Annotated in this window: 111 protein-coding genes and 1 riboswitch (2 of these 112 only partly in view); of the genes, 70 read left to right on the top strand and 41 right to left on the bottom strand. The window is 38.5% G+C overall.

Features of this window, described 5'->3' with window-relative positions:
* The 3 genes in view from J2Y40_RS11725 to J2Y40_RS11735 are tightly spaced (at most 17 nt apart) and all read right to left on the bottom strand, a layout consistent with a single transcriptional unit that may run on beyond the window.
* A protein-coding gene (locus tag J2Y40_RS11725) for a co-chaperone YbbN (protein WP_153396531.1) crosses the window boundary here: on the bottom strand, positions 1–23 show its 5' end (the start). The gene continues 277 nt to the left of window position 1, outside the view; 23 of the gene's 300 nt are visible here — the first part of the coding sequence; its start codon is at positions 21–23; the stop codon falls past the left edge of the window.
* A 17-nt stretch (positions 24–40) separates the two neighbouring features.
* Positions 41–418, bottom strand: coding sequence for a rhodanese-like domain-containing protein (locus J2Y40_RS11730; protein ID WP_185151981.1), 378 nt, complete (start codon positions 416–418; stop codon positions 41–43).
* A gap of 4 nt (positions 419–422) precedes the next feature.
* The gene (locus J2Y40_RS11735; protein ID WP_309999089.1) at positions 423–1,832 is read right to left on the bottom strand and encodes an MBL fold metallo-hydrolase; all 1,410 of its coding nucleotides are present in this window, start codon (positions 1,830–1,832) and stop codon (positions 423–425) included.
* Positions 1,833–2,212: 380 nt separating this feature from the next.
* On the opposite strand from J2Y40_RS11735, the gene J2Y40_RS11740 reads away from it, so the two are divergent.
* From J2Y40_RS11740 to J2Y40_RS11820, 17 genes are all read left to right on the top strand, one after another.
* Positions 2,213–3,739 carry a helicase HerA-like domain-containing protein gene (locus tag J2Y40_RS11740; RefSeq protein WP_153396525.1) on the top strand — a complete coding sequence of 509 codons (1,527 nt, stop codon included), beginning with the start codon at positions 2,213–2,215 and terminating at the stop codon, positions 3,737–3,739.
* Positions 3,740–3,773: 34 nt separating this feature from the next.
* A complete protein-coding gene (locus J2Y40_RS11745) occupies positions 3,774–4,097 on the top strand; it encodes a hypothetical protein (RefSeq protein WP_309999092.1) in 324 nt (107 codons plus the stop codon).
* Between the two features lie 39 nt (positions 4,098–4,136).
* Complete coding sequence (locus J2Y40_RS11750; protein ID WP_153396521.1) at positions 4,137–5,360, top strand: PolC-type DNA polymerase III; 1,224 nt, start codon at positions 4,137–4,139, stop codon at positions 5,358–5,360.
* Between the two features lie 262 nt (positions 5,361–5,622).
* A complete protein-coding gene (gene lysA, locus J2Y40_RS11755) occupies positions 5,623–6,822 on the top strand; it encodes a diaminopimelate decarboxylase (protein WP_185151980.1) in 1,200 nt (399 codons plus the stop codon).
* 170 nt (positions 6,823–6,992) lie between these two features.
* Positions 6,993–8,726 (top strand): thiamine pyrophosphate-dependent enzyme, encoded by a 1,734-nt coding sequence (locus tag J2Y40_RS11760; RefSeq protein ID WP_153396517.1) that lies wholly within the window; start codon positions 6,993–6,995, stop codon positions 8,724–8,726.
* 111 nt (positions 8,727–8,837) lie between these two features.
* Positions 8,838–9,323 carry a hypothetical protein gene (locus J2Y40_RS11765; RefSeq protein WP_153396515.1) on the top strand — a complete coding sequence of 162 codons (486 nt, stop codon included), beginning with the start codon at positions 8,838–8,840 and terminating at the stop codon, positions 9,321–9,323.
* Positions 9,324–9,336: 13 nt separating this feature from the next.
* Positions 9,337–9,747: an energy transducer TonB gene (locus J2Y40_RS11770; protein ID WP_153396513.1), complete on the top strand. Its 411-nt coding sequence runs from the start codon at positions 9,337–9,339 to the stop codon at positions 9,745–9,747.
* Positions 9,734–10,114 carry an energy transducer TonB gene (locus J2Y40_RS11775; protein WP_153396511.1) on the top strand — a complete coding sequence of 127 codons (381 nt, stop codon included), beginning with the start codon at positions 9,734–9,736 and terminating at the stop codon, positions 10,112–10,114. The genes J2Y40_RS11770 and J2Y40_RS11775 overlap by 14 nt, the downstream gene beginning before the upstream one ends.
* 40 nt (positions 10,115–10,154) lie before the next feature.
* Entirely contained in the window at positions 10,155–10,892 is a 738-nt protein-coding gene (locus J2Y40_RS11780) for an energy transducer TonB (RefSeq protein ID WP_153396509.1), read from the top strand.
* 113 nt (positions 10,893–11,005) lie between these two features.
* The gene (gene miaB / locus J2Y40_RS11785) at positions 11,006–12,442 is read left to right on the top strand and encodes a tRNA (N6-isopentenyl adenosine(37)-C2)-methylthiotransferase MiaB (protein ID WP_153396507.1); all 1,437 of its coding nucleotides are present in this window, start codon (positions 11,006–11,008) and stop codon (positions 12,440–12,442) included.
* Between the two features lie 9 nt (positions 12,443–12,451).
* Positions 12,452–12,970, top strand: a complete 519-nt coding sequence (locus tag J2Y40_RS11790) for a hypothetical protein (protein WP_153396505.1) — start codon at positions 12,452–12,454, stop codon at positions 12,968–12,970.
* Complete coding sequence (locus tag J2Y40_RS11795) at positions 12,942–13,739, top strand: tetratricopeptide repeat protein (RefSeq protein ID WP_153396503.1); 798 nt, start codon at positions 12,942–12,944, stop codon at positions 13,737–13,739. The genes J2Y40_RS11790 and J2Y40_RS11795 overlap by 29 nt, the downstream gene beginning before the upstream one ends.
* Before the next feature lie 33 nt (positions 13,740–13,772).
* On the top strand, positions 13,773–15,059 hold the full coding sequence (locus tag J2Y40_RS11800; protein WP_309999104.1) for a sigma-54 dependent transcriptional regulator: 1,287 nt from the start codon (positions 13,773–13,775) through the stop codon (positions 15,057–15,059).
* A 16-nt stretch (positions 15,060–15,075) separates the two neighbouring features.
* Positions 15,076–15,777, top strand: coding sequence for a DUF4013 domain-containing protein (locus J2Y40_RS11805; protein WP_309999108.1), 702 nt, complete (start codon positions 15,076–15,078; stop codon positions 15,775–15,777).
* Positions 15,774–16,304 carry an LptE family protein gene (locus J2Y40_RS11810; protein WP_153396497.1) on the top strand — a complete coding sequence of 177 codons (531 nt, stop codon included), beginning with the start codon at positions 15,774–15,776 and terminating at the stop codon, positions 16,302–16,304. The genes J2Y40_RS11805 and J2Y40_RS11810 overlap by 4 nt, the downstream gene beginning before the upstream one ends.
* A gap of 1 nt (position 16,305) precedes the next feature.
* Entirely contained in the window at positions 16,306–18,456 is a 2,151-nt protein-coding gene (locus tag J2Y40_RS11815) for a hypothetical protein (protein WP_309999109.1), read from the top strand.
* Complete coding sequence (locus tag J2Y40_RS11820; RefSeq protein ID WP_153396493.1) at positions 18,457–19,566, top strand: M48 family metallopeptidase; 1,110 nt, start codon at positions 18,457–18,459, stop codon at positions 19,564–19,566. It abuts the gene before it with no gap.
* Here J2Y40_RS11820 and J2Y40_RS11825 read toward each other — a convergent pair.
* From J2Y40_RS11825 to J2Y40_RS11840, 4 genes are all read right to left on the bottom strand, one after another.
* The gene (locus J2Y40_RS11825) at positions 19,563–20,162 is read right to left on the bottom strand and encodes a DUF4126 domain-containing protein (protein WP_309999111.1); all 600 of its coding nucleotides are present in this window, start codon (positions 20,160–20,162) and stop codon (positions 19,563–19,565) included. The genes J2Y40_RS11820 and J2Y40_RS11825 overlap by 4 nt on opposite strands.
* A gap of 453 nt (positions 20,163–20,615) precedes the next feature.
* On the bottom strand, positions 20,616–20,990 hold the full coding sequence (gene rnpA / locus J2Y40_RS11830; protein WP_153396489.1) for a ribonuclease P protein component: 375 nt from the start codon (positions 20,988–20,990) through the stop codon (positions 20,616–20,618).
* Entirely contained in the window at positions 20,990–21,715 is a 726-nt protein-coding gene (locus J2Y40_RS11835) for a ThiF family adenylyltransferase (RefSeq protein ID WP_153396487.1), read from the bottom strand. Before J2Y40_RS11835 ends, rnpA begins: the two co-directional genes overlap by 1 nt.
* Positions 21,708–22,334 (bottom strand): TatD family hydrolase, encoded by a 627-nt coding sequence (locus J2Y40_RS11840; RefSeq protein WP_309999114.1) that lies wholly within the window; start codon positions 22,332–22,334, stop codon positions 21,708–21,710. Before J2Y40_RS11840 ends, J2Y40_RS11835 begins: the two co-directional genes overlap by 8 nt.
* 99 nt (positions 22,335–22,433) lie before the next feature.
* On the opposite strand from J2Y40_RS11840, the gene J2Y40_RS11845 reads away from it, so the two are divergent.
* The 13 genes from J2Y40_RS11845 to J2Y40_RS11905 all read left to right on the top strand — a co-directional run bounded on the left by J2Y40_RS11845 (position 22,434) and on the right by J2Y40_RS11905 (position 34,930).
* Positions 22,434–23,063: a TetR/AcrR family transcriptional regulator gene (locus J2Y40_RS11845; protein ID WP_153396483.1), complete on the top strand. Its 630-nt coding sequence runs from the start codon at positions 22,434–22,436 to the stop codon at positions 23,061–23,063.
* Between the two features lie 103 nt (positions 23,064–23,166).
* Positions 23,167–24,162, top strand: a complete 996-nt coding sequence (locus tag J2Y40_RS11850; RefSeq protein ID WP_153396481.1) for an outer membrane protein assembly factor BamD — start codon at positions 23,167–23,169, stop codon at positions 24,160–24,162.
* 41 nt (positions 24,163–24,203) lie between these two features.
* A complete protein-coding gene (locus J2Y40_RS11855; protein ID WP_027372958.1) occupies positions 24,204–24,527 on the top strand; it encodes a DNA-directed RNA polymerase subunit omega in 324 nt (107 codons plus the stop codon).
* 124 nt (positions 24,528–24,651) lie between these two features.
* Positions 24,652–25,857, top strand: a complete 1,206-nt coding sequence (gene coaBC / locus J2Y40_RS11860; protein WP_309999119.1) for a bifunctional phosphopantothenoylcysteine decarboxylase/phosphopantothenate--cysteine ligase CoaBC — start codon at positions 24,652–24,654, stop codon at positions 25,855–25,857.
* A 36-nt stretch (positions 25,858–25,893) separates the two neighbouring features.
* Positions 25,894–26,799, top strand: a complete 906-nt coding sequence (locus tag J2Y40_RS11865) for a DUF4835 family protein (RefSeq protein WP_309999121.1) — start codon at positions 25,894–25,896, stop codon at positions 26,797–26,799.
* Positions 26,800–26,860: 61 nt separating this feature from the next.
* A complete protein-coding gene (locus tag J2Y40_RS11870) occupies positions 26,861–27,319 on the top strand; it encodes an SMI1/KNR4 family protein (protein ID WP_309999123.1) in 459 nt (152 codons plus the stop codon).
* A gap of 95 nt (positions 27,320–27,414) precedes the next feature.
* Entirely contained in the window at positions 27,415–29,064 is a 1,650-nt protein-coding gene (locus J2Y40_RS11875) for a DNA repair protein RecN (protein ID WP_309999125.1), read from the top strand.
* A gap of 53 nt (positions 29,065–29,117) precedes the next feature.
* Positions 29,118–30,584, top strand: a complete 1,467-nt coding sequence (locus tag J2Y40_RS11880) for a DUF5687 family protein (RefSeq protein WP_153396472.1) — start codon at positions 29,118–29,120, stop codon at positions 30,582–30,584.
* Between the two features lie 4 nt (positions 30,585–30,588).
* Complete coding sequence (locus J2Y40_RS11885) at positions 30,589–31,320, top strand: ABC transporter ATP-binding protein (RefSeq protein ID WP_153396470.1); 732 nt, start codon at positions 30,589–30,591, stop codon at positions 31,318–31,320.
* A gap of 315 nt (positions 31,321–31,635) precedes the next feature.
* The gene (locus J2Y40_RS11890; RefSeq protein ID WP_309999127.1) at positions 31,636–32,571 is read left to right on the top strand and encodes a Dyp-type peroxidase; all 936 of its coding nucleotides are present in this window, start codon (positions 31,636–31,638) and stop codon (positions 32,569–32,571) included.
* 124 nt (positions 32,572–32,695) lie between these two features.
* A complete protein-coding gene (locus J2Y40_RS11895) occupies positions 32,696–33,262 on the top strand; it encodes an RNA polymerase sigma factor (RefSeq protein WP_153396466.1) in 567 nt (188 codons plus the stop codon).
* The gene (locus J2Y40_RS11900; RefSeq protein ID WP_309999128.1) at positions 33,243–33,860 is read left to right on the top strand and encodes a hypothetical protein; all 618 of its coding nucleotides are present in this window, start codon (positions 33,243–33,245) and stop codon (positions 33,858–33,860) included. The genes J2Y40_RS11895 and J2Y40_RS11900 overlap by 20 nt, the downstream gene beginning before the upstream one ends.
* Positions 33,861–33,889: 29 nt before the next feature.
* Positions 33,890–34,930 carry an outer membrane beta-barrel protein gene (locus J2Y40_RS11905; protein ID WP_153396462.1) on the top strand — a complete coding sequence of 347 codons (1,041 nt, stop codon included), beginning with the start codon at positions 33,890–33,892 and terminating at the stop codon, positions 34,928–34,930.
* Between the two features lie 233 nt (positions 34,931–35,163).
* Here the strand turns inward: J2Y40_RS11905 and fumC are convergent, their stop codons facing one another.
* Positions 35,164–36,558 (bottom strand): class II fumarate hydratase, encoded by a 1,395-nt coding sequence (fumC, locus tag J2Y40_RS11910; RefSeq protein ID WP_153396460.1) that lies wholly within the window; start codon positions 36,556–36,558, stop codon positions 35,164–35,166.
* Positions 36,559–36,779: 221 nt separating this feature from the next.
* On the opposite strand from fumC, the gene J2Y40_RS11915 reads away from it, so the two are divergent.
* Both J2Y40_RS11915 and J2Y40_RS11920 read left to right on the top strand, forming a co-directional pair.
* The gene (locus J2Y40_RS11915) at positions 36,780–38,387 is read left to right on the top strand and encodes a fumarate hydratase (protein ID WP_153396458.1); all 1,608 of its coding nucleotides are present in this window, start codon (positions 36,780–36,782) and stop codon (positions 38,385–38,387) included.
* A gap of 94 nt (positions 38,388–38,481) precedes the next feature.
* Positions 38,482–38,766 (top strand): hypothetical protein, encoded by a 285-nt coding sequence (locus J2Y40_RS11920; RefSeq protein ID WP_185113860.1) that lies wholly within the window; start codon positions 38,482–38,484, stop codon positions 38,764–38,766.
* Between the two features lie 341 nt (positions 38,767–39,107).
* Here the strand turns inward: J2Y40_RS11920 and J2Y40_RS11925 are convergent, their stop codons facing one another.
* A complete protein-coding gene (locus J2Y40_RS11925) occupies positions 39,108–39,998 on the bottom strand; it encodes an AraC family transcriptional regulator (RefSeq protein WP_309999318.1) in 891 nt (296 codons plus the stop codon).
* A gap of 123 nt (positions 39,999–40,121) precedes the next feature.
* On the opposite strand from J2Y40_RS11925, the gene J2Y40_RS11930 reads away from it, so the two are divergent.
* The 15 genes from J2Y40_RS11930 (at position 40,122) to J2Y40_RS12000 (ending at position 61,730) form a co-directional block, all read left to right on the top strand.
* Entirely contained in the window at positions 40,122–41,174 is a 1,053-nt protein-coding gene (locus J2Y40_RS11930) for a T9SS type A sorting domain-containing protein (RefSeq protein WP_309999129.1), read from the top strand.
* Between the two features lie 245 nt (positions 41,175–41,419).
* A complete protein-coding gene (locus tag J2Y40_RS11935; protein WP_309999130.1) occupies positions 41,420–44,257 on the top strand; it encodes an alpha-amylase family glycosyl hydrolase in 2,838 nt (945 codons plus the stop codon).
* A 129-nt stretch (positions 44,258–44,386) separates the two neighbouring features.
* The gene (locus J2Y40_RS11940; protein WP_309999132.1) at positions 44,387–45,685 is read left to right on the top strand and encodes an amino acid permease; all 1,299 of its coding nucleotides are present in this window, start codon (positions 44,387–44,389) and stop codon (positions 45,683–45,685) included.
* A gap of 55 nt (positions 45,686–45,740) precedes the next feature.
* Positions 45,741–46,826, top strand: a complete 1,086-nt coding sequence (gene prfA / locus J2Y40_RS11945) for a peptide chain release factor 1 (RefSeq protein WP_153396448.1) — start codon at positions 45,741–45,743, stop codon at positions 46,824–46,826.
* A gap of 70 nt (positions 46,827–46,896) precedes the next feature.
* The gene (locus tag J2Y40_RS11950) at positions 46,897–47,568 is read left to right on the top strand and encodes a hypothetical protein (protein ID WP_309999135.1); all 672 of its coding nucleotides are present in this window, start codon (positions 46,897–46,899) and stop codon (positions 47,566–47,568) included.
* A gap of 88 nt (positions 47,569–47,656) precedes the next feature.
* Positions 47,657–49,759, top strand: a complete 2,103-nt coding sequence (locus J2Y40_RS11955; protein WP_409017697.1) for a prolyl oligopeptidase family serine peptidase — start codon at positions 47,657–47,659, stop codon at positions 49,757–49,759.
* Positions 49,760–49,896: 137 nt separating this feature from the next.
* On the top strand, positions 49,897–52,914 hold the full coding sequence (locus tag J2Y40_RS11960) for a reprolysin-like metallopeptidase (protein WP_153396442.1): 3,018 nt from the start codon (positions 49,897–49,899) through the stop codon (positions 52,912–52,914).
* A gap of 137 nt (positions 52,915–53,051) precedes the next feature.
* Positions 53,052–55,172 (top strand): methylmalonyl-CoA mutase, encoded by a 2,121-nt coding sequence (scpA, locus tag J2Y40_RS11965; protein WP_153396440.1) that lies wholly within the window; start codon positions 53,052–53,054, stop codon positions 55,170–55,172.
* A 45-nt stretch (positions 55,173–55,217) separates the two neighbouring features.
* Positions 55,218–56,201: a M28 family peptidase gene (locus J2Y40_RS11970; protein WP_309999141.1), complete on the top strand. Its 984-nt coding sequence runs from the start codon at positions 55,218–55,220 to the stop codon at positions 56,199–56,201.
* A gap of 411 nt (positions 56,202–56,612) precedes the next feature.
* The gene (locus tag J2Y40_RS11975) at positions 56,613–57,347 is read left to right on the top strand and encodes a hypothetical protein (RefSeq protein ID WP_309999143.1); all 735 of its coding nucleotides are present in this window, start codon (positions 56,613–56,615) and stop codon (positions 57,345–57,347) included.
* 26 nt (positions 57,348–57,373) lie between these two features.
* The gene (locus J2Y40_RS11980) at positions 57,374–58,765 is read left to right on the top strand and encodes an RtcB family protein (RefSeq protein WP_309999145.1); all 1,392 of its coding nucleotides are present in this window, start codon (positions 57,374–57,376) and stop codon (positions 58,763–58,765) included.
* Between the two features lie 294 nt (positions 58,766–59,059).
* Positions 59,060–59,476 (top strand): hypothetical protein, encoded by a 417-nt coding sequence (locus J2Y40_RS11985; protein WP_309999147.1) that lies wholly within the window; start codon positions 59,060–59,062, stop codon positions 59,474–59,476.
* A 2-nt stretch (positions 59,477–59,478) separates the two neighbouring features.
* On the top strand, positions 59,479–60,177 hold the full coding sequence (gene prfH, locus J2Y40_RS11990) for a peptide chain release factor H (protein WP_153396430.1): 699 nt from the start codon (positions 59,479–59,481) through the stop codon (positions 60,175–60,177).
* Positions 60,164–60,664, top strand: coding sequence for a tetratricopeptide repeat protein (locus J2Y40_RS11995; RefSeq protein ID WP_153396428.1), 501 nt, complete (start codon positions 60,164–60,166; stop codon positions 60,662–60,664). Before prfH ends, J2Y40_RS11995 begins: the two co-directional genes overlap by 14 nt.
* 64 nt (positions 60,665–60,728) lie before the next feature.
* Positions 60,729–61,730, top strand: a complete 1,002-nt coding sequence (locus tag J2Y40_RS12000) for an enolase C-terminal domain-like protein (protein ID WP_309999150.1) — start codon at positions 60,729–60,731, stop codon at positions 61,728–61,730.
* Positions 61,731–61,751: 21 nt separating this feature from the next.
* Here the strand turns inward: J2Y40_RS12000 and J2Y40_RS12005 are convergent, their stop codons facing one another.
* A complete protein-coding gene (locus J2Y40_RS12005; protein WP_153396426.1) occupies positions 61,752–62,039 on the bottom strand; it encodes a cytochrome C in 288 nt (95 codons plus the stop codon).
* A gap of 24 nt (positions 62,040–62,063) precedes the next feature.
* Positions 62,064–62,354, bottom strand: coding sequence for a cytochrome C (locus J2Y40_RS12010; protein WP_153396424.1), 291 nt, complete (start codon positions 62,352–62,354; stop codon positions 62,064–62,066).
* A gap of 164 nt (positions 62,355–62,518) precedes the next feature.
* Here J2Y40_RS12010 and meaB point away from each other — a divergent pair, with 164 nt between their 5' ends.
* A complete protein-coding gene (meaB, locus tag J2Y40_RS12015) occupies positions 62,519–63,505 on the top strand; it encodes a methylmalonyl Co-A mutase-associated GTPase MeaB (protein ID WP_309999152.1) in 987 nt (328 codons plus the stop codon).
* On the opposite strand, the gene J2Y40_RS12020 is transcribed toward meaB, so the two are convergent.
* On the bottom strand, positions 63,502–64,053 hold the full coding sequence (locus J2Y40_RS12020) for a DUF4251 domain-containing protein (RefSeq protein WP_153396420.1): 552 nt from the start codon (positions 64,051–64,053) through the stop codon (positions 63,502–63,504). The genes meaB and J2Y40_RS12020 overlap by 4 nt on opposite strands.
* A 107-nt stretch (positions 64,054–64,160) precedes the next feature.
* Between J2Y40_RS12020 and J2Y40_RS12025 the strand changes: the two genes are divergently transcribed.
* Entirely contained in the window at positions 64,161–64,967 is an 807-nt protein-coding gene (locus J2Y40_RS12025; RefSeq protein ID WP_153396418.1) for a M48 family metallopeptidase, read from the top strand.
* Between the two features lie 87 nt (positions 64,968–65,054).
* Positions 65,055–65,366 (top strand): hypothetical protein, encoded by a 312-nt coding sequence (locus J2Y40_RS12030; protein WP_153396416.1) that lies wholly within the window; start codon positions 65,055–65,057, stop codon positions 65,364–65,366.
* A gap of 39 nt (positions 65,367–65,405) precedes the next feature.
* Here J2Y40_RS12030 and J2Y40_RS12035 read toward each other — a convergent pair whose 3' ends face one another.
* The 11 genes from J2Y40_RS12035 to J2Y40_RS12085 form a co-directional block, all read right to left on the bottom strand.
* Positions 65,406–66,017, bottom strand: coding sequence for an outer membrane beta-barrel protein (locus J2Y40_RS12035; RefSeq protein ID WP_153396414.1), 612 nt, complete (start codon positions 66,015–66,017; stop codon positions 65,406–65,408).
* Entirely contained in the window at positions 66,001–66,816 is an 816-nt protein-coding gene (locus J2Y40_RS12040) for an ABC transporter ATP-binding protein (protein WP_034726904.1), read from the bottom strand. The genes J2Y40_RS12035 and J2Y40_RS12040 overlap by 17 nt, the downstream gene beginning before the upstream one ends.
* On the bottom strand, positions 66,816–67,568 hold the full coding sequence (locus J2Y40_RS12045) for an ABC transporter permease (protein WP_153396412.1): 753 nt from the start codon (positions 67,566–67,568) through the stop codon (positions 66,816–66,818). Before J2Y40_RS12045 ends, J2Y40_RS12040 begins: the two co-directional genes overlap by 1 nt.
* A gap of 116 nt (positions 67,569–67,684) precedes the next feature.
* Complete coding sequence (locus tag J2Y40_RS12050; protein ID WP_153396410.1) at positions 67,685–69,055, bottom strand: exopolysaccharide biosynthesis polyprenyl glycosylphosphotransferase; 1,371 nt, start codon at positions 69,053–69,055, stop codon at positions 67,685–67,687.
* A gap of 43 nt (positions 69,056–69,098) precedes the next feature.
* Complete coding sequence (locus J2Y40_RS12055) at positions 69,099–69,728, bottom strand: 7-carboxy-7-deazaguanine synthase QueE (protein ID WP_153396408.1); 630 nt, start codon at positions 69,726–69,728, stop codon at positions 69,099–69,101.
* A gap of 6 nt (positions 69,729–69,734) precedes the next feature.
* Positions 69,735–70,619 (bottom strand): bifunctional 5,10-methylenetetrahydrofolate dehydrogenase/5,10-methenyltetrahydrofolate cyclohydrolase, encoded by an 885-nt coding sequence (locus J2Y40_RS12060; RefSeq protein ID WP_153396406.1) that lies wholly within the window; start codon positions 70,617–70,619, stop codon positions 69,735–69,737.
* Between the two features lie 62 nt (positions 70,620–70,681).
* Entirely contained in the window at positions 70,682–72,322 is a 1,641-nt protein-coding gene (gene pgi / locus J2Y40_RS12065; protein ID WP_309999157.1) for a glucose-6-phosphate isomerase, read from the bottom strand.
* Between the two features lie 206 nt (positions 72,323–72,528).
* A complete protein-coding gene (locus J2Y40_RS12070) occupies positions 72,529–73,134 on the bottom strand; it encodes a hypothetical protein (protein ID WP_153396402.1) in 606 nt (201 codons plus the stop codon).
* On the bottom strand, positions 73,124–73,633 hold the full coding sequence (locus J2Y40_RS12075; RefSeq protein ID WP_153396400.1) for an RNA polymerase sigma factor: 510 nt from the start codon (positions 73,631–73,633) through the stop codon (positions 73,124–73,126). The genes J2Y40_RS12070 and J2Y40_RS12075 overlap by 11 nt, the downstream gene beginning before the upstream one ends.
* A gap of 24 nt (positions 73,634–73,657) precedes the next feature.
* Positions 73,658–74,533, bottom strand: coding sequence for a TraB/GumN family protein (locus J2Y40_RS12080; RefSeq protein ID WP_153396398.1), 876 nt, complete (start codon positions 74,531–74,533; stop codon positions 73,658–73,660).
* Between the two features lie 154 nt (positions 74,534–74,687).
* The gene (locus J2Y40_RS12085; RefSeq protein WP_309999160.1) at positions 74,688–75,602 is read right to left on the bottom strand and encodes a DUF4349 domain-containing protein; all 915 of its coding nucleotides are present in this window, start codon (positions 75,600–75,602) and stop codon (positions 74,688–74,690) included.
* Between the two features lie 207 nt (positions 75,603–75,809).
* On the opposite strand from J2Y40_RS12085, the gene J2Y40_RS12090 reads away from it, so the two are divergent.
* Positions 75,810–77,168 carry an acyl-CoA dehydrogenase family protein gene (locus J2Y40_RS12090; RefSeq protein WP_309999161.1) on the top strand — a complete coding sequence of 453 codons (1,359 nt, stop codon included), beginning with the start codon at positions 75,810–75,812 and terminating at the stop codon, positions 77,166–77,168.
* Between the two features lie 66 nt (positions 77,169–77,234).
* On the opposite strand, the gene J2Y40_RS12095 is transcribed toward J2Y40_RS12090, so the two are convergent.
* The 3 genes from J2Y40_RS12095 to lon all read right to left on the bottom strand — a co-directional run bounded on the left by J2Y40_RS12095 (position 77,235) and on the right by lon (position 81,522).
* Positions 77,235–77,612, bottom strand: a complete 378-nt coding sequence (locus tag J2Y40_RS12095; RefSeq protein ID WP_153396392.1) for a DoxX family protein — start codon at positions 77,610–77,612, stop codon at positions 77,235–77,237.
* 168 nt (positions 77,613–77,780) lie between these two features.
* On the bottom strand, positions 77,781–78,893 hold the full coding sequence (locus J2Y40_RS12100; RefSeq protein ID WP_153396390.1) for an AI-2E family transporter: 1,113 nt from the start codon (positions 78,891–78,893) through the stop codon (positions 77,781–77,783).
* Positions 78,894–79,116: 223 nt separating this feature from the next.
* Entirely contained in the window at positions 79,117–81,522 is a 2,406-nt protein-coding gene (gene lon, locus J2Y40_RS12105; protein WP_309999165.1) for an endopeptidase La, read from the bottom strand.
* A 262-nt stretch (positions 81,523–81,784) separates the two neighbouring features.
* On the opposite strand from lon, the gene J2Y40_RS12110 reads away from it, so the two are divergent.
* From J2Y40_RS12110 to J2Y40_RS12135, 6 genes are all read left to right on the top strand, one after another.
* The gene (locus tag J2Y40_RS12110; protein ID WP_309999167.1) at positions 81,785–83,938 is read left to right on the top strand and encodes a peptidylprolyl isomerase; all 2,154 of its coding nucleotides are present in this window, start codon (positions 81,785–81,787) and stop codon (positions 83,936–83,938) included.
* Between the two features lie 127 nt (positions 83,939–84,065).
* On the top strand, positions 84,066–85,016 hold the full coding sequence (locus tag J2Y40_RS12115) for an MlaD family protein (RefSeq protein WP_153396384.1): 951 nt from the start codon (positions 84,066–84,068) through the stop codon (positions 85,014–85,016).
* 9 nt (positions 85,017–85,025) lie between these two features.
* The gene (locus J2Y40_RS12120; protein WP_153396382.1) at positions 85,026–86,354 is read left to right on the top strand and encodes a (Fe-S)-binding protein; all 1,329 of its coding nucleotides are present in this window, start codon (positions 85,026–85,028) and stop codon (positions 86,352–86,354) included.
* Positions 86,355–86,364: 10 nt separating this feature from the next.
* The gene (locus tag J2Y40_RS12125; protein ID WP_309999169.1) at positions 86,365–86,988 is read left to right on the top strand and encodes a hypothetical protein; all 624 of its coding nucleotides are present in this window, start codon (positions 86,365–86,367) and stop codon (positions 86,986–86,988) included.
* Positions 86,978–87,757: a (Fe-S)-binding protein gene (locus tag J2Y40_RS12130; RefSeq protein WP_153396378.1), complete on the top strand. Its 780-nt coding sequence runs from the start codon at positions 86,978–86,980 to the stop codon at positions 87,755–87,757. The genes J2Y40_RS12125 and J2Y40_RS12130 overlap by 11 nt, the downstream gene beginning before the upstream one ends.
* Before the next feature lie 187 nt (positions 87,758–87,944).
* Positions 87,945–88,433 carry a hypothetical protein gene (locus J2Y40_RS12135; RefSeq protein WP_153396376.1) on the top strand — a complete coding sequence of 163 codons (489 nt, stop codon included), beginning with the start codon at positions 87,945–87,947 and terminating at the stop codon, positions 88,431–88,433.
* A gap of 21 nt (positions 88,434–88,454) precedes the next feature.
* Here the strand turns inward: J2Y40_RS12135 and J2Y40_RS12140 are convergent, their stop codons facing one another.
* Positions 88,455–89,063 carry a DapH/DapD/GlmU-related protein gene (locus tag J2Y40_RS12140; RefSeq protein ID WP_153396374.1) on the bottom strand — a complete coding sequence of 203 codons (609 nt, stop codon included), beginning with the start codon at positions 89,061–89,063 and terminating at the stop codon, positions 88,455–88,457.
* The gene (locus J2Y40_RS12145; protein ID WP_153396372.1) at positions 89,050–90,282 is read right to left on the bottom strand and encodes an oligosaccharide flippase family protein; all 1,233 of its coding nucleotides are present in this window, start codon (positions 90,280–90,282) and stop codon (positions 89,050–89,052) included. The genes J2Y40_RS12140 and J2Y40_RS12145 overlap by 14 nt, the downstream gene beginning before the upstream one ends.
* Positions 90,283–90,353: 71 nt before the next feature.
* Here J2Y40_RS12145 and J2Y40_RS12150 point away from each other — a divergent pair, with 71 nt between their 5' ends.
* Entirely contained in the window at positions 90,354–90,878 is a 525-nt protein-coding gene (locus tag J2Y40_RS12150) for a hypothetical protein (protein ID WP_153396370.1), read from the top strand.
* A 67-nt stretch (positions 90,879–90,945) separates the two neighbouring features.
* On the top strand, positions 90,946–92,214 hold the full coding sequence (gene serS, locus J2Y40_RS12155) for a serine--tRNA ligase (RefSeq protein WP_153396368.1): 1,269 nt from the start codon (positions 90,946–90,948) through the stop codon (positions 92,212–92,214).
* A 57-nt stretch (positions 92,215–92,271) separates the two neighbouring features.
* Here the strand turns inward: serS and J2Y40_RS12160 are convergent, their stop codons facing one another.
* The 10 genes from J2Y40_RS12160 to J2Y40_RS12205 form a co-directional block, all read right to left on the bottom strand.
* Positions 92,272–93,048 (bottom strand): hypothetical protein, encoded by a 777-nt coding sequence (locus J2Y40_RS12160; RefSeq protein WP_309999177.1) that lies wholly within the window; start codon positions 93,046–93,048, stop codon positions 92,272–92,274.
* 78 nt (positions 93,049–93,126) lie between these two features.
* A complete protein-coding gene (locus J2Y40_RS12165; RefSeq protein ID WP_309999182.1) occupies positions 93,127–93,858 on the bottom strand; it encodes a hypothetical protein in 732 nt (243 codons plus the stop codon).
* Between the two features lie 24 nt (positions 93,859–93,882).
* Complete coding sequence (locus tag J2Y40_RS12170; protein WP_153396363.1) at positions 93,883–94,641, bottom strand: sulfite exporter TauE/SafE family protein; 759 nt, start codon at positions 94,639–94,641, stop codon at positions 93,883–93,885.
* Positions 94,632–95,084, bottom strand: coding sequence for a FixH family protein (locus tag J2Y40_RS12175; RefSeq protein ID WP_153396361.1), 453 nt, complete (start codon positions 95,082–95,084; stop codon positions 94,632–94,634). The genes J2Y40_RS12170 and J2Y40_RS12175 overlap by 10 nt, the downstream gene beginning before the upstream one ends.
* A 9-nt stretch (positions 95,085–95,093) precedes the next feature.
* On the bottom strand, positions 95,094–96,548 hold the full coding sequence (gene ccoG / locus J2Y40_RS12180) for a cytochrome c oxidase accessory protein CcoG (RefSeq protein ID WP_309999184.1): 1,455 nt from the start codon (positions 96,546–96,548) through the stop codon (positions 95,094–95,096).
* A 98-nt stretch (positions 96,549–96,646) separates the two neighbouring features.
* The gene (locus J2Y40_RS12185; protein ID WP_153396357.1) at positions 96,647–97,525 is read right to left on the bottom strand and encodes a c-type cytochrome; all 879 of its coding nucleotides are present in this window, start codon (positions 97,523–97,525) and stop codon (positions 96,647–96,649) included.
* Between the two features lie 10 nt (positions 97,526–97,535).
* A complete protein-coding gene (locus tag J2Y40_RS12190; RefSeq protein WP_062698701.1) occupies positions 97,536–97,736 on the bottom strand; it encodes a CcoQ/FixQ family Cbb3-type cytochrome c oxidase assembly chaperone in 201 nt (66 codons plus the stop codon).
* 18 nt (positions 97,737–97,754) lie between these two features.
* A complete protein-coding gene (ccoN, locus tag J2Y40_RS12195; protein ID WP_153396355.1) occupies positions 97,755–100,016 on the bottom strand; it encodes a cytochrome-c oxidase, cbb3-type subunit I in 2,262 nt (753 codons plus the stop codon).
* A 27-nt stretch (positions 100,017–100,043) separates the two neighbouring features.
* A complete protein-coding gene (gene ccoS, locus J2Y40_RS12200) occupies positions 100,044–100,253 on the bottom strand; it encodes a cbb3-type cytochrome oxidase assembly protein CcoS (RefSeq protein WP_153396353.1) in 210 nt (69 codons plus the stop codon).
* 109 nt (positions 100,254–100,362) lie between these two features.
* The gene (locus J2Y40_RS12205) at positions 100,363–102,741 is read right to left on the bottom strand and encodes a heavy metal translocating P-type ATPase metal-binding domain-containing protein (RefSeq protein WP_153396351.1); all 2,379 of its coding nucleotides are present in this window, start codon (positions 102,739–102,741) and stop codon (positions 100,363–100,365) included.
* Between the two features lie 89 nt (positions 102,742–102,830).
* On the opposite strand from J2Y40_RS12205, the gene J2Y40_RS12210 reads away from it, so the two are divergent.
* The 11 genes from J2Y40_RS12210 to J2Y40_RS12260 all read left to right on the top strand — a co-directional run bounded on the left by J2Y40_RS12210 (position 102,831) and on the right by J2Y40_RS12260 (position 111,695).
* Complete coding sequence (locus tag J2Y40_RS12210; protein ID WP_153396349.1) at positions 102,831–103,544, top strand: Crp/Fnr family transcriptional regulator; 714 nt, start codon at positions 102,831–102,833, stop codon at positions 103,542–103,544.
* Between the two features lie 63 nt (positions 103,545–103,607).
* The gene (gene panB / locus J2Y40_RS12215; protein WP_153396347.1) at positions 103,608–104,423 is read left to right on the top strand and encodes a 3-methyl-2-oxobutanoate hydroxymethyltransferase; all 816 of its coding nucleotides are present in this window, start codon (positions 103,608–103,610) and stop codon (positions 104,421–104,423) included.
* A gap of 3 nt (positions 104,424–104,426) precedes the next feature.
* Positions 104,427–104,744, top strand: coding sequence for a hypothetical protein (locus J2Y40_RS12220; RefSeq protein WP_153396345.1), 318 nt, complete (start codon positions 104,427–104,429; stop codon positions 104,742–104,744).
* Between the two features lie 6 nt (positions 104,745–104,750).
* On the top strand, positions 104,751–105,431 hold the full coding sequence (locus J2Y40_RS12225; RefSeq protein WP_153396343.1) for an RluA family pseudouridine synthase: 681 nt from the start codon (positions 104,751–104,753) through the stop codon (positions 105,429–105,431).
* A gap of 151 nt (positions 105,432–105,582) precedes the next feature.
* Positions 105,583–105,679: riboswitch (TPP riboswitch) on the top strand.
* 58 nt (positions 105,680–105,737) lie between these two features.
* Positions 105,738–105,944 carry a sulfur carrier protein ThiS gene (gene thiS / locus J2Y40_RS12230; RefSeq protein ID WP_309999192.1) on the top strand — a complete coding sequence of 69 codons (207 nt, stop codon included), beginning with the start codon at positions 105,738–105,740 and terminating at the stop codon, positions 105,942–105,944.
* A gap of 12 nt (positions 105,945–105,956) precedes the next feature.
* A complete protein-coding gene (thiC, locus tag J2Y40_RS12235; protein ID WP_153396340.1) occupies positions 105,957–107,768 on the top strand; it encodes a phosphomethylpyrimidine synthase ThiC in 1,812 nt (603 codons plus the stop codon).
* Positions 107,765–108,352, top strand: a complete 588-nt coding sequence (locus J2Y40_RS12240) for a thiamine phosphate synthase (protein ID WP_153396338.1) — start codon at positions 107,765–107,767, stop codon at positions 108,350–108,352. Before thiC ends, J2Y40_RS12240 begins: the two co-directional genes overlap by 4 nt.
* Before the next feature lie 19 nt (positions 108,353–108,371).
* A complete protein-coding gene (locus J2Y40_RS12245; RefSeq protein WP_153396336.1) occupies positions 108,372–108,986 on the top strand; it encodes a thiamine phosphate synthase in 615 nt (204 codons plus the stop codon).
* An 86-nt stretch (positions 108,987–109,072) separates the two neighbouring features.
* On the top strand, positions 109,073–109,849 hold the full coding sequence (locus J2Y40_RS12250) for a thiazole synthase (RefSeq protein WP_153396334.1): 777 nt from the start codon (positions 109,073–109,075) through the stop codon (positions 109,847–109,849).
* Between the two features lie 8 nt (positions 109,850–109,857).
* Entirely contained in the window at positions 109,858–110,988 is a 1,131-nt protein-coding gene (thiH, locus tag J2Y40_RS12255; RefSeq protein ID WP_153396332.1) for a 2-iminoacetate synthase ThiH, read from the top strand.
* Positions 110,985–111,695: a HesA/MoeB/ThiF family protein gene (locus tag J2Y40_RS12260; RefSeq protein ID WP_153396330.1), complete on the top strand. Its 711-nt coding sequence runs from the start codon at positions 110,985–110,987 to the stop codon at positions 111,693–111,695. The genes thiH and J2Y40_RS12260 overlap by 4 nt, the downstream gene beginning before the upstream one ends.
* Positions 111,696–111,782: 87 nt before the next feature.
* On the opposite strand, the gene J2Y40_RS12265 is transcribed toward J2Y40_RS12260, so the two are convergent.
* The 3 genes from J2Y40_RS12265 to J2Y40_RS12275 all read right to left on the bottom strand — a co-directional run.
* Entirely contained in the window at positions 111,783–114,008 is a 2,226-nt protein-coding gene (locus J2Y40_RS12265; RefSeq protein WP_153396328.1) for an outer membrane beta-barrel family protein, read from the bottom strand.
* Between the two features lie 136 nt (positions 114,009–114,144).
* The gene (locus J2Y40_RS12270) at positions 114,145–114,984 is read right to left on the bottom strand and encodes a DUF5694 domain-containing protein (RefSeq protein WP_153396326.1); all 840 of its coding nucleotides are present in this window, start codon (positions 114,982–114,984) and stop codon (positions 114,145–114,147) included.
* A 41-nt stretch (positions 114,985–115,025) separates the two neighbouring features.
* Positions 115,026–115,343, bottom strand: partial view of an outer membrane beta-barrel family protein gene (locus J2Y40_RS12275; RefSeq protein WP_309999193.1) — the final stretch only. The gene runs 1,809 nt beyond the window's last position; 318 of the gene's 2,127 nt are visible here — the last part of the coding sequence; the start codon falls outside the window, past its right edge; the stop codon is at positions 115,026–115,028.

Consider the following 115,343-nt stretch of genomic DNA (forward strand, 5'->3'; position numbering starts at 1 on the left):
ATTTCCTGAAATTTTTGTGACATAATTCTGGTTTTAGATTTTATGGTTTTCCGGATTGTTTTTCATCCTGAATGGCTTTTACATTTTTCCAGCTGGTTCCATCGTAAGCCTCCATCCCGTTTTTCTTTAAAATTTCCATGGCCTGATCTGCCTGAATCCCTTTATTACAGAAAACAACAACTTTCTTTCCTTTAAGAGCATCAATATTATTTTGTATTTCTGCCAGAGGAATGTTGATAGCACCTTTTGCCGTTCCCGCACTATACTGTTCAGGAATTCTTACATCCACTAAGGTAACATCTGAACTGTTAACCACTTCACGGAGGTTTGTCCTTGGAGTGATTGTCTTACTGGTTGTATTGCAGGATGTTAACGCTAAAGATAATGTGAAAATGAATCCGAAAATTGTTCCTTTCATTAGTTTACAACGTTTTTGACTGGCATACAAAATCAGTTGTCGGAAGTTTTTCTGTTTTTTTGATTCCATTAAATCCACCTTCTATTTCAGTGAAATTTCTGATTCCGTGTGAGTTAAGGATGCTTGCTGCTATCATGCTTCGGTATCCTCCGGCACAATGAAGGAAGAAATGTTCAGAATCATCAATACTGTGTACCCAGTCACTGATGGTATCCAGAGGTTTGTTGTAAGCATTGTCTATATGTTCGGAAGTATATTCACCAAGCTTTCTTACATCAATAACAATTGAATTCTCATCAAACTGTTCCGCAAACTCTGTCGGAGAAATTCTTTTGATCTCATCCGTTTCATTGCCAGCATTTTTCCATGCGTTGAAACTTCCGTCCAGATATCCCAATACATTATCAAAACCAACTCTGCTCAATCTAGTGATTACCTCTTCTTCAGTTCCTTCATCAGTTACCAGCAGTAACGGGTGCTTTACATCTACGATAAGAGTTCCTACCCATGGTGCAAAATCTCCTTTTAAGCCAATATTCACAGAATTAGGGATGAATCCTTTGTGAAACTCTACAGGGCTTCTGGTATCCAGAATCAAAGCGCCTGTTTCTTCTGCCAATGCCTCAAAATCATTTGCAGGAACAGGAGTAAGCCCTTTGTTCATTACCACATCCAGGCTTTCATAACCGCCTTTGTTCATGGCAACGTTCATTCCGAAATATTTTGGCGGGGCTGTAAGTCCGTCAAGCACTTCCCTGATAAAAGATTCTTTATCCGGCTGATTTAAAGCGTAATTGGTTCTTTTCTGATTTCCTAAAATATCTACGGTTTCTTTCTGCATATTCTTTCCACAGGCCGAACCGGCACCGTGTGCAGGGTAAACCGTTATGCTGTCATCCAAAGGCATAATCTTATTCTGAAGACTGTCATATAGAATTCCGGCAAGATCTTCCTGGGTAAGGCTGGTGGCTTTTTGAGCAAGATCAGGTCTTCCTACATCACCAAGGAACAACGTGTCTCCAGTGAAAATAGCAGTTTCAGTTCCGTTTTCATCAATCAGAAGGAATGTAGAACTTTCCATGGTGTGACCCGGAGTATGAAGAACCTTTATTTTTATTTTTCCAATCTCGAAGATCTGGTTGTCTTCAGCAATGACAGCCTCAAATTCAGGCTGAGCAGTAGGTCCGTATACAATAGGGGCACCTGTTTTTTTGCTCAGATCCAGGTGTCCTGAGACAAAATCAGCGTGAAAATGAGTTTCAAAAATATATTTTAAAGTAACATTGTCTTTCTCCAGACGGTCAAGGTAAGGCTTTACCTCTCTGAGTGGATCTATAATAACAGCTTCGTTTTCTGATACAATATAATAAGCTCCCTGAGCCAGACAGCCCGTATATATTTGTTCAATTTTCATGAGGGTCTTTTTAAAATTTTAGATAAAGATACAAAGTATTAGATGAAATGTAAATGAAATGTTAAATCCGGACGATAGTTTCTGTCAATATGTGATGCTTTTCCAATGGTAAAGTCCTTTGTTTTCAGATAAAAAAGCATGTAAAAGAATACTGATTTTGTAGACTGTTTTTTATCATGTCTGCTAAATGAAAATATTTATGTATTGCCAGCTGATAAGGTAGTTTGTTCATGTTTTTTATTTCCATGGTTTAAAATTTGCAGGTGACACGGCTTGAAAATGCGTTTCCGGAGATATTACCTCCGATTTTTCCGGAATATTATTTTAATAACTGAATATTTTACAAAAACTTTTATATTTATATGTTAAAAAAAGAACAAATGGCAGATAAAGCACAATTTATTGAAGAACTGAATGCAAGATATACTCCGAAAGGAGAACACATTATATTAGGAAAAGGAATGCTGGGCGGGGAAGTGGTTCCCGAAGTGAATGTTACTATTCCCTTAAAAACGATTAACAGACATGGTCTTATCGCAGGAGCTACCGGTACGGGTAAAACCAAAACACTGCAGGTTTTTGCAGAACAGCTTTCTCATGCAGGGATTCCTTCTTTAGTTCTGGATATAAAAGGTGACTTTTCAGGGATTGCTGAAGCAGGGCAGATAAATCCTGTTATTGAAGAAAGGTATGCAAAGACACAGCTTCCTTACAATCCGCAGGCTTTTCCGGTGGAACTGATGAGTATTTCCGGAGGAAAAGGAGTGAAATTAAGAGCTACCGTAACTGAATTCGGTCCGGTTTTACTAAGCAAGATCCTTGAACTGAACGATACCCAGCAGAGTATTATGTCTATTGTATTTAAATACTGTGACGATAAAGGGCTTCCGCTGATTGATCTGAATGACCTGAAGAAAGTACTTCAGTATGTTACAGATAATGCACAGGGAAAAGCTGAACTTGCTGCTAACTATGGATCAATTGCTCCGGCTTCTTTAGGAGCTATTCTGAGATCAATCGTTGCGCTGGAGCAGCAGGGAGCAACCAGCTTTTTTGGTGAACTGAGCTTTGATGTACAGGACCTTCTTGAAACAAGAGACGGAAAAGGAGTGGTTAATATTTTAAGGGTATCTGATATTCAGAATAAGCCCCAGCTATTTTCTACTTTCATGCTTTCACTTTTTGCGGAGATTTATATGACTTTCCCGGAAGAAGGGGATAGCGGAAAACCAAAGCTTGTTTTATTCATTGATGAGGCACATCTTATCTTTGATGAGGCTTCAAAAGCGCTTTTGTCTCAGATTGAAACCATGGTAAAGCTTATTCGTTCCAAAGGTGTGGGAATTTACTTTATTACACAGATTCCTGGAGACGTTCCAGAAAATGTATTGTCACAGCTGGGACTTAAAATTCAGCATGCATTAAGAGGTTTTACAGCAAAAGATAAAAAAGAGATTTCAAAAGCCGTAGAAAATTATCCGACTACCGAATTCTACAATGCCTCCAATCTGATCCAGAATCTGGGAATTGGAGAAGCATTTATCACAGCTTTGGACGAAAAAGGAATTCCAACACCACTGGTGCACACTTATCTGATTTCGCCAGAATCCAGAATGGATGTCTTAAATGATGCCGAAATTTCGGAACTGACTTCAAGATCTGCCATGGTTGCTAAATATGAACAGGCTATAGACCGTGAATCAGCATATGAGATGTTAACAAACAGAATGGAGCAGGCCGTTCAGAATTCAGCTCCGACACAAAAAACAAAACCAGTGAAAGAAGAACCGGGAATGTTTGAACAGGTGCTTCAGAGCAAAGCAGGCAGAACCTTTACCTCTACACTGATGAGGGAAGGTGCAAAAGCTATTCTCGGAATGTTCGGGCTGGGTGGAAGAAGAAGATAAAAACTCAATTTATAATCCATAAAAAATAACTGTTATGAAAAGAATATCAGCTTTTTACTTTGTAGGCCTGGCCGTTTTGAAGCTGATTATGGACAGCATTAATGAACGTTTTACTGTTTTTGACATATTTTTTGTTATTTTAGCAGGGCTGCCATTGCTGGCAGATAAAAAGGCGGATGCACCAGTTATTTGGAGGAATTGTTTCATTCATATGCCTGTATGTGATTTTGGCTGTATTTGTTTCTCATGTGAAAGATGCTCAACAAGCTTTGCTTCAGCCATTGCAGACCTATGGCATGGGGTATGCATTAAGTCTTCTGACACGGTGTTTCGGACTACTTATGACAGGAATTATTAATTTGAACTTAAAAAAACAGCAGTATAGCAAGAAAATTCAATGTATTCAATTATAGATATAGAAAGTAATGGTGCAGGTTATAGAAATGAATGCATTATAGATATTGCCATCTACAAATATGATGGCCAGAAAATTACTGACCAGTTTATATCCCTTGTCAATCCGGAAAGTGACATCACTCCTTTCGTACAGAAACTGACGAGTATCACCCCGAAAATGGTGAAAACAGCTCCGAAATTCCATGAAATTGCCAAAAGAGTTATAGAGATTACCCAAAATACAACATTAGTAGGTCACAATATCGATTTTGATTATAGAATGCTGCGCCAGTCCTTTAAAAGGTTAGGCTATGATTATAAGATTAATACGCTGGATACCATTCCTTTGGCTAAAAAGCTAATTCCTGATGAGGTAAGCTACTCTTTGGGAAAGCTGGTTAAGTCATTAGGAATTCCTCTTACAAACCATCACAGGGCTGACGGAGACGCAAGGGCAACGCTGGAACTATTCAAGCTTTTGGCCTCAAAAGACACGGAAAATGAGATCATTCAGAAGCAGCATGAAGAGTCGAATGCCAAAAGCTATATCAACAAGATCAAAGAACTTACACAAGATTTGCCTAATGAAAAAGGGTTTGTGTATTTTCAGAATGAAGCCGGAAAGATTATTTTATCAGATTATGTTCAGGATATTAATAAATTCTCAAAAAAGGTCTTTAATTCCAAGTCTAAGAAATGGGAGCAGGTTCAGAAAGATGTGGAACAGATCAATTATGAGCTTACAGGCACAGATATTATTGCCAGGCTGATTCTTAACTCTAAAAATATCAAGAAAAGAGAAAGTCTGCCTTTCGGACTTTACTTCAGAAATAACAAATACATTGTTGAGAAGAATAAACTGAATAAAACAGAAAAGCCAATCGTGAAATTCAGGTCGTTCACCCAGGGCACAAAAGCAGTACAATTTATCAGCTCTCATGAGGAATTCAATGATATCAATGCTTTCAAAAAGAAAATAGATTTCAGAAAAAGAAACGAACTCTGGCTGGGTACCGGCCGAAAACTGGGCGAAAAATTATTTTTAATCATTGATAACGGAAAAGTTATATCTTATGGTTTTTATGAGCTGTTCACGCAGATACAAACCCTCAGCAAGCTTGCCAAACTGAAAATAGACCTTCCTCTTTCTTCAGCAGATTTAAATAATGAATTACAGCTGGCGCTCCTTCGCGGCGATTTTGAGACCTTACCTTTGCCGAAATAATAGAGAAATTTAAATAGAGGCAATTTTCATCGGAAGAAAAGGCTCTTCAAATCAATTTTCAAGAAATAAAAAAATAAATAGTATTTTTGCAAAAAATAAAAGGAAGCAATGCAAAATTTTAAACAAATAAAAACTGGAAAAAAGGGAGCTGTAAAGTTCTCTAAGGTTTGGAATATTTAAAAGGGTTGTCTTGCATAAAAAAATAATCAATGCGGCAGACTCTTTTCGAAGAATCTGCCTTTTTTTATGTTAAAATGAAATTATGAATTCAAAAGATTTGCTACAGATTGCCAGAGAACATGGCACACCGGTGTACGTTTACGATGCTGAATCTATTAAAACTCAATACGAAAAACTTACATCATCTTTTTTAAAACACACAAAGTTCTTTTATGCTGCTAAAGCGCTGACGAACATTAATATTCTGAAGTATGTCAAGAACCTTGGCGCCTCTTTAGATTGTGTATCAATAAATGAAGTAAAGCTTGGATTGAAGGCAGGATTTCCTAAAGAAAAAATACTTTTTACACCCAACTGTGTAGATCTTGCAGAAATTGAAGAAGCAATGCAGCATGGTGTACATATCAATATTGACAATATCTCTATTCTGGAGCAATTCGGAAATAAATACGGAAACACGTATCCGATTCTTGTAAGAATCAACCCACATATTTTTGCAGGCGGAAATTATAAAATTTCAACAGGGCATATCGACAGCAAATTCGGTATTTCTATTCATCAGGTCCGTCACATCGAAAGAGTGATGAAAAGTACCAATCTTAATGTGGAAGGGCTTCATATGCACACCGGAAGTGAAATTAAAGACCCTGATGTTTTCCTTCAGGCTCTGGATATCATGCTTGAGCTATCTGAACACTTCCCGAATCTTAAATACCTGGACATGGGAAGCGGATTTAAAATTCCTTATCAGGACAGTGAAGAGGAAACAGATGTAAAAACGCTGGGTAAAAAAGTGGAAAAAGTACTTTCAGAGTTCGCGAAATCAACAGGAAGAAAATTTGAATTATGGTTTGAACCAGGAAAATTCTTAGTTGGAAAAAGTGGCTATCTGCTGGTAAAAGCCAATGTGATTAAGCAAACCACGGCAACTGTGTTTGTAGGAGTGAATTCAGGATTTAACCATCTGATCCGTCCAATGTTCTATGATTCTTACCATATGATTGAAAACCTTTCCAACCCTAAAGGCGCCGAAAGAATCTATACAGTAGTAGGAAATATCTGTGAAACCGATACTTTCGCATGGGACAGAAAATTGAATGAAGTAAGAGAGGGAGATATCCTTGTCTTCCATAACGCCGGAGCGTATGGTTTTGAAATGAGTTCGAACTTTAACTCAAGATTAAAGCCTGCTGAGGTTCTGTTTTTAGATGGAAAAGCCCATCTGATTCGTAAAAGAGACGAATTTGAAGATCTGCTGAGAAACCAGATCGAAGTAATCTAAGATTGATAAAAGGTATATATCAGACTCCGCAGTAATTTGCGGAGTTTTTTTGTGAATAAACCTGATTTCTTTATCTGAATGTTAATATCAGATAGTGACCAGTTTAGAATTTATTATCTAAATTTGATAGAGATAGCAGAATAAAACAACCACCAAAAAAATATTGAATTATGGCTAAAAACGTAGCTGAGCAGATTGTAGAAATGCTCGAAAGTGCCAATGTGAAAAGAATTTACGCCGTTACAGGTGATAGTCTCAACCATCTTAATATAGCCGTCAAAAAAAGCAGTATACAATGGATTCACGTAAGACATGAAGAAGTAGGAGCTTATGCTGCTGCTGCGGAAGCCGAACTTGATGGTTTTGCAGTATGTGCGGGGAGCTGCGGACCGGGGCATGTTCACCTGATCAATGGAGCTTACGACGCACACCGTTCCCATGTTCCGATGCTGGTGATTGCATCCACAATCCCGAGTGATGAAATGGGAATGGACTATTTCCAGGAAACCAATACCATAAAGCTATTTGATGATTGCAGTCATTACAATCAAATGATTACCAGACCGGAACAGGTGCAGAGAATTATGCAGACCGCTATTCAGCACGCCATTTCAAAAAAAGGAGTAGCTGTAATCGGCCTTCCGGGAGATGTTTCTGAACTGGATGCAGAAGAGGGAACTACATCGACTCAGATATTCAGAACTCATCCTATCATTCGGCCTTCAAATGATGAGCTGAAACAGCTTGCAGATCTTATCAATCAAAGTAAAAAGGTAACACTGTATGGTGGGGTTGGAGCTGGAAAGGCGAATGCTGAAGTTATTGAACTCTCAAAACTATTGAAAGCACCTGTTGGATATTCTTTCCGCGGAAAAATGGAGATTCAGCCCAATAATCCCAATGAAGTAGGATTGACGGGGCTGCTGGGATTTCCTTCAGCCTATCATGCCATGCACGAAGCAGATCTGGTGATCCTTCTGGGAACAGACTTCCCTTATCAGAAATTCATGCCTGTTAAAAATAAGATTGTTCAGATTGATGAAAGTCCCGAAAGACTTGGCCGCAGGGCAAAGTTGGAATTGGGACTGGCCGGAGATGTAAAAGAAACTATTAAGGCCCTGCTGCCACTGCTTCAGGAAAAAACCAATGCGGATTTTCTTAATGAGCAGCTTGCATTCTATGAAAAAGTAAAAGAAAACCAGCTTTCTTATGTCAGGGATTTTGGTAAAGAAAACGCTATTCAGCCAGAATATGTAGCTCATACTTTAGACCGTTTAGCAGACAGAAATGCTATTTTTACAGTAGATACAGGAATGTGCTGTGTCTGGGGAGCAAGATTCATTACAGGAACCGGAGAACGGAAAATGCTGGGATCCTTCAATCACGGGTCAATGGCCAATGCAATGCCTATGGCTATAGGAGCGTCATTGGCCCATCCTGACCGGCAGGTTATTGCAATGTGCGGTGATGGAGGGTTGTCTATGCTTTTGGGAGACATGGCCACTATTTTTCAGTATAAACTTCCGGTAAAGCTCATTGTTTTCAATAACAGAGCCCTAGGAATGGTAAAGCTGGAAATGGAAGTAGGTGGAATGCCGGATAACGAAACAGATATGATTAATCCGGACTTCGCGATGGTCGCCCAGGCAATGGGATATCCGGGAAAGAATGTCCATAGACCTGAAGATGTAGAAGGAGCAATCCGGGGATGCTTGGATCATCAGGGACCTTATCTTCTCAATATATTCACCAATCCGAATGCCTTGGCACTTCCACCGAAAATTGAGCTGGATCAGGTGCTGGGAATGACAAAATCCATGGCGCAGCTCATGCTGGGCGGAAAAATGGAAGAAGTTCTGGATACCGTTAAATCTAATTATAAACATATTAAAGGACTACTATAGCACATTGAAACAATACAATAGAAAACTTCACGCATTTGTGTGAAGTTTTTCTTTTTTAAAAAGGCATTAAATATTTACCTTTGTTAAAGTAATTTTAATAATTTATCATATATGAAAGCTTTAATGTTATTTATAGCACTTCTTGCCTCCAATCTGACTTGGGCACAGCAGGATGTTGAAGAAAGGGACGATAATTTTATTACCGAGAATAATAAAAATCTGTTAAAAATAGACATCAAAGAACCGCTTTTACAGGTGGCTGTCAAAAACTGTAATGATTTCAAGCCTGCAGCATTTGAAGGAGGCGTAGTTGTTTACAAAGATACCCTGAGAAAATATATGTATGATTATCTTAATTCTGATTTCTACGTTCTGAACGGTGATTTTACTTTTACCATGACGGTAGACCAGACCGGAAAAGTAACCCAGATTGAAGGTTCACCCAAAGTAGCCAACAGTACCTACTTTTTTGATGATATGAAATATGTGGTAAGAAGAATCAAAAAGAATTGGGTACCTGCATCATGCAACGGACAGCCTGTGACTTCACAGATTAAGCTTAAAATGAGTTTCTCTTCCATAGGAACAGACTTGTAATAGCCATTTACAAATGAAAAAATACCTTTTATTATTACCCTTATTATTCATTGGAATTAAAGGATTCTCTCAAAACACAATGCAGTGCGAAATCCCGAGATACACACAAAGAGCCGAATTTCCAAGAGGCGATGAAGCCTTCAGAAAACAGTTTGTGAATATGCTTCACGCTTATGTGGATGCTGAAAGCTATGCCATCAACGGAACCGTAACTTTTGTGATTAATATTGATAAAACCGGTAAAATGGACCGCCTGGATGTTCTTCCCAAGATCAAAAACGGTGAAATGTTTATTGATGACGTGAAATACGCCTTAAAAAAAGTAAAAGGAAAATGGAAACCGGCGATGAAAGACGGAGTAGCTGTAGAATCAAAGTATATTTTTAAGGTTAATTTTACTACAGGAACTTATGAGATCGGTTAGAATATTAATCTTCTTCTTAACTGTTTTTTCTTTAAATATAAAAGCTCAGGAAAAAATATCAGATTCAATTAAAAAGCCTGGAGGACTTGGGGTTTTCAGGACTGAAGTCGCAAAACAGATTGACCTCAGTGATTTTGTCTGGAAAGAGCCATTTAAATTGGTAGTAACTTTTACCGTCAGCAAAGAAGGGAAAATGGAAAATGTAACACTGGAGGAATCTTCAGGAAATGCAGAGTTTGACCAAAGAATTCTTGACGGAATAAAAAGAATGAGAAAGAAAAAATGGACCCCGGCTAAGAAAGAGGGCGAGCTTATAGAGTCTTTTTTCAGATTACCGCTCACATTTCATCCTCCAAGAGAATTTTGAAAAATAAACAAAAACACAAAACCAGATTAAAATTAATTTGATGAAAAAATACTTTCTAATGTTGTTTTTTATATCAGCAATGGGCCAGACTTTTTATGCCCAAATGAATGTCTTGGAAAGCTATCCCAAAGGACAGGATTTTTATGAGGGAGGTTTAGTAACCTTTTATAAAGATGCACACGAATATCTCATCATAAATAACAGGAAAGAATGTGATGGAAAAGAAATTTATCAGCCAAGGATTATTGTTACCGCTTTGGGCAGTGTTAAATTGGTAAAAGATAGTGATACCTTGAATATTGCAAAAAATAAATGTGCATATGACCTTTCCATGGAAGTTCTGAAAAATCTCAAAGGGTGGAAGCCTGCTGAAGTTAAAGGAAATACCCTTGGAGCAGTTACAGAATTTATCTTTTACCCTAAAGATTTGATGAGTAATTATAAAACTGGATATAATGCAGATGCTTTTGTGATGTCTTCACAGTATCCCGGTGGCTTAAAGAAATTTAACAAGGACTTTCATGATAATTTTCAGACGCTTTTTATGGATTATCATATTAATGGTGAGGTTAATTTAGAATTTTATGTAAACGAAGAGGGGCATATTATTAATCCGAGAATTTATCCCTCAATAGATGATAAAAATTTTAATATAAATTTTATGAGAACGCTTTCAAGACTAAAAAAGGTCTGGAAGCCGGCTTTATATTCTAATATTCCAATCAAACAAAGGATAGCCTTTCCTGTAAAATTTTCAATTACATTCAATGAAAGATAGCCCTGCCATTCTGTCACAATATTTTGTATCTTTGCAGACTAATCTGTTTTGGATTTAAAATTGAATGTGAAAAGACACTGAATTTTAAGTCCCAAACCTTTAATTTGATTACCGTGCAGGAAAAATATATAGACGAAACAAAGCAGGGAGAAGCTTTTGCTATTGCTGAAAGACCGGAAAATTCTAAAAAACTGTTTTTAGAAAGCTATGGCTGCCAGATGAACTTCTCTGACTCTGAAATCGTGGCTTCTATTCTAAACGAACAGGGATACAATACCACTCTGAAAGTAGAAGAAGCAGATCTTATCCTTCTGAATACATGCTCTATCCGTGAAAAAGCGGAACAGACTGTAAGAATGCGTCTTTCCCAGTTCAAAAACCTGAAGAAAGAAAAACCGAATATGACCGTCGGTGTTTTGGGTTGCATGGCTGAAAGGCTGAAGACTAAATTTCTGGAAGAAGAACAGCTGGTTGACCTTGTTGTAGGACCAGATGCTTACAGAGATCTTCCTAACCTTTTACAGGAAACAGAAGACGGGAGAGACGCCATCAATGTAATCCTTTCCAAAGAAGAAACCTATGCAGATATTAATCCGGTTCGTTTAGGCGGAAACGGTGTGGCTGCATTTGTAACCATTACCAGAGGCTGCGATAACATGTGTACCTTCTGCGTGGTTCCGTTTACCAGGGGACGAGAAAGAAGCCGAGATCCGCATTCTATCATTGAAGAATGTAAAAATCTCGCAGAAAACGGATATAAAGAAATTACCCTTTTAGGGCAGAATGTAGACTCTTATTTATGGTATGGAGGCGGTCCTAAAAAAGATTTTGCCAAAGCTTCGGAAATGCAGAAGGCAACAGCCGTCAACTTTGCGCAACTGCTTGATTTAGTAGCTAAAGCGGTTCCTGAAATGAGAATACGATTCTCTACTTCCAATCCTCAGGATATGAGCCTTGACGTGTTCAGAATGATTGCAAAGCATGAAAATATATGCCGATATGTTCACCTTCCGGTACAGAGTGGAAGTAATAACATGCTTCAGGCCATGAACAGACAGCATACCCGTGAAGAATATCTGGATCTGATTAAGCAGGCCAAAGAAATTGTTCCGGACATTGCATTTTCCCAGGATATGATCGTTGGATTCTGCAATGAATCCGAAGAAGATCACCAGGATACCCTAAGCCTGATGAAGGAAGTGGAATATGACTATGGTTATATGTTTGCTTATTCAGAAAGACCCGGAACACCTGCACACAAAAAAATGGAAGACAATATTCCTGCAGATGTGAAGCAGAGACGTCTGGCTGAGGTGATTGCGCTTCAGGGTGAACTTTCCAGAAATCGTATGAAATCCTACGTGGGAAGAACACACCAGATTCTGATCGAAGGAATTTCCAAAAAGAACAAAGATCAGTGGAAAGGAAGAAACTCACAGAATGCAGTCTGTGTATTCGATAAACAGGAAGGGCAGAAAATTGGCGACATTGTGGATGTTTTTGTTTATGACAATACACAGGGCACACTTTTAGGGAGAATAGGGGAATAATTTCAGATTTTGATCAAAGCAGTCTCTTTCTTTGCCCTATTTTCTTTCATTCTGATGTCGTGTCAGACAGAAAAAGCAGCGGGACAATATCCTAATACTGTTGGAGATATTGAATTTGATAAGAATCTGGATGATACGGATCTGAAAAAATGCGGAAAAGGAAAAGACAGACCCTTCAGCTTTCAGTATTATCACGGAGCTAAAGAATTTGATTATAAGGGAGAGAAGATTGCCATTATTGAAAAACTGAATAGACAAAATATTCATTCTGAAAAGAAGACCAACGGCTATATTACGGTCAGATTTTTAGTAAATTGTGAAGGAAAAACAGGACTGTTCAGAGTACAGCATATGAATTCGGATCTGGAAAACTCTGATTTTGATCCGGAACTGGAAAAAAAACTGCTGCAGTTCACCAGATCGCTGGACGGATGGCAGCCTAAAGAAATAGAAGGTTTTAAAGTAGATTACTACCAGTATTTAACCTATAAAATTGAAAATGGAAAAGTTTCAGAGGTATTACCTTAGCTTTTTGTTACTTATCGTTTACACCAATACTATTGCACAGGTTAACTGTAATGCAGTAGAGGGAGAGGATTGCAAAAAAGCTTGTGAGTTATACAACTGGGCTTCCGACAGACAAGGTTCCAGTGCATCCCAGGAAGGGTTTGATAAAGCCATTGAGTTATGTCCGGATTTTTCTCATGCCTATATGGAGAAATCCGTTCCCTATCTTAAAAACGGGGATTTTATCACCTGGAGGATACTCATTAATAAAGCCGTTGCTTTAGACCCGAAAAGACATCTTGGATACAGAGGATGGTGCAGGTTTGAGTTTCTGAGGGATTATAACGGCGCCATTCAGGATCTTGAAGAACTGAAAAAATATTACCCTGAAGATCTGGGACGATCACAAAACGGCGACTATCATTTAGATATTGTAAGAGCATTGTCTTACAGTGCTTTAGGTCAGAAAGGAAAAGCTGTCGATATCATTGAAAAACTTCTGGCTTCCAAAAACTATTTCAAAGGCCTGTATGACCATTACCAGTTGGGAGTTACCTATTTTCAGCTGGGACAATATGATCTGGCTTTAAAAAACTTCGAAAAACAAAGCAAAGCATACGACTTTGCTGAGAATATATACTTTAAAAGTAAAGTTTCTAAGATTAGAAACAAAGATTATCTGGATTTAAAGACGTTAGCATTAAAAACGTATGATGAAGGGAAGATCATGAAAGATCCCTATACCCATCATTTCAACAAAGTTTACAGAACGCAGATTGAAGCGTTGTAAGCCCGAATTAAATCAATAATCAAACATTTACTTATGAGCAACGAGTTACAAAATATAAAAAACCGCTTTGGAATTATAGGAAACTATCCTGCATTGAACAGGGCTTTGGAAAAAGCAATCCAGGTAGCCCCTACGGATATTTCCGTGCTGGTGATCGGGGAAAGCGGGGTAGGAAAAGAGTTTATTCCTAAAATCATTCATTCAGAATCAAAAAGAAAACACCAGCCCTACATTGTGGTTAACTGTGGTGCCATTCCAGAGGGAACCATAGATTCCGAATTATTCGGACACGAAAAAGGAGCATTTACCGGAGCCACGGCTACCAGAAAAGGATATTTTGAAGTGGCAGACGGCGGTACCATCTTTCTGGATGAGGTAGGAGAGCTTCCACTGCAGACACAGGTCCGTCTTTTAAGGGTCCTTGAAAGCGGTGAATTTATGAAAGTAGGTTCGTCACAGGTACAAAAAACCAACGTAAGAATAGTGGCTGCTACCAATGTCAATATGATGAAGGCCATCCAGGACGGGAGATTCCGTGAAGACTTGTTTTACCGTTTAAATACCGTACAGATCGACATGCCTCCTTTAAGAGAAAGAAAAGGAGATATTCATCTGCTGTTCAGGAAATTTGCCATTGATTTTGCAGAAAAATACAGAATGCCGGAATTGGAGTTAGATCCTGCAGCAGTTCATTATATCGATAATTATTCCTTTCCCGGAAATGTCCGCCAATTGAGAAATCTGGTAGAACAGATGACTGTAGTGGAAAGAAACAGAAATGTCACGGTAGAAAAACTGGCTGAATATATTCCGATGGAAACCCACCTTCCGATGGTTGTGAATAACCAGACCGCCCAAAAGCAGAACGATTTCGGAAGCGAGCGAGAAATTATGTATAAAATTCTCTTCGATATGAGGAATGATATTAATGATTTAAAATCCTTAACTTCGGAACTCATCAAGAACAGAGGTACAGGTGATCTGAGCAATCAGGAGAAAAACCTGATCAATAGAATTTATGCCGCGGAAACTCAGCAGGCTCCTGTAAATAATAATTCCCTACTGTATTTTGAGGATAAAACCCCGGTGGTGCAGACTCCGTCTATTATTTCAGCTCCTGAAGACAGCTATGAAGATATTGAGGATATTGAAGTAGAAGAAAACAGACCAGAATCCCTGTCCCTTCAGAATAATGAAAAAGATTTGATTATCAAAGCATTGGAGAAGCATAAAGGGCGCAGGAACAGAGCCGCAGATGAACTGGGGATTTCACAAAGAACATTATACAGAAAAATAAAACAATATAACCTGGAAGACTAAAATAAAAACAAGAAAAATGAAGAATTTTGATGTAACGGCCACCAATGGATATGAGATGAATATAGGAAAATTCATATCTGAAGGTGTAGATCTTTTTAAAAAAGATATTGGCGGATTTATAGTAGCAACCTTACTCCTTTTTTTTATTAGCCTTATCCCTTTTTTAGGAGTGATGGCGTTAGGAAATTTTTATAAAATATGCAGAAAAGTAGATGAAGGGCAGAAAGTACAGGCAGGAGATATTTTTGACTTTACAGATTTTGTGACCTATCTGAAACTGTTCCTCCTTCTTTTTGTCATATTATTTATCATTATGATTCCGATTCAGTTATCGCTGCTTCCTATTCTGTTTGCAGCTTCTGCGTCGGATGGGCAGCTATCTGATACCGGTGCGGCTTTATTTGCAGGAGGAATGGGAATCTGGTTTCTGCTCGTTATTGTTCTGCTTTTTGTAGTATCAATATCGATGTATTTTGTACAGCCTTTAATTTCGCTGTATAGAATCAGCAGTGTAAGAGAAGCTTTTTCAATTTCCTGGAAATTGGCCAGAAGAAACTTCTTTATGATTTTCCTGTTCACTATTGTGGTAGGAATTATTTCTCAGTTAGGAGCTATTGTATGCGGAATTGGTCTTTTATTTACAATACCTCTTGGGATCTGTATTAAATATGCTTCCTTTAAAAATATTCTAGGAAGCTCAAATCAAAAAACAGTATGAGTAAATTAAAAATAATATTTGGATTTGTCATTCTTTCGCTGTTTCAGCAGTGTTATTCGTTTACAGGAGGATCTTTATCTTCCCTGACAGACGAAAAAACAATTCAGATCAGTGAATTTCCAAACAATGCATCACTGGTGAACCCAACCCTTTCCCAGCAGTTTTCTACAGATATCCAGAACAGGTTTCTGCAGAGGACTACATTAAAAGGAACCAAATCAAATCCGGATATTCTGGTAGAAGGTGAAATTTCAGATTATGGTTTCTCGCCTACTACAATCAGCTCAAATACACAGCAAAATCCTTCGGGAGGTGTCGTTCAGCAGGCACAGAGTAAACTGACGATTACCGTAAAAGTACATTATGAAAATAAATTGCATTCGGAGCTAAGCTTTGACAGAGCCTATACAGACGAAGCCGTATTTAACAGTAACCTGACCCAGAGCGAGATTGAAGCCTCTCAGGTAAAGATAGTGACAGACAGAATTATTAACAAGATATTTAACGATATTGTAGCGAATTGGTAAGATGAATCCCAGAGTTTTAGAATTATTAAAGAATCCGAAAAATATTCAGTCAGAAGATCTAAATCTTTTGAAAGAAGAAATTCATGCCTTTCCATATGTTCAAAACATCAGGGCACTACATTTATATGGAGTTCACCTTTATGATCAGGAAAATTATCAGAAAGAGCTCTCCACAACTGCTGCGTATACCACAGATAAAAAAATCCTTTATCAGCTCATCAATGGTAAAATCCGTCCGGAATCCAGACCCGTTGAAACGGCTGAAGAGAAGCAGGCTGTAAAACCGGCTGCAAAACCTGCACGCTTCGGGTATAAAGACAAAGCTTTTCCTATTAAAAGAGAGGAGACTGTTGCAAAAACGGAAGAAAAGCAGGACGAAATAGCTGCCTGTATGCTGAACATTCCCCAGGAAGTTACACATATCTATGTGAACGGAGAAAGAAACAGAATTCTGTTTGAAGGTGAAGAAAACTTCCTGAATGAAGAGCATGCAGAAACGATAGATCTTGAATCCACCCTGGAATCCGGAACGCTGGTAACCCAGAAGACGGAATTTGTTTCCAAGCCTGTAAGCCTTATTCAGGAAACAGTTCAGCAGGAAAACGAAAAGTCAGACGCCGGTATAACTCCGGATGCAGATACTGAGTTTACCCCTGAAGAAATTGTGAACGAAGACCAGCTTTCAGATCCAACAGAACAAGAAGAGATTGCCCAGAAAGATCATCAGAGCTTTCATGAAATTGAGCGTTTGGAAGAAATTGTTGATGACGAAGTTAACTCAGAGGCAAAAGAAACAATTTCTGAAGAACAGGAAGAAGCAGTTGAAGAAGCAGAAGCGAGTGCAGAATTTACACCTGAGGAAATCATCAGTGAAGAACAGTCTTCGGAAGAAGAAGTAGAAGAAATCACTGAAGACAATGATATCAGTTTCCATGAGGTAGAACGTTTATCTCCGGAAGCTGGTCAGAAAGAAAATAATATTGCAGAAGAAGCTCCATCTGAAACAGAGCAGGCGGATGATGCTGAAATAAGTTTCCATGGGACAGAGTCCTTCATGTCTGATGTGAAGATTCAGGCTGCGAATACAGAAGAAATGCTGACTGCAGAAGCTGTTGTTAAGCCATCAATCAATAAGCACGAGGAAGAAATGAGACGTCTGATTGAGGAGGTTGAAAAGAAGATGAAGGAAACGAAACCTGCAGCAGAAAATATAGTAGAAGAACCCGAAGCGGAAGATCATGAGATTAGTTTTGCTGAAACCCAGAATTTCCATTTCTGGTCAACAGGAAGTGATGAACCTAAATTAAAAGAAGAAACCGCTGCAGAAAATATTGCTGAAAACCAGGAACCTGAACAATCAGAAGAGATTCCCGAGGAAGAAACAAAAGAACCTGAAACAACGCATGAAGTCAATACAGCGTGGAAACCTATGAGTGTAAATACTCATGTTCCTGATTCTCTGATTTCCAAAGAAGCCGCTTCTCCAGAAGTTAAAACTGAGGATATAACGCCGCCGGAACCTGTTCAGGCCGTTAAAGAAGAACAGGAAGAAATCGTAGCTGAAAGCTCAGTTACAGAGACAGAAACTGTTCAGGAAGATACAGAAGAGGCTTTAGAAACAGCGGAAAATGAAGAAGAAAGCAATGAAACAACTTCGCAGGAGGAAGAAGCTCCGGTAATGAGCGTTTCGTTCTTCGGCTCAGATATTTCAAGCTGGTCTGGTGGTGAAGCTAAAAATGAAACTGAAAAAGAAGAAACGGCACAAAATATAGAACCGGAACAGCCTGCCCAGGCAGTTATTGACAGTAATGTTCCCGGTTTTATCAATACATGGCAGAGCTGGCTGAAAATCGACAGAACTGAAGACGTTGAAAAGGAAAAAACGGTGATCAAAGAAAAAGCAATCGAAACATTCATCGAAAATAATCCAAGAATCAGTCAGCTGAAAGAAGAAAGCTCTTATGTTGTCAAAGAAAGAAATGATGATATTTCCCATCTGATGACAGAAACACTGGCCAATCTTTACTTTGAACAGAAACTGTACAGCAAAGCCATTAAAGCATTTGGAATTTTAAAGAAAAAGCATCCTGAAAAAGCAGAATACTTTGATGCTAAAATCAAGGAAGTTAACGACAGTAAAAGCGGTAAATAGATGAGCATACGCTTGGTGTGTATTTTTCTGCTGAGTTTTATCTCCTTTTCGTCTGCCCAGGTCAGGCTTGATGAAGAATTCCCTGTCAGCACGCTTAAATATACAACAATACTTCCCGTAAAACATTTGAGTAAGGAAGCTGTAATCACCAGATTAAATGAAATGCCACAGGCAAAGTCCCTGTTAAGCCGAGGGTGGGAATCAACAGGATCATCTTTTAATTCTTTTAAAGAAATAAAAGGTTCTGCATTTTTTGATAAGATTAATAAAACAAAAGATAAATACTGTAACTTTTCCATTTCCGTCGTAGCGGTTTATAATAAAGGAAACTTTGATGTTGAAATAACAGCTCAGTTTTTTGATAAATTTCTATCAGGTGGAAAGCCTCGTTCCCCAAGTGATGCAGAATACCTCACGTATTATCAGGAAATGACAAAAGAGTTTATTCCGTTGATTACAGAATATCTCACCGGGAAAAAGACCATTCAGGAAAATCATGATGAAATGCTGAACCGGGCGGCTGACCTGACCTCGGAAGGAAAAACCTTGGACGCTTTAAATATTTACAGCAAAGTGTTGGCTTCAGATCCGGATAACTCATTGGCTCTTTTTAATAAAGCTCAGGTTTTATTCTCATTGAAAAAATACCCCGAAGCTCTGAATATCATTCGTACAGCAGAGAAAAACAAAAATGTATCCGATTTCGATGCTATAGCCTATAAGAATCTGAAAATTCAGATATTCATCATGACAAATCAGAATGAAAAGGCTCTGTCAGAAATTAATAAAATAGGAAGAGACTTTGACAATACAGACCCGGCAAAGATCTTTGAAACCGCTAAAAATGATAACGGAGATACATTTTTAGCTCCTTCGGAAAAAACAGTATTATTTCTAAGATCTGCAGCATATCTTCTTATGCTCAACAGAAAAAAAGAAGCCCTCAATGCTCTGAAAAAGTATGAAAAACTGATTCCCGATCATAACAATAGGCTTTTAAGCAAGTTGTTTACCTACTATTGCCAACTGAAGTTATCGGAAGATGCAGAAAGAATCAGGCTGTTAATTACCAAAGATGATCCTTCATCAGACCTGAAATGCTCTAGCTAAGGTTCTATACTCGTTTTCCGTAGTTTCCGCCATGCTTTTCGGCCATAAACAACAACCAGAATAATAAGAATTACAGCACAAACTGCGGCAACAAAAGGAGCGGCCATGGCCAATACAGACATAATACCTGCCCCTGCCGTTTCAGTAGTTCCCACAACAGAATTTCCCAGTCCGCCCGTTGTCGCTGTAGAAGCTGCCCGGATTCCGGCAAAGCCCGAACTGATGGTTGCTGCTGTCCCACCTCCTGCAATTAATGCAAGCGCCCACTGCGGAAATGTCCCCAAATCTGCAAACTGGCTGGCAAATAATATCGATCCGGCTACCGTAGCCATCGGAACTGATATGGTATCTAGCAAATGATCTACAAACGGAATATAATAAGTTAAAATCTCAGCAATGGTAGCAATGCCGGTTGTAATTAGGGCAGGAAGACCGGAAAGCCACTCAAAACTCTCATTCATGGGAATCCAGTGAAGGTATGAGGCAAGACTTACGGCAAACATCGGGAGAAATACTCTGAAACCTGTTGCCGCTGCAAGACCAATGCCGATAAACGCACTGAGAACATAAGAAAAATAGGGAATGTTGTCTAACATATTAATTTTCAGATTTATTGTTTTCCCTAAAGTTACAAAAACCGGAGCATAAATTGTACTAATCTGTTTTTATTGTAAAGAAATAAACATTGGAATGGCTGGCTTATGATCATGCAGAAAGGCTTCTTTATCCCCGAAGCTTTTTTATTCTCACACAGATTTTTTTAACTTAAATGTGCTTCTATGAGTAAAGTTAAAGTATTAGATTTTCATTTGTGCATCGGTGGCAATTGTTTTTATATTCTCTCGGATCAGGCAGATTACGCAGATTTTTAATCTAATGAATAATAAAAATCGTAGTTTTTAAAAACTTTTGTGAACTTCTACACAAAAAAGCATTAAACTTATATATAACTAAAGTGTAAAAACTTTTGTGTCTGTTGTGGTTAAAAAATAATTTCCCACACATGCCACGGATCTTTTGTGTTTAGCCTTTCAGTATTTCACAGCCAATTAAGACTTCTTCTGCATCTGACACAGTTTGATAAATTCCGCCTGAACATCCTGAAATTTCGGAGGCATTTCCGAAGAAGCCCAAAACAACATGGCAATTGTTTTTTCGCCGAAAGAACTTTTGAATAAATCCTTATTCAGACGATAACATTCTCTTAAAAGGCGCTTTATACGATTTCGATGCACTGCTTTTTTAAAATACCTTTTAGAAACAGAAACACCTACTCGCGTACTTTCCACCGGCTGTCCGGGTTTATCTTTCAGAATGATGATTCTGAGTGGGCCGCAGCTTCTCCATTTACCTTTGTCAAAAAGTAAAGAAATCTCAGTATTCTTTTTGAGCTTTTCTGTTTTGGGATAGTTAAATTGCTGCATTAATCTTGTTTCACTAAATAGTTGATGACCTCGGCGGCTGCATATAAACCAAAGATAGCCGGAATAAAGCTGATGGTACCATAAAAAGATCTTTTAAAATTGCTTCCGTCCGTCATTTTCAGGCTTTCCTCCTGTTGAAGTTCATTAGAGAAGACGCATCTGAACCCTTTATTGATTTTCTCTTTTTTCAGTCTCTTTCTTATCTGTCTGGCAAGATAACAGTTCTGCGTTTTGCTGATATCCCTTACCATTACTTTACTCGGGTCAATTTTTCCACCGGCTCCCATAGAACTGACGAGCTTGATCTTTCTTTTTCTGGCGGCTTTAATCAGACATAATTTGGGCGTAACACTGTCAATACAGTCAAGAACATAATCAAACTTGCCCGAATCCAGCACTTCATCCATTCTTTCAGGATTAAGAAATTCGTTAATCTTGATCAGGTTAAGCTGAGGATTGATGTCCAGCAGTCTCTCAGCAACCACATCTACTTTATGCATTCCTACCGTAGAATGAAGAGCAGGAAGCTGTCTGTTGATATTGGTAATATCTACGGTATCGCCGTCTACGGCTGTCATATTTCCGATTCCGGCTCTCACCAGAAATTCTGCAGCAAAAGATCCTACACCTCCCAATCCTACAACCAGAACATTGGCTTTATTCAGTTTTTCCAATCCTGCTTCTTTGATCAGAAGCTCCGTTCTTTCCAGCCAGTATTTATCCATTTTTTATTGTGTATAAATTTTCTAAAATTTGTTCATTCAGCGTTTCCAGTGAAATTCCCTTTATTTCAGAGACCTTATGATACAGTTCTTCAATACTAAAATCATCATTGTCAGTCTCTAAAAAGAGTTGATTTAAAGGAACTGCCTTTAAAATATCCTGCAAAGATAATTGATACAAAACAGCTTTTCCAAAACTCAGATAAAAATTCCTGGCCAGCAGATCTTCCGCAATTGCTCTCTTTTTATTAAAACCATGAATGATCATCGCCTGCTCAGCCTTTTTTTTAAAAGAAATCACCTCGTAAAATTTTCTTACACAATGAATAATAAGCGGTTTTTTGACCTCATTGGATAAATAAATCTGCCTTAGAAATACTTTCTCCTGAATTTTTTGAGGAACCGGAACGATAGAATCCAGTCCACATTCTCCTATGGCAAAACAGTTTTCAGAAATCGAGGATGCCAGCCATCTGAATTGATCTTCCATAAAATCCGCATCAATATCCTTAGGGTGAATCCCTGCTGAATAAAGATGACTCCTGGGAGTTATACCAAGGTCCAGATTATAGATCCCGTACGTAATATTTTTCTTATGGTGATGAAAATCAAAAAAATCCATTCCCAAAAATACAATTATCCAGAAAATTAATTTAAAATTATTAAACGAACGTTTATAAATCTGTTAAAAATTTCTTAACTTTACTCAAAGTGCATCTCAATGAGAAAAAAATTTACAGAAAAACAGATCCACATACTTGACATTGCCGAGGAACTGATCGCAAAAAAAGGATACGAGGGAACTTCTGTAAGAGACATCTGTTCCAAGGCAAACATCAATGTAGCGATGATTTCCTATTATTTCGGTTCCAAAGAAAAAATGATGTCTTATCTCTATCAGTACAGAGTATTGAAAACCAGAGAAAATTTTTCTGAATTTGCAGATACCATCAAAGAAGGAAAACCTGAGATGCAGATGCGTGAGATGATCAAGTATATTGTTTCCCAACTGTTCAAATACAACTATTTCCATGGTTTTGTAACCCAGGAGCTAAGGCATACCGATAATTTGAAAGACGAATTACTGGACTTCTATCAGCTTTTTGTAAAAAAACTGGATGAGGTGATCAAAAAAGGAGTTGCTTCAGGAGTTTTTACATTTACCCCAAAGCCCGAAGACATTCTTACGATGATTATCGGCTCCACATTATTTGTTATCCGCAACAAAAACTTCTATGAACTTTATGTGCCCAGCAAAAACGAAGAAGCCTATGCCAAAGAAGCAGAGAAAAAAGTAAGAATGAATCTTTTACTCAGTGTTTTTGCAATTTTAGGATACGCTGCAGACTAAAATTACGTTAAATATTCATAAAAAAAAATCTATTGGCAAAAAAGTTATATTTTTGCAAATTAGTAAATCGGCTGTGTAATCCGAAAACTGTTGAATTTTTTATATGAAAAAATATATTTTAGGCCTTTTTGCAGTAGCAGTGGTTTCATCATGCGTAAGCCAGCAGGAAAGAGCCATGAGAAGTGCTGACAAGAATTTTATCTTAAAAGCAGCTAATGAAAACTTTGCTAAAAAGAAGTGGAAGAATGCATTAGCCCTTTACGACAGACTTACCAACCTTGTGGCAGGAACGGATGATTTTCCTAATGTAGGTTTCAATACCGCTTATGCCAACTATTACGATGAGAACTACAAACTGGCAGGACATCAGTTTAAGAACTTTGCCGTAAACTTTTCTAAAGATCCGAGAGCGGAAGAAGCTTCCTATATGTCTGCTTTATGTTACTATGAAGGTTCTATGGATTATAACCTGGATCAGTCTACTACCGAAACAGCAATCAATGAATTACAGGATTTCCTGAATAATTATCCTAACTCAGAAAGATCTAAAAATATAGGCCAGCTTATTGATGAACTGTCTTATAAATTAGAGTTCAAAGCCTATGAAAATGCAAGACAGTATTTCAAAATGGGTGACTATAAAGCGGCTAACGTAGCTTTGGATAATGTTCTGGAAGATTTCCCAAGTACAAAACTTCGTCCGAAGATTTATGATTATATCATGAAGTCCCGTTATGAACTGGCAACAAAATCTATTTATGACCTTAAGGATGAACGTATTGAAAGTGCCCTTTCTTACACTAAAATGGTAGAAAAAGAACTTCCTAATACAGAATATTCCAAAACAGCAGTAGACCTGAGAGGAAAGCTGGAAAAAGAAAAACAGAATTTCGTTGTTGTTAAAAAACAGACTGAAGCGAGAATTGCAGCAATGACAGAAAAACAGAAAAGAGAAGCTGAAAAGCTGGCTGCAAAGAATAAAACCGACCAGCAGATCAAAGATCAGATCAGCAATGAAAAGAAAGCAATGCAGATCCAGAGGGACAGTGCGGCACTTCAGACCCCTCCGCCGGCAGCGACTTTCAAAATTCAAAGATAATTCGTAAATTTGCCATCTTAAAATAAAATAATTTTCTCAAAATGAGTGTAAAAGATACAAAAGCAGAAGTAAATACTATTACTTACGATAAAGATAAGATTGAAGATAAAGTAGGTTCAATCTATGAAGCTATTGTTATCATGGGAAAGAGAGCAGAGCAGATCAATGCGGAGATCCGTACGGAACTTCACAATAAACTTGATGAGTTTGCTGTTCACAATTCCACATTGGAAGAAGTTTTCGAAAACAGAGAGCAGATTGAGATCTCCAAGCATTACGAAAAACTTCCAAAGCCGACTTCAATTGCTATTGAAGAGTGGTTAAACGAAGATATCTATTTCAGAAAGACAGAAGACAGAAAATAGTCATTTGTGTTTTTTATATATGAAGGTCATAAGGGAATTCAGTTCTTTTATGACCTTTGTCGTTGGATAAACCGTCTTTGTGCGAAAAAATAAGTAATTTAGTGATTCAAAAAATTAAAACTAAATGAGTATTTCCGGTAAAAAGATACTTATCGCTGTTTCTGGAGGAATTGCGGCCTATAAAATCCATTTCCTGATCAGGGACTTTATAAAAAAAGGGGCTGAAGTTCAGGTGATCATGACTCCCGATGCAGAGCATTTTGTAACCAAGCTGAGCCTTTCCACCCTTTCCAAAAAACCTGTTTATTCCGATTTTTACGGTGATAACGGAAACTGGAACAGCCATGTGGAGCTCGCTTTATGGGCGGATGTGATGATCGTGGCGCCGTGTACCGCCAATACCCTCTCAAAAATGATCCACGGAATGTGTGATAATCTGGTTATTGCGACTTACATGTCTGCGAAATGCCCGGTATTCATTGCTCCGGCTATGGATCTTGATATGTATGCACATCCTTCCACTATAAAAAATCTTGAGTTGGCAGAAAGCTATGGTCATAAAATTATTCCTGCGGAAAGTGGGGAACTGGCCAGCGGATTGGTAGGACAGGGAAGAATGGCAGAGCCGGAAACTATTGGAAATACCGTTGAAAACTTTTTTGCTTCTTCGGGGAAAACCAAAAGCCTTGAAGGAAAAACAGTGCTTATTACCGCAGGGCCAACCTATGAAGCCATTGATCCGGTGAGATTCATCGGAAATCATTCGTCCGGGAAAATGGGCTTTTCCTTAGCAGAAGAAGCCTCAAAACGGGGAGCAAAGGTCATTCTGATCTCAGGACCAAGCTCACTGGTTACCCATGATGCAGCCATTGATTTACATAGAGTGACCTCGGCAAAAGAAATGCTGACCAAAGTTTTTGAATTTTATGAAGGTGTAGATATTGGGATTGCCAGCGCTGCTGTTGCAGATTATGCCCCGAAAGAAATTGCTAAAGAGAAAATTAAAAAGAATGATGAGAACCTGACGATTGAACTGGTTAAAAATCCCGATATTCTTAAAACAATGGGTGAGAAAAAGACCCGCCAGTTTTTAGTAGGCTTTGCCCTGGAAACCCAGAATGAAGAAGAAAACGCCAAAGGAAAGCTGGAAAAGAAAAACCTGGATATGATCGTGCTGAACTCTTTGCGTGACGAAGGAGCAGGCTTTAAAAACGATACCAATAAAATTAAAATATTTACCAAAACGGAAAAGAAAGAATTTAACCTTAAATCAAAAGATGAAGTTGCCGGAGATATTCTGGATTTCGTTGAGGCTCAACTTTTAAAATAATTTTAATAAATTTCCGTTCTCAATTTTTAATAGATAATGAAAAAAATCATAAGCTTATTTTTCCTGCTTTTTATATATCAACTTAGTTTTTCCCAGGAATTGCTTGCCAATGTGCAGGTTAACTCCCAGCAGCTGGGAGGAAGTAACCAGCAGGCCTATAAAGCTCTGGAGAAAAGTCTCAGGGATTTCGTTAATAATACAAGCTGGACCGGTAAAAAGCTTCAGAACTTTGAAAAAGTAAAGTGCAACTTTGCCATCGTTATTGCTGAGAAGGACGGAAACAGATATAAAGGCAGCATTGTCATTCAGGCGGTACGTCCGGTTTACAATACTTCATATGAGTCACCACTCGTTAATCTTCAGGATCAGAGATTTGCTTTTGAATATGTTGAAAATGAGAATCTTGTTTTTAACGAAAGACAGTTTTCAGGAAAAAACCTGATTGATGTAGTCAGTTTCTATGTATATCTGATCTTAGGGTATGATGCTGACAGCTTCCAGTCTATGGGCGGTTCACCATGGTTCTCAAAAGCACAGCAGATCGCTCAGAATTCCCAGAACAGGAATTACGAAGGCTGGAATACCATTAATGAACCTAGAAGCCGTACCATTCTGATCAACGAAATTATCAATCCAAACTGGAGCCAGCTGCGTTCTGCGATGTACAGCTATCACCGTGCCGGGTTAGATAATCTGTTCAATCAGGATCAGACCACAGCGAAAAAAGTAATCTTCGATGCACTTATGCAGTTGAAAATATATGAAAACTCTTTCCAGCAGGCCTATTTTTTCAATTTGTTCATCGACAATAAAAGTGATGAGATCTTCAATATTTTCAATTCCGGAAACAATGGTGGAATTGTGATGAATGATCTTAAGCAGCTGATGATGACTCTTTCTCCAAAATATACAGAGAATAAATGGAGCAAATGGAAGAATTAAGATATGGTAAAAGAAACGATTGAAGAAATTGTTGACAGAACCCTTAATTCCTGGGTAGAAAATGAAGCCAATCAGCTTCCGTGCGATATTGAAGAAGCTACTTGCCCCGGATCAGCCTGATGAGGAATGGAAATTCTGGCTTCCCGTTAAAAGTACGGTAACCGATACTGAACTTCAGGAACTTGAAGCAGAAACCGGATTTGTTTTCCCCGAAGATTTTAAAAAGTTCCTGAAACATAAACATTTTTACGAGCTTCAGATCTCAGAGATTTCTTTTTGCCCACATCCAATTAATGTATGGAGAGCCTCTCTTCGTGAAATGATGTTAGATACCTACCCCAGAGAATTTCTTTTTGATAAAGGATATATTCCGTTTGCCCTATACAGTGACTGGGGATTATTGTGTTTTGATACGCACCATCATAACGCTGTAGTTCGCTGGGATCACGAAGATGCTGAAACATTCGAATATCAGTACCAAGATTTCTATGAACTGCTAACTGAAATTTCAAAAGTATAAGTCTCATATTTAATCGATGTCTGCCGTTTCTGCTTTCGCTAAAAAAACTTATTTTTACAATCCATATTAACCTCTGATAAAAACGCGGATTATCCATGCTTTCAAGAATTTACATTAAAAATTTTGCCCTGATTGATACCCTTGATGTATCATTGCATAACGGTCTTCAGGTAATCACCGGAGAAACCGGAGCAGGAAAATCTATTATCTTAGGAGCTCTTAGACTTATTCTTGGTGAAAGAGCAGATGTGAAGTCTATTGCCAGCACGGAAGAAAAAAGTATTGTGGAAACTGAATTCGCTTTAAATAATCAGTTCAAAAAATTCTTCATAGAAAATGACCTGGATTATGAACATCAGACAATTATCAGACGGGAAATACTTCCTTCAGGAAAATCAAGAGCCTTCATCAATGATGTTCCGGTTACTCTTGATATCCTTAAAGAATTGTCTTCGCAGCTGATTGATATTCATTCTCAGTTTGAAACCTCCAACTTATTCACTCCTGAATACCAGTTTAAGATTATCGACGGACTTTCTGAAAATAAAACGTTAATTGAAGAATATCAGAATGTATTTTCAGATTTCCTGAGCCTTAAAACTCAGTTAAAAAAACTCCAGACTCAGCTTCTGGAAAACAGAAAGGAAAGTGATTATAAAACATTTCTGCTCAATGAACTGGAAGAACTGAAGCTGGATGATGTAGATTATGAAGATATGCAGAACCAGCTTTCTATTCAGGAAAATGCAGGAATGATCTCTGAAAATATCGGGCAGATTCTTTCCAGATTCCATCAGGAAGAAGTGGGAATTCTTTCCTTCTTTAATGAAGCTAAAAATAAGCTGTCCAGGATTGCTGAAGTTTCAGGAAGCTTTTCAGAATTAAATGAAAGGCTGGAAACTTCCTTCGTAGAATTGAAAGATATCATCTCCGAGCTTGAACATGAAGCGGAAAGAATAGAGATTAATCCTGAAAACCTGGCCTTTCTAACTGAACTTAATAATAAAATCAACGCCTTACTGCTTAAGCATAACGTTTCAGATCTTAATGAGCTGATTGAACTGAGAGACCAGCTGGCGGGAGAGCAGAAAGGCGCTTCAGAACTGGAAGCAGCCATTGAAGAAATAGAAGAGAATATTTCCAAAAAAGAAAAAACACTTCAGTCTCTGGCTGAAAAGCTGTCTAAAAACAGAAAGAAATCCGTTCCTGTCTTTATCTCAAAAGCAGAAGGGCTTCTTAAAAAATTAGGTCTTGAAAAAGCCAGAGTAGATATTGATCTGAAAGATGTACCGGAATTTAACCTGTTTGGAAAAGAAGGCATTCAGTTATTGTTCCAGGCCAATTCAGGATTCCCTTTAAAACCAATCCAGACCGCTATTTCAGGAGGAGAAAGATCAAGAGTGATGCTGGCTGTCAAAAAAATCATTGCGGAAAGTGATGAACTTCCTACCCTTATTCTTGATGAAATTGATACCGGGGTTTCCGGAAAAGTGGCCGAAGAGATTGGAAACCTGATGCGCGATATGTCAGGAGATATGCAGCTTATCGTTATCTCCCACCTGGCTCAGGTTGCTGCCAAAGGAAACAATAACTATAAAGTTCTGAAACAGGACATTGCCGGGAAAACCCAATCTACCATTGTTCCTTTAAGCGATGAAGAAAAACTGAACGAAATTGCACAGCTGCTTTCCGGAAGTAAGATTACGGATGCTGCATTGGCACAGGCAAAAGAATTGATTGGCTGAAAAATTCTGTAACATATCTTACATTATCTTTACTAATGTATAAAAACTAAGATATGTTTCTAAAATTCCTCAAGCTGGAGATTAAAAGCTTTTTCCGTGGTACTTCTGTAGGAGTGAATCTTGCAATGAAGATCCTGCGGTTTATCGGGATTGCTTATTTTATGGCCTGTCTGGCAGGCGGTGCTTTTATTGCTTTCTTCTATATACAGGAAGAAATACATCAGGATCCTTTGAAAGTGGTTTCCCGGTTTCTGATAGCAGCATGGGCGGTAGACCTGATCATGAAGTACATATGGCAGGAAATGCCTACCCAGAACATCAAGCCGTTCCTTACCCTCAATATTCCTAAGAATACCCTCGTCAATTATATGCTGACGAAAACGTTTCTTTCAGCATTCAGCTGGTTAAATTCTTTGTTTTTTGTTACATTTTGCGGGATTGCTTTGTTTAACGGATACAGCTTTGTTGGTATTTTAACCTGGTTTATCGGGATATCTCTGTTGTTTTATCTGAACAACTTTATCAATATCCTTTTCAATGATAAAGAAACCATTGCCATTATTATAGGATGTATCTTTCTGGCAGTGGGAGGGATGGCTTATTACAATATTATTCCGGTGCTTTCCTATTCTGAAAAGTTCTTCTACAGTTTTTACGATAAACCTTACTTTTTGGTCATTGCGGTAATCCTGTTTTCTGCTTTATGGAAAATAAGTTTCAACCATGTGCGTAAAGTATTTTATCTGGATCAGGGGCTTGAGGCTAAAAAAGAAGTCGGAAGAACAGAAAATATCGCTTTCCTCAATAAGTATGGGGTGATAGGAACCTTCATCAATAATGATATTAAAATGCTGAAAAGGAATAAAGTGACCAAAGGAATCCTTCTGGGCAGTTTTCTCTTTCTTTTCTACGGAATGCTTATGTTTTCATCACCATTGTATAAAACCCCAGCGATGATGATGTTTATGGGACTGTTTGTAACAGGAGGATTTCAGTTTCTTTTCGGACAGCGTGTTCCTGCTTTTGACAGCTCTTATTATCCGCTGATGATGACCCTGAATGTTCCTTACAAAGAATATTTAAAAGCAAAATGGTGGCTGATGAATATTGTGACTGCAGCTTCAGTGATTCTTGCTCTGGCTTATGTATATTTCGGCTGGGAAATTTATGTGACTTTTTTAGCAGCAGGGATTTATAATATCGGGGTTAATTCCCAGTTTACGCTTTGGTCGGGTGCATTTAACAAAACCCAGATCGACCTTAACTCAAAAGAAAAGAGATTTGGACAGAAAAATAGCTTTAACATTAAGGCTTTACTTCTTCTGATTCCTAAGATGCTTCTTCCTATGGCGGTTTTCGCATTGTCAAAATACATTTTTGGGATGACAGGAGCCGTAATAAGTATTGCGGTTTTGGGATTGATTGGCTTTCTGATCAGAGAAAAGATCTTCGATATTATCGTAAAGCATTATAAAAGAGAAAAATACAGTACAATAGACGCATTCAAAAATAAAGGTTAATACAATGATTACTATAAATAATTTATCCAAAACATACGGAACAGCAACTGTTCTTAACATAGAGAATCTGGAAATTCCTAATGGAGAAACTTTCGGCCTTGTAGGAAACAACGGAGCCGGAAAAACAACCCTTTTCAGCCTTATGCTTGATCTTATTCAGGCATCAACAGGCTTTGTAAGTATTGACGGGATTAAAGTGAATGAATCTGAAGCATGGAAAAGCAAGGTTTCAGCATTTGTAGACGATACATTTTTAATCGGGTACCTTACCCCTGAAGAATATTTTTACTTTATCGGTGAATTAAGAGGGCAGAATAAAGCAACGGTAGACGAGTTTCTGAAACAATTTCATGACCTTTTCAATGGCGAAATTTTAAAGTCTGGAAAATATGTGCGGGACCTGTCTAAAGGAAACCAGAAAAAAGTAGGAATTGTAGGCGCTATCATCGGAAATCCTGAAATCATCATTCTGGATGAGCCATTTGCCAACCTGGATCCGTCTACCCAGATCAAACTTAAAAATCTGATCAAAGAATTATCAAAGCAGGACGGGGTTACTTTCCTGATATCCAGCCACGATCTTTCCCATACGACTGAAGTTTGCAATAGAATTGTGGTGGTGAATAAAGGCCAGCTTGTAAAAGACATTAGAACCAATCCGGAAACCCTGAAAGACCTGGAACAATACTTTGCAGACCAGGTTTCATCTCCAGCAGCAGCCCAGGAACCTGTTTAAATTGTATTCATCAAGTTTATTAAAATCTGAGTAATCTGCCTGATCCGCAAGAATATAAAAATATCCATAAAGATCTGTGAAATTTGTGAGATCTGTGGGAACCCTTTTTTAACCACAACAGGTACAAAAGTTTTATTGCCACGGATACACTGATAAATTCTTGCATCCGTGGCAAAGAATTATTCCAACTACTAGGGGCACAAAAGATTTAATGCTGTGGGCGTTTTAAGTTGAATACTTTATGAATAGAAGTGCACTTAAGTTTTGATAATTTTCTTAAATTTAAGTCAAGCTTAAAAAAATATAAAGGAAAACATGGGAATAGAATCGCAAAATGTTACGGATTACCCTAACAGTAATACCATTTTTATGGTCTGGAAACTTCACGACAGCCTGCAGCTGAAAGATGTTTTTCAACAGCTCTGTGCTTTGGTTCTCAATCTTAATAATTCTGGTTTCAACAGGTTTCCGGACAGCAGAGTAAGCTGTGTCATGGGAATAGGTGCTGAAGCCTGGAAAAAGCTGGAACTTCCTACACCGCTTCCTAAAGAACTGGCTGTTTTTGAAGAAATAAAAGGAATAAAGCATACCGCGGTTTCCACGCCGGGGGATCTTCATTTTCATTTGAGGGCAGATAATAAAAGCCTGATCTTTGATATGGCGATTGAGATCTCAAAACTTCTCAGTTCCGTTGCGGAAAGCATTCTGGAAATTCACGGGTTTAAATATTGGGACGCCCGCTCTATTCTGGGGTTTGTAGATGGTACGGAAAATCCGCATGGTGATGACAGGGACTTTTTTGCCAAAGTAGGAGATGAAGATCTTCAGTATAAAGGCGGAAGCTATCTTTTTGTTCAGAAATACATTCACAATATGGATGCCTGGAAAAGCCTTTCCACACAGGAGCAGGAAAAAGTGATCGGAAGATCCAAAGAAAACGATATTGAAATGTCCGATGATGTAAAACCTTCCAATTCACATATTGCTCTGGCTAATATTGAAGGTGAAAATGGAGAAGAACTGAAGATTGTAAGAGATAATATGCCATTTGGAAGCCCTTCTTCCAATGAATTCGGAACTTATTTTATTTCCTATGCAAGTACATTCAGTACTACCAAAAGAATGTTGACCAATATGTTCATTGGAGATCCTCCGGGGAACTATGACAGGATACTGGATTTCAGTACAGCAATTACAGGAACCCTTTTCTTTGTTCCTACCAGAAATATGCTGGATGATTTTTCAGGATAATCAGAATACAGGCAGAAGTTATTTCTGTCTTTTTTATTACCCTTTTACCTTTTTTCAAAAAAAATATTTTTTTTGTGTAACCTTTTTAAACTTTCGTTGTCTTTATAATAGAAACAGATTAATCATGAAGCTTTTGTTCGGAAATAAAAAAGAAGATTTGCTAAGCCGCCTGAAAAGACAGGACCCGGCTGCTCAGAAAGTTTTTTATGAGCAGAACGTAAAGAAATTTCTGAGTACGGCCAAAAGCTATGTCAGTGATTTGTATCAGGCAGAAGATTGTGTAATCAAAGCTTTCTGCAAAATCTTTAAGCATATTGAAACTTTTCGGGGAGATGGAAATCTTGAGGGCTGGGCGAGAAGAATTGTGGTGAATGAATGCCTCAATTTTATCAAAAGCCACAAAACGGTTTTTTATATTGATGATGTAAACCCTGCAGTTCTGGTTGAAACCCACAACGAAGATCCAGTCTTCGATTTCAATGCCCAGGACCTTTTAGACCAGCTTCCGGATGCCTACAGAATGGTTTTTAACTTATATGTTCTGGAAGGATTTTCACATCAGGAAATTTCCGAGACGCTGAAGATTTCTGTTTCAGTAAGCAAAACCCAGTTGTTTCGCGCCAAAGAGAAGTTAAGAGCACTTTATCTTCAACAACAAAAAACAATGAAAAATGAACACACTCAGAGATAATTTAGACCAACGCATCAAAAAGCAGATCGAGGAAAGAGAGATTGCCCCTTCAAGAGATCTTTGGGCGGAGATTGAAATGCAGACGGCAGCAACCCCTTCAAAATTTAAGATGAACTGGATTCTGGCAGCAGCCTGTGTGATTCTTGCTTTCGGTTTAGGATTCGTTCTCTTTTTTAACACCGAAAAAGAACCCCCTGTAAATAGTAATATGGTTGAGGTAAAGCCGAAAGCATCAGGGAAAGAAACCCCTGTAAATCTAAATAAAGACATAGAACCTGCTTTGGCAGATCAAAAACAAAATATCATTCAGGAAAATAACAGATCTGTTGAAATTATTAAAGAAATTCCTGCTTCAAAAGCAATGGCAGAAGAAACACAAAAGCTTTCTGTAAAAGAAAAAGCCCCCTTGATTATTCCGTCTGTTCCGCAAATTCCTGTAGAGAAAATTATAGCAAAAACAGAAGATTCTTCAAAGGTTCGGGGAAAAAAGAAAAGATATGTGGATCCTTCTACACTGCTCTTTTCCGTTGAGCATAAAGATATCATTCAGAAAACCAAGGAAAGCAACGTTGCTTCAATAGATCTGAACGGAAAATAACCCTTTTTTAACAATAAAAAATTAATAATATGATCAAGAAATTTATCCTGATGGGATTCCTGTGCCTATTATCCGGCTCGGTGTATGCACAAAAAAAGACATTGACCTTTAACCTCCCGTCAAAAGAAGACAATGAAGTAAGTCCTATCGTAAAGGAAAAAGTAGATGAATACGCCAGAAAAATAGATGCGATCATCCAGGAAGAAAAAAAGAATATGGAAGCAGAACTGCTTGAAATTCAGAATAAAAACCTTGAAAGGTCTGAATTTGATAAACAGAAAGCAGCTATTGCAGATCGTTATTCAGAAAAAATAGATCAAAGAATCGAAGACCTTGGTTTTGATCTGGATACGGTTATCCAGAAACAGGTAAAATATTCACTTTTGAATTCTGATGTGACTTCAAAAGAAGAATTAAAAGAAAAGCTTCTGAAGAAATTTCGTCCTACAAAAGATGTCGGGGGATATATTTCATACGGAATCATGAATCTTACGAACAATAAGGCGGATAATAGTCTTGATAAAAACTTAGGCTATGCCGGAAACTTTGAATTTGGACTTAAATTCAATTACCAGTTCAGCAGAACCAGCGCATGGGGATTGATTTCGGGGATTGGATTTTCCTGGAGAACACTGAATATTGATAATAATATGTTTTTTACGAAAGACGGAAATGCGGATGTTTATCTGGCAAATTATGATAAAGGTTTAGACAAAAGTAAACTGAGAACAGGATACATCGTGATGCCGTTGGGAATACAATATAACTTCTCTAAGCTGAAAAATGCAGGGATGGACGTGCAGTACAGGGATTATCACAAAGGATTAAAAATAGGGGCAAATGTATATGGCGGAGTGAAAATGTCTACCAACAACATCATCAAAGGAGACGGGATCAGCCAGCGCGAAAGAGAAAATTATCAGGTTAATCCTTTCATCTATGGCGGACAGTTCACAGTTTCCTACAATGACTTCAGTATTTTCGTGAAAAAAGACTTTGGAAATTTCTTTAAAGACAACCGCTTTGAAAATGATAAAGCCCTGGTTTTCGGAGTAGGACTTTGGTGGTAAAAAACGTAACCATTCATATAAACAGAAAGAAAGCAGGGAGAGGGAAGTCAATGCAGCCTTAAAAAGACAATCCGGCTTTATTGAATTGTAGAGCCATTAAAAATTATTTTGATATAGAATTATCGGTTAAATAATAACTTCCAACTTCCGGCTTTTCATTCAACAAGTATTTTAATAGAAAAACCTCAGAAATTCTGAGGTTTTTCTATGGTATAGAGTTGTTAGTTAATGTATTATTTCAGGCTGCCAACCATATCTTCAGGCTTTACCCATTCATCAAACTGTTCAGCCGTTAAAAGTCCGAGGTTGATGGCTTCTTCCTTCAGGGTAGTACCGTTTTTATGGGCTGTTTTAGCAATTTTTGCTGCATTTTCATACCCTATATGTGTATTCAGCGCGGTTACCAGCATTAAGGATTTGTCTACAAGCTCTTTAATTCTTTCACGGTTGGGCTCAATGCCAACAGCACAGTGATCGTTGAATGAGATGCAGGCATCGGCAATCAGCTGTGCAGACTGAAGGAAATTATAAGCCATTACCGGTTTAAAAACATTCAGTTCATAATTCCCCTGGGTTCCTGCAAAAGAAATCGTTGTATCATTTCCTAAAACCTGGGCGCAAACCATCGTCATCGCTTCATTCTGGGTAGGATTTACCTTTCCTGGCATAATAGATGAACCAGGTTCATTTTCCGGAATGAGAATTTCCCCAATTCCTGAACGCGGACCTGAAGCAAGAAGCCTGATATCCTGAGCAATTTTGAATAGAGAAACGGCAAGCTGCTTCAATGCACCGTGAGACTCTACAATCGCATCATGGGCTGCCAGTGCCTCAAATTTATTTTCAGCGGTTACAAAAGGATGATTCGTGAATCGGGCGATATATTCGGCTACTTTTACATCATAACCTTTAGGGGTGTTCAGACCCGTACCAACAGCAGTTCCGCCTAATGCAAGTTCCGAAAGATGAGGTAACGTATTTTTTAAAGCCCTTAAACCAAATTCCAGTTGGGCAGCATATCCTGAAAACTCTTGTCCTAAAGTAAGCGGAGTGGCATCCATCAGGTGGGTTCTTCCGATCTTTACAATATCTTTGTAAGCTTCCGCTTTGGCAGAAATGGTATTTTTAAGTTTTTCAACCGCAGGAATGGTTGTCTCCACTACTTTTTTATAAGCCGCAATGTGCATGGCTGTTGGATACGTGTCGTTAGAAGACTGTGATTTATTCACATCATCATTCGGATGAACTTCCGATTGATCTCCCAAAGTTCCGCCGTTGTTCACATGAGCACGGTTTGAAATGACTTCATTGACATTCATGTTCGACTGTGTTCCGGAGCCCGTCTGCCAGATCACCAGAGGAAACTGATCGTTAAGCTTCCCTTCCAGAATCTCATCACATACTTTAGCAATCATATCTCTTTTCTCTGTTGAAAGTACACCTAATTCCGCATTGGTATAAGCTGCAGCCTTTTTCAGATAAGCAAAAGCATCAATGATTTCGTGAGGCATCGAACCTTCCGGTCCGATTTTGAAATTGTTTCTTGAACGCTCAGTCTGTGCACCCCAGAATTTGTCAGCAGGTACCTGAACCTCGCCCATAGTGTCTTTTTCTATTCTGTAATTCATTGTGATTGAAATTTTATAATCTGTTTGGTTTTCTGCCACATTTAAAAGAGTTTTGCGGTCTGATTATTTAATTCCTATAAAGTTACTTATTAACTCAGAACCTCACAATTTATAATCATTATAAATATCGATTTAAATGACTGATTTTACTCATGGTTTGAAGACAAGGAAAATATCATTGCGTAATTTTACACGACTTAAATTTTTCGAAAAAAGTAAATATGGAATTTAGATATCAGGATCCGTATCCGATTCAGAAAGATGATACGGTGTACAAGAAACTTACATCAGATTATGTGAAAGTGGAACAGTTAGGAAACAGAGAAATCTTAACCATTGATCCGAAAGGACTAGAACTTCTTGCAGAAGAAGCAATGGCAGATGTATCGTTCATGCTTCGTTCTTCACACCTTGAAAGTCTTAGAAGAATCATTGACGATCCTGAAGCTACAGATAATGACAGATTCGTTGCCTACAACCTGTTACAGAATGCAGCAGTAGCCGTTGAAGGTGCTCTTCCTTCATGTCAGGATACCGGAACAGCCATTGTGATGGGGAAAAAAGGAGAAGATGTTTACACCGGAGTTGAAGACGGTGAATATTTAAGCAAAGGGATCTTTAATACCTATCAGAAAAGAAACCTGAGATATTCCCAGGTCGTTCCTTTAACAATGTTTGACGAGAAAAACTCAGGCTCAAACCTTCCGGCACAGATCGACATCTATGCTAAGAAAGGAAACTATTACGAATTCTTATTTTTAACGAAAGGAGGAGGTTCAGCCAACAAAACCTTCTTATACCAAAAGACAAAATCCCTTCTGAACGAAAAATCTCTTGAAGAATTCGTTAAAGAAAGAATTTCAGATCTTGGAACAGCGGCATGCCCGCCCTATCATCTTGCGCTGGTTATCGGAGGAACTTCAGCAGAAGCGAACCTTGCGGCCGTAAAAAAAGCATCAGCCAAATACTATGATAATCTTCCTACTGAAGGAAATGAAGCAGGACAAGCGTTCAGAGACTTGGAATGGGAAGCAAAAGTTCAGAAAATCTGCCAGGAAAGTGCTATCGGAGCTCAGTTTGGAGGAAAATATCTTACCCATGACGTAAGAGTAATCAGACTTCCGCGCCACGCAGCTTCATGTCCTGTTGGAATGGGAGTTTCCTGTTCTGCAGACCGTAATATCAAAGGAAAGATCACCAAAGACGGGATCTTCCTGGAGCAGTTAGAAACAGAGCCGAAAAGATTCCTGCCTGACACTCCGCCGCATTTAGAAGAAGCGGTTGAAATAAACCTGAATAAGCCGATGCCTGAAATTCTGGCCGAGCTTTCAAAATATCCGATCAAAACAAGATTAAAATTAAACGGAACCCTGATCGTTGCCAGAGATATTGCCCACGCAAAAATCAAAGAAATCATCGACAGCGGAAAACCAATGCCTGAATACTTCAAAAACCATCCGATCTATTATGCCGGACCGGCTAAAACTCCGGAGGGAATGGCTTCTGGAAGTTTCGGACCTACTACCGCCGGAAGAATGGATGTTTATGTGGATGAATTCCAAAGCCACGGAGGAAGTATGATCATGCTGGCCAAAGGAAACAGAAGTAAAGATGTAACCAACGCGTGTGGTAAATACGGCGGTTTCTATCTGGGATCTATCGGAGGCCCGGCTGCAATTCTTGCCAAAGACAATATTGTATCCGTAGATGTGGTAGATTTCCCGGAATTAGGAATGGAAGCAGTAAGAAAGATCGAGGTAAAAGACTTCCCTGCATTCATCATTACAGATGATAAAGGCAATGATTTCTTTGCAGATCTTGCTCACTAATTAGTTTAAAATCAAAATAAATTATAAAATAGGGCTTGTATCTTTTGTGTAAAAAAATAAAAAGTCCTATTTTTGCCTAAAATCTTTAAGAGAAATGATAACGATTTTATCAGCATTTTGGCCGTTCTACCAGTTCCTTTGGACTGTATTCTTTATAATTATGTTCTTAGTAGGATTCTGGTGTATCTTCATGTTCTTCGGATTGGTTATCCCAATGTGGTTAACTGAAGGTCTGAAAGAATATTTCGGAAAAGTAAAACCTTTTGATCCTGAAGATATCAGAAGAAAAGAACTTAATGAGCAGGAAGGTGTAGAAGTAATCTTCAGCCAGCCTAAAGGGAACGGACCTTTCATCCACGATCACGGACATCATCATTAATTGATTGTCATTGCTTTTTCACCTGAATTCTGAAAAAGTAATATCAAAGCAAAACAACATATATAAACCGCTTAAGAAATTAAGCGGTTTTTTTATTGGAAAGAGCGTAAATTTATTAAGGTAATACAGACTAGATGCAAAACTTTAGGATGGACAAAAAAAACAGAGTTAGCAGAAAGCTGAGAATTATTTTTTCTCATTATACTTTTTCTTGAAAAAAAAGTATACAAAATTCAAGACTGGAATCATCCGCTAAAAATTGAAATTGGCTTCTAAAATTAGCGTATAAGAATGAAAATTCTGCATTAACCCAAAAACGATAATCATCATATTTTTCTTTTTCATCTCCCGTTTCTCATATTTTCAGGAGAAACCCCAAATTTCTTTTTGAAGGCACGGGTGAAATTCTGTACATATTCATATCCGCACTCAATCGCGATTTCTTTGATCATGATGTTTTCATCAATAATCATTTTCCTTGCTTTTAGCATTCTGAGTTCCAGGATATAATGGGCAGCTGTTATATGATACTGTGCTTTAAACGCCTTCCGTATTCTGTTCTGGCTGATTCCCATCAACTTTCCCAGCTCTTCAGCACGGATGTTTTGATGATAATTTTCATCGATGAATTTCCTAACCCTGGAAGAAACAGGAGAATTGATGTGAACCGCATCTTTTTCATTGAATTGTTCAAATACAAGCATCAGGAGCTTAATGACTTTGGCTTCAACAAATAACTTCTGCATTACTCCTTTTTTAGAATAAGAGATAATTTCTTTCAGAATCATGTGCATTTCTACCGTCATTTCCGGAGGCGTTTCCTTATGAAGAAAAATATAATGATTACGGATCATATTTTCCAGGATAGACGCATTTTCTTTGCTGGAGTCCGGTTCTATCAGGTTGAATATATATTGATAATTGATCTGGATCTGAACGAATTTTAATCCTTCCTGATGCGCTGTCCAGAGTTCAGCTGTATTTTCATGAGATGAATAATGAAGGATGTATTGGTTTTTTCTGAATATAAACTTTGCAGCACAGTCTGAGGTTTCAAGATGAATAGCAGGGCTGAGCATAAAAACAAGACTAAAGCTTCTTCTGCTTTCAGTCATATCAGATCTTAGGAACGCTTCAGAGCGGAGATCTTCATGCATGATGATTTTTATATCTCCTGAACTGAAAACTAATCCGTTGCCAGACTCTTCTCTCATATTACGGGTAGGGTACATTTTCAATAATAAAAGCTTTACACGATAACAAAAAGTTCGGAAATGATAACTCCGGATTAATCAGGTAAATTACTTTTGCGCAAAATTAAATTAAATTTAGAATAATTAAAAATAATAATGAAGATGATTCAACATTTACATTTGGTAATGCATAAAATAGGGCTGGGCTTAGTGGCTTTAATAGCTGCCGGAAGCTTTGTGTATGGACAGCAAACATCACTTACATCAAAGAACTGCAATAATACAGATCCTGGAAATACTCCGGGAGATACAGGCTGTGTGACTTTCACGTATCTGGGGCAGTCTGTTACCTATACCACCGTAAGAGGAGGTGATGGGAAAATATGGTTACAGCAAAACCTTGGAAGTTCTCAGGTGGCAACAGATAAAGCGGATGCAGCTTCATACGGCGATCTTTTCCAATGGGGAAGATGGGATGACGGGCATCAGCTGAGAAATTCAGTAATTACAGCTGCTCCGGATGAAAATTTTCCATCAGGACTGGCCGGGAATAGCTCTTATGTAGCCGGAGATCCTGCATGGTGGGCCGAATTTCAGGGGGGAGACCAATGGACAGCTTCTGATCTGGGAAATGTAACACCGGGCAGAGGAATAGATCCTTGCAAAGCCGTAGGATCCGGATGGCAGATGCCTACACAGACAGAGTGGGAAATGATTGTTGGGGCAGAAAATATCAATAACCCGGCAACAGCCTATAGTAGCCATCTGAAACTACCGGCATCGGGCTACAGAAGTTCAGGAAACGGAGGTTTTACATTTGTAGGACAGCGTGGCTATTTCTGGAGTTCAGATACTTCCACCCTCGGAGCAAAATATCTCTATGTAGGAACAATAAATGCCAATCCTTCGGCAGGGGCCCCAAGGGGACAGGGGGCAGCAGTAAGATGTATCAAATCAGGCCCCGTTTTGGGAATATCTGAAACGATCAGAACAAATACCATCGGAATTTATCCCAATCCTACAAAGAATATCCTTTATATTAAAGCAGATTCCCTGATTGACAGTGTAAATCTGTTCAATATGGCAGGCCAGAAAATAAATATACAGTTTTCAGACAATCAGATCAACATGAGTGGGCTTCCCAATGGAAATTATATGGTAGAATTGAAATTGAAGAATGGACAACGTCTTTCTAAAAAAGTGATTAAAAATTAATATCCATATCGTTTGATTGATCAATAAAAGCTTTTGTCGACCTCCATTTAAAATTCAGTTTATATTTAGAAATAAATAAAAAAATAGTTCATTACAATTACTTTTATTGGAAAGGCTTATGAATATTTTCATGGGCCTTTTTCTGGCTGATTCTTTTCCCTGGAAACTGAAATATTTTAAAATTGCTTCCATAGAAAATGGTATAACGAAAAAAAAATTATCCTATATTCGATAAAAAATAAGATATGAAAAAGTTATATTCCATTGTTTTTCTGTTTATTGTGGGAGTAGTCTTTGGACAGATTAACTATACAATCACTCCAAACCCGTTTAATGAGACGGATGCCGTTACGTTAACGGTTCCCGGGGATCAGATCGATGAGTCTGGCTGGGGAGTTTCCAACCACGAAATATATATATGGACATGGTCTTTTGATACAAACTATCAGAACAGCCAGGATTGCCCTACCAATGGCAGCTGGAATAGCTCCAACGAATCAAATAAACTGAATTACAATGCCGCATCAGATTCTTATTCTTTAACTTTTACCCCTACTGCTTTTTATGGAAGAACGGGAATCGGAAGATTTGGATTTTTATTAAAAGATAAAACAGGATCCCATCAGACGTCACCGGATATTTTCGTTAATGTCGGGGTTTTAAATATCAACCTGACAAATCCTGCACCCAACAGTCTTACTTCGGTTCCGGCGGGAAATACCATCAATATTACTGCGACAACCAATGTCAATGCAACATTTCAGTTAAAAGCCAACGGAGCAGTAGTGAATTCGGTTACAGCCCCTTCGCAGTCTTACACTTACACCTATACTGTAACTCAGGATGTCCAAATGGAACTGACAGCATCAGATGCTTCCTCAAATTCAAAAAAAGTAAATTTTACACTTCAGGTTCCGAGAAATGTGGTTTCGGAGGCCATTCCAGGCTGGATCAGACAGGGAATTAATTATCATCCGACGGATCAGACTAAAATAGGTCTTGCTCTTTATGCGCCTTATAAGAACTTCGTACACGTAATCGGAAGCTTTAATAACTGGGCGGTGAATGATTCTTATTTAATGAAACGGGATACCACAAATCCAGATCTTTATTGGATTGAAATTACCGGCCTGACGCCTCAACAGCTGTATACCTTCCAATATAGAACCAATGATCTGAAAAAAGTGGCAGATCCTTTTTCTCCGCAGATCTTGTCTTCCTATGATGACCAGTGGATCTCCAGTGCCACTTATCCGGGGCTTCCTCAGTTTCCTGCAGGACAGGATTTTGAAGTTTCTATCTTTAAAACAGGACAGGCGCCTTATAACTGGCAGGTAACCAACTTCCAGAGGCCAGCCAAGGAAAACCTGGTGGTGTATGAATTGTTACTCAGAGATTTTACCCAGGAAAAAAACTGGCAGTCGCTGATCAGTAAGATTTCATATTTAAAAGGATTGAATATCAATGCCATTGAATTACTTCCTATTATGGAGTTTGAAGGAAATCTTTCATGGGGTTACAACACCTCCTTTCATTATGCATTAGACAAAGCATATGGAACTCCTGAAAAGTTCAAAGAGTTTGTTGATCTGTGCCATCAGAACGGAATTGCAGTGATTTTAGATATTGCTTTTAATCACGCAACAGGACGTTCTCCTTTAGCCAGACTTTGGAATATTGATCCTGATGGAGACGGTTACGGCGATATTGCAGCCAATAATCCTTATTTCAATCAGGTTCCTAAACATTCTTACAATGTATTTAATGATTTCAACCATACAAGTTCGTCAACGAAGTATTATGTTGAAAGATGTCTGCAGCAATGGTTGTCAGAATATAAAATTGACGGTTTCCGTTGGGATTTAACGAAAGGTTTTACCCAAAGCTGCTCTGAAAATGATGAAAACTGTACCAATTCCTATCAGCAGGACCGGGTAGACATTATGAAATACTATGCAGACAGACAGTGGGCTGCAGATCCGAATTCTTATATGATCTTTGAACACCTGGGCACGGATGCCGAAGAACAGCAATGGGCGAACTACAGAACCTCTGAAGGGAAAGGAGTATTACTTTGGAATAAACAGACTGATGCTTACAATCAGAATACAATGGGCTATAAAGAAAACAGCAATTATGACAGAATGAATCATACGCTTCATGGGTTTACAGATATGCATGCTGTAGGATACGGAGAAAGCCATGATGAAGAACGTCTGATGTTTAAAAATCTGGCGTATGGTGCTGTTGAAGGAACTTATGATGTTAAAAACCTGAACACAGCCCTTGACAGGATGAAAACGTTCGGTGCCACATTCTTTACCATTCCCGGCCCGAAAATGATCTGGCAGTTTGGTGAACTTGGATATGAGTTCAGCATCAACAGATGTACAGACGGAAGCATCAACAGCGGTTGCAGAACAGATGAAAAACCGATTGCCTTTACGTTAGGATATGATACCAATACCAACAGAAAATCGGTGTATGATACCTGGGCTAAAATAATCGGTATCAGAAATACTCATCAGGTTTTCAAATCAAAGACATACACTATAGAGTCAAATAATCTTACGAATGATCCTAATGGACTGATTACAAGAATTTATGTTTATGATAACTCCATTAGCGGAATGAAAAATGTAGTAGTTCTGGCCAATTTTGCTACGTCAGCTCAAAATGTAGTGCCTTATTTCCCTTACACAGGGCAGTGGCAGAACCTAATGGATAATACAATTTCCAATATTGCTTCCACAACAGCCCCGATTACGCTGCAGCCGGGAGAATTCAGGATTTTCGGAAATTATTCCGGATCTCTTTCTGTGGTTGATGAGAATGCAGCCCATAAACTATCTCTTCAAATTGCAGATAACCCGGTGAAAAACGGTATGGCAAAATTCATTTATCATAAAGTGAAAAACGGAGAAATCATCATCTACGATATGAGCGGTAAAAAAATGGACTCCTTTAAATTGAATAATGAAAACGGAACTTATGAATTGAAAACGGGCTATCCGGTCGGAACCTATCTGGTTCACCTGAAGTCGGAAACGGGAACAGCTATTCAGAAAATGATTATAAAGTAAAATAAAAAAGCAAATTTGCAGATCAGCAGATTTGCTTTTTTTAAATTTATCTGCCAGAACTCACATAATGAAACATACCAGAAAGCTTTGGTCCAAAAGAGAATTTTTTGAAGATATATTTTTAACGGAATGAATACGGACTCACACAAGATAGGCTGGAAAACAGCGGCTGCCATTGTCGTTTCCAATATGATCGGAACGGGGATATTTACTACTTTAGGGTTTCAGTTATCCGATATTACCAATACATACAGCATTTTCCTGCTGTGGATTATCGGAGGAATGCTGGCATTGTTCGGAGCGTTCTGCTATGCTGAGTTGGGATCTTATTTCAAGGGAAACGGAGGAGATTATATTTATCTCAAGGAAACATATCATCCGGTATTCGGATATCTGGTCAGCTGGATTTCTTTAATTATCGGATTCTCTTCGCCTGTTGCTCTGGCTGCACTTGCCATGTCAAAATATCTTTCGGTATTTAATGAGGCCTTCGGAAATAATTTTGCGATCATAGTCATATTTCTGATAGGGTTGAGTCTGTCATTCAGCTTGAAAACCTCAAGCCGGTTTCATAATTTTTTCACCTTCATCAAGATTGCTTTTATAATTATTCTGATAAGTTTGGGCGTTTTTCTTTTAGATTCCCCAGCCGGAAATAGTTTGAATTTTGATGACAGCTGGCAGAATGAAATCATGCTTCCTGCCTTTGCAACATCTTTGGTTTTTGTTACTTATGCCTACACCGGATGGAATTCTGCCTCGTATATCGCAGGAGAAATAAAAGATGTTCACAGGAATCTTCCTAAGTCTCTGATCCTGGGAACCCTGTTTGTAACGGTAAGCTACCTTCTTGTTAACTTTATTATGCTGAAACATGCCCCAATAAGCCAATTGGCAGGAAAGGAAGATGTGATGGGGGAAGCCGCCCGAAATATGCTTGGAGACCGCTTTGGGAAAATGGTCAATATTTTTATTGCCCTTCAGCTGATTGCTACAATCAGCGGTTATTTGTGGGTAGGTTCCAGACTGACACAGGCTTTTGCTAAAGAAAATTATTTATGGAAGTTACTTGCCGTCAGCAATAAAAAAGGAATTCCGGTACGGGCAATTTTTACTCATGCAGGGATTGCAGCTGTGATTATTCTCACAGGCAGTTTCAAAGAAATATTTGTTTATACCGCTTTTATTCTTCAGTTATTTGCAAGCCTGTCCATCTCTACTGTTTTTTTCCTTAAAAAAGAACAGCGGAAAATTTTCAAATCTAATCTTTTTTACATTTTTCCAACAGTTTTTCTCCTGTTCAGCCTCTATATCCTTTATTTTACATTGGTTCATAATCCCAGAGAAAGCCTCATAGGGTTGGGAATTATAGCGTTTGGGATTGTTTTGTATTTGCTGGACCGAAGACTTTCTAAATCAGAAAACTAAAGGGTTTTTAATTTGAATTAATAATTCTTATCTTTGCACTCTCAAAAATCCTACAATGTCTAAATCATTAATTCCAAAATTAGAAGCTATAAAACAAAGATATAATGAGGTTGCGGACCTTATTATACAGCCTGATATTATTTCTGACCAGAAAAAATATTCTTCTTTGAACAAAGAATACAGTGATTTAGGAAAAATTGTAAAAGTATACGACCAGTATAAAGGTGCTTTGGATGCAATAGAGGAATCTGAAGAGATTATTGCTGACGGATCAGACAGAGATCTTGTAGACCTTGCTAAAGAAGAAAAGCTGGAAGCACAGGCAAAAATTCCGGGACTGGAAGAAGAATTAAAAGTTCTGTTGATCCCGAAAGATCCTGCTGATGACAAAAACGTGATCGTAGAATTGCGTGCCGGAACCGGTGGTGATGAAGCGGCTATCTTCGTAGAAGATATCTACAGAATGTACACCATGTACTTTAAAGCAAAAGGATGGAAACATGAAGTAACAGATTCCAATGAAGCTGCAAAAGGCTACAAAGAACTGATCATGAAAGTAGAAGGAGAGGGCGTGTACGGAATCATGAAGTTTGAATCAGGGGTTCACCGTGTACAGCGTGTTCCTGAAACAGAATCTCAGGGAAGAGTACATACCTCGGCGATTACCATTGCAGTACTTCCGGAAGCAGAAGAAGTGGATGTAGAAATTAACCCTGCAGATATTGAAATGCAGACTTCCCGTTCAGGAGGTGCAGGAGGACAGAACGTAAACAAGGTTGAAACCAAAGTACAGCTGACGCACAAACCTTCAGGGCTTGTAGTAGTTTGTCAGCAGGCACGTTCCCAGCTGGCTAACCGTGAATTGGCTATGGAAATGCTTCGTGCAAAACTATATGATATCAAACTTCAGGAAGTTCAGGGAGATATTGCGGCACAGAGAAAAACCATGGTATCTACAGGAGACCGTTCTGCAAAGATCAAAACGTATAACTATCCGCAGGGAAGGGTAACGGATCACAGAATCAACAAGTCTATGTATAATCTGGATGCCTATATGAACGGCGATATTTCTGAAATGATTGATGCTGTGATCATGGCGGAAAATGCAGAGAAGATGAAAGGAGAGGAAGAAAATTTATAAACAATAATATAGAAAGCTCTTGTTCATCAGGAGCTTTTTTTTGCATAAAACTTTAATCACTTAAATGAATATGAAGAATTTAAAAATTGTTTTGCTATTTGTTCTGGCCATGATCGGGCAGAATCTGATGGCACAGGCTGAGGTAAAGAAACCGGCAGAAGTCTTTGAAATGTATTTCGGGACTTTCGTTAAAAATGATCCTGCTGTACTCAGTAAATTAAATGAATATCTGAAACCAACCGTGGAAGGACAGGATGCTTATCAGGTAGATTTTAAAACAGTATCTGCTGAAACACTGAAAACAAGTACAGACGGTTTTTTATCCGCGTTTTCAAAATCATCAGGAGATTCCAGCAGAAAAGAAGCGGAAGATTATTTTACAGCTATGATGGATAATTTCAAAAATGGTAAAGTTACCGTTAAAGAAGTGAAAATTGTTCAGAATGAGTACGTGGAAGATCAGAAAATAGCTGAGATTACTTATTCAGTTAGCTTTAAAGTCCCTTCTAAAATGCCTGAGGGTCCGTCCGGAGATCCAAAGAAAATTAAAGCGGAAGAACTGAAGAAGTATTTAGCAGAAAGTGTTCAGAAGTTTAAAAATGCAGATAAAGAAGTAACAACGGAACTTCAGTTCAGCTTATATCAGCTTACAGAAGGTGGGAAAATTTATTATTGGAACGGAGGCCCTGATGAAATTGTAACTTCCCTTACTGATTTTTATTTCGAGAGCTTCGGTTCTTAACCATGATAAAAATATTGATTAAAAGTCCTGATTTTTGGGGCTTTTTTTATTTCATATACTTTACGTATTTTTGAGAAAATCGTTCGACATGAATTTTAAACCTATCTTATTAACTGCTGGAGTTCTGTTTTCAGCATCTTTTTATTCTCAAAAAATGAATTATCCTAAAGCATTAAAAGGAAGCCAGACAGATACCTATTTTGGCAATGCCGTTTCTGATCCGTTCAGAGACCTGGAAAATGATTCGGATGCTACCAAAAAATGGGTGGATGAAGAAGTTGCCTATAGTGAGAGCTATCTTTCAAAGATTCCTTTCAGAAATAAGATCAAAGACCAGTTGAGAGACATCTGGAACTACGAAAAGATTTCAGCGCCTTTCAAAGAAGGTGATTATACCTATTATTATAAAAATGATGGCCTTCAGGCCCAGTCTATCCTGTATAGAACAAATAATAAGACCAAAACAACAGAAGTATTTTTAGATCCTAATAAATTCTCTGATAAAGGAACGACATCACTTTCACAGCTGTCATTCAACAAAAAAGGAAACCTTGCTGCCTATTCTATTTCTGAAGGCGGAAGTGACTGGAATAAGATCATCATCATTGATGCCGTTTCCAAAAAACAGATTGATGAAACACTGGTAGACGTAAAATTCAGCGGAATTTCATGGCAGGGCGATGAAGGCTTCTATTATTCTAGCTATGACAAGCCGAAAGAAGGAACTGTGCTTTCCGGAATGACTGATAAACATAAAGTATTCTTTCACAAACTGGGAACAAAACAGTCTGAGGACAAGTTGATATTCGGTGGCGATAAAACTCCAAGAAGATACCTGGGAGCAGGAGTTTCTGAAGACCAGAGATACCTGATTATTTCAGCGGCTAATGCAACAAACGGAAACGAACTTTATATTAAAGACCTTAAAAAAGGCGGTGATTTCGTACAGATCGTAAAAGGATTTGACATTAATGCCAATATTGTAGATACACAAGGCGATGATCTTTTCATTTTCACTGATAAAGATGCTCCAAACATGAGATTGGTAAAAACAAGCATCAAAAATCCAGCGCCTGAAACATGGAAAGATGTCATTGCGCAGACAGAAAATGTATTAGGAATCTCTTCTGGTGGAGGATATTTCTTTGCAACCTACATGATTGATGCTATTGATCAGGTAAAACAATTCGACAAAACCGGAAAACTGGTAAGAGAAATTACCCTTCCGGGGAAAGGAAATGTAGGAGGTTTCGGAGGTAAAGAAACGGAAAAAGAACTTTATTTCTCTTTCAGCAATTATATTACACCGGGAACAACCTATAAATTCAATGCTGATACAGGAAAATCAGAAATATATCAAAAGCCTAAAGTGAAGTTTAATCCCGATAATTACGTTTCAGAACAGGTTTTCTATACATCAAAGGACGGAACAAAAGTTCCGATGATGATCAACTATAAAAAAGGAACCAAGCTTGATGGTAAAAACCCAACCATTCTTTATTCTTATGGTGGATTCAACATTAGTTTACAACCTGCCTTCTCCGTAGTGAATGCTATCTGGATGGAAAACGGAGGTATTTATGCCGTTCCAAACATCCGTGGTGGTGGTGAATACGGTAAAAAATGGCATGATGCAGGAACAAAAATGCAGAAGAAAAATGTTTTTGAAGACTTTATTGCTGCAGGGGAATATCTTCAGAGCAAAGGCTATACTTCAAAAGAATATATGGCACTTTCCGGAAGATCAAATGGAGGTCTTTTGGTAGGGGCAACCATGACCATGCGTCCAGATCTGGCAAAAGTAGCTTTCCCAGGGGTAGGTGTTCTGGATATGCTGAGATACAATAAATTCACAGCAGGAGCAGGCTGGTCATATGATTACGGAACTGCAGAAGACAATAAGGAAATGTTTGAATATCTTAAATCTTATTCTCCGGTGCACAATGTGAAAAAAGGAACCTGTTATCCATCAACAATGATTATTACCAGTGATCATGATGATAGAGTAGTTCCGGCTCACTCTTTCAAATTCGGTGCTGAACTTCAGGAAAAACAGGGATGTAAAAATCCTATTTTGTTAAGAATTGAGAAAAATGCCGGCCATGGAGCAGGTAGATCAACTGAACAGGTAATTGGTGAAAATGCGGATCTTATTTCTTTTGCTTTATTTGAGATGGGAATTAAAAAATAGAGTTAAATAGTATAAAAATAATTAAAGTGGATGATTTTATTGAAATTATCCACTTTTTTTTGATTCTATATTAAGGGTATTCGCTAATTTTGTTCTGGATATTTAAAAATTATTAATTCTATTCAGTTAGAAAAGTTATGAAAAAAAGAATTCTACTAGTTTGTGCATTAGCTGCTGGTGTCGCCAGCTTTAATGCGCAGAGATGGTCGCCCGCCTCGCAAAAGACCTCTGAGATCAGAAAGGAGGTAGATGTTAAATACTCGTACAGAGTAGATTTACAGTCTCTTAGAAATATTCTGAAAGATGCTGTAGAGACAGGAAAAGGAGCTGCTCCGGTTATTATTTCTTTACCCACAGCAGAAGGAAAGATGGAGAAATTTGCCGTATATAGTGATCCGGTTATGGAGAAATCTATGGCAGACAGATACCAGCTAGGTTCATATGTAGGAGTAGGAGTAGATGATCCATCTAAATACTTACGATTCACTACAGCACCTACAGAAATGCAGTCTATGATTATCAAAGATGGGGTTTTTCAGTTCATTGAACCAATATCAAAAGATAAGCAGACATACGGTGTTTTTTATAAGACAAAAAAAACAGCAGGAGAACACGGATTTGAATGTTCTACCGGTGAAAAGAATATACTAGATATAAATGCATTAGAACAACACGGAAAAAAAAATCTTTCTAATGTAGGTATTACTAACAGGCCTTCAAGCACAAAATATAGAACGTATAGACTGGCGATCTCAGTTACCAGTGAATATACGGCTCATTTTGGAGGAGTTCCGCAAGCTATTACTCAGATCAATAACACAATGGGACGTGTGAATGGGGTTTTTGAAAAAGATTTTGGTATTAAGCTGCTTGTTCTTGATATTCCCGGGCTTATTTTTAATGATGTAGCCAATGATCCATATTCAGATGCTGATGAAATGGGTAACTGGAATATAGAACTTCAGAATACTTTAACACAACAAGTAACCAATGCTGGCTATGACATCGGACATTTGTTTGGTGCCACAGGAGGTGGAGGTAATGCCGGATGTATCGGATGTGTGTGTGTAAGCCCTACTTCCGCTGTTCCTACAGGAAAAGGATCAGCTTACACTTCTCCGGCAGATGGCCCGCCAAGCGGAGATAATTTTGATATAGATTATGTTGCTCATGAAATGGGGCATCAGTTGGGAGGAAACCATACCTACTCAAACAGTACTGAAAGCTCAGGGGCCAATGTTGAACCAGGAGGAGGAACGACAATTATGGGATATGCAGGAATTACACAGGATAATCTTCAGCCTCATTCAGATGCCTATTTCCATTACAAGTCCATTGATCAGATCATGACCAACTTGGAAGGTAAAACGACATGTGGTACCGTTGAAAATATTCAGGGAAATACTCCACCTGCACTGGCTGCTCTTACACCATATAGCATCCCTAAAGGAACGGCTTACTTTGTGGAGGCTTCAGCAGTTGATACAGACCCGTTAAACTATACCTGGGAGCAAAATGACAGTGTAGGAGATACCAACTCTATATCAGGAGACAGTGGTTGGGGATATAACTCAATAGGAGCTATATCAAGATCTGTTCCGGGTACAGCAAGTGGAAGAAGATACTTCCCTAGACTTTCAAGCGTAATGGACGGAGTATTGACGGATAAGGTAAATTGGGAAACCGTTTCCTATATTCCTAGAACTCTTAAATATGCTGTAACAGTAAGAGATGGAAATATTAAACCAATGCATTCTTCTGCCGAAGTTACCATTACAGTAGGTAACGACGGACCATTTAAATTCAATGGCCTTACTTCTGCTTCTGTTTTATATAATAATGTTTCCAATACAATCTATTGGGATGTAGCCAACACAAATGCTGCTCCTTATAATGTAGCTAATGTAAAGATAGATTATACAACCGATAATGGGAATACATGGACAGATCTAGTAGCTTCTACTCCAAATACGGGAAGCTATGCAGTACAGATGCCAAGTACTATAAACGGAGCTGTTAAATTAAGAATATCTGCCATAAACAATATATTCTATGCTGTATCTCCAGCAGTCACTATTGGTACTGCACCTACTTCTACTACAAATGCACCTACAGGAGTTTCTACAATAGATACAGAAATTTTCAAAACAACAGCCAGAGTTTCCTGGAATAATGTACCGGGAGCAACGTATTCTATTAACTATAGAAAAGTAGGTACTACTGCTTGGTCTAATGCAACAAGTCCGACAAATTCTGTAGTATTAAATACTCTTGAAGATGAAACAAATTATGAGACGCAGGTAGCTGCTATTGTAAACAGTGTGACAGGAACATTCTCTCCAAACCATGCCTTTAAAACAAAAGGATATAAAACAGGAGTAGATTACTGTCTGATTACAACCGGAGGTAACAATGCACTTAGCCCATATTACAGTGCTCTGTTACAGTTAAATCTATCTAATCTGGAGCATTTAGAAGGGAATGATCCTGTTAGTATTGCAAGAACTTATGTAGATTATACAGAAAACCCAAGTAAGGTTATTAACCTAATAAAAGGAACACAATATACTTTAGCCTATGCAAATTATGCTAATAGAGGGCCTCAGTATAATGACAGATTCCAGGTGTGGATTGACTTTAACAGGAACGGAGTTTTTGAATCTTCAGAGATGATTGCTTCAAGAAGTGCTCTTCCTAACAACAACGGATACCATATAGGATCATTTGCATTTACTGTACCGGCAGATGCTTACTCAGGAAATAAACTTCTAAGAATGAGAGTAGCCAGCAGTTTCTTCAATGCGGTTCCTAACGCATGTGGAAGCCCTTCTGTTCCATCAGGACCTGGAGTGCTTTCCAGAGGATCATTCAGAGACTTCCCGGTTAAGATCACCAGCGGATTAGCTGTAGATGAGACTAACAATCCAAAAGCATCAGAAATCTCTATTTATCCTAACCCTGCAGATACTTTCGTAGAAGTTAAAAACTTGAAAGGAAAAGCAGATTATAAGATCTATAGTGCAGACGGAAGATTGGTTCAGGAAGGAGCTATAGATGGTCAGAGAATCAATGTAGCATCACTCATCAAAGGAATGTATGTCATCACAATCAAAGACGATAAAAATACATACAACACGAAACTGATCAAAAAATAATCAGATCGTATATCAATACTACAGACCGGGCATTTAGTCCGGTCTTTTTTATGTTAAAAATCAGAAAAACAGAGCGTTAACATAAGTTTCATGTTTCATCCAAAAAAATTAACTTTACAGAGACAAAAATTATTGGAATGCGAAAGACAATTTCTGTGAAAAAACCTGACTTTAATGTAGCTCCTCAGGAAAGAGAAATCTACAGTTTTGAAAAAGACGGGCTGGAATTAAAATCATCCTATACCCAGGAAGATGTTAAAAATAAAACATTAACGCAGACCTCTCCGGGAATTGCACCTTACCTTAGAGGGCCGTATTCCACCATGTATGTACAGAAACCCTGGACCATCAGACAATATGCGGGATTCTCTACTGCCGAAGAATCCAACGCATTTTACCGAAGAAACCTTGCCGCAGGGCAAAAAGGTCTTTCCGTAGCTTTTGACCTTGCCACCCACAGAGGATATGATTCTGACCATTCAAGAGTGGTTGGAGACGTAGGAAAAGCAGGGGTAGCCATCGATTCTGTAGAAGATATGAAGATTCTGTTCAACGAAATTCCGCTAGATCAGATTTCTGTATCTATGACGATGAACGGAGCCGTACTTCCTATTTTGTCATTTTATATCGTAGCGGCAGAAGAACAGGGCGTGAAGCAGGAGCTGCTTTCAGGAACCATCCAGAACGATATCCTGAAAGAATTCATGGTAAGAAATACCTATATCTATCCGCCTGCACCTTCCATGAAAATTATTGCAGATATTTTCGAATATACTTCACAGAACATTCCGAAATTCAACTCTATTTCCATTTCAGGATACCACATGCAGGAAGCGGGAGCTACTCCGGTGCTGGAAATGGCGTACACCCTTGCAGATGGTCTTGAATACGTAAGAACCGGAATCAAGGCAGGAATGAATGTAGACGATTTCGCACCAAGACTCTCATTCTTTTGGGCTATTGGGATGAATCACTTTATGGAAATTGCAAAGATGCGTGCGGCAAGATATATCTGGGCCACCCTTTTAAAGCAGTTCAATCCGCAGAACCCGAAGTCACTGGCATTAAGAACCCATTCTCAGACTTCAGGATGGTCACTTACAGAACAGGAACCCTTTAACAATATCACGAGAACAGCTATTGAAGCGTTATCTTCTGCCTTGGGAGGAACACAATCTCTGCATACGAATGCTCTGGATGAGGCTATTGCCCTTCCGACAGATTATTCTGCAAAGATCGCCAGAAATACCCAGATCATTCTTCAGCAGGAAAGCGGAATCTGTGATGTGGTAGACCCTATGGGCGGAAGCGGGTTGGTAGAAAACCTTACCCAGCAGATGATTGAAGAAGCCATGAAATACATTGATGAGGTAGAGCAGGAGGGCGGAATGACCAAAGCCATCGAAGCCGGAATTCCAAAAATGAGAATTGAAGAAGCTGCGGCCAGAAAACAGGCAAAAATAGACAGTGGTGAAGAATTCATCATCGGAGTAAACTCATTCAGAACAGCCCTAAAACAGGATGATATTGAAATTTTGGACATTGATAATACTGAAGTAAGAAGGAAGCAGATCGAAAGACTAGAAAAAATAAAAGCAGAAAGAAATGCTGAAGCTGTAGAACAGATCCTGAACGAAATCCGCGAAAGCGCGAAAACAGGAAAAGGAAACCTTCTGGCATTGTGTATCGAAGCGGCAAGAAGAAGAGTTAGCCTTGGCGAAATGAGTGATGCCATGGAAGAAACTTTTGGAAGATATAAAGCTAATATTAAAACAATCTCTGGAGTTTATGCCATGAATGCCGGAAAAAATGAATACTTTGAAAAAGCCCTTCATCTTACCCAAAAATTTGAAGAAGAAGAAGGACGCCGCCCAAGAATTATGGTGGCTAAAATGGGACAAGATGGTCACGACAGAGGCGCCAAAGTTGTGGCAACAGCATTTGCAGATATGGGATTTGACGTAGATGTGGCACCACTTTTCCAAACCCCAGAAGAGGTGGCAAAGCAAGCCGTAGAAAATGACATCCACATCCTGGGTGTATCTTCATTGGCTGCAGGGCACAAAACACTGGTTCCCCAAGTAGTAGGAGAATTAAAAAAACTAGGTGCAGACGATGTCACAATCGTTGTGGGAGGTGTAATTCCACAGCAGGATTATGAATTCCTTTATGCGAACGGAGCCGACTTTATTTTCGGCCCCGGAACCAATCTTCCTAAATGTGCTGTAGAAATCTTAGAGAGATTTTTGGAAAATTAAACCGAAAATCTTTAATTTCCGTAAAGAAATTAAAAGCATCACCTTATGGGTTTTAAAAATATAATAAAGCCTGCGAAGAAAAAGCTGATTCTCTTCGTAGGCTTATTTTTTGCAGGAATTTTATTGTTTATCTCAGGTAAAGAAGATAAAACTGTAAAAAAATCCCCGGTTCCTGCAGACACAGAACAGGTTAAAAAACATTTAACAGCACTTACCCAAACCCAGGAATTCCGGAATCATAAAAATATTGATCAGCTGAATGCTGTGGCTGATTATATCCATCAGACTTTTGAAACTTACAGTGACAGTACAGTGTTTCAGGAGTATCAGGTAGATGGAAAGGTCTATAAAAATGTAATCTGTTCTTTTGGGACAGAAAATAGCAAAAGAATCATCATAGGCGCCCATTATGACGTCTGTGGAGATCAGCAGGGAGCGGATGATAACGCTACCGGAGTCACTGCACTTCTGGAACTTTCCAGAATGCTTAAAGGACAAAAGCTGGATTACCGGATAGATCTGGTTGCCTATACGCTGGAAGAACCTCCTTATTTCAGAACCGAAAATATGGGAAGCTATATTCACGCAAAATACCTGAAGGATAATAAAATTGATGTTTATGGTATGGCAAGCGTGGAAATGATCGGCTATTTTAAAGATGAAAAAGGATCTCAGGATTTCCCAGTTGGTGCGCTCTCATGGATTTACGGAAATAAAGGAGATTTCATTACACTTGTTAAAAAGTTCAGCGGGGCAGAGCCATTTGTAAGAAACTTTATAGATCATTTTAAAGATTCAAACCAGATAAAAACAGAAACTTTTCCAGCTCCTGGATTTGTAAAGGGAGTAGATTTTTCTGATCATCTGAACTATTGGAAATTTGATTTTCCCGCTCTCATGATCACCGATACCTCATTTTTCAGGAACAAAAATTATCACCAGACTACAGATACCCTGGAAACGCTTGATATCAATAGAATGACAAAGGTAATTGATGCCATTTTTCTCAGCATTATTCACCTTAAGTGAAAAAAATATTTGAAAGATCAGAAAAATTTATATATTTGCACCTGAAAATCAAGTTTAACCCATTAAAAACAACGAAGCAATGTTCAAAACGAATCAGAATTCTACAGCTGGATTACCGCTTATGGCGGAAAGGCTTCGTGGTTTGGTACACTCTTAGAATAATAGTATAACGAAATATCAAAACCCGAAGTCGCCAAGATTTCGGGTTTTTTATTGCGCAATATTTCAAACTCAGAAGTTTTCCCGGAATCTTTTTTAGTGTCATTACAGGATAAAATGCCTGAACTTTTCATGTTCAGAATCATTAGTCCGTCATTGTCAAACCCGTCAACTGAAATTTTAGTTGATTAAGAATGCATGTGATGTATCAGAAATAAAGTTTTGATACTTCACCTCTGATCTCTCTATTAAATGGAAAATGATAACCTTCTGTTTCACCGCCTAAGAAGCGTAAGAAACAGAAAAAGAACAATTAAAAAAGATGTAGAAAAACAGATAAGAAAAAAATATAAACGTAGTGATGAACTCTGGGAGATAAGAAGAAATATGCCGATGATTCCTCTGGATGAACCCTACCAATTAGGATTTGTAAGATTCTTTGTGGTAAGGGATGATGTGATGAGAAGCAAAGACGAAGCATTCTTCGAAGGGATTCTGAAGAAAATAAATACCTATATGTATTCCGGAAGCCGCCAGTTTTTGAAAAAGAAAAGAAAATCAGGGCGGAGAATATATGTGGAACGGGAGCAGAAACTCAACCGTATTTCTTCATATTCCTGGATCAGTCCGAAATTTGGGCTTACCCCAAGAGAAAAGCAGTATTTCCTGAAAAAAGAAGAATACTGTCCTTTCCGGAAATCAAACCAGATTTACTACGAATTCATTGAACCCTGGAGGTTTACCCTGAGAGTAAGACCTCATATGATTACCCACTACAAGCCAATAGATGCACAACTTGAAAAAGAATGTGCAGAACTGGAGTCGTATTTAGGGCAACATAAAGTGAAAGGAATCATTCATAAAACCATTTATGGCAGATCCTACAGCTGGGAAATGAAGTATAAAACAGATCTTATCAAACGCAGGAAATATGTTGCCTGCACAATGTCTGCAACAGAAATTGCAGATAGCTTTCTGGACATTTAAGTCCGCTATTATTTAAAACAAAAACAATGGGAAATTTAAAACTAAAAGGAAAAGATATATTAAAACTGGGCTATCCGAACAATCAAAGTATCAACGTGGCTTTGGAGGTAATGAAAAGAAATTTTGCTACTAAAAATATTCATTATGTGAAATCTCTTTTAAAGGAAATTCTGCTCAATCCGGAGAATTATGAAAAAGACTTAACCTTCGGACAGATCGCGGAATCCCTGCTGTCTTCAAAGAAAACTGAAAAAAGAATGTTGAATACTCAGCGTGCCTCTTTTCAGATCTTTGGAAATAATATTTCTGAAGAAGCCAAAAATCAGCTGTATACGGCTTTAAAGCTGCCGGTATCGGTACAGGGAGCGCTGATGCCTGATGCGCATAGCGGTTACGGTCTTCCGATAGGAGGTGTATTGGCTGTGGAAAACGCGGTGATCCCCTATGGAGTAGGTATGGATATAGGATGTAGAATGTGTCTGAGTATTCTGGATACCCCGGTTTCATATCTTGACGGTGCCAGAGAAAAATATGAAAAAGCGCTGGCCGAACATACCAAATTTGGTATGTATGAGACCCACAAATCTCATGCAGAACATGAAATTTTCGAGAGGGATACTTTTGATCTGATCCCTATTCTGAGAAGATTAAAAGGAAAAGCCATCAAACAGATGGGATCTTCCGGCGGAGGAAATCACTTCGTAGAATTCGGTGAAGTGGAAATCACAGAAGAAGACGAACAGATTGGCCTTCCCAAAGGTAAATATCTGGGAATCCTTTCGCACAGCGGATCAAGAGGACTGGGAGCAGAAATTGCTCAATACTATTCAAGAGTAGCCGTAGAGCAGTGCCCGCTTCCGAAAGAAGCCCAGCAGTTTGCCTGGCTTGACCTGAACACCCATCTGGGACTGGAATACTGGACAGCAATGAATCTGGCCGGAGACTATGCCTCTGCCTGCCATGATGATATTCACAGAAGACTGGTAAAAGCAGTGGGAGGAAGAGTAAAAGCCCGCATCGAAAACCATCACAATTTTGCATGGAAAGAGATTCACAACGGAAAAGAAGTCATTGTTCATAGAAAAGGAGCCACTCCGGCCAGTGAAAATGAGCTGGGAATGATTCCCGGATCTATGACAGCTAAGGGATTCATCGTTCGTGGTAAAGGAAACCCGGAGGCATTGAATTCAGCTTCACATGGAGCTGGAAGAGCCCATTCAAGAGCAGAATGCAGAAGTTTATTCACGCAGAATGACATCAAAAAAGAACTGAAATTAAAGAAAGTCACTCTGATGGGCGGAAATACGGAAGAAGCTCCAATGGCCTACAAAGATATTCATGACGTGATGAATGCACAGAGTGATCTGGTAGAAATCCTGGGAACATTCCAGCCGAGAATCGTGAGAATGGATAAATAAATTGGATTAATTGTTTACAGTAATCAGTTGAGAAAATTTTGCAGAAAGATAGTTTGCAGCCACAACCTTATAGGTTTCAAAAACCTATAAGGTTTATATAAGTTCTGAAAATAACAGATCAACAGAACTGTATAACCTTCAATTTTAATCTCAAAAAACAAAAAAATGGGAGCACCACATAACATAAAAAGGTATGGAGAGGTCTGGCCGGAATTCAGAATCCGTCTGGGGCTTGAAATTTTAGAAAAATTAAAAAATAAAGTTATTATATCAGGAGGCTGAGCATGGCATTTCATGTCAGAAACAGGACATCCGGAATATAAACATGCACATGGCCACAAGGACATTGATGTTTTTGTAATAAAGGAAAATGTAGCAGAAGTAGTAATGATCCTTCAGCAGAACGGCTTTCAGAAAGTCTGGACCCGCTACGATCATTTGCCGAGTAAAGAAAATTTCCGGAGGTATGAAAAAACAGTAGAATTGGAAAGTGATCAATTTCACAGGATCACCATCGATTTTTTTGAAAGAAATGATCTTGAAACCATAGAAACCAATGGATTTGCGGTTGTGAAGCCTGATGTTTTACTTTCATTCTACAGAAACATTCATTCAAGTGATAAATGCTGGGCAGTAATGGCTGCAAAAGAACTATTACAAAAGGGAACGGATCCGGTTGGTCATCCCTTATTAAGCAAAATACCAAAGTAATAATGGAAAAATTAATTCAGATCACCTCAGGAAGAGGGCCTTTGGAATGCCAGTGGGTAACTGCGAAAATTCTGAAGGTCTTCCTTGAGGAAGTTAAAGACAACAAAATAGATTATGAAATCATCCACCGCGAGAGTGGGGATGAAAACCTTACCCTGAAATCGGTAACCATCCTTTTAAAGGGAAAAGACATTACCGGATTCTTGAAAAGCTGGCTGGGAAGTATATGCTGGACCGGTAAAAGTACGTTCAGAAAACTTCATAAACGAAGCAACTGGTTTATCGGAATCTTTGAGCTGGAAGGACTGGAAAAAATAAATTTCAATGAAAAAGATATACAGTTCCAGACCACGAGAAGCCAAGGAAGCGGCGGCCAGAATGTGAACAAGGTAAACACAGCGGTCCGCGCCGTTCATACACCTACCGGAGAAAGTGTATTCGCACAGGACTCACGCTCGCAGCTGGAGAATAAAAAGCTGGCTGTGTCAAGACTGAAAGAGAGAGTCGCAGGACTTTACATCCGCCAGCTGGAAAAACGGATGCAGGATACCTGGAATAACCATCTGCAGGTACAGAGAGGAAATCCGGTACGAACCTTTACCGGAACTGATTTTAAAAAGAACAAAGAGGACAAGTCTTTCAAAAAACAAAGAAATGTTCTGAAAAAAGAACTTAAAAACTACAACAATGACCTTAACTAAAAATAAATACTACTTTGAAGCGGTAGACAACTATCCTTACTACCTCGCAGACTGTCTGGAAGCATTAAACTATGCCCTGGCTTATGATCCGCAGGATGCCGACAGTCTTTGTCTGATGGGAAGAATATATTCTGAAGTGTTGAAAGATTATGAAACGGCAAAAGCTTATTTTGAAGAAGCTTTACAGAATAATATCGGCAATATCAACATCCCCAAATATTATATCAGCTGTCTCTTGAATAATGAAGACTATGATCAGGCAGAAAAATTAATAGAATTTGCTTTAAAACTTAAAGGAATTGATAAGACAGACCTTTTCAGTTCCCAATCGCTTTTGTTTGAGAAAAAAGGAGACTTTAAAAAAGCGCTACAATCTCTTAAAGAAGCAAGGAAAACCAGTCTTTCCCAAAATATGACAGATAAGCTGAAGGAGAAAGAAAAATTTATCAAAAGTAAAATGCCAAAAAGTAAAAAAAAGAAAAAATAAGTCTCCTTTTTTGTAGTTTTAATAGATGAAACACTCTAAAATCTTATTTCTGCCATAACTTAAAATGATGAAAATAACAGTCAATTTCGATATCAGACAGCTTCTGCTGAAAGAAACATTTTCCATCGCTTACGGAAACTATGACCGGAGAGAAGCTTTGCTCATAGAATTATCCTGCCTGAATTTCAAAGGATATGGAGAATGTGTAGGCATAGATTATTATCAGATTAACCTTCAGGATTTTGTTTTAAAATTAAAAGAAATTCAGCCTTTGCTGGAAAGGCAGTCAATTGTTCATCCGGAAGAATTTTTCAGAACTATTTCTGCAATGAATCTGCATCCGTTTCTGTTGTCAGCATTAGACTGTGCTTATTGGGATCTATTCGGAAAGCTTGAAAATAAAAGTTTTATTGAATTGAACAGGCTCCCGTCTGAAAACCTTGCAGAAAGCTCTATTACGATTTCAGTAGGAAATAGTGAAGATCAGATCCGGAGAATGGAAGAAAGTAGTTGGAACAAATTTAAAGTGAAATGCAAAGGATTGAATAAAGATCATATCAGAAAATTGCTGGAGCTTAACCGGAATATTGCCTTAGATTCCAATGCGAGTTTTACGGAAGAAGATTGTATCTGGCTTCAGCAAAACTCAGAAATACAGAAATTTACCTATATAGAACAGCCACGACCGGTTGATCAGTATGCTGTTTTAAAAAAAGAGGGCTTTGCCAATTGGATGGCGGATGAGGACTGCCGGAATATAGATTCTCTGGAAAAATTGATCCCCTATTATAAAAGCATCAATATTAAGCTGATGAAATGCGGAGGACTTACTCCGGCTCTGGAAATGATCAGAAAAGGAAAAGAACTGGGGTATAAAATAATGATAGGATGCATGACAGAATCTACCGTTGGAATCTCTGCCGGTTGTGCTCTGGCAGGACTCACCGATTTTGCAGACCTGGACGGAGCCAGTCTGATTTCCAATGATTATGCCTCCGGAAATCATGTGGAAAACGGAACGATTATACTCTCCGGAAAACCGGGCTTAGGGATAGCACTGAAATAAAATAAGCTTTCGAAAGAAAGCTTATTTTTTATTTACAGAGATCAGATAATCATAAACCATCTGGTGCTGTTCGTCATTTAATTTGGCCTTTGGAGCCATTCTGCTTAACGTTTTTATCCAGCCCTGATCATCATGTTTGGCAGGATCAGGAAGTTTGTGACACTTGGCACATGAATTTTCAAAAATCGTTTTACCCTGAACAAGCTGTTCAGATGCCGTATACTTCGGGCCTGTTACAGCCGTGCTTTTAGGTCCGCATGATACAAGAAATGCAGAACCGGCAGCCATACTTAAAATTAATTTTTTCATATCCCTTATTTTTGTTGATGATGCTTATTTTTTCACAGAAACAATATAATCATAAACCCACTGGTGCTGCTCGTCATTCAGTTTAGCTTTCGGTGCCATAGAGTTCATGATGCCTACCCATTGTACAGATGTATGAGCCGTAGGATCTGGTAATTTATGACATTTTCCGCACGAATTTTCAAAAATTACTTTCCCTTGTGCCATCTGTTCAGCCGTAGAAACAGCAGGTCCCGCAGGAGATGCGGTAGAAGCTTTTGGTGTACAGGATGCTAATAAAATTCCGGTAAGTAATGTGCCAGCGGCTATTTTTTTCATGTTTCTTATATTTGATTAATAACAAATGTAGGAATTTCCCTTTCCCGTTGGGTAGATTTACAGTAGTTTTAATTTAGAAGAAATAAAAATTAATAACAGAAAGGATTCTTTTGTTATGCCTTTATATTATTGACTATTCAGTTTTAATTATTAATTTTGGATCAATGAAATTTTCACCAGAAGAGCTAATAGAAGGAATACGATCAGGAAATAAACGCCTGATTGCAAAAGCGATTACATTAGTTGAAAGTAAAAAAGCAGAACACAGAACCCAGGCAGAAGAACTTTTAAAGAGTATAATGCCTTTTACCGGAAAATCTGTCCGCGTAGGAATAACCGGAGTTCCCGGTGCCGGAAAATCTACATTTATTGAGAGTTTTGGAAGGCTTGCTATTGCCAATGGCAAAAAAGTAGCAGTTCTGGCCATAGATCCCAGCTCTTCTATTAATAAGGGAAGTATTTTAGGGGATAAAACCAGAATGGAAGAACTGGCCAGAGAAGAAAATGCATTTATCCGGCCTTCCCCAAGTTCCGGTTTTTTAGGAGGTGTTGCGAATACAACATTTGAAACAATGATGATCTGCGAAGCAGCAGGCTATGATTATATTCTGATAGAAACTGTAGGAGTAGGGCAGTCCGAAGTTTTAGTTGCTGATATTACAGATGTATTTTTATTTCTCAAAATTATTGGCGGCGGAGATGAGCTTCAGGGAATCAAACGCGGCATCATGGAAATGGTAGATCTTATTTTCATTAATAAAGTAGATCAGGACAACTTACAGAAAGCCAAAAATACAAGACTGGAGCTGAAACGTGCCTTAGATTTTATTCCACCAAAAGAAAAAAACTGGAAAATTCCTGTATTGCTTGGTTCAGCTTTAAATAATGAGGGGCTTGATGAGGTTTATGGTAAAATTGATGAATTCATCAGCCTTAAAAAGAAAGCTGGCCGCTTTGAAGAGGTTCGTGTACAGCAGGCAGAAAAAAGATTTGAATATTGGGTTCAGGAATATATTCTTGCCCTGATGAAAAAAAGTGATTCTGTAGAAGAAGCTTATCTTATGCACAAAAAAAATGCTTCAGAAATGGTTTCCAATCCAAGTACTGAAGCAAAGTTATTTGTTGAAAAGTTTCTGTCAAAAAAGGATTAGGGCTTAGTTTCCTCCTTTTTATTTTCTTCATTTTTTGAAATATAACCGTCATAGGTGATCGGCTGTCTGTCATTCCCTCTGATGGATACAAAGGTCTTTCCGTTTTTAAAAACTTCTATATACATTTCATCTACGTTTTGAACATCGTTGGGTTTGATTTTTAGAGTCCAGGTGCCTTTTTTATTTTGAGATTTCTGCACTGTAAAATCCTTGGAACTAAATCTGTAGCTGCTGCCATCGCGGTTTCCGAAGGTGGTGTTAAATGTTCTTCCAAAATAAGGCAGAACAACCTCCATGGTATTCTGATGCATTTCGATGGTATAATTTCCGTTCAGGTCAAGCATTCTTGATGCAGTGGAATTCGGCATGGAATTCATAATCCTGATCACATCATAGCTGGTGGTGTTGGCACGCTGTGCATGGAATGTGAAATCCTGGGAATTTACCAGAGCATCTACTGTTTTTGGATCTGCTGAAGCCTGTGAAGAACAGCTTTGAAAGAAAAATAGAAATCCAAAAATAAATATAAGTGAAATATACTTTTTCATAACCATAATTATTGTTAATTTTAAATAGCAAAATGTATGCAAATATATTCCTTCTTCACCATTTTGGAATAGAAATTGTAAATGTTGAATTATTAACCACTCGAACAATGAAAATAACACAACTATTAGGAATAGGAGCTATTGCTCTGACAGTTTCAGCTTGTACAACCAACCCGATTACGGGAAGGTCTTCGTTACAGATCGCCAATAATTCAGAAATATTAACAATGTCTGCACAGGAATATAAAACGACATTGTCTAAATCTAAGATCATCACCGGTACCGCAGATGCTAAAAGAGTAGTGAGTGTTGGAAGCAGGATAAAAAGTGCTGCGGAAAAATATTATCAGAACATCGGAAGGTCAGCAGATCTGGCGAATTACAACTGGGAATTCAATCTGTTACAGAGTAATGAACTGAATGCATGGTGTATGCCCGGTGGGAAAGTTGCCGTATATACAGGAATTCTGCCGGTGACAAAAAATGATAATGGTCTTGCAGTAGTAATGGGACACGAGGTTTCCCATGCGTTGGCAGGTCACGGAAATGAAAGAATTTCTCAGGCGATGATGGCCCAGTATGGAGGAGCTATTTTAGGAAGTACAATTTCCAATGCACAGTGGGCAAGTATTTTTGAAAAGGCGTATCCTATCGGATCACAGGTTGCCTTATTGAAATATGGAAGAAGCCAGGAATCTGAGGCAGACCAGATGGGATTATACCTGATGTCTATGGCAGGATATGACCCAAGAGAAGCAGTACCATTCTGGAACAGAATGGAAGCAGCCTCTTCAGGAGCGAGACAACCGGAATTCCTTTCTACCCACCCGAATCCGGAAACCAGAATATCCGATATCAATAAAAACCTTCCGAAAGCTTTAGAATATTATAAAGCTGCCGGAGGAAAGATATAATTTGAATTTTTAATCTTGTATAAAGCCTTATTTTATTTTTTCGTAAATTAGTAAGGCTTTTTTACTACAACCACTAAACACGATATTATGAAGAGCTTATCAATTACCGGGCTTATACTGCTTGCGGTTTCAGCACTGCTTTTTTACCTGACAACGGATTTTACCGTTGAAAAAATTACTCTCTCTCATATGATGGGAATGATGGCTGGTGTAGGAATCGGGCTGATCATTGGGGGAATGGTAGGTTATATGAGTAAAGGAAGTGCTCTTAAAGCTGAGCAGAAAAAAAAGGAATTTAAACAGCTGCAGAAGGATAAAGAAGAATTGGAAAAACAGGCGGCTGAGATTGCCAAACGCGAAGCAGAACTTCAGGAACAGAATAAAAGCCCTCAAATCTAAGATTTAGAGGGCTTTTTTATAGTTGTTATTTCGATTGATTTAAAACTTATATCCTAAACCTACCATAAATAGGTTAGGCCTGTTATCATATCTGATTTCTGATCCTGAAACTTTATTGATGAAGTTTCTCTCATCCTTACTGAAAGCCCCTTCATATCTAGCATTCACAATCAGTTTTTTAATTTCCAGCTGGGCTCCGAACTGGTAACCTACTGTAAAATTATTTTTGGCGTTTTCTTTAAAATCATTGTATGTATTATCAGTACTCAAATTATAGCTTGCCACTGGCCCTACGAAAACCCCCAGCATATTTCCTAATACATTATATCCTACAAGAACCGGCATATCAATACGGTTGCTTTTTACATCGAAAGTAGTATTCTCGGTAGTAAATTCATTTTTGAAGTGAGTATAATATAGTTCCGGCATTACAAAAAGTGAAGTTGGAAGTCCTACTTTTAATGAAAGTCCTACATTGAAACCTGCATTGTTTTTTCCTGTTCCGTCAATCGCATCATTTACCGTTCCCTTGATATTTTTCCATGAAGGAGAACCTGTTGGGAATATTAAGTTGGCTTTACCTGCCAGTGAGATCTGTGCAGTAGCCAACATAGAGAACCCGATTAATGCTATACTAAGTACCTTTTTCATTATCGTCTATTTTTGTGATTGTATTTTCAATCGTTTTATTATTTTCAAGTAGATATTCTCTCAATTCTTTAAACAGTTCTGAAGAATAAACGAAGTCAATAAGATTTTTATTGCCTGCGGTGATAAGAACATCCTTATTTCCTTCCCATTCTTTAATTCCCAGTCTCAGGTATACAATTTTTTCACCAATTGTCATTACCGAATTCATATCGTGGGTATTGATGATGGTTGTGGTGTTGTATTCCTTTGTGATTTCGAGAAGAAGGTCATCAATAATATTGGAGGTGTAGGGGTCAAGTCCCGAGTTCGGTTCATCACAGAACAGATATTTCGGGTTGTTCACGATGGCTCTTGCAATGGCCACACGCTTCTGCATTCCCCCGGAAATCTCAGACGGAAATTTTCTGCCCGCTTTATCAAGGTGTACCCTGCCTATCACTTCAAAAACCCTTTTCTTTTTTTCCCGGAATGTAAGGTTTGTAAACATATCCAGCGGAAACATGATATTCTCTTCCACCGTTAGCGAGTCGAAAAGTGCACTGCCCTGAAATACGGTCCCGATTTCCGAACGCAGATGCTGTTTCTGGTCTCTGGTCATCGTATTGATATCCGTACCATCAAAAAGAATTTCTCCTGATGAGGGCTGATATACATTCAGTAAACTTTTCAGGAAAACAGTTTTTCCCGAGCCGCTCTGCCCGATGATCAGGTTTACCTTTCCTTTGTCAAAAGAAGTTGAAATTCCCTTAAGTACTTCAACATCGCCAAAACTCTTCTTAAGATCTTTTACCTCAATCATCAGCTTAATATTAATTGGGTTAAAATTAATTCGGAAATGATAATAAATACCATTGTCCATACCACCGCCTGGGTGCTTGCTCTACCTACTTCCAGTGATCCTCCTTTTACGTTATACCCGAAATAGGAAGGGACCGTAGCAATGATAAAAGCAAATACAGTAGTTTTGATAAATGCATAATACACGAATAAGTTCGGCATATACATCTGAATCCCTACTATATAATCATTCTCAGTCCAGTTCCCGGTAAGCATACCTGCCAGATGGCCTCCACCGATACCGAATACGATACTGATGGCAATAAGAATAGGGTTGAAAATAACGCAGGCGAAAATTTTTGGAAGTATCAGAAAGTTGGGCGAATTCACCCCCATAATGTCCAATGCGTCAATCTGCTCGGAAACCCTCATGGTTCCTATACTGGATGCAATATAAGATCCTACTTTACCCGCCAGGATAAGACTGATAATGGTGGGCGAAAATTCCAGAACCAAAACTGCTTTCGTAGCATAACCCACGAAGGAAGGCGGAATCGGGAAAGAAGAAGAATCAAAATTATTGAACATCTGGATAGCAACTACTGCTCCCACAAATATAGAAGTGAAGATCACAAGCCCAAAAGAATTGACTCCGAGATCATTAATTTCTCTCATGAACAGCTTCCAGAAAACCCTCATTTTCTGAGGCTTCTGTAAGGATTTACCTAGCAGGATAATGTATTCTCCTACAGCTGTGAAAAACTTTTTTAACATGCTGCTAAATTAGACTTTTTTTATTTAATTAAAGTTAAGAATGAGTTTAAGGTCTGAACGATATTGAACCTCAGAACCCACTGGGTTTTCTCAATCTGTTCCTTAGTATGTTTAACTTATTTCGCGTTTTTATCTCCGCCGATAACCAGGAAAACTGTCTTGAAAATGATCACCAGGTCCAAAACAAAGCTCCAGTTTCGCACATAAAAAGCATCGGCAAGAATTCTTTTTTTCATTTCTATTTCCACATCTCCATAGTCTCCCCGCAGACCACTTACCTGAGCTAGACCGGTAATACCCGGACTTACCATGCTTCTCAAACTGTATCTCCCGATTTTAGGTTTGTAATAATTGTCAACAGCCAGCATATGAGGGCGTGGCCCTACAACAGACATGTCTCCTTTCAATACATTAATGAATTGTGGAAGTTCGTCAAGGCTGGTCTTTCTCAGAAATTTTCCGATACTGGTGATTCTGGAATCATTTTCTTCTGTAGTTTTAATGGCAGACTGATCGTTTACAACCATTGTTCTGAATTTAAGACAATCAAATACTTCTTCGTGAAAACCATATCTTTTCTGAACAAAAAAAACAGGCCCTTTTGAAGTTGCTTTTATGAAAAGAGCAACAATCGGGAATAACCATGAACAGATAAAAAGCAATATGATAATGGAAAATGCCATGTCAAAAGTTCTTTTTACCAGATAATTAGCATAATAGTCTAAAGGATATTTTGCTTGATTAAGAATAGGCTGCGTCTGAATATAGCCTAAGTCATAAAGGAAAAAATCACTTTGGGTAATACTCGGTATCAGGGATACGTGTACTTTATTGTCCTCTGCCAGCCGGAAGATCTGTGTTTCCTCTTGTTCGCTGAAGTTATTTTCTGTTGATAAAAACAGGGTGTGAATACCATTTTTTTTCCAAAAGTTCACTAGGTCTAAGTCATTGATATCGGATTTTTCATATTCAAAGATTTTATATCCGTAATCTTTCCTGTTTTGAAATATATTCTTTAAAATGTCTGTAGCATCTGTTTCTCCCAAAAACATAACGTTCCTGTAGTTGATCCCCAAAGAACGAAAATATTTGATAGAAAAGAATATAATAGACTTCGTAAAGAAAATACAGAAAAAAAGGTAAAATGAAAGCCAGTAAATATCCGAAGTGAAAAATACATTTTTACTTACTTTTCCAATCAGCAGAACACCCAGTATAAAAAATAAAAAGTGTACCAGAAGACGTTCCAGAAACAAGGTGTATGTGAGGTTTCTCGGGATATTGTAAATTTTTGTCCTGCCACTCAGCAGTATCCAGAACAAAAATAGCAGTATCAGAGAGAAAATATTCTGATACCAGGTTTCCTCATGATACTTTAAATCTTCGTTTCTGCTGATAAAAAAGAATATAAAAATAGATGCAATAACCAGAAGGTCAAGCAAAATGATGATCGATTTCAGGTATCTAGAGTATCGAATTCTCTGCATCTATCGGTGTTATAACGGATACGAAGGGCTAAGTTACGTATTTTTACGGGATATTCAGATATTTGTGAGTCTGAACAGAAGCCTGCCATTCCGGATGTGCCAGAATAAAATCAGTGATCTTAGGATACATTTCATCACGCCGGCTCCATTCACTTTGCATATAAAGCCTGCAGTTTTCTGAAACCTGGGCAGCCTGTTCCTGTGCAAAAGTAAAATCATGATTATTGAAAATGATGACTTTAAGCTCATTGGCTTTCTGGTAGATCTCTTCTTTCGGAAGACCTGTCTTCTTTGGGGAAAGTGTGATCCAGTCCAGCTGTCCGCTCATCGGGTAAGCTCCTGAAGTTTCAATATGGATGCTGCATCCCAGTTCTTTTAATTTGGAGGTAAGAATATCCAGGTTCCACATTAGAGGCTCTCCGCCGGTAAGAACAATTGTTTTACAATGTTTTGCAGCTGTTTCTGCAATTTCTTCCGCATTCATCAATGGGTGAAGGTTGGGATCCCAGCTTTCTTTCACATCACACCAATGGCAACCCACATCACAGCCTCCCAGTCTGATAAAATAGGCGGCTTTTCCGGTGTGTGCCCCTTCTCCCTGTAAAGTGTAAAAATGCTCCATCACAGGGAGCATTTTACCTTCTTTTAATAAAATATCTTGTTCTTTATTCATTTTAAATTAGTCGTTATAAACCGATGTTTTATAAGCGATGATGGTATTCTTCATCAGCATAGCTCTTGTCATTGGTCCTACTCCTCCGGGTACCGGTGTGATCCAGCCTGCTTTAGCGGCACAGCTGTCAAAATCTACGTCACCTGCCAGATAATATCCCTTTGGAGAATCATCATCTACTCTTGTAATTCCTACGTCAACAATTACAGCTCCGTCTTTGATCATTTCTCCTTTAAGGAAATGAGGGTCTCCTAAAGCTGTAATAACAATATCAGCTTTTTTCGTGTATTCTTCAATGTCTTTAGTATAAGAGTGAGTAAGGGTTACCGTAGAGTTTCCAGGGAAATCTTTTCTTCCCATAAGGATGCTCATAGGTCTTCCTACAATTTTACTTCTTCCGATGATTACACAGTCTTTCCCTTTGGTTTCGATGTTATATCTTTCCAGAAGCGTTAAAATTCCGAAAGGGGTAGCAGGAAGGAAGGTATCCATTTCCAGTGCCATTTTTCCGAAGTTTTCAGGGTGGAAGCCATCTACATCTTTTCTTGGATCAATGGCATTAATGATTTTCTCCTGGTCAACCTGATCCGGTAAAGGCAGCTGAACGATGAATCCGTCAACTGCTTTAGACTTATTCAGTTCATCAATTTTTTCCAGTAATTCAGATTCAGAAACTGTACTTGGAAATTTAATTAAGCTTGATTGAAAGCCCACTTCTTCACAGTCTTTCACTTTAGCATTCACATAGGCTTTACTTGCCCCGTTATTTCCAACAAGAATAGCTACCAGATGCGGTGCTCTTCTTTTTGACGCTAGAATCTTTTCTACTTCAGCCTTGATCTCTGCTTTTATTTCTTTGGATACTTTTAATCCGTCAAGAATTTCTGCCATTTTTACTTTTTTTACTTTATTTAGATTTATTGAATACAATGGTATGCTGAAGCCAGCTGATTCTATTTATTCTCTTTATAATAATTGATCAGCCCGTTTGTAGAACTGTCGTGAGAACTTACGGCTTCATTATTTTCAAGTTCCGGAAGAATTTTATTGGCTAATACCTTTCCTAATTCTACCCCGAACTGGTCAAAGCTGAAAATGTTCCAGATTACCCCCTGAACGAAAATTTTATGCTCATACATCGCAATTAACTGTCCTAATGTGAAAGGGGTTAATTCTTTGAATAATATGGAGTTAGTTGGAGTGTTTCCGTGGAAGACCTTATAGTTTAACAGCCTGTCTGTTTCTTCTTCAGATTTACCGGAATTTCTCAGTTCTTCTTCTGCTTCCTCTTCCGTTTTTCCGAAGGCAAGTGCTTCAGTCTGAGCAAAAAAGTTGGCGAGTAATTTATCCTGGTGATCAGAAACTTTATTAGGACTCTTTGCATACGCGATGAAATCTGCAGGAATCAATTCTGTTCCCTGATGGATCAATTGATAGAAAGCATGCTGTCCATTGGTTCCGGGTTCACCCCAGATAATAGGTCCTGTTTCATATTCTACAAATTCACCGTTTCTGTCTACACATTTTCCGTTACTTTCCATATCGCCTTGCTGAAGATAAGCAGCGAATCTGTCCAGATATTGAGAGTAAGGAAGAATAGCATAGCTCGTGGCTGCGTAAAAATTACGGTACCAGATTCCTAAAAGTCCCATTAAAACAGGAACATTTTCTGAGAAGTCAGCCGTCTGAAAATGCTGGTCGGTATCAAATGCTCCTCTTAAAAGCTGTTCAAAATTGTCGTAGCCTACTGCCAGAACAATACTCAAGCCAATAGCGCTCCAAAGGGAATATCTTCCGCCAACCCAATCCCAGAATTCAAAAATATTTTCTTCTGCAATCCCGAACTTTTTAACTTCCTGGATATTAGTGGATAAAGCAACAAAATGTTTTGCTACGTCTTCTTCTTTTCCTGCCTTTAAGAACCAGTTTTTGGCTGAATAGGCATTGGTCATCGTCTCCTGGGTAGTAAAGGTCTTGGAAGCGATGATGAATAATGTGGTTTCCGGATTCAGGTTTTTAACAGTCTCAGCAATATGATTGCCATCTACGTTGGAAACAAAATGAACGTTCAGTCTTGTTTTAAAATGTTTTAAAGCAGAACATACCATCACCGGGCCAAGATCAGATCCTCCGATTCCGATATTGACAACATCTGTGATTTCTTTTCCGCTGAAACCTTTATGCGCTCCGGAAATAATATGTTCCGAGAATGCCTTCATATGATCAAGAACTTTTCTGATCTGAGGCTTTATATTTTCACCGTCTACAAGAATTTCCTTATCTGAAAAATCCCTTAAAGCAGTGTGTAAAACCGCCCTTCCTTCCGTTTCGTTAATTTTCTCTCCCGAAAACATCTTGGAAATGGCATCTTCTAACTGACAGTCTTCAGCAAGTTTTAATAAAAGAGCTTTCGTTCTTGAATCGATCAGGTTTTTGGAATAATCAAAAAGAAAATCATTTCTTTTGATGGAAAATTCATTAAAACGATTCGGGTTATACTGAAAAAGGCTTCTCAGGTCGAAATCATTTCCCGCGAAATGTTCATCAAGAGCTTTCCAGCTGTCAGTGTGTATAGGGTTTATTTTTGATAGCATAGGGTAAGAATTATGTGAGTCAGAAAATGAAAAGAACCGTCAAAAAAAAGATCAGAATTCTTATCATTTTATTTCCGATCTGCAAATTTAAGGAAAAATAAAACCTCAATTAAATTTGAGGATGATAAATAACATTTTTTTAAAAAAGAAACCCCGGAATTTGGTCCGGGGATTTCATGGTTATTGGTTTCTGTAAGATTTTAGCTTTATTCGTCCATATCATCAAGAATCTTTTCCAGCTGTTTGGCATTACGTCCATAAACGTACTTCGTCCATAAGACAATGCTTGTAACGAGTCCAAGTGTTCCGATAAGCACAGCCAGAATTAAAGCCTGTTGGTATCCTTCCGAAAGTCCGCTCAGTGATTTTCCCTTTTCTTCGAGAGTATTGTAGATCACTAGCCCGATAGTAATTAAAAAATGCGGAAGGAGCAGAAATCCGAAAGACTGATACCTTTCCATATTGAGACGGAGCTCATGATAGATTTTCCAAAGACTGTTTTTCGTGTTACCGGTATAAATACCGGTTTGTTTATAAAATTGATAAAATCCGAACAGATAATAGCAGGATATGACTGCCATCATTACATACGATGTGTAATAAATAACATACTGAGAGGAAGGAAACTTAAACTGTAAAGGAAAAAACGCAATCAGAATAACAGCGAGTATCTGTGCGGGAAATTCCTTTTTCATGCTTTTCCGGATCCTTTCAATAGGGTGTTTGCTTTCTTTTAACTGTTCTATAGTGTCCGGAATATGAACATTGCTTTCTTCATTATTCCATTGTTCTTTTAATTGATCAAAATTCATAACCTGTTTTTTTTATGATTTGTTGTATTTTTTCTTTTGTTCTGTTGAGTTTTACACGGGCATTACCTTCACTGAGACCCAGATTGCTTCCGATTTCTTTATGGGACATTCCTTCCATGAAATAGAAGATCACGGCTTTCTCTAAAGGATTGAGTTTCTGAACGGCATTGTAAAAAATTTCCAGCTGCTTATCTTTTGCAGGGTTGTAATCTTCACTCTGTACTTCAAAATGTTCAGGAGCATCAGTTTGGTTCTGGGTTCTTTTCTTCTCCTTTTTCAGATAAGTAATCGCTGTATTGATGGCAACACGATACATCCAGGTGGAAAATTCGCTGTCTCCTTTGAAAGTCTGGAAAGATTTCCATAGCTGGATGAGAATCTCCTGCTGAAGATCTTCCCGATCTTCTGTAGAGTCAGCATAGATTCGGGAGGCTTTGTATAAAATGCCTTTGTGCTGATTGACTAGCTTTAAAAACGTAGCTTCAGTTTGACTGCTCACGATAATTTCATGGTTTGGGTTATATTATAGATCTGATACAGGCTTTACAGTATATCCCTTTGCTCTGAGCAATTTAATGATTCCATGATCTCCCATAAGGTGAGCACCGCCTACAGCGAAAAGATTACTTTCTTTTTTCATCATGTCCGGCATTTTTTCTGCCCAGTTTTTATTTCGGTCAGTAAGCATTGCTTTTTCTTGTTTATCGTTCATAAATTTATCATTTTTAAACAGAGTGTAAACCGATTGTACATCTTCTTTTTTGAACGCCTCCACCATGTCTTTAAGAAGACTTTCATATTCTTTGCCCATTTTCAGCTGTTTGATGACTTCTTTCAGATCATACGCTTTGTTGATAGAGGTTAGCTGGTCTTCCACTTTTTCAAGTCCGCCAATGCTCTTTTTGCTTTTAAGGGCCGCCTGTAAAAGCTCTATTTCATAAGATTTTATTTCAGTCTGCGGACATGGAACAGCTTTCATTGAGATCAGAGCGTAGAGCGCCTGAGAGGAAGAATTGTCCATATTTTTCAGATTGGTTCCATAATCAGCAAGAATTTTATCCAGTTCTTTTGCTTCATTTGTCGTAAGCTGGTCAGTCAATTTTTTGTCGGTTTGGAACATTCCCTGCAATGCTGTCATTTCCGAGGGATCTGTATAATTGATTTCCATCACAAAGCGGTCTGTTTTTTCAAGAGCTTTTGTCACTTTCGGTTTTATTTCAAAATCCTTACTGCACATAATATGGCAGGTTCCGGTAATATAAGAAGGTTTTGAAAGGCCATTTCCTGTTACTTCCCAGAGAACACTGTTTTCGTTGGTCTGTTTTTTACCTTGTGCGCCGGCTGTTATAAAAGTCATTAATGTTAATGCTGCGAATCCAAGTTTTACTAAATTTTTCATGATATTATTTTTTTTGATTTTCTGTTCTTTTAAACAGTAGGTAATAGTACTTGGAAAGTCGTTACAGTTTTTTTTGAAAAAAAATAAAACCTCCTTAAAAAGGAGGTCTGTAAAATCTAAAATTATGATGATAACCAATTGGTTAGGGTAGTTTTTAGGATTCTGAAATTTTTGGCTGTTCAGGTTTTATTGTTTTTCTTTTTCTTAAAAAATAAATCACGGCAGCTATGATCAAGACAAACGGCCAGGCAGTAATAAGACCCACTGTAATCTTCTGAATCAGATAAAAGCCTTCTACAAAAGCATTTTTTGCATCATATATAAAATTGAATTTATACTTATTATCAATATTGGTTGTATTGGTAACGGCAATCTCAGCAATGCGCAGTTGGGGCTCTTTAATGTAGAGGTCAATGGTGCTGTATTGAAGATCGTTTCCGGTGTTCATATTGGCCAGCTTCTGAAGATTTCCCTCCGACATATTCTGATCATCCAGCTCTACTTTATCTTTTGTCGCTTTGAGTTTACTGATGTTATCGCCTGTCTTTTTGATTCTTGTACCTTCCATTTCAGCATATTTGATATCGAAGGTCACATCTTCCGCATGAATGATTCTTGAATTAAGAAATAATTTTTTATCATTAACCAACGCTAAAAATTCACCAAGCTTTTCAGCCGGAACACGAACCTGCATCGTATTTTCTGTCTGGTATTTTTTTATAAGCATTGCTTCTTCTCCGGAAGTATTGTAGGTGTTTTCAGAAACTACATTGCTGGTAAGATTGCTGTGGGTCACGAAACCTCCCAGTTCCTGAACTGATTTTTCAATGGAAACCGTTGCTTCGTAAACATCTTTTACTTCCATATTTACATCTGCAGTTTTAATGAACTGCTTATCCTTTACATGGGTGGAAGCGGCAGAAGATATACTGTCTGTGATAGGTACTGCAGCAGAATCTGTCGTTTCGTATGCTTTTATTTCAGAGGCGGAAGCTTCTCCTTTTTTACATGAAAAAGTTCCTAATAAAAGAACAGCAGATAGTGATAGTTTAAGGTACGTCGTTTTCATAGCGTTGATATTTAAGGTTTTGTGTATCCCAAAGTTCAGACAGGATCTTTTGTAACCTTTGAAAATCCAGCGTAAAAAACTTGTAAAGAGAAATTCTGTTTTAATGGATTGTAAATGAGTGTTTTGTAAAATATTTATGAACGGTTGGCTTTGTTTTCGGAGTAATTTTTGCTTATCTTTTACAAATCAATCCCACAAATCATTACTATGTCAAATACTTTTTCCAAAATCAGAAATGTAATAGAATTATTCAGATCCATAGATTTTGAACAATTGGGCTCTATTTCTCAAAAAGTAGATCTTCCGAAACTGATGCATAATTTCTCTAAGCTGGATGATAAACAGCTGCACGGATTAATGAAAATGCTGGACCCGGATAAAAAAAAGAAAGAGCTTCCGCCCATAGATGGTGATTTTTACGATATTTATCATACCCTGACACCGGAACAACGGGAAATCCAGCTTAAAGTAAGAACATTCATGGAAAAAGAAGTAAAACCTCTGGTCAACCATTACTGGCTCAGAGACGAATTTCCTTTCGAATTGATCCCGAAATTTCAGAAGCTTAACATTTGCGGAGTAACTTATGAAGGATACGGCTGTCCGGGAATGCCATTTCTGATGGAAGGGGTTATTGCGATGGAAATGGCTAGGATAGATGCCTCCATAGCTACCTTCTTTGGAGTGCAGTCCGGTCTGGCAATGGGTTCTATTTATATTTGCGGATCAGAAGAACAGAAACAGAAATGGCTGCCACAGATGCAGAAGTTTGAGAAGATCGGTGCTTTTGGTCTTACAGAACCTGAAGTAGGATCCGGAGCTGCCGGCGGATTGACGGTAACCTGTAAAAAAACACCCGAAGGCTGGATTCTTAACGGCCAGAAAAAATGGATCGGAAATGCCACATTCGCAGATGTAATCATTATCTGGGCCAGAGATCTGGACAGCGGTGAAGTGAAAGGCTTTATTGTTGAAAAAGATAATCTCGGATATTCCGTTGAGAAAATCAAAGGAAAAATGGCTCTGAGAATCGTCCAAAATGGACTGATTACGCTGAAAGACTGTCTGGTTACTGAAGAAAACCGGCTGCAGCATGCAGATTCATTCAAAGATACCGGAAAGGTTCTGCGGATGACCAGAGCCGGAGTTGCATGGATGGCTACCGGATGTGCAAGAGGAGCCTATGAAAGCGCATTGGATTATACGCGGAAAAGAGAGCAGTTCGGAAAACCTATAGCCTCATTTCAAATGATTCAGGGGCACCTGGTGGAGATGCTTTCTAATCTTACCGCAATGCAGACTATGGTTTTCAGACTTTCCGAAATGCAGGATGAAGGCATATTAAAAGATGAGCATGCTTCACTGGCCAAAGTTTTCTGTACGCTAAGAACCCGGGATATTGTTTCCAGAGCAAGAGAGGTAATGGGAGGGAACGGTATTTTACTGGAATATGATGTCGCACGGTTTGTGGCAGATGCAGAAGCCATCTACTCTTATGAAGGAACAAAAGAGATCAATTCCCTGATCGTGGGAAGATCAATCACGGGATTCAGTGCATTTATTTGAAATAGGTGATAGGAAGTAGAAGATAGGTTGCAGGTATTAAGCTGCGTTGTTGTAGTCTGGTACCTGCTAACTAACTAAGTTTTTATACTTCTCTTTATTGTCAATAATCATCCAGATATTGATTAGAGAAAGAACAACAGCCATGATGATACCTACCTGGCTTGGATCTCTGTATACATTTTGCAGAACAATTCCAACCATTACAGGGAGAATTACAATAGCACCCAATGCTCTGGTTTTGGGGAAGATGAATAATATACCGCCAATGATCTCTACAATACCTACTAATGGAAACAGCCAGCCGATTTCATTGAATGCAGCGTAAATTTTCAACTGTTCGTCAGTCATTTTAGGCATGGGTGAATATTGAAAAAACTTGTTCAACCCTGCATTAATAAACATAAGACCGAACAACAGGCAAATAATAAACTTTACGATTTTCATGATTGATGATTTTATATCAAATGTAAAATAAAAACATCATATTTTTATTAATTTATGAATAAAAACACATTGTTTGTGTAAAATTAAAGTTCGGTCTTCAAAATTCTGAATTGAAGAAAGTATTGCTCATCACCCATCGCCAATTACCCATTACTCATTGCCCATCCATCAGTCCATTTCCTTCAACGTAATATTCTTGGAGATTTTGTAGCTCTTTTTCTTTTTATTGGGCTTTTCTTCCTCTCCAAGCAATTTTCCCCAAGGCTTCAGCCCTTCCACTCTTTCAAAAATAATTTTAATGATCGCGATAGCCGGGATACACAGGAACATTCCTGCAATCCCCCAAAGGTGTTCGCCCAAAATAATTCCGATGAAAGAAAATAAAGCGTTGATCTTTACTTTAGAGCCTACTACGAAAGGTAAAACAATATTTCCGTCAACAATATGCACGGCAATATATCCAATGGCGACATAAATGCATGTAGAAGGTGTGCCGGTTGCAAAAGCAATAAAGCAAGAGATTAATAATGATATACAAATGCCCAGATAGGGGATTACATTCAATAAACCTGTCAGTACAGCCAGGAGAACGGCATATTTTACCCCTAAAACAGTAAGAACAATAGAAGTGAGTATTGAAACAATTAAAACCTGCAGACAGAGTCCGAAAATATATTTTTTCGTCATTACACGGATCTCAGTGACAACCTCCTGTACGCTGGATTTATGTTTCTCATTAAACACAGTCACAATAAAATTATTCAGAATCCTTCTGTAATTTAAGATAAAGATGAAAAACAGGGTAAAGAATACAATGAACCCGAATCCGGAAGAAAATATTCCGAAAGTAAAGCCGAGAATCACACCCGAAGAAGAAAGCAGTTTATTCAACCCCTGATTAATGTAATCCAGCTGTTCATCAACTTTTACGTTAAATGTTTTAGAAACCCAGTGCTGCAGGCTGCTGAACACTGTAGTTACCTGATCCCTGAGATGAGGAATATCTTTACTGAAATCAGAAAGCTGTGATCCGAAAAAATAAATAAGCCCCGATAAAATCGCCAGCATGATAAATACTGAGGTCATAGTGGATACAGATCTTGGAAACCTTAATCTTCTCTCCATAAAAGTAGCAGCCGGAAGAAAGAGCATGGCCATTAAAAAAGCCAGAAAGAAGGGTGCTAAAATGCTTTGTCCCAGTGCAAGCAGATAGCCAAGTCCGATGATGGAAATAACAACAAGCGTGAGATTGACGAGGAATGGAAGTCTGAGAAAGTTCATAATTTTTCAAATCTGTAGGATAAAAATAAGAAAACCTGTCGAATTGAAAGTTCATTTTAGTTTAATTAACATATTTCTTTTCTAAAGTGAAATATAAAAGACTGGTCGTGTGGTACCTTTATTTTGGTAGGTTTTAAGAATAATGAAATGAATGTTTACAATAAAAAAACGCATCCCAAAAATATGAGACACGTTTCCTTATTGAGAGTTGATATGTTATAAATTAATTTTCGATCGCAATATCAATGACTTCCTCCATTCTGTTTACATAATGTACAGTAAGGTTTTTCAGATAATCCTTTTTGATTTCTTCCACATCTTTTCTGTTGGCTTCACAAAGAATAACATCCTTGATTCCTGCTCTGGTTGCCGCAAGAAGTTTCTCCTTGATTCCGCCTACCGGAAGAACTTTTCCTCTTAAAGTAATTTCACCAGTCATTGCAAGATGAGGTTTTACTTTTTTGTTTTTAAATGAAGAAACCATTGAGGTCAGCATTGTGATTCCGGCAGAAGGGCCGTCTTTTGGAGTAGCTCCTTCCGGAACATGGACGTGAATATTTTTCTTGTCCAGATCTTCCTGTGGAATGCCTAATTCATCATGTTTGGCTTTGATATATTCTAAAGCAATCGTTGCAGATTCTTTCATAACGGTTCCCAGGTTTCCGGTCATCGTTAATGCTCCTTTTCCGTTACTTAGAATACTTTCAATATAAAGGATATCTCCACCTACGCTGGTCCAGGCAAGCCCTGTTACAACACCGGGAACTCCCGTGATTTCAGATAAGCTTTTTGGTCTTGGGACACCAAGGATTTCATCTACTTTTTCTACTGAAATTTTCGGATCATATTCCTTTGCCAGAGCTGTCTGAAGGGCTGTCCATCTGGCAATAGAAGCAATCCTTTTTTCAAGAGTTCTTACCCCGCTTTCTGAAGTGTGTGCTTCAATAATATGTTTCAGCTCAACATTGCCTAGCTTGAAGGATTTAGCGTCAAGTCCATTTTCTTCCTGCTGTTTTTTGATGAGGTGCCTTTTGGCAATTTCAGTCTTTTCCTCCAGGGTATATCCTGCAATTTCTATAATTTCCGTTCTGTCCAAAAGTGGAGTCTGAATGGTGGAAAGAGAGTTGGCAGTAGCAATAAACATTACTTTAGACAGGTCATATCCCATTTCCAGGAAGTTATCATAGAATGATTTATTTTGTTCAGGGTCAAGGACTTCCAGCAATGCGGAACTTGGGTCTCCGTGAAGCCCCTGCCCAATCTTGTCAATTTCATCCAGTACAATCACCGGATTGGAAGTGCCCGATTTTTTGATGGATTGAAGAATCCTTCCGGCCATCGCTCCGATATAGGTTTTTCTGTGACCGCGGATCTCACTTTCGTCATGAAGCCCACCCAGAGATAATCTTACATATTTTCTTCCTAATGCATCAGCAACCGATTTTCCTAAAGAAGTTTTCCCCACTCCCGGAGGACCTACAAGCAATAGGATAGGAGACTTCATATTGTTTTTTAATTTTAAAACAGCCATATGCTCAAGAATTCTTTTCTTGATGTCTTCCAGTCCGAAGTGAGCTTTGTCTAATATTCTTTCTGCTTTTGCAATATCAAAAACATCTTTTGTATAGGTTTCCCATGGAAGATCTGTAAAGAAATCAAGATAGTTTCTTTGTACATTGTAGTCCGGGGAATTAGGATTCTGACGTTGTAGTCTGTTGATCTCTTTCTGGAAATGTTCTTCCACCTCGTGGTTCCATTTTTTGGCTTTGGCTTTAATGATGAGGTCTTCTACATCACTTTCAGGGCCGCCTCCAAGCTCTTCCTGGATGGTTCTGATCTGTTGGTTCAGAAAATATTCTCTCTGCTGCTTATCAAGATCTTTAGAGGTTTTCTGATGGATCTGATTTCTGAGCTCCAGCTTTCTGAAATCCTCATGCATCATTTCGTAGCACTTATTGGCTCTTTCCATCAGATTTTTTTCTTCAAGAAGTCTTTGCTTCTCAAGGGATGAGAAACTGGCATTGGTGCATATGAAATTCAGAAGATCATCATTGTTGCTGATATTTTTAATAGCAAAATTAGCTGCGTTAGGGATGTTCGGATCCAGTTCTATGATTTTCAGGGCCAGATCTTTGATGTTTTCCAGCAATGCTTCATATTCCTCCTTGTTTTTAGGCCTGGCGTCTTTTAGTTTCGTGATCTCAGCCTTAAAATAAGGGCTTGTATCTACGATCTTCTTTATTTTAAATCTGTGAAATCCCTTTGTAATAGCCGTAATATTGCCTTCAGGAAGTTTAATGATCTTAATGATCTTGGCAAGCGTTCCGGTTTGATAAATATCTTTCTCGTCCGGTTGCTCCAGATCTGAATTTTTCTGGCTTACGATTCCAATGAAATCTCCGTTTTTCTGAGCTTCTTCAAGAAGTTGTATTGATGTTTTTCTTCCGGCTGTGATAGGAATTACCACATTCGGGAACATCACCATATTTCTTACGGGAAGAATAGGGAATACTTTCTGCTCGGAATTCTTATCCGTCTCCGAAAAGTCTGAAAGATTGATCTCTTCAGCTACAATATCAAACCCATCGCTGATCATTTCCTCTAAACTCATATCTTCAAATTTCGTCATAATTATTTGGGGTGACAAATTGTCATCTTCGTTTTAAATCATTAAATTGATTACTCACAATATGCGCTGAAAATGGTAAGCATATTATGGTCTTCTAAAATGCACAATACTTATGCCATTTGTTTTTTGATAAAAAATATGGTCAAAATTTCCTTTTTTCGATACCTTCTGTTGGAAAAAAATTAAAATAAAGAAGTTCCGCTTCTCTAATTTCTTAAAAATGTGTATTTTCGCAAACTGATAAAAAACTATAATTTATAAAATGGCAATTTTAGGACAGATTAGGAGTAAGCCTTGGCTATTAATGGGGGTGATTGCATTGGCGCTTTTAGCGTTTCTGGTGAACCCGGACAGTATCGACAAGGTTTTTGGTAAAAATCCTGATGTTTTAGGAAAAGTAAACGGTGAGAAAATCACCCGCGAAGAGTTCAATGACCAGCTTTTCGTGCTGCAGCAGCAGGCTGATCAGCAAGGCCGTCCAAAAAACGGACTTGAAGAGCAGGCTTGGCAGTTACTTGTACAATCTAAACTCATCAAGCAGCAGTTTGAGAAACTGGGCTTTGAAATGACAGATGATTATTTCTGGAATCAGATCCAGTACGACCAGATGTTTGCTCAGAATCAACAGTTCTTTGATGAGAAAGGTAATTTTAAAACACAAGAATTAAAAAAACAGGTTGAAACATTACAAAGCACCGATCCACAGGGATATAACCAGTGGATGAAAACCAGAAAAACAATCGAGTACAGATTGATGGCGAGACAGGTGTTTGCCAATATTTCAGGAGGGATCACTACAGGAAAGAAAGAAGCTGAAGAGCTGATGAAGCAGAGAGACCAGCTTGCTGATATTGATTTTGTAAAGATCGATTATGCTGCTTACCTTCAGAAAACAAAGATCAATGTTTCTACACAGGATCTTGCAAACTATATTAATCAGCACCCTGTAATGTTCAAAGCTGAACCAAGCAGAAACCTGGGGATTGTATATTTCCCTTCTCAGCCTAGTGCAGCAGATGATGCAGCCGCTCAGAAAGAAATTACAAAATTGTATTCAGGAGGAACAGATGCGAGTGGAGGAACGGAGAATTTCCAGAACACGAAAAATGATTCGATGTTTGTAATGGCTAATTCTGATATGCCTTTCAATGCTCAGTATATGAAGCCTAATCAGCTGCCTCAGACTATTCAGGCGCAGATTCCTACAGCTGCTATCGGACAGGTTTTCGGGCCTTACAAAGAGCAGAACTTTTATGTGGTTTCTAAGCTTTTAGATAAAAAGACTTCAGATTCTACCTTATCAAGACATATCCTTATTGCTTTCAAAGGAAGCCCTGCAGGGGAAGGTGTTACAAGATCTAAAGAACAGGCTAAAAAATTAGCAGACTCTATCGGAGCTATTGTAAAAGCAAATCCGGGTAAATTCACAGACTTTATCAAGCTTTCTAATGACCCTAGCTCTGCAGCACAGGGAGGAAGTTTAGGATGGACTACACCAGAAACTCCTTTCGTTCCGGAATTCCTTAAATTCTTAGCAGAGAACCCTAAAGGAGCTACAGGAGTAGTAGAAACTCAGTTTGGTTACCATATCATCAATGTTGAAGATAAAAAATCTGGTGCCATGAGCTATAAAGTGGCTAACCTTGTAAAAGAGGTGAAGCCTTCAGATGCTACAGAAGCAGAATCTGACAAGAAAGCAAGAAAATTCATTCAGCAGGTACAAGGGAAATCTTTCAACGATTTCGTGAACATTGCGAAAAAAGGAAATTACCAGTTCTCTAATCCTAAGACGGCTAAAAGATTTGACGGTCAGCTTCAGGGACTTGGTACTGATAAAGATGGTGAGATCCTGGGTTGGGCTTTTGATAAGAAAAGAGCTAAAGGAGATACAGAATTCTTTACTGTTGAAGGAACAGGAGATAAGATCGTAGTATATCTTAACGGAAAACAGGAAGCAGGTCTTGCAGATCCTGAATCAGTAAGAGATCAGATCGAAATGATTGTTAAAAATAAACTGGCTGCAAAGCAAATCTCTGATAAAATTGCAGGAGCTAAAGCTTCTAACTTAGATCAGATCGCTAAATTATTTGCATCTGCAAAACAATCTGCTCAGGTAAATATGCTTAACCCTTCTGTAGCAGGTGCTATGGAGCCTAAAGTAGCCGGTGCTGCATTTGGAGTGGCGAAAGGAAAACTTTCTAACCCTATTGAGGGAGGAACGGGAGTTTATGTACTGATCAAAAAGTCGGAAACAGTAAACAAACAACCTGGAGATCTTAAGCAGTTCACAGAATCTATTACTCAGAGAAACTCTGGTATGTTCGGACAGGCTTGGATGAAGAGCCTTCAGGATAATGCAGATATCAAAGATTACAGAATCGAGATCTGGAACAAGCTGGGTAATCAGCAACAATAAGAAATCAATTTTTACAGATAGAAAACCATCAGATATTTCTGGTGGTTTTTTGTATTTAACGCAGAGCAATAAAGAAAAACATTAATTTAAAATGTATTATATTTGCTCATTAGAAAAAATTTAGCAAGTGAAGTTCAGTAAAGAATTAAAAGCTGGTGTGATCGCACTTTTGGCTATTGTAGGCTTTGTGTTGTTGTTTCAATTCATGAAGGGCAGAAGCCTTTTTACTACCGATAATATATTTTACGCGAAATATGATAATGTAGAAGGGCTGGCACAGTCTTCTGCGGTTTCTATCAATGGATTAAAGGTTGGGCAGGTTGATAAAATCATTCCCCAGACCTCCAAAGACGGGAAGATCAATTTCATCGTAAAGATTACGGTAGATGATAAATTCGAATTTTCCAAGAATTCAACTCTTGAGATTTTTGAGCCGGGGCTGATGTCCGGAAAAGAAATGAGAGTAAATCTTGTATACGGAGGTCCGACTGCAAAAGACGGAGATACGTTGAAGGGAGCTTTCAAACTGGGAACGCTGGGAAGTCTTTCGTCTCAGGTAGGCCCTGTAAAAGATCAGCTTCAGACCGTTCTGTATAGGGTGGATTCTTTGATGGCCAATGCCAATCAGGTCGTGAATGCACAGAACAGAGAAGAGATCAGAGCCCTTCTGGCCAATCTTAATAAAACCGTAGGCGCTTTACAGACTACTGCAGGAAGCGTAAACAACCTTGTAGGACATAATGATCCAAAACTTCAGAAAGTACTCGATAATGCAGCCGTTACCATGGAAAGCGGGAAAGTAACCCTGGATAAATACGGAAATCTTGCAGAAAGCATTGATACTAAAAAACTAAACGCTACGATTGCCAATCTGGATGCTACAGTAGGAAAACTGAATCAGGTGATTGCAGGAGTGGATAACGGACAGGGAAGCTTAGGAAAACTGATGAAGGATGAGCAGCTTTATAATAATCTGAACTCAGCTTCTACCAACCTCAATGCCCTGATTGAAGATATGAAAGCCAACCCTAAGAGATACATCAATTTCTCAGTTTTTGGAAAGAACAATAAAGACTAAAATAGCCTTATGGAGTACATTGATAACATTATTTTTCTGATCTTACTGGTTGCCGGATTCGGGCTGTTTGCCAAAAGCCTGCAGAAGATCTACAGAAATATTAAACTGGGAAGAGAAATCAACAGAAGCGACAGGAAATCGGAACGCTGGGAAACCATGGCCAGAGTGGCAATGGGGCAGAGCAAGATGGTAAAACGCCCTGTAGCTGGTATTCTTCACCTTTTTGTCTATGTAGGATTCATTATCATCAATATCGAACTTATCGAGATTATTGTTGATGGATTGTTTGGAACCCATAGGTTTCTGGCTTCAATTCTGGGACATGGTTTCTATAATTTCTTTACAGCAACATTAGAAGTTCTGGCGTTGCTTGTTGTCATCGGTGTGGTGGTATTCTTTATCAGAAGAAACTTTTATGGGGTGAAAAGATTAACGATGAAAGAACTTTTCGGATGGCCGAAACATGATGCCAACTGGATTCTTATCATTGAATTTGCCCTTATGATGGCATTCTTCAAAATGAATACCGCAGACTGGGTTTTACAGCAAAGAGGTCTCCTTCCTGAGCATGGAAGTTTTCCAATCAGTTCTACTGTATTGGCACCAATCTTCAATGGTTTCAGTGACGGATTCCTGTTCTTCACAGAAAAAGCGGCGTGGTGGTTCCACTTTGTGGGAATCCTTTTCTTCATGAACTATCTTTATTATTCAAAACACCTGCATATTATCCTGGCATTTCCAAGTACATGGTTTGCCAACCTTGATAAAAAAGGAAAATTCAACAATCTTGATTCAGTAACCAAGGAAATTAAACTGATGATGGACCCTAATGCTGATCCTTACGCTGCTCCGGCAGAAGGAGCAGAAGCAGATGTTCCGTCGAAGTTTGGTGCTGAAGATATTTTCGACCTGAATCAGGTTCAGCTTCTGAACGCTTATTCCTGTACGGAATGCGGACGTTGTACTTCAGTCTGCCCGGCTAATATTACCGGAAAAAAACTATCTCCAAGATTGATCCTGATGAAAACCAGAGACCGACTGGAAGAAGTAGGAAAAAATATAGACAAGAACGGAAAATTCGTAGATGACGGCAAAAAACTTCTGAATGATTATATCACCAAAGAAGAACTTTGGGCGTGTACTACCTGTAATGCTTGTACAGAAGCCTGTCCGGTACTGCTTGATCCGCTTTCCATCATTTTCGAAATGAGAAGATTCCTTGTGATGGAACAGTCTGCTGCTCCGCAGGAATTAAATCTTATGATGACCAATGTGGAAAACAATGCTGCTCCTTGGCAGTATAACCAGGCCGACCGTCTGAATTGGGCTAATGACTAAAACCTGACAGATGAAAAAACTATTCTTAACCTTTTTGCTGATCTGTTCAGCCTTTATGATGGCACAGTCAGCAGATGAAAAGAAAATCCTTGAAGATTCACAGTCATTCATGACCTTGCTGGAAAAGAAGGACTATGACAGGATGCTGGATATGACCCATCCCGGAATTTTTGAAAAAATGGACAAAAATACATTGTCCAACTCTTTCAAAGCCATGCTTGAAGGCAATGAAGAATTTAAAATAGAGATTATAAATGCCGATAAGAATGCTTTCAGCGTATCACAGATCTTTAAAACAGGAGATGATGTAAAATATGCTTTTGTTACCTATCCCATGAAAATGAAAATGACCTTTCTTCAGGAAAAATTTGATGAGGATAAGAAAAAGATGATGCTGGAGATGATGGAAATGCAGGGAATGAAAGCACAATTTGTCAATGATTCCGCTTTGGAAATGAGTAAAGAGAGCATGATTATAGCTTTGAACGATAAAGTAACCAAAGGATCCTGGAAATATCTCAATTATGATGAAGCCAATCCTCTGTATGTTTCGGTAGTTCCGGCAGAAATCATGACAAAAGCTAAGGAATACTATGCTGATTTTTTAATTAAACAGAAAAAGAATGCAAATTAAAACAATGGCAGAATATGCTGCCGAAGGAAAATCCCCTGAAGTTTTATTTTGGGTTGGATGTGCCGGAAGTTTTGACGACCGTGCCAAAAAAATTACAAAAGCATTTTGCAAAATATTGAATAAGATAGGTGTTGAATTTGCCGTTCTGGGACAGGAAGAAAGCTGTACCGGTGACCCCGCAAAACGTGCAGGAAACGAATTTGTTTTCCAGATGATGGCCCTTACCAATATTGAGGTATTAAATGCCTATGAAGTGAAAAAAATCGTTACCGCGTGTCCACACTGTTTCAATACCCTGAAAAATGAATATCCTAGTCTTGGCGGGAATTACGAAGTGGTTCACCATACCCAGTTCCTTAAAACCCTTATGGAAGAAGGAAGATTAAAGATTGAAGGAGGGGCTTTCAAAGGAAAGAAAATTACGTTCCACGATCCATGTTACCTGGGAAGAGCCAATGATGAGTACGAAGCACCAAGAATACTTCTTGAAAAGCTGGATGCAGAGTTGGTAGAAATGAAACGTTGCAGAACAAACGGTCTGTGTTGTGGTGCAGGTGGCGCGCAGATGTTCAAAGAACCTGAAAAAGGAAATAAAGACATCAACATCGAAAGAACAGAAGAAGCATTGTCTTTTGAGCCTAAAGTAATTGCCACCGGATGCCCTTTCTGTAATACAATGATGACGGATGGAGTGAAGCATTTCAATAAGAATACAGAAGTAGCCGTAAAAGATATTGTAGAACTTCTTGCTGAAGCGGAAGATTTATAAAATTCTTATCCATAAAATAAATAACCCAGACTTAGTCCTGGGTTTTTCTTTGTCTTAAACTCAGGAATATTTCTTAATTTTATACTTTAAAAATTGACAGGATATAGAAATCATCTTACAGGATTCTCTGATTGATAAACAAAGATGTAAGTGGGAAATTATATCCGAAAAAAATAAATATTTAGATATGAAAATTGAAGAATCCAATATTGTAGAAACCAACGACTACAGAGTGATTATATACCCGGCATCCAGACCTTTTGAAACAAAAGAGGCTAAAATAATTACTGAAAAACTGTTCGATTTCCTTGCCACTTGGGCAGCTCACGGAAAACCGCTTTCTTCCTCATTTAAAATTGAAAAAAATCAGTTTATTGTGGTTTGTGTAGACGAAGAGAAAGAAATGGCTTCAGGATGCAGTATTGATGCCTTAGGGAAGGTGATGAGAGAGATTGATGAAGAGTACAAGCTTGGACTTTTCGACAGGATGAAAGCCAGCTTTGTAGAGAATGGTGAAGTGAAAACATTAAAGTTAATCGACTTTAAAACCCAATTAAGAAACGGAGAATTATCTAAAGATATTCAGGTTTTTGACTTCTCTAAAAATACATACCTGGACTTTTTAAGTCATTTCTTACTTCCGCTTGAAAAAAGCTGGGCAGCAGGTATTGCTTAAAAATATAGCATAACATAACATTTAGAACTTTAAATTGAAGCCTTCAGGCAGTTTTCTGTTGAAAACCGTTTGGGAAAAGTCCTCAATATAAGGTTCTTTTTGTTTGATCACCCTACACGGATTTCCTACGGCAATAGAATTCGACGGAATATCTTTAGCAACAATAGAACCGGCTCCAATAACTACATTATCTCCTATGGTAACTCCCGGAAGAATTACGGAATTGGTTCCCACAAATACATTGTTTCCGATGGTAATCGGTGGACATTTATCGTGAATGCTGTGGTCATTATGATTATGATTCGCAGAGATAAGAGAAGTTCCGGCTCCAAATCCTACATTGCTTCCGATAATGATACCATTATTTGCCTGGATATAGATATTCGGATTGTCTCCGGGGTCGCATAAAATCCCTTTCTTAATATTCTGGTAGGCTCTTACCTCTGAAGTGAAATGAACCGGCCATGGGACTTTTCCGTTAATTCTCAGAAATTTCTGCGGAACCGTGTACTGAAAAAAAAGAACATGAGGAAGCATGTATTCGTACTTCTGACGGTAATACTGCGGATAGAAAAAATTATTAATTCGGTGAAATATCTGGTACTCAATAAATTTTTTAATCGGATTCATTCTTTTTCAGCATAAACATGATGTAAAAATACAAAAATCCATAGCCTAAAAACAAAAATAGAGAAAAAATACCCACCAGATAGCTGATTCCTTTTTCTTTTCCAATCAGGATCGCAGCAATATTAGCGAGGAAAAGGTAAATGTTAAAAACAAGGGCTACATTACTTTTCTTCAGAATTAGTAATACATCAGAAATGGGATTGATAAGACTTCGCGTCAGGTATCCGAACGACATCAGGAAGATAAATAGTCCCAGATGTTCCCAGTTTTTATTGAAAAATAGTTTCAGAACCGGAATTCCGGCCACATTGATGAGAATATAGAGGGCGAAAATGATATAAAAGTTCATAAGACTCATCTTTCTTGTATAAGCAAACAGTTCGCTTCTGCTATTCCCCCGGTTATTGATTTCTGCAGCTTTCGGATAATATACCGTTGCAATGGAAGAGGATATGAGAAGAAGGGGAACAGACATGATTTTTACCGCTAAAGAATACTCTCCAAGCAGCGAATCTGCAAAATAAAGCGAGATCAGAATCGGCATGATGTTGTTGCCTAGGGCATTGATCAGTGTGGAAGGGTAGGTGTATTTAAAAATTTCAGGCCTTTTTTTCGTGTTGGTGAGGTACCTTTGAAAATCAGGTTTTACAAAATACTTCCTGGAATAATAAATGGCGGCAAAAAAAGCAGTAAGAAAGCCAATTAAACTGCCGATAACAAGACCATTTTCTATTTTAAAGAACACAAACACCACCTGAAAAAGAAAACTTACAACAGAATCTATAATGGTTAGGATGGAGACCTGTTTAAACAATTTTTTTTTAGCCAGAAGAAATTTAGCGTTATTCGTAAATAAATAGATAAATCCGGAAAAAACTCCTAAGAACATAATATCTTTAGAAATATGGAAAGGAAGAAATACCAGCAAAAAGCTGATCAGGGTAAAACCAGCAGAAATAATGGCTGAAGCACTGAAGTTATTATTAATCTCGTGTTCATTTCCTTCAAGCATAATCTGGTGTTCCTGCGCCAGGCTCAGGACGATCGCGAATATGCTCATAATACTCAGATAAATGCTGAAAATACCATACTCTGAAGATCCGTAATATTTAGCCAAAAGAAGACCTCCGATCACCAGTACAAACTTCGAAATGAAATTTCCTTTGAAGATGGTGGTAACGTGGCTGCCGTTTATTCTTTTGAGTTTGTTTAAAAACATGTTAAAATATTACATGGACAAATATATAATTATACATTTGCATAAAAAAGATTATTGAAAATTAACAGCAGATGAAATTCAACTTCAAATATTTTTTTGCAGCAACGTTTAGTGCTATTCTGTTTTTACTGATTTCATGCGGGCGTGATGATGATTCTTTACAGAGAATTGACCAGATCATGAACATTTATGTGACCAATGGTGCAGGACAAGATTTGCTGAACGCTAAAAAACCGGGATCGTATACTGGCTATGCCGTTAATGATATTAATGGTGATAAAGATATTTCTCCGGTACCGATTTCGCTTAAAATGACGACTGACTCGTTATATTATTTTGAATATATTGCCGGAGCCAAAAGAATAGTATTTGATTCCATCAGCCCTGATAGTAAGAATTTCCGTTCCAGAATGACCTTTACTTACTCCAAAAAAGTGGGTGATCAGACGGTTACTGAAAGTGATGTTATGGAGGTCCACTACCGATGGACACCTTCCTTATTTCAGGTTTCTGAAGTATTATACAACGGAAATCCTGTATTTTCAAAAGGAGCAGATGAACCTAATTCAATAAATAAGGTTACTATCGTAAAATAATTTTAAATTTGTAAATTGTTAACTTGATACATAAGTTTAACATCCTAATATTTAACATCTAAATAAAATGTTACAAGTCAATTTTTTGCGCGACAATAAAGAACGCGTTTTAGAAGGTCTTAAAAAAAGACAATTCAAAAATCTTGAGTTGGTAGACAACGCTGTTGCTGCTGACGACGAAAGAAAAAGAATCCAGTTTGAATTAGATTCGCAGCTTTCCGAGATCAACAAAATCTCCAAAGAAATCGGGCTTTTGATGAAAGAAGGAAAGAAAGAAGAAGCAGAATCGGCAAAATCTAAAACAGCACAATACAAAGAGTCGAGTAAAGAATTACAGTCCCAGTTAGATGTTACGGAAAAGGCATTACTGGATATTCTATATCAGTTACCAAACATTCCTAATGAGCAGGTAAAAAGCGGGGCTTCTGCTGATGATAACGAGATTATTTATCAGTCTCATGACGTGGAAGGTCTTGGCGAAGGTGCAATTCCTCACTGGGAACTGGCCAAAAAATACAACCTGATTGATTTTGAATTGGGGGTAAAAATTGCCGGAGCAGGATTTCCGGTTTATTTAGGAAAAGGAGCAAGGCTGCAGAGAGCTTTGGTTCAGTATTTCCTGGATAAAAATGTGGATAAAGGATATACAGAAGTTAATCCGCCTCACGTTGTGAATGAAGCTTCAGGATTTGGAACAGGGCAGCTGCCTGATAAAGAAGGACAGATGTATTACATCAACGAAGATAATTTATATCTGATTCCTACCGCTGAAGTTCCTGTAACCAACCTTTACCGTGATGTATTGTTTGATGAAAAAGATCTTCCTGTAAAGAATACCGCTTTTTCACAATGCTACAGAAGAGAAGCGGGAAGCTACGGAGCCCACGTAAGAGGTCTGAACCGTCTTCACCAGTTCGAAAAAGTTGAAATCGTAAGAATTGAAAAGCCAGAGAACTCTTATGCGGTTCTGGAAGAAATGGTAGAACATATCAAGGAAATCCTTACTGATCTTGAACTTCCTTTCAGAGTGTTGAGACTTTGCGGTGGAGATACCGGTTTTGCGGCAGCAATGACCTATGATTTTGAAGTATGGAGTGCTGCACAGGAAATGTGGCTGGAAGTAAGCTCAGTATCCAACTTTGAAACATTTCAGGCTAACCGTCTGAAATGCCGTTACAAAGGTGATGGGAAATCCCAGCTGGTACACACGCTGAACGGTTCCGCTATGGCTCTTCCGAGAATTATGGCTGCATTGCTAGAAAACAATCAGACAGCGGAAGGAATTAAACTTCCTAAGAAAATTGCAGAATATGCGAGGTTTGATCTGATCAGCTAAATAAGATCAGTGATTTAAAAATAGAACCCATCGGCATCCGATGGGTTTTTTATGTTTTTATTCTGTTGTTATCACTACTTTTTTATCCTTATCTACAAGATTTTTATTGTCGATCAGGTCATTTGATCTTACCGTGATCTGTACTGTTTTGTTATCGATCTGTTTTACAAAATCATGCTTTCCTTCGATTTTTTTAATGGGTTTCTGAAATTTCAGAGTATTGGTAAACGTAAGATTGAACATTCTGAGCATTCCGGCCATTCCTGAAGCCATTTGCTTTCCATACGCTTCAATAGAGTCACTTTTAGTTTGAGGGACTGTATTTTCGGGCTGATCTTTTTCTTCCAGGATTTTCAGGATTCCGTCAGAGTTAAATTTATCCGTATTGATGGTCAGCGATTTTCCGTTCCAGACGGCAATATCCTGAAGCGGAATTTTTTTCAGACGTTTGTCGCTGTTCAGAAGCTGTGTGATTTCTGAAGGCATCAGCTTATCATATTTTAAAGAGAGACCCAGGATTTCTCCTTTGTCTTTATTTACTTTCATATAGAGCTTTTTCAGGGCTTTTGCAGAATCTTCATTAATGGTAATTTTTCCGTTTTTCTGAACATCATACAGGCTTTTCCATTCCGTGGGAAGATTATCCAGTTCCTTAAGTTTCTGGGAATCTGTACCCAGCATGCTCATCATTCCCATGACACTTTTATCCATAAGAATATTGGACTGCATACTTGTAGCGGAATCTTTATAATAAGTAGTTTCTGTATTAATAGAGCAGGACTGCAGTACAGCAAAAAGTACGGCCGCCCATATCCATTGCATCTGTTTTATCATTGTTGAAATTTTTTGTGGTTGAAATTATTATTACAAAACGGATACCAACAAAAAAACTGCTGAATTCAGCAGTTCCTGTTATTCAGTAACGATCACGATATTTTTATCCGCATTTTTAAGTGCTGTTTCCTGTTCATACAGAGCTTTGAGGTTATAACTGATCTTTAAGGTGTAATCATCAATCTGCTTCAGCCAGTCATGTTTTCCGGTGATTGATTTTATTTTCTTCTCAAATTTCAGGTTTGTGCTGATGCTATTAAAGAACATCATCATCATGCTTTCCATCTTTTGAGGATTGTCTCTGGAGGCTTTCGAGATTATAGAAGCTTCAATATTTTTCAGATTAAAATTTTCTGTATTGATAGTAAGCGTTTTTCCATCCCAGAGATTGAAGATGTTCTGATCAACAGGCAGTCTTTCAACTTTAATATAATGGCTGAGTATGGAGTAATCATCCTGAGTGAAATATTCTGTTTTCAGAGAAACACCAGTAGGTTCATCATTTTCTCTGTTGGTTTTCATAAAGATCTTTTTCATGATCCGGATGTGCTCCGGGTTGGTGTCCTTTACTTCTCTACTCTTTTGTTCCAGCTCCTGAAGATTTGTCCAGGCAGAGGGAAACTTATCAAGATCGCTGTACTCATTTAAAGAATCTGGAGTAGCCGCTTTCATTTCTGCGATAAACTGTTTCATATCAATATCGGTCACAGAAGTAGATGTCGCATCTTTATGGAAAACAATTTCGGAGTTTACATTGCAAGATTGTAGGATAAAAAGGCTGGTAATCAATACAAAAAATAGCTTCCTCATGGAAATGAAATAAAAAAGACTGGTTTAATGACAGTTGGTAGAGGTATGATCGTGTCCCTCAATGTGACAGTTAGCGCTATTATGGTCTTTGGAGATGCCCATTGCTTCGGCTCTTGGTGAAATGTAAGGAATACCTAGTTCAAGGCCTCTCAGGATAAACAATCCTCCCAGAATGATCATAATTACAGGGACGGCTTTTAATATTTTCAGCCTAAAAGCCTGATTCATGAGATTTCCGGCTAAAACTACAGCAAACATGAACGGGAGGGTCCCCAATCCGAATAAAGCCATATATAAAGCTCCCTGCCATATTCCTCCGCCTGCAAGACTTGCGGTAAGGGCCATATAAACCATTCCGCAGGGTAAGAAGCCATTCAGGATTCCTGTAGTAAATCTGGATCGGTAATCAGCTTTCTGAAGCAGTTTTCCTAAATTCGATTTTACAGAAAATAAGAACCCTGAAAGAAAAGGTATTTTTGAGGCGAAATCTTTTCCTCCAAAAGAAAATAACGCCATAACGATCAGAAGAATTCCTGCCGTAATGGTAAGATATTGCTGGAAGCCTGCCATTTCAAATCCTTCTCCCACAATTCCTAAAATAGCTCCCAAAAGGGAATAGGTAAAGATCCTGCCAAACTGATACGTAAGGTTCTGGAGGTAGAAATTAGCTGCCTGCTTTTTGGTAAGTCCCATCGACAGGGCAATAGGGCCACACATTCCGATACAGTGAAAACCGGAAGCAAATCCTAAAGCAATAGCCGATACAACAAGTCCTATTTCCATATTACATCATAATCCATTCTATAGTCTGTTTTATCCTTGGTCCAGGATAGTCTTAACGTGTAATTCCCCATCTTTAAAACCTGTGAAGGGATTACAAATGACTGGCTGGCATCAAGCTGTACAGATTTTTTGATATCTAAATTCTGATCGTCGGTTCTGTTTAAAACAAATTTTACCGTAGTATTGGTATTGTTATAATCTTTTGGAAAAGTGATTTTAATTCCGTCTTTTCCCTGGCTGTATACAGGTCTCTCCTGCAGTTCGTCAGCTCTTTTTTTAGCATCAATCACATCCTGATACTGAAGTTCTTCCTCATAATAATTGTCCGTTACCATTTCAGAGTTTTTCTGCCCGTTCGGGAATAGAAACAGCATGGATAAAATAAAAACGATGAATGCAAATAATGCAATAACAACACCGTGTCCCCAACTAAAGTTTTTCATCTTCTAAAATTAAAATTGCAGTTTGAATGGTCCTTCAAAATAAGTCTGGTAAGAATCTACCAGTTCTCCTTTCATATCATAAACGCCAATAGTGATATTCTGTTTAGACAGTTTCATTTCACCTTCTGGGAAGCTGATATTGATAGTTCCCTTGGAAATTTTATCGCGTTCTATCTCAATCTTGCTTGAAGCACTGTAGGTAATCTCTCCGTGAGCAGGATCGATCACTTTTATCGTCACGATCTTTTTATCGTTCGTCTTATTTAAGAAAGTATAATTATAGGTATTGGTAATTTTTCCGTCTCTTACGAAGAATGTGCTGCCCGCAGGTTTAATAAACTTGGCTTCCATTTCTCCTCTGTTGTACAGAAGGAAGCCTAAAAACCCAATCAGAAGGAATAGGAATACTGTAAATCCTTTCATTCTTCCGGTAAATTTAAACTGTGTTTCTTTTTCAATTTCGTTTTCGGAAGCATATCTGATCAGTCCTTTCGGAAGACCTACTTTTTCCATTACTTCATCGCAGGCATCAATACAGGCAGTACAGTTAATACATTCCAGCTGCTGCCCGTCACGGATATCAATTCCTGTAGGACATACCACAACACATTGGTGACAATCGATACAATCCCCTTTTCCTGCTGCTTTTCTGTCTTCTCCTTTTCTCCACTTGGATCTGTTTTCCCCTCTCTTAAAATCGTAGAAAACATTGATGGTATCTTTATCAATCAAAACGCCCTGAAGCCTTCCATACGGACACACCAATGTACATACCTGCTCTCTGAACCATGCAAATACAAAATAAAATGCGGCGGTAAAGAGAATCATCACCATAAAATTGGTAGGATGGGCAAACGGTCCTTCGGATACAATTTTGATCACTTCTTCATAGCCTACAATATACATAAACATAAAGTGGGTAATGATAAGTGAGATTACAATGTATACGGACCATTTCAGACTTCTTTTCCAGATTTTTTCACTGTTCCATTCCTGTCTGTCCAGCTTCATCTGCTTGTTACGGTCCCCTTCAATAAGATACTCGATTTTACGGAAGATGGATTCCATAAAAATTGTCTGAGGGCATATCCACCCGCAGAAAATTCTTCCGAATGCAATCGTAAAAACGATAATAAAAATTAAGGAGGCAATAGCGCCTAAAGTCAGGATGAAAAAGTCCTGTGGATAAAAAGGTTGTCCGAAAATGAAGAACTCTCTATCAATAACATTGAATAAAAAGAATGGATTTCCGTTGATCTTCAAAAACGGTATGGTAAAATAAACGACTAATAAAAGATAGCTTACAATATTTCTATAGTTGGTATACTTCCCTTTTGGCTTCCTTGGAAATACCCATCTTCTTTTTCCGGATTGCTCCATTGTCCCTATAGAATCTCTGTAAGTTTCAGGGTCCAGAACCTGTCCCTGTCCGCCTCGTACTTCTGTTTCTTCTATGTCTGACATATTGTGTAGGTTTTAAAAAAAGAAAAAACATAATTCGTTACTATTTTTTAATCTAATAACAAATTATGTTTTTTTCATATGTTTTCTAATTTTTTAAATTATTCTTTTTCCCAGTGAGCTTCATCTCCATATGGTGGAGCACCTCCCTGAGCCGGAGTAATTGGCTGCTGTTCCTGGTTAATGTGGTATACATAAGCGGCAACATTCTGGATGTCTGTCCCTGTTAATACCCCATTTTTACCCCAAGCCTGCATCGCTGTACCTGTTACCCCATTTTCTACAACGTGGAATACGTTTTTGAATAAGGTTTTTTCAGGCTGGTTGTGCCAGTAGTTATCAGTAAGGTTGGGTCCGATACCCCCTCTACCACCATCAGAGTGACAAGAAACACAGTTGGTTTTGAATACTTCCTCACCGGCAGCAATGTTATCTGCAGAATACTTCGCAGATTCAATTGTTACTGGAGGCTGTTCTTTCATGTATTTGTCAATAGCTGCCATCTGCTCTTTATATTCTTTCTCGTACTCGCTTAACGGGTGTGCGAAGTCTGTAAAAGAGTAGGCTGCAATGTATACAATACAAAAAGCAGTCCCAAAGTAGAATAAACCTACCCACCATTTTGGTAACTGGTTGTCAAGTTCCATAATGCCATCGAAACCGTGGTCAATAAGGATGTCTTTCTCTTCCGTTTCAGATTGCTTTTTGAATGCAGCGTCATACATTCTTCTTAAGAAAGGTATCTTCTTCTCTGCAAGGTAAGCTGCTTTTTCTTCCGGAGATAGTTTTTTGAATTTGTTATTCTCAATCAAATCTCCAATAGCACTGTGGATGTATGCTAAAATGGCACTGATCACAACAGTTCCCCAGAAATAAGGAGAGGCTAAGAACGAGTAGCTCTGTACAAATAAATAATAAAAAACTATTAAAAGTCCGGTTATTATTAAGATGTTTACAACAACAGGTGTTCTTTGTTTCATAATAAATAGTTTAATTTTTTAAATTAAAATCGTCATCTTCATCATCCCCCAGAGGAGCCTCTTCTTCTTCTTTGTAATATTTCTTAGGCCTGCTAAAAACATAGATTACTAAAGCTACGAAGAACAGCAAAAAGAAAATCAGAGCCAACGTCTGGTAGAAACCAGCGTTTTCTGTATTGGATAATATATCTTTAAAGTTCTGAGGAATCATGTGAACCTTTTAATGTTTTTAGTTATTACTTGCTGTTTTGATTTCAGTGGTTTTGATATCTGTTCCTAATCTTTGAAGATAAGAGATAAGAGCTACAATCTCTTTTTTCTCTAATTCTCCCTGAGGTTTCTTAGCGTATTCCGTTTTAAGGTCATTCGCTTCAGAGAAGATATCTTTCACAATTTTCTTCGCCTGATTATCTGCCCATGTATTGGCAGAGTCAATTTCAGCTTTAGTGTAAGGTACATCAAATGTATTCTTCATCAGCTTCAATTTGTCTACCATTTTAGATCTGTCCAAATCGGTAGAAATTAACCAAGGGTAACGAGGCATGATAGAACCAGCAGAGGTAGATCTTGGGTTGTACATGTGCTTGTAATGCCAAGAACTTGGGTTTTTACCTCCTTCTCTATGTAAATCCGGTCCTGTTCTCTTAGAACCCCATAGGAATGGTCTGTCGTATACGAATTCTCCTGCTTTGGAGTACTGTCCGTTTTTACCGTTGAATCTAACAATCTCGTCTCTGAACGGTCTGATCATCTGAGAGTGACAAGCGTTACATCCTTCACGGATATAGATGTCTCTACCTTCCAGTTCAAGTGGTGAATAAGGTTTTACCGCTGAAATGGTAGGTACACTTTTCTTAAGAGATAGAGTAGGAATGATCTCCACCATACTACCAATTGAAATCGTGAATAAAGATAGAACAGTCAATAACATTGGCATTCTTTCCAACCAAAGGTGGAATCCTTCTCCCTCTTTACGTTTGTTTCCGATATTAGCTAAAGCAGGTGCTTCTGCAGGTACTTCCTTCTGGAATGATCCTTTTCTTACCGTAGCAATTACGTTAACGATCATTAAGATAGCTCCTGAAATATAGAATAACCCTCCTAAGAATCTCATTTTGAAGTAAGGAATAATTGCAGTTACTGTATCCAACCAGTTTTTCCATAATAGAGTTCCGTCCGGGTTGAACTGCTTCCACATTAATCCTTGTGTAAATCCTGAAATATACATTGGTACTGCATAGAAAATAATTCCTAATGTCCCTAACCAGAAATGCCAGTTAGCTAATTTTACAGACCATATTTTTGTTCTCCACATGATTGGAACCAGGTAGTAGATAACCCCGAATGCCATGAAACCATTCCATCCAAGAGCTCCTAAGTGTACGTGACCAATAACCCAGTCTGTGAAGTGACCAATTTTGTTGATGTTTTTTGTTGCTAAAAGAGGACCTTCAAAAGTCGCCATACCGTAGCATGTTACTGCCACTACGAAGAACTTAAGAATAGGATTCTCTCTTACTTTATCCCAGGCACCTCTTAAGGTAAGAAGCCCGTTTAGCATTCCCCCCCATGATGGTGCAATAAGCATGATTGAGAAACCTGTTCCCACAGCCTGTGCCCATGCCGGAAGTGCTGTATACTGAAGGTGGTGAGGACCAGCCCAGATATATACGAAAATTAATGACCAGAAGTGAATAATAGACAGTTTGTATGAGAATACCGGTCTGTCTGCCGCTTTTGGCAAGAAGTAATACATTAAACCTAGAACCGGAGTTGTCAGTACGAATGCCACTGCATTGTGACCATACCACCATTGTACAATAGCGTCTTTTGCTCCTGCATAAGCAGAATAAGATTTCCAGCCAGCGAAAGATAATGGAACTTCAAGGTTGTTGAAGATATGAAGCATTGCTACTGCAACCCATGTACCCAAATAGAACCAGATCGCCACATAAAGGTGTCTAACCCTTCTCTTAGCAATCGTCATAATCATATTCACCCCGAAAATGATCCATGATATAGCAATTAATATATCAATTGGCCATTCATGTTCTGCATATTCTTTTGATGTATTGATCCCCATAAAGAAGGTAATGAACGTAGCAACGATCATTAACTGCCAGGTCCAGAAATGAATCCATGACAATGTATCACTATACATTCTTGTTTTTAATAATCTCTGTGTAGAGTAGTATACTCCAACGTAAACAATATTACAAACGAATGCAAAGATTACGGTGTTGGTGTGCAGCATTCTGATTCTACCAAAACCAAATGCACCATGAGTGTTTATTAGCCCTTGAATATTGCCGGAGGCAAGACTATTGATGGTTGTGTCATCAGTTCCGAAAAAGAATTCGGGTAATTCAGGGTAGAAAAGCATTAATGCCGCCGTAAGCCCAAACGTAAACCCTATAAAACCAAAGATGATGGTCGCATAGAGGAACGCACGGACAATACTGTTGTCATAACTAAACTTTTGTGTTTCCATATCAACTATTCACTATTTTTCTCAAATTTATTTATTCTCTCCTATTTTTTTGTCGTCTTTATTTTTGTCGCCATTTTCATCATCTTCTCTGACTACTCTCTCGTCATCGAAAAGGATTCTGACAGCCGGAGATTCATCATCTTCAAACTGCCCTTTTTTGGCATACACTATAAATACGACCAGGAAGATCGCAGCTAAAGAAACACTGCAGACGATCATTAAATATAGAATATCCATTGGACAACAAAATTAACCTATTTTCGGGGTTCAAATTTAGTGAAAAATAATGACATTCATCACGAAATGCCGATTTCAGCTAATTTAAAATCAGTCTAAATAAGAGGCTTTAAGCCTGTTTTTTGAAATGTTTCCGGCCTAAAATCCAGGTAGCAAGTGTAGTAAATGTAACAACAGTAATGGAACTGATTGGCATGATGATTGCAGCGAAGAGCGGATGCATATGACCTGTAACTGCGTAACTTAAACCAACAATATTGTAAAGGAAGCTGATTATGAATGTCATTTTTACAATGGTGATAGAGCCTTTGCAAACGTTCAGGTAATTATCCAGAGTGACCACTTTTTCACCGTTCATAATCACGTCGGAAGATGGAGTAAAGCTGTTCGTATCATCAGCAATAGCAATTCCTACATTACTTTGCTTCAATGCTCCGGCATCGTTAAGACCATCTCCAAGCATGGCCACTTTCATATGCTGATCCTGAAGGGTTTTGATATAATTCAGTTTGTCTTCCGGGCTTTGGTTGAAAGCCATTCCTTTGAAGTTAGGAATAAGCTCCTTAAGCTGTTTTTCCTCTGATGAATTATCCCCGCTCAGGATGAATATTTTGTAATCAGTAAGTTTTGTGAAGAGCTCTTTCAGTTTTGGACGATATTCGTTTTTGAAAATAAATTTCCCTAAGAATTCACCATTTTTACTAATATAGACCGCAGTTTCCAGGTTTTTAGGTTCCTGGTTGTTATATCGTGCAGAACCAATTTTGTAAAGATTTCCCCGTACTTCGGCCTCGTAGCCTTTTCCGGAAATTTCTTTGAAGTTTTCAACGGTGAAATAATCATCACTCACCTCAATGAACTCGTATAGTGATTTTGAAAGTGGGTGGTTGGAGTTTTTTAATAGAGTTTTGATATTTAGAGTATCGAACTCACTAATTTCAGCACCTTCATATCTGATGTTTGATTTTTTACGATGGGTAATCGTTCCGGTCTTGTCAAAAACAATCGTATCAAGCTTAGCGATTTTTTCAATCGTAAGAGTGTCTTTTACGTAAAATTTATTCCGCCCTAATATCCTCATAATGTGGCCGAAAGTGAACGGCGCAGATAGAGCAAGAGCACAAGGGCACGCAATGATCAGGATGGCAGAAATTACCTGGAACATTTTCTCCAGATCGATAAAAGCCCAATACGTTCCGGCTATCACGGCAATGCCTAAAATGATGAATGTGAAATATTTACTGATGCTGTTAGTCAGCGTATCAAGCCCCGTTTCATGCTTTTTGAAAGCTTCTTTGTTCCATAGCTGGGTAAGGTAACTCTGATCGACATCTTTAATGACTTCAAGTTCCAATGAAGATCCGATTTGTTTTCCTCCTGCAAAAATTTTATCTCCGGGCTGTTTACTGATGCTTACACTTTCTCCGGTAATAAAGCTGTTGTCGATATTTCCTTCCCCATTAATCAGGATGGCATCTACAGGAATGATTTCCTGGTTTCTTACTAAAATCCGGTCTCCTACTTTAACTTCAGAAAGAAGAATATTATCCTGTTTTCCTTCAAAATCAACTTTGGTAACAGCAATAGGATAGAAGGATTTGTAATCTCTATCATAAGAAAGCGCACTGTAGGTTCTTTTCTGGAAAATTTTCCCCATCAGCATAAAGAAGAGGAGTCCGCACAAAGTATCAAAATATCCGGGACCGTAATTGGTGGCTACTTCATAGACGCTTCTTCCGAACAGAACAAAGATCCCCAATACAATGGGTACGTCAATGTTAACAATTCCGTTCTTCAGCCCATACCACGCTGATTTATAATAATCCGAAGCTGAATAGAAGACAACCGGGCAGGCCAGCAGGAACATAAGAACTCTGAAAAGACCTTTATAATGTTCCATCCAATAATCTTCTCCACCTACATATTCCGGGAACGCAAGGAACATCCCGTTTCCGAAAGCAAATCCGGCAATCGCAAATTTTACCAACAGTGATTTGTCCAGATGATCTACATTTTTATCTGCTGTTTCAAGGCTGATGACAGGTTTGTAACCTAAATTGGTTAAAAAATTAGCTAGTTCGCTTAATTTGAAATCGTTATGGTTGAATGAAATCTGTAAGGTCTTGCGGGTGAAGTTAACCTGGGAGTAATTAATATTTTTGTTCAGGGTATGAAGGCTTTCTAATAGCCATATACATGATGAACAGTGAATTACTGGGATTTTGAAAGTGACAAGGCTGGTGTTTCCTTCCGAGAAATCAGTGACCTTTTCGAAGATCTCCGGAGTGTCAAGATAATCAAACTGTGAAGAGCTTTCATCACTTGGACGGATTCCTGCTCTTTTATTAAGCTCGTAAAAATTACTTAAATTATTGGTATTCAGAATCTCGTATACAGACTTGCAGCCATTGCAGCAGAAAGTCTTTTCATCAAACAGAATTCTCTCTTTTTCTATACCTTGACCACAATGAAAACAGTTCTCGCTCACCTCCCTAAAATATTGAACTACAAAATTATAACAATTTTTTTTGTTTATCGAGTTAAAAAGTTCTATTTTTGTGATAAATGTCATATAAAATGTCGCAGGAACAACAGATTGCAATTGAAGAGAGGTTCGCCAGAGTTTTTAATGATAAATCTTTTAAGGAAAGACTTTCCAGTGTAGATTTTGAAAAATATATTAACGGCAAAAAAAGACTGAGTTTTCAGAAACATGATACCATTTTTGAGGATGGAGAAACACCAAAGGGAGTGTTTGTTCTGGAAAAAGGGGCCGCTAAATTATCCAAATCAGGGGCTTTCGGCAAAGATCAGATCTTAAGATTTATTAAAGAAGGGGACATTATCGGCTATCGTTCATTGCTTTGCGGGGAAAATTTCCAGGCAAAAGCTGAGGCCATGACAGATATTGAATGCATTTTCCTGCCTGCAGATATTTTTATGTACCTTCTTGAGGTAGATCCGCAGTTGTCTTTTGTGATGCTTCAGAAAATTTCTTACGAATTGGGAGAGTCATCTAATACCATTACTTTCCTTGCTCAGAAAACCGTTAGAGAAAGATTAGCGGAAATATTACTGTTACTGGAACAGAAGTTAGGTGTAGATCCGGAAGGGTTCATCAAAATTTCTTTAACAAGAGAAGAAATTGCCAACATTATCGGTACTGCTACCGAAAGTGCCATCCGTTTGATCTCTGAATTTAAAGGAGACAATCTCATTGAAGTAGATGGAAGAAATATCAAAATCCTGAATCACGACAAACTCATGAAACTAGGTCACGTAGTTTTATAAAAATCATACAAAAATTCAAGTCGGCGCAAGCCGACTTTTTAACTTTTAAAAAATAGATACATTATGTCTGTTCACTCTGAAATTAAAAAAGTTACAACTGAAACCTTGCGTAAAATGAAATTCGACAAGGAAAAAATAACTATGCTTACCGCTTATGACTTTACCACGGCTAAAATGGTAGATGCAGGAGGTGTGGATGCCATTTTGATCGGAGACTCTGCCGCGAATGTAATGGCAGGTTTTGAAACTACACTCCCAATTACATTGGATCAGATGATCTATCATGCTCAAAGTGTGGTAAGAGGTACCGACAGAGCTTTGGTTGTAGCAGATTTGCCTTTCGGAACTTATCAGAGTAATCCTGAAAAAGCATTGGAGTCTGCGGTAAGAATGATGAAAGAAGGCGGTGCACATGCCGTAAAAATTGAAGGAGGAAAAGAAATTTCCAAATCCATTAAAAAGATCATCAATGCTGGGATTCCGGTAATGGGACATCTGGGATTAACGCCCCAGTCTATCTATAAATTCGGAACCTATAAAGTAAGAGCAAAAGAAGAAGCGGAAGCTGAAAAATTGATTGCTGATGCACAGCTTTTAGAAGAATTGGGATGTTTCTCCATTGTATTGGAAAAAATTCCGGCTGATTTAGCTAAAAAAGTTACCGAAAGCATTTCTATTCCTACCATCGGAATCGGTGCAGGAGCAGACTGTGACGGACAGGTTCTGGTATATCATGATATGGTGGGGATGAACAAAGGTTTCAGTCCTAAATTCCTGAGAAGATATCTTGATCTTTATACTGAAATTACAGGAGCCGTTTCCCAATATGTGAAAGATGTGAAAAGTGTTGAATTTCCAAATGAAAGTGAAAGTTATTAATCTATGAACAATCAACAGAAATCACTTCAGGGAATATTGTCTATTGCAGCACTGATCTGTCTTGCTGTAGGCTGGTTTAATTTATTTTCTCCGGAAATCAATCATCTTCTTTCAAGAAAGGTGTTTTATGTACTGATAGGGGCAAGCTTCTTTATTCAGGCACCTTTATTTTTAAACAAAAATCTGTCGTATGCGATGTACGGCGCAGCATTGATCTGTATTGTAGGAGCATTTCTGCCGGATGATTCAAAACTTTCAGCGATTAAAACGTTGGGGCTTTTAGGAGGAATTATCCTTTCATTGGCCAACAGACCGAGATAAATTCAGATGATGGAGGAGCAGATTGTATATGAAGACAACCATCTTCTGGTGGTCAATAAAAAAGTCGGTCAGCTTGTACAGGGTGATAAGACCGGTGATGAATCATTATTAGAGACCATCAAGAATTTTATAAAAAAAAGAGATAACAAACCGGGGAATGTTTTCCTCGGTCTTGTTCATCGTATAGACCGGCCCACCTCAGGTCTGGTAATCTATGCCAAAACGTCCAAGGCGCTTTCCCGTCTTACCCAGATGGTAAAAAACAGGGAAATTAAAAAGACCTATTGGGCAATAGTGGGTAAGGAAATGATCCCGAAAACTCAAAGGCTGGTTCATTATTTAAAGAAAAACGAAAAGAACAACAAAGCAATCGTATTTCCCAAAGCTACAGATGGTGCAAAAGAGGCAATTTTAACCTATCATGTGATCAAAACACTGGATAATTATATGCTTCTTGAAATTGATCTGGAAACAGGAAGGCATCACCAGATCCGTGCCCAGCTTTCTAAAACCGGAGTGCCCATCAAAGGAGATCTTAAATACGGTTCTCCCCGCTCCAACCCGGATGGAGGAATTAATCTTCATGCGAGAAAACTGGAGTTTATTCACCCGGTTACCAAGGAAAAAATAGAGATTACCGCTCCCGTTCCACAGAATGATGCCGTTTGGAGAGCTTGTGATGAATAAAAAAAACCTGCAAATTTTCTGCAGGTTTTTTTATGGCATTCTTTTATTTGTATTTAATGTGCAATGAATTGCATCAATAAAATATTATTTTGTTGATGGTTTTTGTTTAAAAACTAAATTTTGCCTGTTCTGAAAAAATAACTAACTTCGTCCCATACTTTAGGGGTGTCTGTGAACAACAGACTGAGACTTTACCCTTTGAACCTGATCTGGATCATACCAGCGTAGGGAAAAGTAGGTGACTTTTGCTGTGCATTCTATTGTACAATAACAGCCATTCCTAAAGTATATTTAAAATTATTAGGAATGGAACTTACAATCAACCACACCCGAAAAACATTTGCTGTACTTCCCGAAAATCTGGAAGCACTAATGGCTATGGAACTCCCCGGAAAGAAAAAAGGAATTGCCGTAGCCCTCAACAACCGTATTGTTCCGCTGTCCGCCTGGGCAGAGACCATTCTCAATGATAAAGATTCAGTATTAATCATCACAGCTGCCCAGGGCGGCTAATAAAATACAGTTATGGCTCATTCAATCACACGTTCGCCTTTTCCCAACTCTAAGAAAGTCTATGTGGAAGGCACAATACATCCTGTAAGGGTCGCTATGCGCGAAATCCAGTTAAGCCCTACAAAACTCACCAATGGTACTCTTGAAGATAATCCTCCGGTAACGGTTTACGATACCTCGGGACCTTATACCGATGAAAGTTCAGAGATTAATATTCTGAAAGGCTTACCGAGAATCCGGGAACAGTGGATTCTTGAAAGGGAAGATGTTCATGTTCTGGACAGTATCACTTCAGAATACGGAAAGACCCGCCTTGCAGACACCGGTCTTGATGAATTGCGTTTTTCCTATAACCACAATCCTAAAGTGGCCAGAGAAGGGAAAGAAGTAACCCAGCTTTATTATGCAAAAGAGGGTATCATTACACCGGAAATGGAATATGTAGCGATCCGCGAAAATCAAAGAATTGAACAGCTGCAATCGGTTTTAAAAGAAATGGCTTTTCAGCATTCAGGAAACAGTTTCGGAGCCAATACTCCCAAAAGCAAGATCACTCCTGAATTTGTAAGAGATGAAATTGCAGCGGGAAGAGCAATAATTCCGAATAACATCAACCACCCGGAAAGTGAACCCATGATTATCGGGAGGAATTTCCTTGTAAAGATCAATGCGAATATTGGAAACAGCGCTGTTTCGTCAAGCATTGAAGAAGAAGTTGAAAAAGCGGTCTGGGCATGCCGTTGGGGTGCAGATACCATTATGGATCTTTCCACCGGAAAAAATATTCACGAAACAAGAGAGTGGATCATAAGAAACAGCCCGGTTCCTATCGGTACCGTTCCTATTTACCAGGCCCTCGAAAAAGTAAAAGGAATTCCTGAAGATCTGACGTGGGAAGTTTTTAAAGATACCCTTATCGAACAGGCAGAGCAGGGAGTATCTTATTTTACCATTCATGCGGGAGTTCTGCTTCGATATATTCATTTAACGGTTAACAGAGTGACCGGAATCGTCTCAAGAGGCGGTTCCATCATGGCAAAATGGTGCCTTTATCATCATAAGGAAAATTTCCTGTATACCCATTTCGAAGAGATCTGTGAGATCATGAAGAAATACGATGTGGCTTTTTCCTTAGGAGATGGTCTTCGTCCCGGATCCATTGCCGATGCTAATGATGCTGCACAGTTTGCTGAGCTGGAAACTTTAGGTGAACTGACGAAAATAGCCTGGAAACACAATGTACAGGTCATGATTGAGGGTCCCGGTCACGTCCCGATGCACATGATCAAAGAAAATATGGATAAACAGCTGAAAGAATGTCACGAAGCGCCGTTTTATACCTTAGGCCCGTTAACAACAGATATTGCCCCGGGCTACGATCACATCACTTCAGGAATTGGCGCTGCAATGATTGGATGGTTCGGGTGTGCCATGCTGTGTTATGTAACACCAAAGGAGCATTTGGGACTTCCCAATAAAAAAGATGTTAAGGATGGAGTCATTACTTATAAACTGGCGGCTCATGCGGCCGATCTGGCAAAAGGACATCCCGGCGCACAGTACAGAGACAATGCATTAAGCAAGGCAAGATTTGAATTCCGATGGGAAGATCAGTTCAACCTTTCACTAGATCCGGATACCGCCAGAGCTTATCATGATGAAACCCTTCCGGCGGAAGGCGCAAAGATTGCCCACTTCTGTTCGATGTGTGGACCCAAGTTCTGTTCCATGAAAATTACTCAGGAAATCAGAGAGTCTGCCGAGAAAGGAATGCTGGGCAAATCTCAGGAGTTTATAGAAAAAGGAAAGGAAATTTATATATGATCATTGTTATCACTCCTGAACTGATGATTCCTGATGAAACGAAAATGATTAATCAACTGTTCCGGAAAGGACTGGAACTGCTCCACATCAGAAAACCTTTTATCGGGATGAATGGAATGCTGGATTTTCTTAATGGGATCGACAGACTTTTTTATCCTCAGCTGGTATTGCACAGTCATTATGAAGTGGCTGACGAGTATAATATCTCACGTCTTCATTTCAGGGAAACAGCACGGTTGAATGGAGAGCATCAAACATACATCGGTAAAGGTATTCTTTCAACATCTGTTCATGATATTAAAGCTTTCAATAAGCTGGACAAAGAATGGGAGTATGCTTTTATCAGCCCGGTTTTTCCAAGTATTTCGAAAAAAGGATATGGTGAAAATACGAAAACCATTCATGAAATATCTTCTCGGAGCAATCCTGATGTAAAACTGGTTGCGCTGGGCGGAATCAATGAAAATAATATCAGAGAAGCGTTGGATTATGGAGTGGACGGAGTGGCTCTGCTGGGCGGAATCTGGGAGAGTAATCATTCTTTACAAACCTTTGAAAACTGCAGGAAAAATTCTCTTTTGTAATCGAAATAATGAATCAACAATGGAAAAATTACAATACATATCACAGGGAAATACAAGAAAAGAGCAGGAGCTTAATATCCGGAATGCTCTGGATAATGGGATACAGTGGGTTCAGGTCCGGTGGAAAAATGCTCAGGGAAATGAATTGATTAACCTCTGTGAAGTTTCAAAGAAGCTGTGTTCAGAATACCGTGCGTCTCTTATCATTAATGACCATATCCAATTAGTAAAAGAAACCGATGCAGACGGAGTTCACTTAGGGCTTAATGATGATTCGGTTGAAAAAGCAAGGCTGATTTTGGGTGATCATAAAATAATAGGAGGGACAGCCAACACCATAACCGATGTTCTTCAAAGGATGAATGAGCCATGTGATTATATTGGTCTGGGCCCTTTAAGGTTTACGGCTACCAAAGAAAAGCTGAGCCCTGTTCTTGGTTTTGAGGGATATCGCAGCATCATTGAAAATATAAAAGAAAAATCATTGGAGATCCCGAAGATCTTTGCAATTGGCAGCGTTACCCTTGAAGATATTTTACCCTTGCAGCAGATCGGTATTTATGGAGCTGCAGTTTCAGGGGAGATTACCAGACAGCCGTCAATGATTGAAGATTTTAAAAAAGTAATGATATAAAATCGGAATAAACTCAATTTTCCGTTACCCGCTGTAAATGAAAATTGAGATTAGGGGATGATTTTAGAAAAAGCAAATAATTGAATATGAATAATCAAAAATTAGTAATAGCAGACCGGGTATTTGAATCAAGACTGTTTCTGGGAACCGGTAAATTTGGTAGCCTTGGAGAAATGGCAGCATCTATTACCGCTTCAGAAACCAATATGGTAACGATGGCCCTGAAAAGAATTGATTCTCAGGCCGAGGAAGACGGATTGCTGGATTCACTGAAAAGCACCCATGTACATCTGCTTCCCAATACCTCAGGAGCAAGAACAGCTAAAGAAGCGGTATTGGCGGCTCAGCTTGCCAGGGAAGCTCTGGAAACCAACTGGGTTAAGCTTGAAATTCATCCCGATCCGAAATATCTTCTTCCGGATCCTATTGAAACCCTGTACGCAACGGAAGAACTGGCAAAGCTTGGGTTTGTGGTAATGCCGTACATTCATGCAGATCCTGTACTCTGTAAACGTCTTGAAGATGCCGGAACTGCTGTAGTAATGCCTTTGGGAGCACCAATCGGAACAAATAAAGGATTGAGAACACTGGATTTTCTGGAGATTATTATCAGCCAGAGCAATGTTCCTGTTGTGGTAGATGCCGGAATAGGAGCACCTTCAGATGCAGCCAAAGCCATGGAAATGGGAGCAGATGCAGTTCTCGTGAACACAGCCATCGCTGTAGCAGGAAATCCTGTGAATATGGCGGTTGCTTTTAAAGAAGGGGTAATTGCAGGAAGAAGAGCATTTGAATCTGGGCTTGGGGCAGTGATCAATCATGCGGAGGCTTCCAGCCCGTTAACTTCATTTTTATTTGAATAATATTGGTAATGAGCAGCTTTAAAGATATTTTTGAACGCTATCACTGGGATGAAATAAAAATAAGACTGGAGAAAGTAACTCCTTCTGATGTATTGCACAGTCTTCAGAAAAGCAACAAAACACTGGATGATTTTCTAAACCTGCTTTCTCCGGCCGCTGCTGAAAATTTGGAACTGATGGCGAAAATTACCAGAGCAGCCACTCAGAAACGTTTTGGAAAAACAATTCAGTTATATGCCCCGATGTATCTCAGTAATGAATGTCAGAATATCTGTACATACTGTGGTTTCAGCCTTGATAATCCGTTGAGACGGAAAAGGCTTTCGGATACGGAAATTATGGTGGAAGCTTCCGTTTTAAAATCAATGGAAGTGAATCATGTGCTGCTGGTAAGCGGTGAAGCCAATAAAACAGTAGGAGTCTCTTATTTCCGCAATGCTGTTCGTCTGCTCAGAGCTCATTTTGCCAATATTTCAATCGAAGTACAGCCGTTGTCGGAAAAAGAATATTCAATGCTTCATCAGGATGGGGTGCATTCTGTGTTGGTATATCAGGAAACCTATCATCAGGAGGTCTACAAAGAATACCATCCGAAAGGAAAGAAATCAAACTTTCATTTCAGACTGGAAACACCGGACAGAATCGGAAAAGCGGGAATCCATAAGGTAGGTCTTGGCGTCTTGCTAGGCCTGGAAGACTGGAGAGTGGATAGTTTTTTTAATGCGCTTCATATTGATTACTTACAGAAAACATACTGGAAGAGCCGTTTTTCAGTTTCATTTCCAAGACTTAGGCCAGCAGAAGGAATTATTGAGCCTAATTTTATCATGGAAGATAAAGACCTTCTGCAACTGATATGTGCCTACAGGATATGGAATGAAGACCTTGAAATCTCTATATCCACCCGTGAAAACGAAAAATTCAGGGATCATATTATTTCTCTGGGAGCAACAGCCATGAGTGCAGGTTCCAAAACAAATCCCGGTGGTTATGCTGTGGATAAAGAATCTCTGGAACAGTTTGAAACCAGTGACGAGCGCAGTATGGAAGAGATTAGGAAGGTTATTAAAAAGGCGGGATATGATCCTGTGATGAAAGATTGGGATCCCGTTTATAATGGTTTTATATCATCTATATGAAAAAGGAAGATGTTTTTGCACGATACAGCCGACAGATATTTATAGAAGAAATAGGATTGGACGGTCAGAAGAAAATTCAGGCCGCCAAAGTTCTGATTATAGGAGCCGGAGGTTTAGGAAGCCCTGTTATTCAGTATCTGGCTGCAGCAGGAATTGGAATGCTTGGAGTGGCAGACTTTGATGAGGTTGAGCTCCATAACCTGAACCGTCAGGTCATTCATAATGAACATACTGTTGGAATGCCGAAGACTAAAAGCGCAGCGAAGTTTGTGGAAAATCTCAATCATCAGGTTAAATGCATAGAAATTGAGGAAAAAATCAATGAATTCAATGCCGGAAAAATTCTTGATCCATACGATATTATTATTGATGGATCAGATAATTTTTCAACAAGATATCTGGTGAATGATACCTGTATACAATTAAAAAAGACTTTGGTGTATGGCAGTATTTTCGGATTTTCAGGCCAGGTTGCTGTCTTTAATCATAACGGCAGTAAAAACCTAAGGGACCTGTTTCCTGAACCTCCCTTTGATGAAGATATCCCAGATTGCGACCGTCTTGGTGTTCTGGGAGCTCTGCCAGGAATAATAGGAAGTATGATGGCCATGGAGGCTTTAAAAATTATTGCACACCTTCCGGTTAATTTAAACCAACTAACCTTGGTGGATACACTAGGCTGGCGGTTTCAGACCGTAGATTTTTAATAGGTTAAAGGATGTCGGTCGTTCTGCTTATAAAAAATCTTAAAAATAAAAAGAGGCAGTAATCATCTACTGCCTCTGTTTTATCTGTTATTGCGGGGTCTGCATTACCCCTCCGCTTTCTTCTTTTTTAGTCTGGTTTAGGATGTTCGGATCTTCTTTTGCCAGTTTGTTTTTGGTTGGAATCTTATAATTGATTGAGATTCCGAAATTTCTCGTGTCATTTTTAGAACGAATCGTTACCGGTACTCCCTGCAGTGGGCTGGAATGAGCCTGCATTACCTGAGAATTGAAGATGTCATTCGCAAACAGAGAAACCGTTAAACGCTTATCCATAAACTTCTTGGTCAAAGTAAGGTTAAGAGAGTTGTTGAATGGTTTGTCTGCCGTAAAATAGAAGTAACTTCCTTTCGGGGTTAGATAACTGTAATTGGCATTCAATGTTATTTCTTTAGGAAGAAGTAACTGGGTCATTACGTTGAAGATCCAGAACCCTTTGTTGTTCAGGTCATCAATTTCATGCTTCTGGTATCCTGCATAAAGATACATAAAGTTGATCTTGTCAGGATTGAAGTTGAATTTCATAATTTCGCTCATAGGCTTGCTGAAAATCATAAACGGAATCGGAAGACCCACATTAAAATTATGGATTCTCATATTGGAAATATTCACCTGCTGGTTATACAGGTTCTTTCCGTCCCTCATGATAAGCTGTGCTACCTGATTTTTTGCTGAACTTACACTATATCCCACAAAAGCATAGTCAAAAGCAGAAACTTTCACCTCATAGTTATCAAATATAGTCGGCTGAAGGTTCGGGTTACCGTTGATCTGAGTATTGGGGCCTCCAAACGTTGTGTTGTTCGGGTTCAGGGCTGAAATACTCGGAAGACTGATTTTTTTGTTATAATTCGCAATAACATTAACCTGGTTCATCAGACTGTACTGTACACTGGCATTCGGGAAGAATTTAAACTTATTGAAAGGAATAAGATCCGCTTCTACCAAACCTTTTTGTGAACTGTACACTCTGGTAACCCCGGAAATATCATAATTCTCGGCACGGCCTCCCAAAATGAAATCAAACTTTTTCAGCTTAGCCTGGAATTCAAGATAAGTGGATGCCGTCTGTCTTTGGTACTCCAAGTTAGTTATTCCTCTGCTTTCAGTATCGAAATCCATTTTTTCATATAAACCTCCGAAGCTTACCTTACCTCCATCCATCAGCTTGATCGGCTGAGAATAATCTACTTTTAGATTCGCAATTCTCATATCCGTGCTGTTGTTCAGGATGTTTCCGGTAAAATTATTTACTGGCTGACCGTCTGTAAAACGTTCATATCTCAGGATGTTGTCCTGGTTGAATTTATTATCAGATTTTGTAAAACCAAACTGGAAATCAAGCTTTTTCGATTTATCATCAAAACGCTTTTGGTACGTTACTACCGCCTCCTGTCTTACATTATTGGAATTTGACGCATCAAAATTGTTATTAAAAGTATAATCCTTCAGGTAATATCCATCAGGGTTGGTAATATCCGGAATTATTTTCGTGGCAAACCCGCTGCTTAGCGTGTAATTATCATTATTGTTGTGATAAATGTCATAGTTCAACAATAGTCGGTCTATCCCAAGATCAAAAGTAACCCCGGCTTTGGCAAAATAGCCGCGACTTACCCTGTCCGTATTGCTGTTCAGCAATTCGTCCTGCTGGTTGAGCATCATGTTTTCACGGTAATTCTGACCCACGTTCAACTGCCATCCGAAATACTTGTTTCTGGCATTTAAATTCACAGAATTGCTTGTTCTGCTTCTGTATTTATCATAATCCGAGAATGAATAGTTTCCGGAATAGGTAGCCGTTAAATACTTATTGGCATTTTTATTCGTGATGATATTCATGATAGCCCCTCCTGAAGTAGCAGGAAATTCTGCTCCCGGCTGTGTAATGACTTCAATTCGGTCTACGGAGTTGGCTGGCATCCCTTCAAGAAAGGAGTTCAGGTCATTAGAAGTAATATTTAAAGGCCTTCCGTTCAGATAGACATCCAGCATTTTCCCCTGATACATCATTCCTGCAATATCTGTGGAAACCAATCCCGGAAGTTTTTTTACTCCCTCAAGAACATTTCCTGTATTCAGCTGAGGCTGCTCTGAAAAATCGAAAATAGTACGGTCTGCCTTTTGTTCAACGGCTTTTTTAGTTTTGGTGATGACAACCCCTTCAATTTGCTTTTCTTTCGTGGTATTGTTCTTTTCCTGTGAATAGGCGAAAATAGAGCCCAACAGGGATAAAGTCAATATAGTTTTTTTCATAATGTTTTTTTACATCTATTCAGTTAGACGCCGGAAAATGAAATTTGTTACGAAAGAAATTTTAAAATTGAAATTTTAGTTCCTTAAAAAGATCTGTAAGAACCATAATTTTTTATGATAATGAGTAGTGAAAGAGCTATTTAAGTGAAGAAAATTCTACAAAATCATATTCTGCGGAAAACGTAAGAAGTTGTCTGAATACTGCAGCATGGCCATTACCGGCAATCACAAGGATTCTGTCTTCAGCACTGTGAGGGATATTCTGCATATTTCTGAACATTCTCAGGTTTCTGTCATACCAGTACAGAGCCAGCATATCTGCTCCATCGTACTGTCTCAGCTTGAAATCTCCGCTAAGATAAACTCCATAGCCGTATTGATGGTACTCTTTACTGTTCAGATACATAAAATTATCCAGCAGGGACTTAAAGTTTTTAGGCTCAGAAGCTTTATAGAGTGAAGTAAAACTCTGGGATATAGGATCGTCGCTTTTAAAATCATAATCCTGAAGGAGGTTTTTAAAATAAAGGGAATCTGTTTTGCCTATTTTTTCCATCATGTCATCCAGAACTGATCCTGCATCTATGCTATAAAGTTCCCCAATTTTAAGATCCTTGGCGATTCGCATAGCCAGTTGATAACGTTCATCACGCTGGTCACGGTGCTTACCTTCGTTGTATTCCTTCAATTTCTGATTGGCATTCCATTCCGGCCAGGCTTCGATAGCGATTTTAGTAGGCTTGAATTTCTTGATGTAATTGACCAGTTCAGTCACTTCTTTTGAAGTTTTCGGAGATAGTACATCCACCTGATCTTCTTTTAGGGTTTTGTGGGCATCAAGATTAGGATAATCAAAATGGAATGTACCTACTACAAGAACTTTGGTCCTTGGATTTTGAAAATAGTCTGAAGGTTTCTTCTGTGCGGTCATCAATGCAGGAAGACATAGCAGGAGTGTATAAAAAAAAGTTTTCATGGTTATTGTTTTTTTATGATTAAAAAATTTTGTTTTAAAGTTTAGTTCGCTCTGTTTTTATCCTCAAAATCAACTGTTCTGCTGTTGGATTTTACCTTTTGGTTTCCGAAACTGTAAGTAACGCTTAAAGTCAGTTTTCTGGCATCCCAGTAATTATTAAAAGATTGTACATTATCTTCATAATAAGCACTTCCTCTGTATCCCGCCTGTCTGAAAATATCATTGACAGATAGATTCATCTGAAGTTTTTTATCCATTAAGCTCATTTTAACCCCGGCATTCACGCTGGCATTGCTTTTTGAGGTTGAATTTCCTCCTTTGGACGGAAGAGACTGCCAGTAATTAAGAAAAAAGTAAAA

This window comes from Chryseobacterium sp. 2987, assembly GCF_031456375.1.
GTDB classification, from domain to species: Bacteria; Bacteroidota; Bacteroidia; order Flavobacteriales; family Weeksellaceae; genus Chryseobacterium; species Chryseobacterium vaccae.

Excerpts from the sequence above, each read along its gene's own strand:
- J2Y40_RS11730 (WP_185151981.1), bottom strand. The coding sequence starts at position 418 with ATGAAAGGAACAATTTTCGGATTCATTTTCACATTATCTTTAGCGTTA.
- J2Y40_RS11735 (WP_309999089.1), bottom strand. The coding sequence starts at position 1,832 with ATGAAAATTGAACAAATATATACGGGCTGTCTGGCTCAGGGAGCTTAT.
- J2Y40_RS11740 (WP_153396525.1), top strand. The coding sequence starts at position 2,213 with ATGGCAGATAAAGCACAATTTATTGAAGAACTGAATGCAAGATATACT.
- J2Y40_RS11745 (WP_309999092.1), top strand. The coding sequence starts at position 3,774 with ATGAAAAGAATATCAGCTTTTTACTTTGTAGGCCTGGCCGTTTTGAAG.
- J2Y40_RS11750 (WP_153396521.1), top strand. The coding sequence starts at position 4,137 with ATGTATTCAATTATAGATATAGAAAGTAATGGTGCAGGTTATAGAAAT.
- lysA (WP_185151980.1), top strand. The coding sequence starts at position 5,623 with ATGAATTCAAAAGATTTGCTACAGATTGCCAGAGAACATGGCACACCG.
- J2Y40_RS11760 (WP_153396517.1), top strand. The coding sequence starts at position 6,993 with ATGGCTAAAAACGTAGCTGAGCAGATTGTAGAAATGCTCGAAAGTGCC.
- J2Y40_RS11765 (WP_153396515.1), top strand. The coding sequence starts at position 8,838 with ATGAAAGCTTTAATGTTATTTATAGCACTTCTTGCCTCCAATCTGACT.
- J2Y40_RS11770 (WP_153396513.1), top strand. The coding sequence starts at position 9,337 with ATGAAAAAATACCTTTTATTATTACCCTTATTATTCATTGGAATTAAA.
- J2Y40_RS11775 (WP_153396511.1), top strand. The coding sequence starts at position 9,734 with ATGAGATCGGTTAGAATATTAATCTTCTTCTTAACTGTTTTTTCTTTA.
- J2Y40_RS11780 (WP_153396509.1), top strand. The coding sequence starts at position 10,155 with ATGAAAAAATACTTTCTAATGTTGTTTTTTATATCAGCAATGGGCCAG.
- J2Y40_RS11795 (WP_153396503.1), top strand. The coding sequence starts at position 12,942 with ATGGAAAAGTTTCAGAGGTATTACCTTAGCTTTTTGTTACTTATCGTT.
- J2Y40_RS11800 (WP_309999104.1), top strand. The coding sequence starts at position 13,773 with ATGAGCAACGAGTTACAAAATATAAAAAACCGCTTTGGAATTATAGGA.
- J2Y40_RS11805 (WP_309999108.1), top strand. The coding sequence starts at position 15,076 with ATGAAGAATTTTGATGTAACGGCCACCAATGGATATGAGATGAATATA.
- J2Y40_RS11810 (WP_153396497.1), top strand. The coding sequence starts at position 15,774 with ATGAGTAAATTAAAAATAATATTTGGATTTGTCATTCTTTCGCTGTTT.
- J2Y40_RS11815 (WP_309999109.1), top strand. The coding sequence starts at position 16,306 with ATGAATCCCAGAGTTTTAGAATTATTAAAGAATCCGAAAAATATTCAG.
- J2Y40_RS11820 (WP_153396493.1), top strand. The coding sequence starts at position 18,457 with ATGAGCATACGCTTGGTGTGTATTTTTCTGCTGAGTTTTATCTCCTTT.
- J2Y40_RS11825 (WP_309999111.1), bottom strand. The coding sequence starts at position 20,162 with ATGTTAGACAACATTCCCTATTTTTCTTATGTTCTCAGTGCGTTTATC.
- rnpA (WP_153396489.1), bottom strand. The coding sequence starts at position 20,990 with ATGCAGCAATTTAACTATCCCAAAACAGAAAAGCTCAAAAAGAATACT.
- J2Y40_RS11835 (WP_153396487.1), bottom strand. The coding sequence starts at position 21,715 with ATGGATAAATACTGGCTGGAAAGAACGGAGCTTCTGATCAAAGAAGCA.
- J2Y40_RS11840 (WP_309999114.1), bottom strand. The coding sequence starts at position 22,334 with ATGGATTTTTTTGATTTTCATCACCATAAGAAAAATATTACGTACGGG.
- J2Y40_RS11845 (WP_153396483.1), top strand. The coding sequence starts at position 22,434 with ATGAGAAAAAAATTTACAGAAAAACAGATCCACATACTTGACATTGCC.
- J2Y40_RS11850 (WP_153396481.1), top strand. The coding sequence starts at position 23,167 with ATGAAAAAATATATTTTAGGCCTTTTTGCAGTAGCAGTGGTTTCATCA.
- J2Y40_RS11855 (WP_027372958.1), top strand. The coding sequence starts at position 24,204 with ATGAGTGTAAAAGATACAAAAGCAGAAGTAAATACTATTACTTACGAT.
- coaBC (WP_309999119.1), top strand. The coding sequence starts at position 24,652 with ATGAGTATTTCCGGTAAAAAGATACTTATCGCTGTTTCTGGAGGAATT.
- J2Y40_RS11865 (WP_309999121.1), top strand. The coding sequence starts at position 25,894 with ATGAAAAAAATCATAAGCTTATTTTTCCTGCTTTTTATATATCAACTT.
- J2Y40_RS11870 (WP_309999123.1), top strand. The coding sequence starts at position 26,861 with ATGAAGCCAATCAGCTTCCGTGCGATATTGAAGAAGCTACTTGCCCCG.
- J2Y40_RS11875 (WP_309999125.1), top strand. The coding sequence starts at position 27,415 with ATGCTTTCAAGAATTTACATTAAAAATTTTGCCCTGATTGATACCCTT.
- J2Y40_RS11880 (WP_153396472.1), top strand. The coding sequence starts at position 29,118 with ATGTTTCTAAAATTCCTCAAGCTGGAGATTAAAAGCTTTTTCCGTGGT.
- J2Y40_RS11885 (WP_153396470.1), top strand. The coding sequence starts at position 30,589 with ATGATTACTATAAATAATTTATCCAAAACATACGGAACAGCAACTGTT.
- J2Y40_RS11890 (WP_309999127.1), top strand. The coding sequence starts at position 31,636 with ATGGGAATAGAATCGCAAAATGTTACGGATTACCCTAACAGTAATACC.
- J2Y40_RS11895 (WP_153396466.1), top strand. The coding sequence starts at position 32,696 with ATGAAGCTTTTGTTCGGAAATAAAAAAGAAGATTTGCTAAGCCGCCTG.
- J2Y40_RS11900 (WP_309999128.1), top strand. The coding sequence starts at position 33,243 with ATGAACACACTCAGAGATAATTTAGACCAACGCATCAAAAAGCAGATC.
- J2Y40_RS11905 (WP_153396462.1), top strand. The coding sequence starts at position 33,890 with ATGATCAAGAAATTTATCCTGATGGGATTCCTGTGCCTATTATCCGGC.
- fumC (WP_153396460.1), bottom strand. The coding sequence starts at position 36,558 with ATGAATTACAGAATAGAAAAAGACACTATGGGCGAGGTTCAGGTACCT.
- J2Y40_RS11915 (WP_153396458.1), top strand. The coding sequence starts at position 36,780 with ATGGAATTTAGATATCAGGATCCGTATCCGATTCAGAAAGATGATACG.
- J2Y40_RS11920 (WP_185113860.1), top strand. The coding sequence starts at position 38,482 with ATGATAACGATTTTATCAGCATTTTGGCCGTTCTACCAGTTCCTTTGG.
- J2Y40_RS11925 (WP_309999318.1), bottom strand. The coding sequence starts at position 39,998 with ATGTACCCTACCCGTAATATGAGAGAAGAGTCTGGCAACGGATTAGTT.
- J2Y40_RS11930 (WP_309999129.1), top strand. The coding sequence starts at position 40,122 with ATGATTCAACATTTACATTTGGTAATGCATAAAATAGGGCTGGGCTTA.
- J2Y40_RS11935 (WP_309999130.1), top strand. The coding sequence starts at position 41,420 with ATGAAAAAGTTATATTCCATTGTTTTTCTGTTTATTGTGGGAGTAGTC.
- J2Y40_RS11940 (WP_309999132.1), top strand. The coding sequence starts at position 44,387 with ATGAATACGGACTCACACAAGATAGGCTGGAAAACAGCGGCTGCCATT.
- prfA (WP_153396448.1), top strand. The coding sequence starts at position 45,741 with ATGTCTAAATCATTAATTCCAAAATTAGAAGCTATAAAACAAAGATAT.
- J2Y40_RS11950 (WP_309999135.1), top strand. The coding sequence starts at position 46,897 with ATGAAGAATTTAAAAATTGTTTTGCTATTTGTTCTGGCCATGATCGGG.
- J2Y40_RS11955 (WP_409017697.1), top strand. The coding sequence starts at position 47,657 with ATGAATTTTAAACCTATCTTATTAACTGCTGGAGTTCTGTTTTCAGCA.
- J2Y40_RS11960 (WP_153396442.1), top strand. The coding sequence starts at position 49,897 with ATGAAAAAAAGAATTCTACTAGTTTGTGCATTAGCTGCTGGTGTCGCC.
- scpA (WP_153396440.1), top strand. The coding sequence starts at position 53,052 with ATGCGAAAGACAATTTCTGTGAAAAAACCTGACTTTAATGTAGCTCCT.
- J2Y40_RS11970 (WP_309999141.1), top strand. The coding sequence starts at position 55,218 with ATGGGTTTTAAAAATATAATAAAGCCTGCGAAGAAAAAGCTGATTCTC.
- J2Y40_RS11975 (WP_309999143.1), top strand. The coding sequence starts at position 56,613 with ATGGAAAATGATAACCTTCTGTTTCACCGCCTAAGAAGCGTAAGAAAC.
- J2Y40_RS11980 (WP_309999145.1), top strand. The coding sequence starts at position 57,374 with ATGGGAAATTTAAAACTAAAAGGAAAAGATATATTAAAACTGGGCTAT.
- J2Y40_RS11985 (WP_309999147.1), top strand. The coding sequence starts at position 59,060 with ATGTCAGAAACAGGACATCCGGAATATAAACATGCACATGGCCACAAG.
- prfH (WP_153396430.1), top strand. The coding sequence starts at position 59,479 with ATGGAAAAATTAATTCAGATCACCTCAGGAAGAGGGCCTTTGGAATGC.
- J2Y40_RS11995 (WP_153396428.1), top strand. The coding sequence starts at position 60,164 with ATGACCTTAACTAAAAATAAATACTACTTTGAAGCGGTAGACAACTAT.
- J2Y40_RS12000 (WP_309999150.1), top strand. The coding sequence starts at position 60,729 with ATGATGAAAATAACAGTCAATTTCGATATCAGACAGCTTCTGCTGAAA.
- J2Y40_RS12005 (WP_153396426.1), bottom strand. The coding sequence starts at position 62,039 with ATGAAAAAATTAATTTTAAGTATGGCTGCCGGTTCTGCATTTCTTGTA.
- J2Y40_RS12010 (WP_153396424.1), bottom strand. The coding sequence starts at position 62,354 with ATGAAAAAAATAGCCGCTGGCACATTACTTACCGGAATTTTATTAGCA.
- meaB (WP_309999152.1), top strand. The coding sequence starts at position 62,519 with ATGAAATTTTCACCAGAAGAGCTAATAGAAGGAATACGATCAGGAAAT.
- J2Y40_RS12020 (WP_153396420.1), bottom strand. The coding sequence starts at position 64,053 with ATGAAAAAGTATATTTCACTTATATTTATTTTTGGATTTCTATTTTTC.
- J2Y40_RS12025 (WP_153396418.1), top strand. The coding sequence starts at position 64,161 with ATGAAAATAACACAACTATTAGGAATAGGAGCTATTGCTCTGACAGTT.
- J2Y40_RS12030 (WP_153396416.1), top strand. The coding sequence starts at position 65,055 with ATGAAGAGCTTATCAATTACCGGGCTTATACTGCTTGCGGTTTCAGCA.
- J2Y40_RS12035 (WP_153396414.1), bottom strand. The coding sequence starts at position 66,017 with ATGAAAAAGGTACTTAGTATAGCATTAATCGGGTTCTCTATGTTGGCT.
- J2Y40_RS12040 (WP_034726904.1), bottom strand. The coding sequence starts at position 66,816 with ATGATTGAGGTAAAAGATCTTAAGAAGAGTTTTGGCGATGTTGAAGTA.
- J2Y40_RS12045 (WP_153396412.1), bottom strand. The coding sequence starts at position 67,568 with ATGTTAAAAAAGTTTTTCACAGCTGTAGGAGAATACATTATCCTGCTA.
- J2Y40_RS12050 (WP_153396410.1), bottom strand. The coding sequence starts at position 69,055 with ATGCAGAGAATTCGATACTCTAGATACCTGAAATCGATCATCATTTTG.
- J2Y40_RS12055 (WP_153396408.1), bottom strand. The coding sequence starts at position 69,728 with ATGAATAAAGAACAAGATATTTTATTAAAAGAAGGTAAAATGCTCCCT.
- J2Y40_RS12060 (WP_153396406.1), bottom strand. The coding sequence starts at position 70,619 with ATGGCAGAAATTCTTGACGGATTAAAAGTATCCAAAGAAATAAAAGCA.
- pgi (WP_309999157.1), bottom strand. The coding sequence starts at position 72,322 with ATGCTATCAAAAATAAACCCTATACACACTGACAGCTGGAAAGCTCTT.
- J2Y40_RS12070 (WP_153396402.1), bottom strand. The coding sequence starts at position 73,134 with ATGAATTTTGATCAATTAAAAGAACAATGGAATAATGAAGAAAGCAAT.
- J2Y40_RS12080 (WP_153396398.1), bottom strand. The coding sequence starts at position 74,533 with ATGAAAAATTTAGTAAAACTTGGATTCGCAGCATTAACATTAATGACT.
- J2Y40_RS12085 (WP_309999160.1), bottom strand. The coding sequence starts at position 75,602 with ATGAAAACGACGTACCTTAAACTATCACTATCTGCTGTTCTTTTATTA.
- J2Y40_RS12090 (WP_309999161.1), top strand. The coding sequence starts at position 75,810 with ATGTCAAATACTTTTTCCAAAATCAGAAATGTAATAGAATTATTCAGA.
- J2Y40_RS12095 (WP_153396392.1), bottom strand. The coding sequence starts at position 77,612 with ATGAAAATCGTAAAGTTTATTATTTGCCTGTTGTTCGGTCTTATGTTT.
- J2Y40_RS12100 (WP_153396390.1), bottom strand. The coding sequence starts at position 78,893 with ATGAACTTTCTCAGACTTCCATTCCTCGTCAATCTCACGCTTGTTGTT.
- lon (WP_309999165.1), bottom strand. The coding sequence starts at position 81,522 with ATGACGAAATTTGAAGATATGAGTTTAGAGGAAATGATCAGCGATGGG.
- J2Y40_RS12110 (WP_309999167.1), top strand. The coding sequence starts at position 81,785 with ATGGCAATTTTAGGACAGATTAGGAGTAAGCCTTGGCTATTAATGGGG.
- J2Y40_RS12120 (WP_153396382.1), top strand. The coding sequence starts at position 85,026 with ATGGAGTACATTGATAACATTATTTTTCTGATCTTACTGGTTGCCGGA.
- J2Y40_RS12125 (WP_309999169.1), top strand. The coding sequence starts at position 86,365 with ATGAAAAAACTATTCTTAACCTTTTTGCTGATCTGTTCAGCCTTTATG.
- J2Y40_RS12130 (WP_153396378.1), top strand. The coding sequence starts at position 86,978 with ATGCAAATTAAAACAATGGCAGAATATGCTGCCGAAGGAAAATCCCCT.
- J2Y40_RS12135 (WP_153396376.1), top strand. The coding sequence starts at position 87,945 with ATGAAAATTGAAGAATCCAATATTGTAGAAACCAACGACTACAGAGTG.
- J2Y40_RS12140 (WP_153396374.1), bottom strand. The coding sequence starts at position 89,063 with ATGAATCCGATTAAAAAATTTATTGAGTACCAGATATTTCACCGAATT.
- J2Y40_RS12145 (WP_153396372.1), bottom strand. The coding sequence starts at position 90,282 with ATGTTTTTAAACAAACTCAAAAGAATAAACGGCAGCCACGTTACCACC.
- J2Y40_RS12150 (WP_153396370.1), top strand. The coding sequence starts at position 90,354 with ATGAAATTCAACTTCAAATATTTTTTTGCAGCAACGTTTAGTGCTATT.
- serS (WP_153396368.1), top strand. The coding sequence starts at position 90,946 with ATGTTACAAGTCAATTTTTTGCGCGACAATAAAGAACGCGTTTTAGAA.
- J2Y40_RS12160 (WP_309999177.1), bottom strand. The coding sequence starts at position 93,048 with ATGATAAAACAGATGCAATGGATATGGGCGGCCGTACTTTTTGCTGTA.
- J2Y40_RS12165 (WP_309999182.1), bottom strand. The coding sequence starts at position 93,858 with ATGAGGAAGCTATTTTTTGTATTGATTACCAGCCTTTTTATCCTACAA.
- J2Y40_RS12170 (WP_153396363.1), bottom strand. The coding sequence starts at position 94,641 with ATGGAAATAGGACTTGTTGTATCGGCTATTGCTTTAGGATTTGCTTCC.
- J2Y40_RS12175 (WP_153396361.1), bottom strand. The coding sequence starts at position 95,084 with ATGAAAAACTTTAGTTGGGGACACGGTGTTGTTATTGCATTATTTGCA.
- ccoG (WP_309999184.1), bottom strand. The coding sequence starts at position 96,548 with ATGTCAGACATAGAAGAAACAGAAGTACGAGGCGGACAGGGACAGGTT.
- J2Y40_RS12185 (WP_153396357.1), bottom strand. The coding sequence starts at position 97,525 with ATGAAACAAAGAACACCTGTTGTTGTAAACATCTTAATAATAACCGGA.
- J2Y40_RS12190 (WP_062698701.1), bottom strand. The coding sequence starts at position 97,736 with ATGATTCCTCAGAACTTTAAAGATATATTATCCAATACAGAAAACGCT.
- ccoN (WP_153396355.1), bottom strand. The coding sequence starts at position 100,016 with ATGGAAACACAAAAGTTTAGTTATGACAACAGTATTGTCCGTGCGTTC.
- ccoS (WP_153396353.1), bottom strand. The coding sequence starts at position 100,253 with ATGGATATTCTATATTTAATGATCGTCTGCAGTGTTTCTTTAGCTGCG.
- J2Y40_RS12210 (WP_153396349.1), top strand. The coding sequence starts at position 102,831 with ATGTCGCAGGAACAACAGATTGCAATTGAAGAGAGGTTCGCCAGAGTT.
- panB (WP_153396347.1), top strand. The coding sequence starts at position 103,608 with ATGTCTGTTCACTCTGAAATTAAAAAAGTTACAACTGAAACCTTGCGT.
- J2Y40_RS12220 (WP_153396345.1), top strand. The coding sequence starts at position 104,427 with ATGAACAATCAACAGAAATCACTTCAGGGAATATTGTCTATTGCAGCA.
- J2Y40_RS12225 (WP_153396343.1), top strand. The coding sequence starts at position 104,751 with ATGATGGAGGAGCAGATTGTATATGAAGACAACCATCTTCTGGTGGTC.
- thiS (WP_309999192.1), top strand. The coding sequence starts at position 105,738 with ATGGAACTTACAATCAACCACACCCGAAAAACATTTGCTGTACTTCCC.
- thiC (WP_153396340.1), top strand. The coding sequence starts at position 105,957 with ATGGCTCATTCAATCACACGTTCGCCTTTTCCCAACTCTAAGAAAGTC.
- J2Y40_RS12240 (WP_153396338.1), top strand. The coding sequence starts at position 107,765 with ATGATCATTGTTATCACTCCTGAACTGATGATTCCTGATGAAACGAAA.
- J2Y40_RS12245 (WP_153396336.1), top strand. The coding sequence starts at position 108,372 with ATGGAAAAATTACAATACATATCACAGGGAAATACAAGAAAAGAGCAG.
- J2Y40_RS12250 (WP_153396334.1), top strand. The coding sequence starts at position 109,073 with ATGAATAATCAAAAATTAGTAATAGCAGACCGGGTATTTGAATCAAGA.
- thiH (WP_153396332.1), top strand. The coding sequence starts at position 109,858 with ATGAGCAGCTTTAAAGATATTTTTGAACGCTATCACTGGGATGAAATA.
- J2Y40_RS12260 (WP_153396330.1), top strand. The coding sequence starts at position 110,985 with ATGAAAAAGGAAGATGTTTTTGCACGATACAGCCGACAGATATTTATA.
- J2Y40_RS12265 (WP_153396328.1), bottom strand. The coding sequence starts at position 114,008 with ATGAAAAAAACTATATTGACTTTATCCCTGTTGGGCTCTATTTTCGCC.
- J2Y40_RS12270 (WP_153396326.1), bottom strand. The coding sequence starts at position 114,984 with ATGAAAACTTTTTTTTATACACTCCTGCTATGTCTTCCTGCATTGATG.